The sequence below is a fragment of the Hymenobacter metallicola genome (assembly GCF_004745645.1).
Taxonomy (GTDB): domain Bacteria; phylum Bacteroidota; class Bacteroidia; order Cytophagales; family Hymenobacteraceae; genus Hymenobacter; species Hymenobacter metallicola.
Genome location: NZ_SRMB01000001.1, coordinates 576,717 through 689,969, shown reverse-complemented (window position 1 = coordinate 689,969; position 113,253 = coordinate 576,717). Strand labels below are relative to the sequence as shown.

Below are 113,253 nucleotides of genomic sequence, written 5' to 3'. Positions count from 1 at the left end.
ATCGGTTTGTTGTACGGTTGTTTTACCTTCCTTCCTGACTTAGCAGAACCCAATGGCGCTGAAGCGAATTCTGCCCTTTTTCTTGCTGATAGCCTGCTGGCTCAGCGGTCCGGCCGCGGCTTGGGCCAACCACGTCTTTATTCCGATGGATCAGGGGCAAAAAGAGCACCTGAAAGCCTACGGCATTGCTTACTGGCTGCTGGCCCGGCAGGTGGAGGTCGACTGGCTGCTCAACTACCGCGGCGGCAGCTTTGCCTGCGACAATGCCCAGGGCCTGGAAAATGAGCTGGCCGTGCGCGGCATCAGCTACCAGGTGATTTCCGAAGCGCAGTACGGTAGCATTCTGGCCGAAATAGCCGATCCGAACGCTAACATGGACGTAATGAAGCTGGAAAAGGCGCCCAAAATTGCGGTCTACACGCCCAAAGGCAAGCAGCCCTGGGACGATGCCGTAACGCTGGTGCTGACCTACGCCGAAATTCCCTACACCGAAATCTACGACGACGACGTGCTCAACGGGGTGCTGCCTAAGTACGACTGGCTGCACCTGCACCACGAGGACTTTACGGGGCAGTACGGGAAGTTTTTCGCCTCTTACCGCAACCGGCCTTGGTATCAGCAGCAGCAGCGCGATGCCGAAGCTGCCGCCAAGCGCCACGGCTTTGCCAAGGTCAGCCAGATGAAAGGCGCTGTCGTGACCAAGATGCAGGAGTTTATTGCCGGCGGCGGGTTTCAATTCGCCATGTGCTCGGCTACCGACACCTACGACATTGCCCTGGCCAGCCTGGGCCTCGATATGGTGGAAAGCATGTACGACGGCGACCCGGCCGACCCCACGGCCGCTTCCAAGCTGAACTTCAACCGCACCTTGGCCTTCAAGGATTTTCAGGTGGTGCGCGACCCCTACCAGTACGAATACTCCAACATCGACATGCAGCCCGGGGAGCGGGGTGTGTACGAAGACAACGATTATTTCCAGCTTTTTACCTTCTCGGCCAAGTATGACCCGGTGCCGACCATGCTGACCCAGGACCACGAAAAGACCATCAAGGGCTTTATGGGCCAGACCACGGCCTTCCGTAAGCAGCTTATTAAGTCGGACGTGGTGGTGATGGGCGACAATAAAGCCTCGGGCGAAGTGCGCTACATGCACGGCACGCTGGGCAAAGGCACCTGGACCTTCTACGGCGGCCACGACCCGGAAGACTACCAGCACCTCGTGGAAGAAGAACCCACCGACCTCGCCCTGCACCCCAATTCCCCCGGTTACCGCCTGATTCTGAACAACATCCTGTTTCCGGCCGCGAAGAAGAAAAAGCAGAAAACCTAAGCGACGCGCGTTATACCAACAACACAGCCCGGTCCTAAAACGGCCGGGCTTTTTGCATTGTAGCCCCGACCAACTTTCCAGAATGGCTACAGCAAACCGACGCCGTTTGCAAGCTGGAGCGTATTGTTGACCTGGAATTGGGCCATGGTTTCCCCTAATTCCGTACGGAACCCGTATAGAAAGTCACCTTGGTCGGCGTGGCATCTTCCACCTGGCCCTTGTTTTACCAACAGCCTTCGCATGAACCCAGAGCACATCAACTATGGCCTGTCGGCCAGCAAGGAAGAAACCAAGCCTATTGAGGAAATGCCCAACCCGCTACCGCGGGCGGTGCTGCGCTTAAACAACCACGCCCTACTCGACGGGGAGTGGAATTTTGCCCTCGACCCCGACGACAGCGGCCTGCGCGACGGCTGGTACCTGGGCCACGACTACGAGTACAAAGCTCAGTGGCCGGGCTCTATTGAAACCCACATGGCCCAGGCCAAGGGCCAAACGCAGCCTTCGGTGTGGCACGACAAGGTGGTGGCCTGGTACGAGCGGGAGTTTACCCTGCCCGAAATCGAGGAGCCCTTGCTGCGCTCCATGTTCCAGCTCACCTTCGGGGCCTGTGGCTACGAAACCCGGGTGTGGCTCAATGGCCGGCAGCTGCGCACCATCGAGGGCGAGGATGTGCACTACGGCGAATACACCTCCTTTTCCTACGAGTTGCGGGAAGAAAACCTGCACCTAGTAAACCGTCTCACCGTGCGCATCGCCGACACGATGGACGCCGAAACCACCCGCGGCAAGCAGGAGTCGCACATTTACAAGCGGGGCGGCATCTGGTACCAGACCTACACCGGGGCAGTGCGCAGCGTATGGCTGGAAATGGTGGAGCGCAACCGTCTCCGCTCCCGCGTGGGCGTGGATAGTATAGTAGAAGACCAGCTCGTGCGCTTCAACCTCACTACCCGCGTGCATGACCCGGGCTGCTACACCCTGCGGCTACAGGTCTACGAGCGGGGCCGCAAGAACGGGGCACCGCCCCTGTTCAGCTCCGAATTTCCGCTGCGCCTGGAAGCGGGCCAGCGGCAACAACGCGTGGTACTAGAGATGCCCGGGGCGAAGCTTTGGTCGCCGGAAGCCCCTAATCTGTACCAGCTGGTGGCGCAATTAGTGGACACGGAAGGGTATGCGGCCCAGATTGAAACCCACTTCGGGCTGCGCAAAATTGAGTCGCGGGGCCGGCACGTGTATCTCAACAACGAGCCTACCTACCTCGACGGCATCCTGTACCAGCCCGGCACGGCCACCTACGAGGAAATGCAGCGCCACATGCACGCCATGCAAAAGCTAGGCTGCAACCTGGTGCGCGTGCACATTGCCGGCGTCGACCCGCGTATCTACAACCTGGCCGACGAGTTGGGCCTGCTCTTGTGGGTGGAAGTGCCGAGCCCGCATGCCTCCAGCCCCCGCAGCCGGCAAAACCACAAGGAAGAATTGCTGCGCATGCTGGCCCTGATTGAGTCCCATCCCTCGGTGGTTATCTGGAGCCTCTACAACGAAGACTGGGGCTGCCAGGACATTGCCACCAACCCCGAAACGCGGCGCTACATCATGGATACCTACCACTACATGCAGATCGAGCATCCGCAGTTTCTGGTGGTCGACAACGACGGGTGGCAGCATATTTCGCAGGAAGGACGCCTCAAATCGGACCTGCTGACGGCCCACCTCTACACGCCCGAGCTGCCGCACTGGCGCAACCTGCTGGACCGACTTGTGGCCGGCGAACTGGTCGGAGTGGCAGCTTTCCCGCTGGTCATTGGCGACGCGTTCTTCTACCGACGCCAGAAGCCGCTGATTGTCAGTGAGTGGGGCGGCTTTGGCTTTGCCGACTACGGCGGACCCCAGGCCGGAGAAGAGCGTACCGAGCGAATCCGGCAGTTCAAGCAGGAACTGCGGGCTCGCCCCATCGCCGGGGACGTGTACACCCAGGCCACCAACATTGAGGATGAGCGCAATGGGGTAATAGACTTCCATACCGGGGAGCTCTCGGTGCCGGCGGGTCTGCTGAATTCGCGGCAAGCCCAGCAGCCTGCCTCTTAGCAATAGCTGCCTCTCTCTAAAAAGGCCGCCTGTTGCTGAAGCAGGCGGCCTTTTTAGATAATATGGTTTGATTCCGCGAAGCTCAGCCTTTACGCAAAGCCTGTTTTTACGGGTGCCTTACTTATCCAAATGCACGAACTGCCGGGCAAACTCGGGGATTTCCTTGTTGCTATAAGGGTCCACGTCCAAAGTCAGCTGAATCATGACGGGCTGGCCTTTGGTGATGCCGTAAGCCAGAACATCATAGGCCAGGCCTTTTTCGGTCTGGTAAGCAAACTTAAACGCTTTAGCAGGTGTGTCCTGAATAAAACACGTGATTTCCTGCAGATCATTGCCCTTAAGTTTTTTCATCCGCTGCTTGGTGTATTCGGCCGGGGCCCCGTTTCGCAGGTCCGGATAATTGACGTAGATCAGCAACAGGCTATACTTGGCTGCCTGCACCTCGTATGGGGACAAAAGCACCGCATCGGCTGGCACCGGATACTGCTGACCGCAGAAATTAACCGTGGGCGGGGCTGCTTGACCGTAAGCCAACACCGTTGTAAAGAGCAATAAGGCTAGCGTATACAATGTCTTCATGGACGGGAAAATACAATGCTTTGAGGAAAGCCGAGCAGCCCAACCATAAATTATACCAAAAATCCTGATAATGAATGGTTTAATGCATTCTATCGTCGCGCACTGGCAGATTGGTGATGATTTCGCCTTCAATCTTGAGCAGTTCCTGCAAGCGGGCATCCACTTCTTTGGGGTCGCGGTATTCCTTCGCCAGATCAACGTAACTAACGAAGTGAGCCGCTTCCGATACCATCAGTTCGTAGTAAAATTTGCTGAGCTCAGGGTCCGGAATATGCTTCCACAACAGCTTGAACCGCTCGCAGCTGCGCGCTTCAATTAAGGCACTTACCAACAGCATATCCATCAGCTGCCGGTCGCGGTGGTCGCCCCGGCGCACGTGAGTCATTAGCTGCACCACGTAGTCGTCGCGGCGCTGCGGGCCGAGTTCGAAGCCACGCTTGCGCAGCTCCAACAGCACCCGCTCGAAGTGGGCCCACTCCTCGGCGACCAACAGCGTAAGCTCGTCGACTAAGCGGGTCTTTTCAGGGTATTTTACAATCAGGGATATGCCGGTGCTGGCCGCTTTCTGCTCACAGTAAGCGTGGTCGACTAGGATGTCCTCAATGTTTTTGCTGGCAATATCAACCCACCGCGGATCGGTATTGAGCTTGAGCTTAAGGATGGTTTTTTCTTTGGATTCGGAGGGTTCCATAAGGTTCAGGCGCCCGGCGGCGCGGGTTTGCAGGGTAGCTTAATCGAAGAACTGCCATTTAAGGCCCAGCTGAAAGCGGCGGGGCAGGCCCGTATAGTAGGGCGAGGCAAAGTAGCCGTTGCCAAAGTCATAGAAACCCTGGTTCAGATACGCTACTTTCAAAAACACCGATACGGTCTTGATGTCAGTAATCAGGAACACGTCGGCCACTGAGTAGTTGCGGATAATGAAGTGGTCCTGCAAATAGAATTGCTGGGTGCTGGGGCTATAATCGTAGCCCCGAAAGCGGGACTGGTAATACACCTCGGCGCCGATTTGGGTGAACATGGCCTTTTTGAACAGGTAATCCTGGTAATAGACCTTGCTGTTGGTCACCAGGCTCGGAATGCGCAGGCCTTCCCCGTCGCCCCCGCTGGTGTAGGTACCCTGGTTGTCGAAGAAGAACTTGCCCAGGTTGAAGCGGTGGCGCAGGGTCCCGATCAGCAGTACCTTGGCCTCCGGGAGCTGGGCGGGTTCGGCCTGCTGGTTGTAGTACACCAGGTCATTAATCGTGACGAAGCTGCCGGAGGCATCCAGGTAGTGCCGGCCCAGCTTCTGGCCGATACGGCCGGTTATCTGGTTTACCAACGTGTTGCGGAAGGCCGCGGCTTCGCTGGTATGCTCCCAGTTGTAGTGGTTGCCGCTAAACTGCTGCTGGGTAAGCGTAGGCGAGTAGGAAGCACTCAGAAACTCGCCGCTCAAAGGGCCCAGGCGGGCCAGGGCCCGAAACCAGTACTCGCTCAGAGCTTTTCCCTTGGGCTCCAGCTGGGCGGCCAGTACTTCGCCGGCGGTTTCCACGGCAATGAGCTTGCGGTAGCGGAATTCGGCCGTGCCGCCCACAAACAGCTGGCTGTAGTGGGGCCGGGGGTTGGGCAGCGTCGAAACCAGCGTAGACTGCTGATCCTGGTAGCTCCGGCTCACTTTAAGGAGGCCGTCGCGGTAGCGCCCGTACAAGCGGTAGCCCACGGCCGAGGTATTGCCCATGATGCCGACCGTATTGTCCACCTGCCGGTATTCCGCCCGGTCGTTGGTTAGGGAAACGCTCCGCACGGCGCGGGGGTAAAACTGCAACGGCGTCTGCAGTACATCGTTGTAGCGGTTGAACTGCCGTTTCCAATCGACGATATGGTAGGCCGTCAGGCCCTTGCCCAGCAGGCGGTAGGTCTGCACCAGGCGCACCTCGTCGCGGTCGTCCTGGTTGAGCGCCTGAGTCAGGTTAACGGTTTCCAGGTTGTATTCAAACAGGCCCCGCGGCCGGAAATTGCCGTTATCGAGTGTGTCTTCCGCCTGGTAGCGGATGCCGCCCTGCTCGGCCACTCGGTGCCGAGACGTGTTGATGTTGAACAAGCCGTAATACCGGTCATTCTTGCTCTGAAAACGTCCAAACAGCAGCACGTTGGAGTGCTCGGCCAGGCCTTCGCGGCCCCGGGGCTGCAGCACTTTGTTCGAGGCAAACCGCTCGTAGGCCAGGCCCACGTTGGCATTCTTGCCGATGCTGCGCGTGTACGACAACTCGAACACCTGTTCGCCATAGCCACTCTGGATAAAGCGAAAAAACGTGTAGGGCGAGCGGGTGTCGTAGTAGGGAATCGTGGCCGAGTTGCGCACGTACTTGTCGAATACGTTGCGGCCAAAACGGGCCCCCAGCTCCAGGTTGGGCTCCCAGAGCAAGCGGCGCGACGCCGTGCCCACGTTGCCCAGGTCCTGCTGGTAGGTGCTGTCGTGGAACCAGTAGCGGGCCTGCATCTGGTTGGTGAGCGTGGTATCAATGATGCGCCCTTCGTACTGTTCCCGCAGAATATCGGCTTCGCGCAGAATACGGGTAGTTTTAGCCCCGTACAGCACTTTGGTGGAGTCGTCGAGTACCTGCGCCCGCAGGGAGGCCGGACAGAACAGCGCTACTGCCAGCAGCAGAGGAGGGAAAAAGCGACTTAGCGAACGGAAATAAACCAACGGAACGAGCAGATCAGACAACAGCGTGGGGCTGAAATAGAGGAGAAAGCAACTGCTGCAACTGCGCAGCACCATCGGCCAGAAACTGAACCTGGATGGGAATATAAAAAACCGGTAGCGACGCTACCTGCTGGCGAAGGCCGGGCTCGAGCAAGCGTACCGCATCCTTTTGCGTGGTAAAAACGCATTGCCCCGGCCGTAATTGTTTGGCTACCGCCGTAAGGTCGGCCGAAGTAAATGCGTGGTGGTCGGCAAAGGCCACGTGATGGGTAATCTGGTAGCCGGCCTGGGCCAGATACTCTCGCAAGGGCCCGGGCTGGGCAATACCGGTCAGCAGCACGATTTCCGGCCCGGCCGGCCGGTTCCCGTCCCCCACCGGCACGGGGCTACCGTAGGTATAAGTCGAGAACAGCACGGGCACCCGCGGCCGGCTATAGCGTTGAATACGAGCCGTAATACCGGCCTGCTCGGCCGAGGAAAGGGCCGGGTTGCACTTAGTCACGATAACCACATCGGCCCGGGCGGCCCCGCGGCGGCTTTCGCGCAGGCGCCCGGCCGGCAGTACGTAGTCCTGGTAGAAGGGGCGCTGCTGCTCAGTCAGCAAAATACTCAGTTGCGGCTGCACGCGCCGGTGCTGGTAGGCATCATCGAGCACCACGGTCGTTACGGCGGGCTGCGCCCGAAGCAGGGTTTCCAGGCCGGTGCGGCGGTTTTCACATACGGCTACCGGCACTTGCCCCTGAAAGTCCTGGTAATGCTGCAGGGGCTCGTCGCCAATACTAGTCGCCGTAGCTTGGTTGTCGGCCAGAATATAGCCCTGGGTTTGGCGGCCGTAGCCCCGGCTCAGAATAGCGGGCTGCTGCCCGGCCTGCCGCAGTTGCTGCACCAGCCAGGCCACGTGCGGCGTTTTGCCCGTGCCGCCCGCGCGCAGGTTCCCCACCGTGATAATAGGCGTCGCAAACGTTGCGGAGGCCTTCAACCCAGTGTCATAAAGCCAGTTGCGCACGTGCATCACGCCAGCGTAGAGCCAGGCGAAGGGCAGCAGCAGCAAGGCAAATACGTGGGCCATACGGGGTGAGCAAGGAGGCGGAGGCGCAAAAGTACGCCTACTTACGTAAGCTACGAAACCAGACCGCCCCGGGGCCGCAACTTACGGCCCGGCTTGCTCTCTTCCGCCATGTCCACTTTTGCCGACCGTTTACTCCACTTTCTGACTGCGTTTCCGGTGCCCGCCGCGCTGCCTGATGAGGCGGTGGCGCTGAGCCCCTACGATGAGGCCACCCCACGGGAGCTGTTTACGCAATTTGCCCAGCAGTACTACGCCGACAACCAGCCCCGGATTGCGCTGCTGGGCATCAACCCAGGCCGGCTCGGCAACGGCCGTACCGGCGTGGCTTTCACCGACCCGGTAGCCCTGGCCGAAAACTGCGGCATTGCCAACCCCTTGCCCCGGCAGCGGGAACCATCGAGTCAGTTTGTCTATCAGGTTGTGGCGGCCCTGGGCGGAGCAGCCGCTTTCTACCAGGATTTTTTCCTGGGCTCCCTCTACCCGCTGGTCCTGCTACGCCACGGCCGCAACTACAATTATTACGACTCCGCTGCTTTAACCAAAGCTTTAGAGCCGGCCATTCGAGTCTCATTAAGTCAGCAAGTCATGAACGTTGGCCTTGTCCGTCAGACGGCTGTTTGCCTGGGCCGCCGCAACGGCCAGCACCTGCTGCGGCTCAACCAGGAGCTGCAGCTGTTCAACCAGATCCACGTGCTCGACCACCCGCGCTACCTGATGCAGTATAAGCGGCGCGACTTGGCCCAGCACGTGGCTGCTTACGTGGCCGTTTTGCAGGCGTGCCGCGCTACCGTTGCCGGGTCAGCGTAACAGTCCTGCTATCTTTGCCCTATGCCTACCGTTGCTGACCTCGCCCGCGTCCTTGAGAAAGTGGCGCCCCTCGCCTACCAGGAATCCTACGACAATGCCGGCCTGCAGTGCGGCGACCCGCACGCCCCGGTAAAGGGCGTGCTCATTGCCCTGGACTGCACCCCGGCCGTTATCGACGAGGCGCTGCGGCGCGGCTGCAACGTGGTAGTGGCCCACCACCCGGTGGTATTCCGGCCCCTGAAGCGTCTGACCGGGGCCAATGCGGTGGAGCAGACGCTGATAAAGGCCATTAAAAACGATGTCGCCATTTACGCGGCCCACACCAACCTCGACAACGTGCTGGCGGGCGTCAACCGCAAGCTGGGCGAAAAGCTGGGCCTGCAAAACCTGCGCATCCTCGAGCCCAAAAGCGGCGTGCTGGGCAAGCTCATCACCTACGTCCCGACTACCCACACCGAAACCGTCCTGCAGGCCCTTTATCAGGCCGGGGCGGGTCAGATCGGGAACTACTCCGAGTGCAGCTTCCGGGTGGAAGGCACGGGTACGTTTACGCCCGGCACCGGCACTACCCCGTTTATCGGCACGGCCCAGCAACCCGAAAAGGTGCGCGAAGAACGGGTGGAAGTGGTGCTGCCCCTGCACCTGCAGGGCCCGGCGCTGCGGGCGTTGCGGGCTGCTCACCCGTACGAAGAAGTTGCCTACGAGCTGGTGAAGCTGGAAAACACGCTCCAGGATGTAGGCTCGGGCATGATCGGGGAATTGCCCGAGGCCTTGTCGCCAGCCGAATTTCGCCGCTTGCTGCGCTCGGCCCTGCACGTACCCGTGGTGAAACACACCGAGTACGAGCAGCTGATCAAAACGGTGGCCTTGTGCGGCGGGGCCGGCAGCTTCCTGCTTAGCCACGCCCGCCGCGCCGGCGCCGATGCCTACGTAACCGGCGACTTGAAGTACCACGAGTACTTTGGGGCCGAGGGCCAGCTGCTGCTCTGCGACGTGGGCCACTTCGAAAGTGAGCAATTTACCGGGGAAATCTTCCAGGATTTGCTTACGGCCAACTTTAAAAGTACTTTTGCGGTCTTAATTGCTGAGACCCTCACCAACCCTGTCCGTTATGATTTCTAATCCTTCCACGGAAACCACCGTTGCCAGTAAGCTGGAAGCCCTTCTGAACCTGCAGCGCCTTGACTCGCAGCTCGACGAAATCCGGCGCGTCCGCGGCGACCTGCCCGAAGAAGTGCGCGACCTGGAAGACGAAATTGCCGGCTATGAGGTGCGTGTGAGCAAGTTTGACGAGGAAATTCAGGCCCTGAACGACCAGATCAAGCAGCGCAAGCAGAACGCCAAAGATGCCGAAGGCCTCATCAAGAAGTATGAGGACCAGCAGCAAAACGTGCGCAACAACCGCGAGTACGAGGCCATTGCCAAGGAAATCGAGTTGCAGCGCCTGGAAATCCAGATTTCGGAAAAGAAAATCAAGGAAGCCCAGTACCAGATTGAGCTCAAAAACAATGACATTGCCGGCACCAAGCAGCGCTTGGAAGAACGCAAGAAAGATCTGACCAACAAGAACACCGAGCTGCAAACCATCATCGGCGAAAGCGAAGCCGACGAGAAAAAGCTGCTCGACCAGCGTGAAGACGCCGTAAAGCCCATTGAGGAGCGCCTGCTGACGGCCTACACCCGGATTCGCGGTAACGTGCGCAACGGGCTGGCCGTGGTAATGGTAAAGCGGGACGCCTGCGGCGGCTGCTTCAACACCGTGCCTCCCCAGCGCCAGGCTGACATCATTTCGCACAAGAAGATTATCGTGTGTGAGCACTGCGGCCGGGTATTGGCCGACGTGGACGTAAAGCAGCCCGCTTAATTTTTCGTCTCGTTCTTTCGAACGTACCCCAAAAAAGGAACGGCCCCCAGTCGTTCCTTTTTTTTTGCCCTCGCCCGTCGTGCCCCACTCCCCGGCCCTCTTGCTCCCCAAAACCAAAGCCTGGCTACTCCTGTGGCTGGTGGGCTTGGTGCTGGGCGCCGCACGGCCCCCGCAGCACGATACAGCCGCGGCCCGGCAGGCCCCGGAAGCCACTGCCCCCTTTACAAACGAATTGTCGCCCGCGGCCCGCCGCGCCTATGCCGAGCTGCTCAAGCTGCGCATTGAGCCGGCCCGGGCCATCTTGCGAGACGAGCTCAACCGGGCCCCCATCAGCGCCGGCACCCTGCTGGTAGCCGACTGCATTGATTTTACCGAGCTGATGGTGCTGCAGCAAGCCAGCCGCTACGAGGCAGTGGTAGCGGCCCAGGACCGCCGCCTGGCCGCCCTGGAAAAATCAGCCGAACGGGGGCCGTTGCGGGAGTATGCCCGGGCGGAAATCCGGTTGCATCAGGCGGCGGCGCAGGTGACGTACCAGCACGAAATTCAAGGGGCCTGGAGTTTGCGCCAGGCCTACCAGCAGATGCAGGCGGTGGTGCAGCGCTACCCCAACTTTATTCCGGCCCGCAAAACGCTGGGCATGTGCCAGTTTATGATTGGCTCCCTGCCCGCCGGCTACCACTGGTTTCTTAAGCTGCTGGGGCTGCCGGGCAGCGTGGAGGCCGGCGTCAAAAACCTGCGCCTGGCCGCCCAGCAGCCCCACGACTTCCAGCCGGAAGCCCGTCTTATTCTGGCCTTGGTACAGGAAACCTACTACAAGAAAGCCGAGGAAGCCGCCCAGCTCGTGCAGCAGCTCGCCACGCAGCAGCCTGACAATCTGCTCTATAGCTACCTACTGATTAGCCTCAACAAACGCCTGCACCGAACCGAGTTGGCCCTGACGGCCTACCACCGTCGCCCCACCGGGGCGGGCTACCTCCCCGTGCCCTACCTGCACCACATGGCCGCCGACCTGCTTCTCTACCAAGGCAACTACGCGGCTTCCCTGCGGGCCAATCAGCAATTTCTGCGCGACTACCAAGGTGTGCACTACCGCAAGGACGCCGCCTTCAAGCTGTATCTGGCGGCTTGGCTAAGCGGCGACCATGCGGCGGCTGAGCGGTACCGCCAGCAAATTGGTGCCGGCGGCCGCACCGTGGTGGAAGAGGATGCCTACGCCCAACGGTTTGTGGAAGACAAGCTCCCGCTAAACCGCACCCTGACCCGGGCCCGGCTCCAGATTGACGGGGGCTACTACCGGGCGGCCCTGAACACGCTGCGTAGCTTTACGGGCTCGGGCCTGCTGCGCGACCAGCTGGAAGACCCCTACCGCCGGGCCCGGGCCTATCAGGGCCTGGGCCGCCTCGACTCGGCCCGGCTGTTTTATACCCGCACTATTGCGTTGGCCGGCAAGGCGCCCTATTATTTTGGACCGCAGTCGGCGCTGCAGATGGGCTACCTGTGCCAGGCCGAAGGGCAGCTGAACATGGCCCGGCTTTACTTCCAGAAGGCCCTGGACTCGCCCAGGCATGAGTACAAAAACAGCACCGATGCCAAGGCCAAGGTAGCGTTGGCGGCCTTGCCCACTGCCAAGCTTCGCTAGCGGCAGCTTATTTTTGCCGGCCCGGGCCCTTTCCCGTTAGTTGCTATTCCTGCTTTGACTCAAGTTGTTTTGTTTGCGGCGCTTCCGGTTTCGGCCGAGGTTTTTCGGGTCCGGGCCCTGCACTGGGCAGCGCAGTTCCGGTATTGCGCCTACTATGAGTCCAGCGCACTGCCCTACCCCCACGGTGCCTTCGACCAGCTGCTGGCCGTTGCCAACGTCACGCCCGCTTCTCCCGCTTCCCTGGCCGACCTGCCGGACTGGCTTCAGCAACCCACAACGGCCCCTCGCTGTGGCTTTGTAACCTACGACGCTAAAAACGAAATCGAGGCGCTGCACAGTGGCCATTTTGACGGTTTGCAATGGCCTGTGCTGCATTTCTTCGAGCCCCAGATCTGGCTGTACTGGCAGCCGGACGCCGTCGAAATTCACGGCGCAACGACGGGAGTACTGGCCGCTATTTTGGCAACTGCGCCCTCACCCCAAGCAGCACCAGCCGTGCCCTTTGTGCGCCCGCGCCTGCCCCGGGCGGAGTATCTGGCGGCAGTAGCGGCGGTGCGGGAAAATATTCTCGACGGGGAGGTGTACGAACTGAACCTATGCCAGGAATTTTATGCCGAGTCGGTCCAGCTCGACCCGGCCAGTACTTTTTTGCGGCTGAATACGGCCTCACCCACCCCCTTTGCGGGGTTCTACAAGTGGCAGGACCGGTACCTGCTCTGCGCCTCACCCGAGCGGTTCTTACAGCGCAAAGGCCTACAGCTCATTTCTCAACCCATCAAAGGCACCCTCCGGCGCGGTTCCACGCCGACGGAGGATGCGCACCTGCGGGAACAGCTGCGGCACGATGAGAAAGAGCAGGCCGAAAACCTGATGATTGTCGACTTGGTGCGCAACGACCTGGCCCGCGTGGCCCAGACGGGCACCGTGCAGGTCCCCGAGCTGTTTGGGCTGTACCCCTTCCGCCACGTCTGGCAGATGATTTCCACCGTGCAGGCCCAGCTTCGGCCCGGCACCGAGCTAGCTGATATTCTGCGCGCAACCTTCCCGATGGGCTCCATGACCGGGGCCCCAAAAATCCGGGCCATGCAGCTCATTGAGCACTACGAACGTACCAAGCGGGGCCTCTACAGCGGCAGCCTGGGCTACGTGCTACCCTCGGGCGACTTCGACTTCAACGTGGTCATCCGCAGCCTGCAATACCACGCCGGCACCGGCTACCTCAGCTTCCAGGTTGGCTCAGCCATCACCTACGACTCCGACCCGCACCGCGAGTACGACGAGTGCCTGCTCAAAGCCCGCGCCCTGCTCGAAGTGCTGGGAGCTGTGGTGAAACAGTGAATGGCGAGTTTAAAAGATGTGTCCTTGCGAGGCGTGAGCCGGCGCCACCCGGCCCACGCGAAGCTAGACGTGCCCCTTCACCACAAAGCCTTTTTCGCCACCAATAAAAAGCTGGTCACACAAGGAATCTTCGCACAGTTCAGCGGCTGGCTTCGCTCTGCTCGCCAGGACAGGCCAACTCACTAGTTCATCATCTCACCTTTCAGCCTCCGCTCGAAGGCCTGTAGAAACTGGCCCACGTGGTAGCCGTCGGCCAGGGCGTGGTGCACGTTCACGGCCACGTTCATATACGTGCGGCCGTTTTCCTCGTAAAGCTGGCTGAAGGAGATTTTGGGGCAGCTGTCGGGGTGCGAGAAGCTACGGGCGTGGGTCAGGCCGGTGAAGCGGACCCAGGGAATGGCCGAGCAGTGCAGCACATCGACGCGGGCGGTGGTGTCGCTCAGGCGCAGGCCGGAGCTGTTTTGCACGGCCTCCATTTCGGTCGTGGCCGCCGCCACGAAACCCGCCAGCTCGTCGTGCTGCTCGATAAAGGAAAAGGCGAAGGTGTGGTCGGGGCGGCCCAGGGTGGCCGAGGCGTGCACCCGCTCATACTGGTACACCTGCCCGTCCTCGATGCGGGTGCGCAGCTCGGGCACTTCGTTGGCGGCCTGCACGGCGTGGTAGAGGTAATACAGAAAAAAAGATACGCCCCGCCGCTTAGCCTCCGCCTGGGCGCCGGTACAGTCTACGGGGGCAACCAGCCCGAAAAAGGGTTCTTCAAAAGCCCCGAAGAAGGCAAAATGCTCCCGGCGGTTCCAGGTAGCAAGATCAATCAGCTGTTTCATGGGCGGCAAGTTCGGTAACTTTACCCGCCGGGCTGGCCTTTCCCGCCCGTTTTCTGCTTTTTTGCCCATGGCCGCTCCCCACCTCATTGCCTTCGACGCCGACGATACGCTCTGGTCCAACCAGCCCCACTTCGACCAGGTCGAAGCCCGGCTCCTTGACATCCTGGCCCACTGCGGCGACGCCCAGCGCATCACCGAGCAGCTCAACGCGGTGCAGCGCCAGAATATGAGGCTCTTTGGCTACGGAGCCAAATCCTTCATGCTGTCCATGATTGAAACCGCCATTCAGCTGACTGACAGCAAGGTGACCGGCGTTGAAATTCAGCAGATTCTGGATATGGGCAAGGACCTGTTGCGCTACCCCATCGAGCCGTTGCCGGGCGTAGTGGAGGTGCTCACCGAGCTGCGCCGCCGCGGCCACCGCCTGATGGTGCTCACCAAGGGCGACCTGTTCGACCAGGAAAGCAAGCTGGCCCGTTCCGGCCTGGGCGAGTTTTTCGACTACGTCGAAATCGTCAGCGAAAAAGACGAGGCCACCTACCAGCGCCTACTGGCCCGCTATAACGCCCTGCCCGGCGAGTTTTTCATGATCGGCAACTCCCTTAAGTCCGACATCCTGCCCGTGGCCCAGCTCGGCTTCCGGGCCGTGCACGTGCCTTTCTACGCCACCTGGGTGTTCGAGCACGTCGACCCCGAGAAGCTCGAAGGCCTGGAATTCCACGCCGTTACGGATTTGCGTCAGGTGCTGGAACTGGTGAAATAGTGAGGTGGTGAAATGGTGAGTTAAAACCGTGTCATTGCGAGGCGCAGCCGAAGCAATCCGTCCTCTGCGCAGTACGACCTGACCTTTTACCGCAAAGCCCTTTAGTCCAGCTGGAGTAAAGGGCTTTTCAGTTTAGAAGGTTCAGCACATTTCAGAGGACGGATTGCTTCGGCTTACGCCTCGCAATGACACGTCTTTTTCACTTCTCACATTCCCCACATTAGCACCTGAGCACATTATCAAGCTCTGCCATTCTGTCATTTTGGGGCAAAAACCGTTACCTTTGCCCTCCTTCTGTGTTTACGATACCTATGTCTCAGCCCCTGCTCACCCTCGACTTTCTGGATACGCCCGCCGCTCCCGCTGCTACGGCCGACCACCAACCGGCTCAGGATGTGCGCGTCAGCCCGGCGACCCGCACCGGCCGGCAGCGCAAGCTCTATATCGAGAGCTACGGCTGCCAGATGAATTTCTCCGACTCCGAAATCGTCTCCTCCATCCTTTTTGAGGAAGGCTTTGATACCACCGAGCAGCTCAGTGACGCCGACTTGGTCCTGCTCAACACCTGCTCCATCCGCGAAAAGGCCGAGCAGACCGTGCGCATGCGCCTCTCGCAGATCAACAGCCACAAAAAGCGCAACCCCGGCCTGCTGGTGGGCGTGCTGGGCTGCATGGCCGAGCGCCTGAAAAGCAAGTTCCTGGAGGAAGAAAAGCTCGTCGACCTCGTCGTGGGCCCCGACGCCTACCGCGACCTGCCCAACCTGATCCGCGAAGTCGACGGCGGGCAGAAAGCCGTGAACGTGCTGCTCTCGCGCGACGAAACCTACGCCGACATCACGCCCGTGCGCCTGAATTCCAATGGCATTACCGCCTTTGTGAGCATCATGCGGGGCTGCGACAATATGTGCTCCTTCTGCGTGGTGCCCTTCACCCGGGGCCGCGAACGGAGCCGCGACGCGCACAGCATCGTGCAGGAGTGCCGCGACCTGGTGGCCCAGGGCTACAAGGAAGTAACCCTGCTGGGCCAGAACGTGGACTCCTACAAGTGGACTTCCGAAGACGGCCAGGAGTTCGTCAACTTCGCCCAGCTACTGGAGCGCGTGGCCCTGATCAGCCCCGAGCTGCGGGTGCGCTTCTCCACGTCCCACCCCAAGGACATCACCGACGAGGTGCTCTACACCATGGGCAAGTACGAGAACATCTGCAAGTATATCCACCTGCCCGCCCAGAGCGGTAACTCCCGGGTGCTCAAGCTCATGAACCGCACCTACGACCGGCCCTGGTACGAGGAGCGCGTGCAGGCCATCCGCCGCATTCTGGGCGACGACTGCGCCATCAGCACCGACATGATTTCGGGCTTCTGCTCCGAAACCGAGGAAGAGCACCAGGAAACCCTGACCCTGATTGACTTCGTGCAGTACGACATGGGCTACAACTTCTTCTACTCCGAGCGCCCCGGCACGCTGGCCGCCCGCAAGCTGGCCGACGACGTGCCGCTGGAGGTCAAGAAGCGTCGCCTGCAGGAAGTCATCGACCGGCAGCAGCTCCACGCCCGGGCCCGCTATGCCCGCATGGTAGGCCGCGTGCACCGCGTACTGGTCGAGGGCCGCTCCAAACGGTCGGAAGAGCAGCTCAGCGGCCGCAACAGCCAGAACCAGGTGGTCATCTTCCCCAAAGGTACCGCCCAAAAAGGCGACTATGTGAACGTACTGGTGACCAGCACCACCGGCGCGGCGCTCTTAGGCGAAATTGTGTAGTTGTTTTTGGTTATTTGTTTTTGGTTTTTGGCTTGTTCTGCCAATTTCTGCAGTAGTCCATGAAGTATTGCTAACCGCCGATCGTCTTATTCTTAGTTTATGGAAAAGCCGGTTGGACAGCATAATTACAAGGATTTGCGGGTATGGCAGCACAGCCGAGAACTAGTGAAACTAGTGTATGTGCTCACCCAATCATTTCCGGCTGAGGAGAAGTTTGGTCTGACCAGCCAGATGCGCCGGGCTGCAGTGGCAGTGCCTTCTAACATCAGTGAAGGCAGCGGCCGCCAACATCCACGTGATACCATTCAATTTCTGGTTATTGCCCGGGGCTCATTATATGAACTCGAAACGCAATGCTACCTCGCTTTTGATTTAGAATTTATTTCCAATGCACAGCTACAAGCTATAGAAGAGAAAATCGCCAGCTGTATTCAGTTAGTGCAGGGCTTTATCCGCTACTACCGCTCATTGGGTTGATGGCCAAAAACCAAAAACCAAAAACCAAAAACCACCCTTGACACCTTCCGAAATACAATCCATCAAGCAACGCTTCGGCATTATCGGCAATGCGCCGGCGCTGAACTACGCCATCCAGGTAGCGGCCCAGGTGGCGCCCACCGATATGACGGTGCTCATCACCGGGGAAAGCGGCTCGGGCAAGGAATCTTTTTCCAAGATTATCCACGCCCTCTCGCCCCGCAAGCACGGGCAGTTTATTGCCATCAACTGCGGGGCCATTCCCGAGGGTACGATTGACTCCGAGCTGTTTGGGCACGAGAAAGGTTCGTTTACCGGGGCCCAGGAAGCCCGCAAAGGCTATTTCGAAGTCACCAACGGGGGCACGATCTTTCTCGATGAAATCGGGGAAATGCCGCTGGGCACCCAAGCCCGGCTCCTGCGCGTACTCGAAAACGGGGAGTTTATCCGCGTGGGCTCGAGCAAAGTGCAGAAGACCGACGTGCGCGTGGTGGCCGCTACCAACGTGAATTTGCTCGACGCCGTGCGCGAAGGCAAGTTCCGGGAAGACCTCTACTACCGCCTCAACACCGTCCCGATTACGGTTCCACCGTTGCGTGAACGAGGCGACGATATTTATCTATTATTCAGAAAGTTTGCCACCGACTTTGCCGAGCGTTACCGCGTCAAGCCCATTGCCCTGAGCCCGGATGCCGTAACGGAACTGCAGCGCTTCAGCTTCCCCGGCAACATCCGCCAGCTTAAGAACGTGGCCGAGCAGATGTCGGTGCTCGAAACCGAGCGGGACGTAGATGCCAACCGCCTGCGCCAATACTTGCCGGCCGAGCAAAGCAGCCGCTTGCCCATGCTGCTGAGTGCCTCCGGGGCCGGGGCCGAAGCCAACAGCTACTCCGAGCGGGACCTGCTCTATAAGGTGCTCTTCGACATGCGCCGCGACATGACGGACCTGAAAAAGATGGTGCTCGATATGGCCGCTGGTCAGCGCCCGGCCGAGGCGCAGGAACTGCTACGCCAAAACAGCCACTTATTTAATAACCTGAACGTGGCCCCGGTGTACGAAAACAACCGCCTGACCCGTTCTGCTCCTGCCGAAGGCGGCGCAACCGAATATTTCATTACGCCCCGCCCGGAAATAACGGTGGAAGACGCCGCGACTTACGAAGACGAGCCGCAGCGCGTGGAAGACATTCCGCACGAAACCGAGGAGGAAACCCTTTCCCTGGAGGCCAAGGAAAAGGAGATGATTATGAAGGCCCTGAAAAAACACCATAACAAGCGTAAGTACGCGGCCCACGACCTGGGCATTTCCGAACGCACCCTGTACCGCAAGCTGAAACAATATGACCTGGAGCAACTCTAAGCAACTGACCGTCTGGCTGGTGACTTTTCTTATGTTGCCGCTCTTGGCCGGTTGCAGTGTCTACTCCTTCACGGGTACCAGCATCGACCCCTCGGTGAAAACCTATTCGGTGCAGACGTTTCAGAACAATGCCAACAACGGCCCTTCCTTTCTGTCGCAGCGCTTTACGGAGGAGTTCAAGGACTATTTTCAGCGTAATACCACGCTCAAACTCGTGCCCCGCGACGGAGACCTGCAGTTTGAAGGGCAGATCATAGCCTACGACTTTGCTCCCGCCGCTATTCAGAGTCAGAACGGCGTCGACCAGGCGGGCGTGAACCGGCTGACCATGCAGGTGCGGGTACGCTTCACGAATACCAAAGACCCCAAGCAGGATTTCGAGCAGACGTTCCAGAGCTACGGCGACTTTCCGGCGGCCCAGGATATTGCCCGTATCAACAACGACCCGGTGGCCTTGCGCCGCATTACCACCAACATTATTACCGATACTTTCAATAAGTCGGTAGCGAACTGGTAACCGTCGGTTTTTCCTACTTAGTGGGTTTCCTGGGTAAATTGATGCACTTTTGCCGCCCCGCAAACCACCGGTTTTGTCCTGGTGCGTTGGCCGCCCCCGCCCTGGCGGCGCTGTTAACGCCTTACCCTCATTGTCCTGCCGTATGACCCGCGCGTCGCTGTTGCAAATTCTTGATCATGTAAGCGCAATTTCGGAGTCCGAGATTCGTGAGCTGGAGCAACTGGCGGCAGCATTTCCGTACTGTCAAACGGCGCATGTGCTGCTGGCCAAAGCCGCCCACGACCAGGGCAGTATGCTGGCCAGTCAGCGCCTGCGCCGGGCCGCCACCTACGCCACCGACCGCCAACTGCTGCGCCAGCTGATTGAACAGCCGACGCTCGTGGCCGAGCCAGTGCCCGCGGCTGCCCTATTACTGCCGGCAGCGCCACTACCGGTTGCGGAAGTGCCGGTTGCCCGCCTTCCTAACGAAGAAGTTTCGACAGAACTGGAAGCCCCTGTTGCAACTCCTCAACCTGCCGAAGCACAGCAGCCCACTACAGCCGCCCCCGATTCCAGCCAGTTGCCTGCTTTTTCTACGGAGCCGGAGCAACCGGCACCAGAAGCCGATGCTGCCTCTGGGCCCGGTAGCTCTGACGTTGAGGCGAGTGAAGCACAGAACCTGCCTGAGCCAGGTTTCCGGGGTGAGTTGGCGGAGAGCGAAGTAACCTCCACCCAGGAAGATGCGGCGCCTGCTCACTCGGAGCTAATTACGGAAGAGGCTACTGAACCGGTTGCTGACTTTTCCGCTCAGACGGAAACAGTAATAACATTCAACGCTCCGGAAGAAGAGCCGCAGGAAGCCGAAGGCGCAACGGTACTAGCTACTCCCGCCGCAGCTGAGGCAGGCGGGCCAGAAGCAGTGGAAACCGAGCACGAAACCCTCGTTGCTCCTACAGAGCCAGAAGCTCTATCAGAGGAAGCCGAAGTGCCGGCCTTAGTTTCCGAGGAAACAGACGCGGCGGCACCGGTGCTCCCGGAAGCGGCCGAGGAGGATATCTTGCCGCCCGTCGCCCCTCCGATCCGGCCACCGGTGGAAGCCGGTTCCTCGCGCTTTGAGTTTGGCTTAGGTTTTCCTGACCCTTCCGACGCTGTCTTGTACGAGCTGCCGCTGCCCAGTGAAGATGAGGCGCCCATCAGCTTACCGCGGCCAGCCGTAGCGGGCTTTGGGGGCGACGACATGGTGGGTTATGCCCTGGGGAGCGGTAGCCGCTACGGCTACAGCTTGCAGCCTATCGACGAATTCACCGTTTCGCTGCCAGACACCGAGTTTTTTCCGCCCGATGCGCTGCTGCACGAAGTGGCTCCTCGCTACCAGCCGGCCCCGCCGCCCCCGCCTTCCCCATTTGACCTGATCAATACCTTCTTGCGCAACCAGCCCCGCCTGCGGACCCCGGCAGTGGTGCCCGCCTCTGCCGAAGAGCAAGCCGATTTATCGGTGCGGAGCACGCAAGTAGTCCCCGATCTGGCCTCCGAAAGCCTGGCTAAAATCATGGTGCGCCAGGGCAAGCTGCACAAGGCAATTGAAATATATGAACGCCTAATGGTGCGTCAGCCGGAAAAAAAGGCGTATTTTGCCGACCAAATTCAACAACTGAAATCTACCGAGTAAATGTATTACGCTCTCATTGGCCTGATTCTGTTTATCTGCTTGCTGCTGGCGCTGGTAGTGCTAGCCCAAAACCCCAAAGGGGGCGGACTCTCGAGCCAGTTCGGCGCGGGCGGCGCAGCCAACCTGATGGGCGTAAAGCGTACCGGTGATTTGCTGGAGCGCCTCACCTGGGGTTTTGCTATTGGGCTGATGGTGCTGACCCTGGGCACCCACGTGCTCAACGGTACTTCCGAAGCCGCGGGCCCTGTTCGCAGCGTTAACCAGCAGAAAGCCCTGGAAACCAAGCTGCCCCCAGCCGCTCCGGCCCCGGGTGCTCCCGGCGCAGCCACCGCTCCTGGCGCTACGGCTCCGGCCACTGCTCCGGCGCAGCAGCCCGCTCCGGCCCCGGCTGCTACCACGCCGGCTCAATAGCCTGTTTTCACCGATTGTATAGTAAGCCGCTGGCTCCTTATGTGGGGCCAGCGGCTTCTTTTTTGACTCTACCAAGGCCGGGCCGAGCCTACTTGCCCTTTATCTACGCCAGCTCATCATACTGCCTTTTTCGGCCTTCACCCTGACACGTGGGCATCTGCAAGTGAAAACCTGACTGAGAATAGAACTAAAAAGGTTCATTCTGTCAGGTTTGGCTAGGCTGGCACAAGAAGTGTTGCCTGCGGCACAGGTTCATTTCAACCAACCCTTTCAACCAAAACGAACAATATGTCACTAAGCATGAAACCGCTGGCTGACCGCGTCATCATTGCACCGGCTGCTGCTGAGGAGAAAACCAAATCGGGCATCATCATTCCCGATACAGCAAAAGAAAAGCCCCAGCGTGGCGAAGTAGTGGCTGTAGGCGAAGGCAAAGTGGCCGACAGTGGCACGCTGATTCAGCCGCAGGTAAAAGTGGGCGACCAGGTCCTGTACGGCAAATATGCCGGTACTGAAATCACCGTGGATGGCCAGGACTACCTGATCATGCGCGAATCGGACATTTTCGCTGTCCTGTAATCCACCCTTCCCTTCCCGAAATCATCCTTTCTGTTAAATACGATGGCTAAGAACATCCAATTCGATACCGACGGTCGCGACAAGCTGAAGCGTGGCGTAGATAAACTGGCAAATGCCGTGAAAGTAACCCTGGGCCCGAAAGGCCGCAACGTGGTTATCGACAAGAAATTCGGTGCTCCCAGCATTACCAAGGACGGGGTAACCGTTGCCAAAGAAATTGAACTGGCCGACCCTATTGAAAATATGGGCGCCCAACTGGTAAAGGAAGTAGCTTCCAAAACCGCCGATCAGGCCGGTGATGGTACTACCACGGCTACCGTACTGGCCCAGGCTATCTACGCCGCTGGCTCGAAGAACGTAGCCGCCGGTGCCAACCCGATGGATTTGAAGCGCGGCATCGACAAGGCAGTTATTGCCGTGGTTGCCAACCTGAAGGCCCAGTCCAAAAAGATTGAGAACTCCTCGGAAATTGCCCAGGTAGGTGCTATTTCGGCCAACAACGACATGGAAATCGGCAAAATGATTGCCGACGCCATGGATAAAGTAGGCAAAGAAGGGGTTATCACCGTCGAAGAAGCCCGCGGCACGGAAACCGAAGTGAAAACGGTGGAAGGCATGCAGTTTGACCGCGGCTACCTCTCGCCCTACTTCGTAACCAACCCGGAGAAAATGGAGGCAGAGTTCGACAACCCCTTCGTGCTGATCTACGACAAGAAGGTGAGCACCATGAAGGAGCTGCTGCCCGTACTGGAGCAGGTAGTACAGACCGGCAAGCCCCTGGTTATCATTTCGGAAGATGTAGACGGCGAAGCCCTGGCGACGCTGGTCGTGAACAAGCTGCGCGGCTCGCTGAAAATTGCCGCCGTGAAGGCTCCCGGCTTCGGCGACCGTCGCAAGGCCATGCTGGAAGACATTGCCGTCCTGACTGGCGGTACTGTTATCAGCGAAGAGCGCGGCTACAAGCTCGACTCGGCTACGCTCGAGTACTTGGGCACGGCGGAGAAAATCATCATTGACAAAGACAACACCACGATTGTCAACGGCAAAGGTGAGAAAGAGACCATCACGGCTCGAATCAACGAAATCAAAGCTCAAATCGGCACTACGACTTCCGACTACGACAAGGAGAAGCTGCAGGAGCGCCTGGCTAAGCTGTCGGGCGGCGTGGCCATCCTCTACATCGGTGCTTCTACGGAAGTGGAGATGAAAGAGAAAAAAGACCGCGTCGACGATGCCCTGCACGCTACTCGTGCGGCCGTGGAAGAAGGTGTAGTACCCGGCGGTGGCGTAGCGCTGGTGCGCGCGCTGGATGCCCTGGAAGCGGTGGACACCCTGAACGGCGACGAGCGGACCGGTGTAAACATCATTCGCACGGCCATCGAAGCTCCCCTGCGTACCATCGTAGCCAACGCCGGTGGCGAAGGCTCAGTAGTGGTGCAGAAGGTGCGTGAAGGCTCCGGCGACTACGGCTACAACGCCCGCGAAGACCGTTACGAAAACCTGATGGCCGCTGGTATCCTCGACCCCACCAAGGTTACGCGTTTGGCTCTGGAGAATGCTGCTTCAATTGCCGGCCTGCTCCTGACCACCGAGTGCGTAATTTCGGATGAGCCCGAGGAAGACAAAGGCGGTGCCGGTGGTGGCAACCCCGGCATGGGCGGCATGGGTGGCATGATGTAATCAGCCCCGGCCAGCTCAGCTGACCTCGCTAATAAGAAAAGCCCCGCTGGACAGGTTCCGGCGGGGCTTTTCTTATTAGCGCACTACCTCTATCAGACTGGTTAGGAAGGCCAGATACTAGTGATTAAACCAGTAGCCAGTTCGGATGCTACAACGCTAAGAACCAGGCAGAGCGCCATCAGGCGGGCTTTGGCAGTAGCCGGGCCGTGGAGGCTAATCAGAATTGGGAGCAAGAAGAGCAGGCAAGCTATGGCCGTGTGCAGCCGTGCCCATTACCAGGGGCAACATCACGCTGGCCGAGGCAGCCGCCAAGCGCACCAGCAGAAAATCCCGAACCAGAACGCGCAAAGAAGCTCGCCCCAGCGCCCCTACTGCCACAAGCAAGCCGAGCAGCAGCAGCCCGCCCCCGGTGGCGAGCACAACCAGCAGCATCGGCAAGAGCAAGCTGCCATTTTCACCCAGAGCGGTTGGCCTACCTAAAAAAACACCAGCCAAAGCCCCATACCCAAGTGCGACGAGCAGCGTCCGCCGCACTCCCCAGTATAGATCTGTCACCCACCGACTAGCAGCATACTGGCATTGAGCAGGGAAAACCCGACGAGTAGTTCCTGCGTGGTAGAGAGCCTGTACCCAAAGGGAGCCAGCAGGCCCAGCCCTAGGATTGTCTGGATGGCCCCCAGCACCCAGCGTGGACTAAGTGGGGCGGAAGCCGGCACTTCGGGGGCGGCCAGCAGAGTAGAGTTATGCATATAGTTGGGGGATTAGGCCAAGAAAAAGCCCCACTGTTTTTTAGCAGTGGGGCTTTTTCTTGACACAGGAAGCAGCAGAAGCTTAAGCGACGGGCGCTACCGGCTCGGCCATCATCGTGTTGAGGCGCTTGTACAGAACAAACAGAATGGCGGAGGCCACAGCCGACAACCCGACGAAAATCAGGAAGAAGTCGTAGAGGCTGGTGATTTGAAAGCCCAGGAAAGAAGGCCAGTGCGAAGTCAGCTCCAACTCAGTCAGCTTGGCCGTTACGTCGGCGGTAGCCTGGGAAGTACCGTTCAGAATGCCGGGCAGGTCGATGCCAGCCTTGGAGGCTTTGGCAAATTCGCCGGGGCCGGGAGGATACAGGCCCGACAATACCCCGGCCAGCTTGTTGCCGGCGGCCGTAGCCAAGAACCACACGGCCATCAGCAGGGAAGCAAAGCGGGCCGGAGCCAGCTTGTTTACCAAGGCCAAACCAATCGGCGATAAGCACAGCTCGGCAAAGGTATGTACCATGTACATGGTAATCAGCCAAAACATGCTCACTTTGGTGCTGGCATCAACCCCGCGCACACCGAAGGCAATGATGAGGTAGCCAACTGCCATCAGCAGTAGGCTGATAGCCATTTTCAGCGGCGAGGAAGGTTCGGTGCCGCGCTTGCCCATCCACGTCCAGAGTACGGCGAAGATTGGCGCAAACACGATGATGAACAAGGCATTAGCCGACTGGAAGTACGAAGCGGGCACGGTATAAGAGCCCAGCTGCCGGTCCGTTTGCTCGTCGGCAAAGAAGGTCAGCGAAGCGCCGGCCTGCTCAAACGTGCCCCAGAAGAAGATTACGAAGAAGCTCAGAATGAAAATAACGTAGATCTTCTGCTTTTCGCGGGCGGTGAGCGTCGGGTCGGTCAGGATGGTAACCGGGGCCACAATCATGGCCGAGAATACGAGGGCCCCAATCCAGTCCCGGTTCATAATCCAGGCAATAGCGGCATACACCACCACGAAGATACCGATGAGCATGGGCAGCTTGCTGGCAAAGCTCTTGGTGGGCTGGGCAATGGTTTCGGAGCGCACCGGACCGTCGGTCTGCACGGGCACCACTGGCGAAGCTTCTACCGTGCGCTCGGGCTTGGCGCCCAGCGGGGCACCCTCGGCCGTTACGACGTACTTGTTTTTGAGCAGCTCGAAGGTAATGGAGCCCAGCAGCATGCCGAAACCGGCGGCCAGGAAGCCCCACTTAAAGTCGGCAGGGTTGCCGGTGTCGCCTAGCGTACCGCACACCAGGGGCGAGAAAAACGCGCCCAGGTTGATGCCCATGTAGAAAATGGTGTAGGCGGCATCGATGCGGGAGTCGCCTTTGGGATACAGCGACCCTACCATCGAGGAGATATTAGGCTTGAAAAAGCCGTTACCAAAAATCAGGCAGCCCAGGCCCAGAAAGAACAACAGCAGTTGGGAGGAGGGCACGGCCGTCTGGCCGACCTGGTACATGGAAGCGCTAAAAAACAAAGCGAACTGCCCTGCTGCCATCAGCAAGCCCCCAAACAGAATAGAGCGCCGGTTGCCCCAGTAACGGTCGGCAACGTAGCCACCCAGCAGCGGCGTCAGGTATACAAGGCTGGTATAGTTGCCATAAATGAGCGAAGACATCTCCTTGTTCATCAGGAGCGCTTTGATCATGTACAACGATAAGAGGGCGCGCATGCCGTAGTAGCTGAAACGCTCCCACATTTCGGTAGCGAAGAGCACATACAGGCCCTTGGGATGACCAGTCGACGCGGGCACAGTGGGTTGCTCACGTACGGCGGAGGCTGTTTGCATGAAGGGAAAATAAAAGTGGGGAAAGTGAGAAAGGACCGTCAGCAGTTGTCCGACGGAGGTTGGTAAAGCTACAAAACTTTCGCAATTGGCAACCGTAACGGCATTTTCGCGTTGACAAGCCAAGCTTACAGCGAATTTTCGCTAAGTTTTTCTAAAAACTAACGACTGTAAGCCACAGCAACGGTTTTTTGTCTATTTTTGTCCTGCAATTCCCCAATCTCCCACCCATTTCATTCTGTTTCCGGCCCCATGAAGGACACTGCCGCTACCGCCACTCTCCGCAAACGTTTGCAGCCGCTCGGATTCTCCCAAACCGGCGAAGTGCATCTGAACCTGACGCCCGCTGAACTCGTCGAGCATGCTCTGCGCCGGGGTGAGGGCACCCTCACCGACAACGGTGCGCTTATGGCCGACACCGGTAAGTTCACCGGCCGTTCCCCCAAGGACCGTTTCGTGGTGAAGGACGCCAATACCGCTGAATCCGTGTGGTGGGGCGACATCAACATTCCCTTCGACGCCGATAAATTCGACCAGTTGCACCAGAAAATGGTTGCCTACCTGGCCGACAAGGAGCTGTACGTACGCGAAGCCTACGCCGGGGCCAATCCTGATTACCAGCTCAAGTTGCGCGTAGTCAACGAAATGGCTTGGCATAACCTGTTCTGCTACAACATGTTTCTGCGCCCCGAAGCAGATGCCGACACCTCCTGGACGCCCGACTTTACCATCATCTGCGCCCCTGGCTTTGAAGCCGACCCGGCCGTAGACGGTACCCGCCAGGCTAATTTTGCCATCCTGAACTTCACCAAGAAGATGATTCTGATTGGCGGTACGGGCTACGCGGGCGAAATGAAGAAAGGCATCTTCGGGGTGCTGAACTACCTGCTCCCCCACGAGCACAATACCCTGAGCATGCACTGCTCGGCCAACGTAGGCAAAGACGGCGACACGGCCGTTTTCTTCGGTCTGTCGGGCACGGGCAAAACGACTCTGTCGGCCGACCCGAACCGGGGCCTCATTGGCGACGACGAGCACGGCTGGACGCCCGATGCGGGCATCTTCAATTTTGAAGGTGGCTGCTACGCCAAGGTTATTGACCTGAGCCGCGAGAAGGAGCCCCAGATCTGGGATGCTATCAAGTTCGGCTCTATCGTAGAGAATACCCGCTTTATCCCCGGCACCCACACGGTGGATTACGCCAACAAGTCGGTGACGGAAAACACCCGCACGGCTTACCCCATCAGCTACATCGACAACGCCATTGAGCCCTCGGTAGCGGATGCGCCTAAGAACATCTTCTTTCTGACAGCTGACGCCTTTGGAGTACTGCCTCCCATCAGCAAGCTGGACAAGAGCCACGCCATGTACCACTTCATGAGCGGCTACACGGCTAAGGTAGCCGGCACGGAAATGGGTGTTACCGAGCCCCAGACGACCTTCTCGGCCTGCTTCGGCGCCGTATTCCTACCCCTGCACCCCACCAAGTACGCCGAGATGCTGGGCCAGAAAATGGATGAGAACCCCGACGTGAACGTGTGGCTGATCAACACAGGCTGGACCGGTGGATCTTACGGGGTAGGCTCACGCATGAAGCTGGGCTACACCCGCGCCATGATTACGGCTGCCCTGAACGGTGAGCTGAATGACGTGGCCTTCACCAAGCACCCCATCTTCGGAGTGGAAGTACCCGCTTCGGTTCCCGGCGTGCCCACCGACATTCTGGATCCGCGCAATACCTGGTCGGACAAAGAGGCTTACGACAAAACAGCGGCTTCCCTGGCCGATAAGTTTGTCAACAACTTCCAGAAATACGCTGATTTCGCTAACGAGGAAATCCTAGCTGGTGCTCCCAAAGTGGCGGAGGCTACGCTAACGGCGTAACTAGAAGTCTTCCTACCCAAAAAAAGGCCCGCTGGTGTTTCCAGCGGGCCTTTTTTTGGGTAGGAAGACTTGCTATTCCACCCACTGGGCGCTGTGCGACTCCTGGACCTGGTTGTCGACTGATGGAGTAGAGCCGCCGTTTTTGGATCTTTTTACCAATGCGGCTACGCCTAGGCCAACGGCACCAGCCACGGCCGCCGTCACCAAGGGGTGCAGGGTGGCGGTGGTGTAATAGCTGCTTTCCCGGGTGTGGCCGGGGTAATTGCCTCTTTCTTCCAGGCGGCCAGCGGCATGATCGAGCCCATTCTGATTACGGGGCCGCGGGGCATAATCGGCCTTCTCCTGCTTGGCAAACACGTTTTCCATGAACTTGTCGAGCAACCGGGGCGCGAAGGTGGCCATGCTGGTAATCATTTTACCACCGCCGCCCACGGTAATTTCCCGCTCCGGTGTTTCGCAGCAGTGCAGAATAGCGCGGGCCACCGTTTCGGGCGCGTAGGCGGGTGGGGCATGCTGCGCTTCGCGCTCCATGTAATTCTTGGCGTGCAGCGGGTAGGGCGTATCAATAGCCGCGGGCTTGATGAGCGTCACTACGACCGGGGCTTCGTCCATTTCCAACTCCATGCGCAGGCCGTCGGTAAAGCCTTTCACGGCGTGCTTGCTGGCTGAGTAGATGGTTTGCAAAATGGCCGTGCTTTCCGACAAAATGCTGCCGATATTAATAATGGCCCCGCCGCGTTGCTTGAGGTGCTTGGTAGCTTCGAGCGAGCCGTAAATCAGGCCCCACACGTTGGTTTCGAACAGCTTGCGCATGTCTTCCACCGGTACATCCTCGATTTTACCGTAGATGGACACGCCCGCGTCGTTGATCCAGGTGTCGAAACCGCCAAACTTGGCCTGGGCCGCCTGGGCAATGCGACGCACATCATCCTGGTTAGCCACATCGGCCACCACGTAGATTGCCTGCCCTCCTTGGTCGTTGATTTCTTCGCAGAGCTGACGCAGCGCATGTTCACTGCGGGCCGCCACCACCAGCTTAGCCCCTTTTTCGGCCGCCATGCGGGCCGTAACCAAACCGATACCGGAAGAAGCGCCGGTGATGACCAGAATTTGCTGGGATAGTTTTTTGAGTTTTGGTGTCATAGTGCAGTAGAAGATTAAGGACAGATGAGTCTGTGTACGGCGTATGTCGGCTTGTGATGCCAAAAGCTTCGTTTTAGGCCGGTTAACATTACTGCTGACTGCTCTGTATGAAGGTCGCCAACTTAAGAAGAGTAGAGCGCACCCCTCCTACTAAGTTGTTTTTTGACCGATGCCCGCGTAGCGCCGCCCATCCAAATAAAGTGGTTGCCCTGGAGCTGGGAGGTAGCAAAAACAGCCGGTAGCCCGCTCATAACGGGCATACTCAGCCAGTCAGTGCCAACGCACCACGGATTCGCCGTAGTTTTGTGCCATGGCCCACACCTTCTACGCTCCCGACCTTACCGGCTCGACCTATACCCTGCCCGAAGACGAAAGCAAACATGCCGTGCGCGTGCTGCGCCTGGGCGTAAACGACCCGGTAGGGCTGGTCGATGGGCGCGGGGGCGTGTACCAGGCCGTTGTGGCAGATGCCAACCCCAAGCGTTGTCAGCTCCGGCTCACAGCCACCGAGCAGGTAATCCCGCGCTCCTACTTCACCCACGTGGCCGTAGCACCCACCAAAAATCTGGACCGGATGGAATGGCTGGTTGAAAAAGCCGTGGAAATCGGCGTGGAGCGCATCACTTTTCTGCGCTGTGCCCGCTCGGAGCGGCGGGAGCTAAAGCTGGAACGACTGGAGAAAATTGCGGTTAGCGCCCTGAAGCAGTCGGGCCAGGCCTGGCTGCCCCGGCTGGATGAGCTGACCGACTACGCCGCCTTTATCCCCACCGTGGCGCCGGCCACTACCTTTATTGCCCACTTGGAAGAAGGCGAGCGGACGGCCCTGGCCCGGGTAGCGGCGTTGGGAGCCGGCTGCTGCGTACTCATCGGCCCCGAGGGCGACTTTACCCCGGCCGAAATTGAGCTAGCCCGGCAGCGCGGCATTCGGCCCGTGACGTTGGGGGCCTCCCGGCTACGGACCGAAACTGCGGCTCTGGCGGCCGTGCACACGATACACGTAGTGCGGGAGCTGTAAGCCTAGCCCTTCCCTTATTCCTCCGCCACGGCCGAGCAGTCGGCCTGCGTATCTGCTTCTGCCGCCAGCCGGGCAGCTTCTTTGGCCAGCTTCTTCTTACGCCAGGGGGCGTCTTGCTCCCAGTCGCCGGCCATGATGCAACCGTAGGGGCGGATTTCGTCCACGGTAGTGGCCAGGTTGAAATCGGCAATCTGCCGCTTGACCTCCCCGGCATCCTTATAGGCACTGGGCAGCTCGGAAATATCAATCTGGTTGAAGAAAAACCGGGCGTCGATGCCCTGGGTTTCCTCGGCAAATAGTTCTTCCCTGGTTTGCCCCAGCTTGCTGTACTTGTGGCGGGTACGGCTCAGGTTGCGGCCGGCGCCGTGGGGCGCAAATCCCAGGTTGGTTGCGGTAGTGCGGCCTTCCACAATCAGGATGGGCTGGGCCATATTCAGCGGAATGATACGCGGCCCGGTAATATCGGGCATGAATTTCGGGTCGAGCGGCGTGGCGCCCTTGGCGTGGTAAAACAGGTCCCCGTCGCGAAACACGAAGTTGTGCTCGTTCCAGAAACGTTGCACTACGGCCGCCCCCAGGCGCGCGGCAATGGCCTCGTGCAAGCATAAGTGGTTCTGCTTGGTCCACTTTCGAATGGTTTGCAGCGCCGCCCAGTACTGTTCACCCTCGGCCGAGTCGCTGGGAATCCAGGCGTTGGCCGGGTCGGTGGCGGGCGAAATGGCCTGGCGGTATCGTTCGGCGACTTTCATGCCCTGGGCGTAGAGTGCCGCGCCGGGGCCGCGGGAACCATGGTGGGTCACGAGCACCGTGTCGCCGGTGTTGCGCGAAATGCCTACGTAAAGAAAGTGGTTGCCGTCGCCCTGGGTGCCCAGGTGTTCCCGGGCAAAGTTGAGGCTGCGCAAAGAGTTTAAAAAAGGATTGGCCCGAAATTCGGCCTCTATTTCTGCGGGCAGGGCAAACTGGCGCTCGGGCAAGCGGCCACCGGGGCCAAAGTGGGTAATCTGCTGGGCGGCGTCCAGCACGCGCTTGGGGTCTATTTTACCCAGGTTGGTCAGCATCACCGAACAGCAGATATCGGCGCTGTGCATGCCGGGGTGAATCGCGTTGCGGGTCACGACAATGCCCCCAACGGGAATTGTACCCATAGGACCCGCCGGACAGGCATCGGGCATGATGGCGCCGGCTACCACGGTGGGCGTGCGCATGAGTTGCTGCATCGACTGCCGCACGTACTCTATGTTGGCTTGCTCCACGGGCGAGTCGGCGCTGATGTTCTCGTAAAACGGCACCGGCTGGGCCAGCAGCGGAATTTCCGGGCCGGGCTTTACAGTAGCAAGGTAGGCGTGCAGGGCCTCGTGTTCCAGGCCGTGTTCGTTGATGTGCGCCAGTGCCTCCTTAAACCATTTGCCAGGCTTTAATCCCAGCGCTACTAAATCTTTGCCCGTTACCATCTATAAGTTCCGCTCAGCGGTTGAAAAGCTACCGTTCAGCAATAAACGATTTTTATAGTTGGGCTCGGCATCGGCAAACCAGCCGGTAGCGTTGCTCGGCCGCGTCGCCAACGGGCTAGTAACGGCAAACGAGTCGCGTAAGATTGCGTCGGCACTGAACTTTGCCACCATGGCGTTACTTTGTAGTCTATTACGAGTGCTCCCACGCTCCTTCTATCCCATGCTAAAGAACCTGCTGCTCCCGCTTCTGCTGCTTTTTTCCCTGACGGCCGCCGCGCCGGTAGCGCCCAGCTTCCGCATTGCCAAGCTCCACTACGGCGGCGGGGGCGACTGGTACGCCAACAAAACCAGCTTGCCTAATCTGATTCGCTTCTGTAACCAGACGCTCAAAACCAATATTGCCCCCGAGGAGGCCATCGTGGAGCTGGACTCGCCGGAGTTATTCACTTATCCCTTTGTGCACATGACGGGCCACGGCAACGTGTCGTTTACCGAGGCCGAGGCCAAAAACCTGCGCCGCTACCTCACCGGCGGCGGCTTTCTGCACATCGACGACAACTACGGGCTCGACAAGTTTATCCGGCCCGAAATGAAAAAGGTATTTCCCGAGCTGGAGTTCGTGGAGCTGCCCTACTCCCACCCGATTTACCACCAGAAATTCCAGTTCCCCAAAGGCTTGCCCAAGGTCCACGAACACGAGGGCAAGCGCCCCCAGGGCTTCGGGCTGCTTTACAAAGGCCGGCTGGTGTGCTTTTACAGCTTCGAGTGTGACCTGGGCAACGGCTGGGAAGACGTGGGCACCTACGACGACCCGCCTGCCGTGCACGAGGCGGCCTTGCGGATGGGCGCTAATCTGGTGACGTACGCGCTAACCCAGGATTAAAAGTACCAGAGCCCGGTGTACCTCTACACCAGGCTCTGGTACTTTTCGCGCCTGATAGCCGGGCTATTACTCAAATTTGCGCTTCAGGATTTCGCTCAGAATAAAGGCGTCCCGCAGGTCGGCGGGAGTGCGGAGCCGGTCAGTGACTACGCGCCGGGCCACCGGGGCCGGAGCCGTAGGCCGAGGGCGACGCAGCGGGTGGTCGGCAGCCGGGTGGTCCAGGCCGGTATTGCGGCGAGCCGGAGCAGTCGTTTTTTCCAAGGATATAGTCGTGGCCCGGCGTTCTTGTGACTGCGCTTTGCGAACGGGCTGTTCCAGGGTCCGGGCTTTCGGAGCTTCTGCCTCCTGGGGCAGGCGCCGTCCAGCCGGGGTTGTAGGCGTAGCCGATTCCAACGGGCGGTTGCCCCGTTCGTTTTGCTTTTGCATTTGTTTCAACAGCTCGTCAAACGAGGTACTGGGCAGCGGGATACGAGCTGCGGGCCGCTCCTGCTGCTCCCGGCGGGCCGTATTACGCATCTTCTGGATCATCCGCCACACGAAGATGAGCAGTCCTAAAAAGATCAGGCCGAGGGTTTGGAGCTTTTCCATAACGACAGGTAGCGGGCTTTACGCAGAAAAGGTACGCCTTTTCGGGACGTACCTTTTTGCTTTACAGACAATATTGCCGGATTACCGCACGCCTTTTTCCGGGAAGCGGCCCGCTTTGGTACGGTAAAAAGCCTTGATTTCCTCCAGGTCCTTTTCGTAGTCGCCCGTCGGCCAGAAGGCCGGGCCCACGCCGGCTTCCTTATTTTTATAATCCAGGTAGCCGAGCAGAATGGGGACATTAGCCCCCATCGCAGCGAAATAAAAGCCTTTTTTCCAGCGGGGCTGGTAGGCACGCGTACCTTCAGGGGTAATGAGAATGACTAGCTCTTCGCGCTCATCAAAGAGCTGCACCATCCCATCCACGAGGCTGTTGTTCTTTTGCCGGTCGACGGGCAGGGCCCCCAACGCCAGCATCAGCTTGCCGAGCACCGGAATATCAACCCAGGATTTTTTCACGGTAAAGCGCACATCCACGTCCATGAGGTAAAAAGCGGCCCGGGCAAACATGAAGTCCCAGTTGCTGGTATGCGGAGCGGCAATCATCATGCTTTTAGGAATACCAGGCGGCACCTGAGAACCTAAATGCCAACCAGTTATCCAAAACCAGAAGCGGGAAAATTGGTACCAGAACGTAGAGGTTTTGCGTGCTTTTTTCATGAAAGAGTAGTGGTTGCCACCGAAATGGTAGTAACCTGGGGTCAAAACTAAAGAAATTTCAATTCTGCAAGGGAGTTGAATCCGTGGCTAAGAGCTGGCGCAGCTGGCTGGCCTGCTCCATGGTATAGGCATAGCCAATGTCGAATATTTCACTGGCCCTGCGTAAATCCGTCACCCGAAAGCCGGCCAGCGCCGGGGGCTGCAGCACAAATTCGCACTGGGCCAGGCGGGGCTGCACGTTCATGGAAATAGCCAAATACGCCGTCCTTTCTCCGACTTCCCGCAGCGTCGTCAGGCGCGCCTCCGGGCTCATGGGGTTGCAGTGCACGCCCACCACGGCCAGGTCGGTTTGCCGCAGCAAGGGCTCCACGGGCAGGTTGTTCATCACGCCCCCATCCACCAGAAACTGCCCCTGCCACTCCACGGGCCGGCAGATAATAGGCACGGCGGCGGCCCCTACCAAAGGCTTCAGCAAAGGCCCCTGCTGAAAATACACCGTTTGGCCCGCCGCTAAGTCAGTGGCCACCAGGGTAAGCGGAACTTTGAGGTCAGCAAAAGTGGGCGCGGCGCCCAGGTAATGCTGATACAGCTTTTCTACCAGATCGAGCCGCACCAGCCCCAGCCGGAACGACGGGCGCAGCAGCCGCACAAAGCGGGTATCGGTCAGCAACTGGAATATCTGCCGGGGCGGAAAGCCGGCCGCGTAGAAGGCTCCCGCTATGGCCCCGGAGCTGACCCCGGCGATGTGGCCAATGGGCAAGCCCAGCTCATCCAAGGCCTGCAGCACCCCTAAGTGGGCAATACCACGCGCCGCCCCACCCGACAACGCTAATCCGAGCTTGCGCATGTAGCCGAGTGGTTAAAGGTCTTCGAGGCGGAAGGTTTCGGCCACGCGCACGCCTTTTTCGGTGTGCTGCACCGTGCAGCAGGGCACGGCCGGGTCGTGTTCCAGCAGCAGCACCCAGTTCTCGTCGGCAGCCCGCCGTAGTACGGCCTCTTTTTCACTCATCGTGACCAAAGGACGCATGTCGTAGCTCATCACGTACGGGAGCGGAATGTGGCCCACGGAGGGCAGCAAATCAGCCATGTAGGCCAGCGTACGGCCTTTGTAGTCGAGTACGGGCACCATCATCTTCTCGGTATGGCCGTCGGCAAAGACGATTTCCCGGAACTGCGGCAGTTCGGCCGGCACCCCCACGCCAGGGTCGACAAACCGCAGGTGGCCACTTTCCTGAATGGGCAGAATATTCTCCTTCAGAAAGCTGGCTTTTTCCCGGGGGTTGGGCTGCACGGCCCAGTCCCAGTGCGCTTCGTTGCTCCAGTAGGTCGCGTTAGGGAAAGCCAAATCCAGCTTGCCCGCCGCCGTGCGCACCACCGAGCCCCCGCAGTGGTCGAAGTGCAAATGCGTTAGGAATACGTCGGTGATATCGGCTGATGTAAAGCCGAGCTGCCGCAGCGACTTTTCCAGCGTATCGGCGCCGTGCAGGTAGAAATGCCCCCGAAACTTCTCGTCCTGCTTGTCGCCGATGCCGTTATCGACCAGCAGTAGCCGGTTGCCGTCCTCAATGAGCAGGCAGCGCATGGCCCAGGTACACATATTGTTGGCATCGGGCGGGTTGAGCTTCTGCCACATGGACTTGGGAACTACGCCAAACATGGCGCCGCCATCCAATTTGAACAGGCCGGTATCGAGGGTATGCACCGTCATATGAGGAAGGGAAAGTGGGTGGGTGAAGGGTGGGGAAAGGTAGTAAGGAATAAAAAAACGTCATGCCCAGCTCCGCAGAACTCAGCATGACGTTGGGGTTGCTCGCAGTACGTTTTTTACCGTCGGCAGTTATTCCAGGACAACTCCCATAGCGGAAAACTTGTCGATCCGCTGGCTGATGCGCTCCTCGGCGGGCAGGGCTTCCAGCTCGTCCAGGGTCTTAATCAGGGTTTTCTTGAGGGTGTCAATCATTTTGGCCGGGGCCGTGTGGGCGCCGCCCAGGGGCTCCTTCACGATGCCATCCACCAGCTTGGCGTTGAGCATGTCGGTGGCCGTGAGCTTGAGAGCTTCGGCGGCCTGCTCCTTGTAGTCCCAGGAGCGCCACAGAATGCTGGAGCACGACTCGGGCGAAATAACCGAGTACCAGGTGTTTTCCAGCATCAGCACCCGGTCGCCGATACCGATGCCCAGCGCCCCGCCGGAGGCGCCTTCCCCAATTACCACGCAGATAACGGGCACCTTGAGCATAAACATTTCCTTCAGGTTACGGGCAATGGCTTCGCCCTGCCCCCGCTCCTCGGCTTCCTGGCCCGGAAAGGCGCCCATCGTATCGATGAGCGTAACGATGGGCTTGTTGAATTTCTCGGCCAGCTTCATCAGGCGCAGGGCCTTGCGGTAGCCTTCGGGGTTGGCCATACCGAAGTTGCGGTATTGCCGCTCCTTGGTGTTGCGGCCTTTCTGCTGCCCGATGAACATCACCGAGCGGCCGTTCAGATCGGCAAACCCACCGACCATGGCTTTGTCGTCGCCCACGGTTCGGTCGCCGTGCAGCTCTACAAACTTGGAAGTCATGCCTTCGATATAATCAAAGGTGTAGGGGCGGTCGGGGTGGCGCGAGAGCTGCACGCGCTGCCAGCGCGTGAGGTTGGTATAGGTTTCCTTTTTAAGAGCCTTGATTTTCGCCTCGAGGGCGGTAACGGCCTCCGATACATCTACCTGGCTATCCAGGGCCAGTTGTTGCATTTCGCGGAGTTTGCCTTCGAGGGCAGCAATTGGTTGTTCGAAATCGAGGAGCATTGCCGGGGGTGAATGCGTCAGGGTGGCAGAAATGGAACAGTATCCGGGCTGCGGAGGCAGCTCCAGAGAAAAGCAAAGGTAAGCGAAACGCCTCCATACGTGCCGCCAGGCACTGAGAATCATTTTTTGAAAAAATAATGTCGCTGAACAACAGCCAGAAAGCTCGGCAGCGGTATTTTATTTTCAGAAAAAATGACCCCAGGGTTGCGTAATCTAAAACGAGCTTCTACTTTTGCACCACTTCAACGGAAAGCAGCTGGCTTTCCCGAAGAAATGGTTCGGTAGTTCAGTTGGTTAGAATGCCGCCCTGTCACGGCGGAGGTCGCGGGTTCGAGTCCCGTCCGGACCGCAAAAGGCTCTTAGCACTACGCTAAGGGCCTTTTTCGTTTTCGGGCGATGCGAACGGTCATCGTATTTCGCTACTTTGCCGCCATGAAGCCTCCCCTAAGCCTGCTGGCCGCCCCAGTCCCGGTAGTACCGCTGCTCGAAACACCCGACCTACTGCTGCGGGGTCCTCGCCCCAGCGACCTGCCGGCCGCGGCTGCGATGTACAACGACCCGGACTTTTACCGCTTTCTGGGTAATACCCCCCACTCCCAGGAAGACGTTTGGCGCCGCCTGCTGGGCCAGCTTGGCCACTGGGCCATGCTGGGCTACGGGTCCTGGGCCATTGAAGAAAAAGCGACCGGCCAGTACATCGGTGGCGTAGGCTTCTTCGACTTTCAGCGCGACCTGACTCCCTCTATCAGTGGTGAGCCGGAAGCCGGCTGGGTACTGACGCCCCAGGTGCACGGCCGGGGCTACGCCAGCCAAGCCCTGCAAGCAGCCCTGGGCTGGGCAGAAACGCACCTTACCGCCGAGCGCATCACCTGCATCATCGACCCCGACAATGTGGCCTCGCTACGCTTGGCTGCGAAGTTTGGCTTCCGGGAATTTGCCCGCACCACCTACCACGACGGGCCAATCGTACTGCTGGAACGCTGCCGTTCTGAATACCCTCAAAATTAATGTCGCTTAAAACCAGTGAGAACGGTGTTCAGCAGCATTTTTTTCGGTTAAAACAGCGGCTCTGGCTTGTGTAATCTAAAACGAGCTTCTACTTTTGCATCACTTCAACGGAGAACAACGGTTGTCCAGAGAAGAAAACGGTTCGGTAGTTCAGTTGGTTAGAATGCCGCCCTGTCACGGCGGAGGTCGCGGGTTCGAGTCCCGTCCGGACCGCAAAGGCCCTTCAGATTGTTCTGAAGGGCCTTTTGCTTTTACCGCCGTTCTGCTTCTGCCAGGCATTACGAAAAAGGCCGGACCTTATGGAGCCCGGCCTTTTTCGTAAAAAAAGCCTGCCTAACGAATTATCAGCTTCGTGGTAGCCCCGTCTTCAGCGCGCACCACGTACAGGCCCGGAGCCAACCCCGCCGCGTCGACCTGGGCCGTGTGGCGCAGTTCGCGCACCGGCCGGCCCAGCACGTCGCGCAGGGTGCCCGACACGGGGCGACTCAGCTGGACTCGGCCCCCGGCCGCCGGATTGGGATAGGCATACAGCGGAACCGATGGTGCTTGGCCCGGTGCGGTGGCCGCCGTAACGGCGCCGCGCAACCCGATGCCATACACGGCTACAGTACTGCTTACTTCGTTGGCCAGAATCACCAGGGGCTGGCGCGTGGGGCTGTTGGCGGCCGACACGAGCACAATACCTTCGGGGCCCTGGTCGCCGGTGCCGCTGCTGGTACTGCGGTTATTGATATACTGCACCAGGCGCGGCTGAGCCGGGTCATTCACGTTGAAGACGGCCACGCCCCCGATGCGCTCCAGTGACACAAAGGCGTAGACCGTATCGCGCAGCACGGCCGTGGCCACGCCCTCCGGTTCGGGGCCTTTGTCGTCGGAGCGGTTTTTCCGGACGGGGTTGCCGGTGGTGTTGCTGGCATTGAAAATAGTCCCGAAAGCCGGATCGGTGCTGGTCAGGCGCTCCAGCAAATCCCCGCTGTCATGCACCACAGCACCGGTAGTAGCCTGTATAATACTAAATGAGCGACCCCCGAAGGCATAGATCTGGTCGAAGTCGCCGTCGCCGTCCGTGTCGCCGAGTTTGTTGGTAACGTTGAGCCGGCCTAGCACCTGGGTATTCTTGAGCAGAGCCGCCTGCGGGAAAGTGGTGGCATCGAGCGGATAAGCCGCGTCGCCCAGGCGCACGGCTTCGGTCAGGGCCGAGTATTCGCGGGCGTCGCCTTCGTTGGCCGTCAGCAGGTACTGCTGCCCTCCCACCTCGAAAGCGGCCAGAGCGTCGGGCAGGCGCAGGCCGCGAATGGGCCAGTTGGCCACCAGCACGTCGGGCGTCTGGTCGGACGCATCCAGGCCCACCCCGGGCTGGCTATGGTCCTGAAAGCCGACGGAACGCAGGCCGGTGAACTGCTTGGTGACGAGGTCGAGCGTAGCCAGAGCGTTGTTTTCCTGCAGCGTGATATAGGCCGTGCGCGAATCGGCCGAAACGGCTACGTACTCGGGCTCCAGATCCTGGGCCACGGAGCTGGGCGCCCCGGCCGTACCGCCGTAGATGCGGATGCCGGCCGCCCGCAGTTGGGTTGCCTGCCCGTTGTAGCCGGTGAAGCCTACCGTCGTGACGCTGGCCTGGGTGAGGCTGGCCGCGCCCCCAGTTACGTCGATTACGGACACGGAACCCTCCGGATCGACGCTGTAGTCGGTTTTAGGCTCCCCTTCGTTGGCCGTAAGCAGAAAACGACCATCGGGGGAAAAGGTAATCATATCGGGCATGGGCCCCACCGTTACCTGGCTAAGCAACACCCCGTTCTGGTCGAACAGCACTACGCTGCCATTTTGCTGGGGGTTGGCATTCTCCACCGCGCAGGCCACCACCCCGTTGCGCACCGCGACTGAGTTGATGTTGCCATAGGGTTGCATGCTCACCGAGGCCTGGGGCGTCAGGGAGCCATTGCCGGCCAGACTCAGAATATCGAGCTTGCCCCCCACCGAGTTGGCCACGTACAGGCGCTGCGTAGTAGGGTCGTGAGCTACAATTTCGGCAGAATTAGTGCCCGCCGCCCCATTTTGGTAGCTACCCAGGTGCGTCAGGGTAAGGCCGCGGGACTGCCCGGGGGCAGCAGCGTTGTCCTTGATGTAGACCAGATAGTCGGTGACACCGGCCGCTAGATTGGCATTGGTGGGGCTCTGCAGGCGTATGGTGAAATACTCTGCCCCTTCCGCTAGCGCATCAGTAGTAATGGGAATAACCAGGTTCTGAGTCGCCGTAGCCCCGGCCGCGAAGGCAAGAGTGCGGGTGCCGGTCCAGGTGAAGTCGGTGCCGGTGCCGGCCGTAGCCAGGCTACCCAATGCTACTTCCACCGTGCTGGCCGCCGCGCCCGGGTTTTGAATGCTGACCGGAATAGTAACGCTACCCGCACTTTCGCCTACCACCACTGAGCTGCCAGTAAAGCCAATGGTAGGCACTACGGGCACCGTGGACCGGCTTAATTCTACTTCATCCCAGGCGGCCCAGTCGTCGTTGCCGTTTTGCTTGGCGGCCAGGCGCAGGCGCACATGGGTGCTGCCAGCCGGAATCGGAACGGTAACGGTTTGGAAGGCCCGGGTGTCTTTGCTCAAGGGCACGTAGGTTTTAGGAGCCGGCCAAGCGGTGCCGTTGGTGTATTGTACCACGTAGGCCAGGGAATCCGGGTTGTCGAAGCCATTGGTGAAATACTTAAAACTGACGGCGGTGGCTGCCGCGGCCCCGCTCTGCAGGGGGACTGGCGCAAAATCCAGGAAATGCCAGGTAGCTTCATCATTGGTAGCCGGGTTCTGCAAGTCCTGCATGCCCCACAGGGCCGCCCCCGCCGCCGGGGTAGCCTGCACACTAGCTGTGCCACTGGTGGTGCCAATGCTGGGCGCGGCGGCCCAGATATCAGTCAGACTGGGAAAATTGTAAGTAGCCGGCGAGGCGCTGAACGTCCAGGTGTCGGCGCTGCTGCCTTCAAAGCCCTGCCGCAAGGTCTGGCCCTGGGCCCGGGTAGGCGACAAACTCAAGAAGGCCAGGGCTATGGCCCCCAGGGCGTAAAATTTCTGCTGCATCAAACTGGTGCTTGGTAGATGGATAGGCCAAAGCTACCGGCCGCTTGTTACGACATGGTTATGAGTTAGTTACTGAATCATGAATAACCTTTACCCATATGGTTACCCAAATGGACATAATTTATTACCCGTTTTTTCGCTCCCCCGGGAGGCTTGAGCAACCGGCTCTGGGCCATCGCCCCGCAGAAATTGCCGGTACCAGCGGCCCGAGTCTTTCACCGTCCGCACTTGGGTCTTAAAGTCGATTCCAACCAGCCCGAAGCGAGGTTCGTAGCCTTCGGCCCACTCGAAATTATCGGTGAAAGACCAAGCGAAGTAGCCATCAACGGCCAGTCCTTCCCGTTTGGCCCGCAATATTTGCCCCATACAGGCCTGCAAGAACGCCTGCCGCTGCGGATCAGCAATTTGCCCCGGTAAGATTTCAGAATCGGGGAAAGCAGCTCCATTTTCGGTAACGATCAGCCGGGGTGCCCGCGGATAGGCAGCAAACTGCTTAAGCATATGGTACAGACTTTCGGGATACACCTCCCACCCCATTTGGGTGTGGGGCACCCCCCGCTGCTTGGCTCCTACCAACGTGGCCCAGGCCAAGGGAACGTAGGGAGAGTAGCGCACTACTTCCCGGGTATAATTCTGCACGCCCAGGAAATCGAAGGCAAACGGCAGCCGGGTTTCGTCGCCGGGACGCATGTAGCGCTCCAGCCAGTTGAGCACGGGCAGATCAGCCGTTGGGTAACCCAGCCCCAGGGCGGGTTCAACAAACAGCCGGTTCAGCAAGGCATCGGCCCGGCGCGTGGCCCGCACATCCCGGGGCAGCGCCGGTCGCCAAGGGGTCAGATACGAGCAGGAGAAGGTAGTGCCAATGTGGGCGGTGGCGGGCAGCGTGGCGCGCAGAGCCCTGCCTCCTTCGGCCTGGGCCAGGGCGGCATGGTGTACCGAAGCCAGAAAGCCGCCCAGGCTGCGCCGCCCCGGTGCGTGCAAGCCCAGCAGCTGACCCGCCCCCACGAACACCATAGGCTCATTGAGCACCATCCAGTGCCGGACCCGGTCGCCGAGCCGGGCGGCCACTTGCTGGGTGTAGTCGCAAAACCAGCCCACCACGTCCCGATTGGCCCAGCCCCCGCGGCGCTGCAGGGCGGCCGGCAAGTCCCAGTGGTAGAGCGTGAGCCAGGGCGTGATGCCCCGCTCCAAGCAGCCGTCCACGAGCCGGTCGTAGAAATCGAGGCCAGCGGGGTTTACGGGGCCGGTGCCGGCCGGCACTACCCGCGACCAAGCCACGGAGAAGCGGAAATCCGGAATTCCTAACTGCCGCAGCAAGTCCAGATCCTGGGGCCAACGGTGGTAGAAGTCGCAGGCCAGGTCGGCGGTTTCACGGCGGCGAATTTTGCCGGGGCGCCGCACAAACTCGTCCCAGATGCTAGCCCCCTTGCCGTCGAGGTTCCAGGCTCCTTCCGTCTGGTAGGCCGCCGCCGAAACACCCCAGTGAAAGTCCGGCCCAAAATCGGCCCGGGAGAAAGCAGCGGGGGCAGTAGCCGGAAAGAAGGCGGCAGGTAGCCCCGGAAAAGAATCAGTCATGTAGATAGAACGCATTGAACTCAACTCCCGACGGACTGCGCAGTTGCTTAGCGCGCCAGCACTGGGAGTTGCTCCAGCAGCAGCTTGTCGAGGACGGCGGCCGTTTGATCCGGATACTGCACCGGCACTGCCCGGCCGGTTCGGAGCCACTCATCTAACAGCGGCAACTGCTTGTCCTTCAAATTCTTTGCCACCGGCACCCCCAAGCGGGCCAGGGCCGCGGCATTACAACTCTGCTCATACTGGTTTTTCATGGGTATGACCAGCAGCTTTTTACCCAGGTACAGCGCCTCGGCGGGCGTTTCAAAGCCGGCGCCGCACAGCACCCCGGCGCAGCGGGACAAGCTGTCGGTGAACGCGGCGCCGCTCACGGGCCGTACCCGCACGTTGCCGTGCTCCGACTCCTGGGTGCTGTGCTTGGAAAACACCTCCCACCGGGTGCTTCCGCTCAGGTAGCGCAGCCGCTTGACTAACGTTTCTTCATCAAAAGCCGGCAGATACACGGTGTAGTGCCCCTCGTTGCGGGGGGCCAGCTCCCGCACCTGCCGCCGGATGACGGGCGTGTGGATGCCGGGCTCGTACTGGTCGAAATGAAAGCCGTAGTGGGCCGTGGCCGGAGCATAGTGCCGTAGGACGGCCCGGCCGATCAGGTCCTCTTTTTCGGGGCGCGGGGCATACTCACTGAGCACGGCGCTTTGGTGACTGAGCGCTACGCAGGGGACTTTGCGCAGGTGGCACGCCCAGGCCGAAACGGGCTCAAAGTCGCTGATAACCAAATCGTAGCCCTCTACGGGCAGCTGCCGGATTTCGCGCATAAAGGCGGCCGAGTTCAGCTGCCAAAAGGTCTTCACGAAATGGATTCCGCCTTTTTTACCGAAGATAAACCCCATCCCGTGGCAGCGGTAGCGCACCGGAAACGGCAATTCGATATCGGCCGGCGGGCCACTGAGCAGCACGTCTACGCGGCTAGCCCGCTGCTGCAAGAGTGGCACGATGTCGAGGGCGCGGCTAAGATGCCCATTGCCAGTGCCTTGAATGGCGTATAGAATACGAGGCATGAAGGTTGTAAAAAGAGCGCGGCTATGACCGAACAGCTATTCCGGTTTCCGTTGGTTCAGGTGAAATTCTACCAGCAAGTCGCTCAGCAGCTCCGCAACGGGGGCGTCGGCGGCCTGATCATGCAGGTCGGCGGGGCTAGCGGCCTGTTGCAGGGCAGCATCGTCGGCATAGCGGTAGAGCAGCCAGCCCGTAGCCGCCGAATACTCCAGAGCCGTTAGGTTTTCGACCCAGTCGCCGGAGTTCAGGTAGGTCACCGTCCCGCGGGGCGTGGTCAGTACTTTTATTTCGGGCTGGTGAATATGGCCGCAGGCCACGTAGCGGTAACCGCCTTCCACGGCCAGGCCAGCGGCGGTCTGCTCGAAATTGCTGATCAGGTTCACAGCGCCCTTGACCCGGTCTTTCACGGCCTTGGACAAGGCCACGCGGGGCCGCCCGAGCTTGTGCAGCAGAAAATTCACCACCCGGTTCAGCACTATCAGCAAATCGTAGCCGTGGGCCCCGAGCCGAGCCAGCCAGCGCGAGTGCTGCATGGTTACGTCGAATACGTCGCCGTGAAAAAACCAGGCCTTGCCTTCGGGCAGCTCCAGCACGAGCTTATTGTCGATGCGCAGATTTCCCAAATGGGTACCGGCAAACTTGCGCAACAGCTCGTCGTGGTTGCCGGTCAGGTAGTGAATACGGGTGCCTTTGGCGGCCAGGCCGGCCAGGTGGCGCACGACGCGCATGTGGGCGGCGGGCCAGTAGTTTTTGCTGAACTGCCAGATGTCAACAATGTCCCCGTTGAGCACAAGCGTTTTAGGCTTTATGCTTTTAAGGTAGCGCAGCAATTCGGTCGCATGGCAGCCATACGTTCCCAGGTGAATGTCGGACAGCACAACCACCTCCACTTTACGACGCCGGGGCAACTCACGCATGGCCGGGCCGCGTAGGTCGGCGCAGAGTGGAAACGTGCAGCGGCTTGGGTTGCTGGATGCGGCGGAAAGCCGACGACAGCCCCGCGGCGGAATGCAGCAGTAAGGCCAGCCCTAAAGCCAGTTGCAACAGCGCGTAGGCCAACCACCGCACCAAGCGGTACCCAACCGGAATAACGACAGGAGCGTGCATAACGACAGGACGATTAACTCACGACAAAGGTCGCCGTGGGCTATGACCAGGGCATTACGCCAGCGTTATGGCTACGTCACGTTTTGATTGGGCTCCCGATTCCCGGGCTGCGTCGTTCTGTTACCGGGTTTGAACGAAGCGGCGGCGGCTGGTGTCTCGCACTTGCGTACCTTTGCCCGACGGTAGCCTGCCGGCCACACGATTTACCTTTTGTTGCTTGATGAAAAAGCTTTTCCTGCTCCTTACCCTTCTTTCTTCCTTTGCCGCTTCCGCCCAAATGGTTACGCCGGAGCGCAAACGCTATATGCGCCCCAAAAAGGATGAAGAATGCGCCCTGGTCCTGAATGTGACCAAAAATACCGACGAGGATTCCCAAAAGGATGCCTCCATGACGCGGGTGGCGTATCGCCCCTACGCGGAGCTGCTCACGGCCCTGGATGCCATGCGGGAAATGAACCGCTGGGCCGACAGCACCTACCAGCGCCGCTTCAAAAACCTGCCCCCCGGTGGCGAGCTGCAGGTGACAATGTACCGCCGTGGCGCCCAGAATGCGGACCCGTCGGCTCTATCGCTGAAAGCCACTACCAAAGACGGCAAGGAAGTATTCGCCCAAACCCTCACGGCCGGCACCGGCCGCTTCTGGAATCAGGACCAGTATAAGAGCGAGCGAATCATACCATTTGTAAAAATGGAAACGCCCCAGCCGCTGACGCTCACCATTACTGATGCCAAGCTGAAGCAGGACTTTGAATACGTAATCAACGTGCAGTAAACAACTGACGCCTAGATCATAAGCAACAAGGCCTGGCGAGGGTTTTCTCCTTACCAGGCCTTGTTTTATTCGAGTTGTACAAATGGTAAAGCTCAGACGTTTACCGTAACTGTATCCACTGCGCAGCAATCAGGGTTTTGGCATCCTGCCAGGGCTCGGCAACCACCTCATCGTAGGTCAGATACACGACATCGATATTCTCGTGTTCATCGGCTACCCCGCCCCCGGGACCGTTCTGCCGGCTTACTTCGGCGTAGTAGAGCCAGAGCACCTCGGCACTGCCGCCCGGCGAGGAATAGAAATTGGTGATGTAGGTCAGCTGGTCGACCTCATAGCCCAGCTCCTCCTGAATCTCGCGGCGCACGGCTTCCTCCGGACTTTCTCCTTCTTTATCGAGTACGCCGGCCGGCACCTCCAGCAGCTCGGACTCGGCGCCGACTCGGAACTGTCGCACAAACACATAGCGTTGCTTGAGGGTATCAAACACCAGGGCGGCGACGGCCGAGCCGGGCTCAAACCGCTCCCGCTTGAGCTGCTCGCCCGCGTGCTGCACCAGCAATTGACTAAGTTTGTAGTGGCCGTCGTAGAGAATGTGGCGGTCGGTGATGTTCATAAATAGGTAAGGTTAGTGTCTTTTTCATTCTTCAGCGCGTACAACCGCTGACTTCTTGCCTGGCTTATACGCCTTTGGCACCAGCCGGCTTAACACTGGCCAGGCTTTCTTTTGTTTTTTCCGCCAAGTTAACACGCTTACCCAGCAGCCTGCTTCTAGAAAAGGGCTGCACCGGCCGTTTCAAATTGTGCCGCGGCCTTTTTTCCTTTCCATTTCCTTTCTGATGACGTTCGACGAACTCAATCTAATTCCGCCTATTCTGCGTGCCCTGCACGAGGAAGGCTACACCACCCCCACGCCCATTCAGCAGCAAGCCATTCCGCACGTACTCGACGGGCGCGACCTGCTCGGCGTAGCCCAGACCGGCACCGGCAAGACGGCCGCCTTCACCGTCCCGATTCTGCAGATTCTGACCCAAACGGCCAAGCTGCAAAACCAGTCGCACTCCCGCATCCGCTGCATGGTGCTCACGCCCACCCGCGAGCTGGCCATCCAGATTGGGGAAAGCTTTGCTGCTTACGGCCGTCACTTGCCCCTGCGCCACACCGTTATCTTCGGCGGCGTGGGTCAGCTACCACAAACCAATGCCTTGAAGCGCGGTGTGGAAGTGCTAATTGCCACGCCCGGCCGCCTGCTCGATTTGATGAATCAGGGCTTTGTGGACCTGCGGCACATCGAAGTATTTGTGCTCGACGAGGCCGACCGGATGCTCGACATGGGCTTTATCAACGACATCAAGCGCATCCTGCCCAAGCTGCCAACTTCGCGGCAGACCCTGTTTTTCTCGGCGACCATGCCCGGTGCCATTCAGGAACTGGCCGGCTCCATTCTGAAGCCAAACCCGGTGAAAGTGGCCGTTACGCCCGTTTCGAGCACTGCCGATACCATCACGCAATCGGTGTATATGGTGCAGAAGAACGACAAGCCCGAGCTGCTGGAGTTTATCCTCAAGGATAAGAGCATCAAGCGCGTGCTCGTGTTTACCCGCACCAAGCACGGCGCCGATAAAGTGGTCAAGACCTTAGCCAAGGCCAATATCCCGGCCGAGGCCATTCACGGCAACAAGTCGCAGAACCACCGGCAGCGGGCCTTGTCTAACTTCAAAGCCGGCAGCACCCGGGTGCTGGTGGCCACCGACATTGCCGCCCGCGGCATCGATGTGGATGAGCTGACTCACGTTATCAACTACGAAATTCCGAACGAGCCCGAAACCTACGTGCACCGCATTGGTCGCACCGGCCGGGCCGGGGCCGATGGGGTAGCCTTATCCTTCTGCGATGAGGAAGAGCGGGCCTACCTGCAGGATATTCAGAAGTTGATTCGCCGCCAGATTCCGGTGGTTTCCGACCATCCTTACTTCAGCGTGTTTGTGGTTCCGGTGCCCCTCACCGGCGGTCCAGCTATTCAGCGGCCCAAAGGCCCGGCTGGGCGTGGCCCACGCCCCGGTCGGGGTGGCGAGGCTCGGCCGCCCCGAACGGGTGGCGCCGGCCAAGGCTCTTCGCGAACTGCTGGCAGCTCCCCGGGGCGCCCGGAGGCCCGGCCGGCAGCAGCTGGTAGCGGCGGCGGACGCTCTACCTCTGCCAACGCCAACCGTCCGGCTGGCGGCCGCCCCAGTGCAGGAGGTACCGGCGGCCAGCGCCGCCGCTCCCGCGGAGGCAATGGCGGAGGCGGCCAGCGGTAGACGCTCCTAATTACAAAAAAACGCCCGGGCACAGGTCCGGGCGTTTTTTTGTGGCGTTTGGCAGCGGCTTTGAGAGGTCTTTCTCTCCTCATTACCTCGGGCAAACCAGATCAGAGGCCGGGTTAAAACGCTGAATACTTGAAACAAAAAAACTTGTTTACGGCTTATTATTTTAGCTTTCTGTAATCTTTTAGCTTGTCTTACCTATGGCCCAAAGCACTCTTCCCGTTATTCAGGCCCTGCGCGACACGGCTCAGCGCCTGGCTACCCAAGCACCCTACCAGTGGGGGCACATGGGTAGCTGCAATTGCGGCCACCTGGCCCAAACCATTACGCATCTGACGAAAGCAGAAATTCATAGCCGGGCCATGCAACGCTACGGCGACTGGGAGCGGCAGCTACTCGACTATTGCCCCACCAGTGGCTTGCCCATCGACCAAACGATTGATGAAATGCTGGCCTTGGGCTTCTCCCGCTCCGACTTGGCTCACTTAGAGCGGCTTTCAGACCCAACCATTCGGGCAGCTATGCCATTTGAACGACGCAACTCCCTGCGGCACAATTACCGGGATGACGTAGTGTTTTATCTGCAGACCTGGGCTCAGTTGTTAGAGGATCAGTGGCTGGGTACCATCCACCTTCCCAGCGAATTGGTTGCCCCCGTAAAACCCGTTTTAGCTACTGTAACGATTTAAACCGGGAAGACAGGAGCAACAACACGTTAGCGAGCTTAACCAGCCGAAAATACCAAAGCCCCGCCCGACGCAAGTCGGCGGGGCTTTTATATAGAGTTGCGGGTCAGCGGCCTAAGCCGGTGCTTAGTTACTCGGTAACGTTGCTACGCTGAGCTTCACGGTACAACTCAGCGCGGTGGTTACGCTTATAGGCTGCATCGGCGCTTGGATCCTTCTCGGGGTCAGGAGCTTGCTCGCAGGATGAGAGGAACAACGAAGTGCAGGCAGCAAACAAGAAGAGCAGACGGGACTTTTTCATGCCCCAAAGGTAAGCACCGACTTGAAAACAGCCAAGTATTCGTGGGTATCTCTGGCAGGTATTACTACGCTGGCTTGCATCAACCATTCTCATACAAATGTATCGGGCGGCAAGTACTAGCTGAGACGAAGCGTTGGAGCTTGAGTGATGTTACATTTGACAACTAAAAAAGATTAATACGAACTACTTCCTCCAGTATCTCACCGGAGTTCTTGCCTTTGTATCTCTTAATAACTACTAACGAACCCTCTTTCTGTCCTCGCTAACTGTATTAGCTGACCCTAGCTTATTGCTGTTTGTCTTTTTTCATTGCATCTATCTGATAATGTCCTTAGCAACGTCAGCTTTCCTATTCGCCTAAGGCCACCGCTTTATATGCCTTGCCAAAAACTAAACTAAACCTATACCTACCGGAGCAGCTTACTAAGACAATATTCTAGAATACATACTTTATACAAAATCACTTAACTATCTGACTATTAATAAAATAATTCACAACTCAATTATTCATTACTAGCTAAATTAACACAATAGCAATTAGCACTCCCACTGGTTTCACCTTACCCGCAAAGGGACAGAAATAGTGGTTATTCGCTGTAAAAACTAACGCTCACAAACGTTGCTTTCACAGACACTGCCAAATTGTATTTAAGTAGCAGAACTGCCCCATCTAAGGTTATTCGGGAGTAAAGTCGCTGAAGGTACCGTCGTGGTAGAAAATGACAATACGCCTTATCTTTTTACCGGGCTCTGCAAACGCAGCTACGGAGTTACTAGATGGAGTTGCTACTGTCGGCGTAGCTAACGGCAAAGGTGTTGACTCAGCAGTTTGTGTTGGTAATGATGGTGTGGAAGCGTCGTTTGGCCCCAAATTACCTGTATTCGCAGCTTGAGCCACCACCGGCGCGGGGTCTGCGACAGCTGGTACGGGCGCGGCAGCTCGAATACGTTTGGCGGGGGGCTCTGCCACGCTCCTGGTCTTATTCGAGGCCAGAGATGCCAGTTCTTCCAAAGTAGCCTCAGCAGGCTTGTTTGGCGGTAGCATGGGCCCCTGCCCATTGAGCAGCCAGGGCAGCGATAAGTCTGGGAAAGCCCCGATAATCTTCTGCACCACTTCCAGGCTAGGTTTGTTCCGGCCGCTAAGAATATGGCTGATAATAGGCCGGGCGACTCCAATGCTATCAGCAAATTGGGTAGGAGTCAGATTACGGGCTTGCAAAAGGGCTCTTATACGCTCAACCATCGTAGTTATCGGATGATTTACAAATGTACTGATTAATCTCAGCAGCCCGTAAAGACAGCTCCTGTTTACAACTAAGCATGAATTAAACTATATTAGTTACTTTTGTTACAAATTATTAAATACCCCTGCCCTATGTTTACATATGTAATACAATTGTAAATACTACCGCTCCTTTACTCTCGCCACCATTGGCCTACGATTTTCTATTTACAAGCATGAGAAGGCCTAGTGGAGAGGTGAAGCTGGACCATAAAAAAGGGGCTACTGACATTCGTGTCAGTAGCCCCTTTTTTAGATAGAAGGAAAATCGCGGCCTAGTGGCCGGAGTAGTTTAGAGCTAATCGAAATACTCGCGGGCTAGTGCCTTGTCATGAGCATAGATATCATCCCGGAAGTTCACGTTACCAGCCTCATCAACCCAGGCAGTGAAGTATACTAGGTAGACCGGCAGCTTCTCTTTCAGGGCTACGTACTTCTCCTTACGATTAGCAATCGTATCCTGAATAGTCTGCATGTCCCAACCGGGTTTGTCGCGCAACAGGTATTCAGCCAATTTAAGCGGCTCAGCCACCCGCACACAACCATGGCTGAAGCCACGCTTGGTTTGGCTAAAGAGTTCGTCGTGGGGAGTATCGTGCAGGTAGATATCGTTGGAGTTCGGGAAGATAAACTTCACCTCCCCCAAGTCATTTTTGGGCCCCGGACGACGACGCACGGTGTACTTAAAAGTCTCCTGGGTGATGCTTGACCAGTCGATAGAACCGGGGTTTACGGCCACGGCTTTCTTACCATATCCCTTTACCACTTCCATATCCAAGCGGTCCAGATACGACGGATTATTGATCAGCTTGGGCTTAAGCTCTTTCTCAATAATGCTCCAGGGCACGTTCCAGTAGGGCGACAAAACCACGTACTCCATCTTGTCGCTAAAGACCGGGGTAGCGTTCAGGGTCTTGCCCACGATAACTCGCATGTCAAAAACTTCACGATTATTTTCGATTACGTGAAGCTTGTAATCAGGAATATTCACCAGCAAATAGCTGGGCTCAAACTTTTTTGGAATCCAGCGCCACCGCTCCATATTCAGAATGATCTGGTCGATACGGGCGGAAAGCGGAACGTTCAGGGCCTTGAGCGTCTCACCGCTCACAATGCCGTCGGCTTTGAGGCCGTTCAACCCCTGAAACTGTTTCACTGCCTGCACCAACTCTCCCTCATATCTCTCAGCCGGCGCCGCGGCGGGAGTCGTGTTAGCAGTAGCTTGCACCGGCGTAGTGGTGGTTGGCGAGGCGGCAGGTTCGGTGGCAGCACCCGTGCCTAGCAGACGCTTGCGCAGCACGGCTACAACTGGTGACGTGTCACCGGGCTTGAGCTTGGTTGTAGCGGGCAAGGAAGGCCAGCCCCCATTGCGCTGCAGCGCACGATAGTCCGCCAGTGCCTTTTTCAGCCGGTCATACTCGGGGTGCAGGGGCTCGAATTCGTAGTACGGATACGTGCTTTCCCGCTCCTTGAGAATGGTCATCAGCGCCTTATGCAACTTGATCTTGTTGCGCTTGACTTGCCAATCAATGCTTTTTACTTCGCGCGGATTCACTGTTCCGCGGTAGAAATCGGAAGCCCAATTAAAGTAAGTGCCTGATAGAGCAACGTCTATCTCCTTTTCCAGAGCATTGCGCTTGGTCGAGTCCGACTGCGATTTTTCAAACTCGGCAAAGAGCTTGTCAAAGTCCTTTACTTTATAATCCCGGGGGTCAAGCCCTTCGTCAGCGGCCTTATTGATTACGTTCAGCAGCGTTTTAGCCTGGGGGACCAACTCATGGTTGCGAAACCAGCCCAGGCGGTAGTCCCGCTCGCGGTAGAATTTCTTGCCCCAGTCCAGTTGGTCTTTAAAGGCTGGCTCGGCGTTCATGTACCGAATAACGTAGGTACTGTCGAGCTTGGGCTGCGCCCCGCCGGCCTTGGTCAGGCCGCCGGGCAGCGCATCCTGGATTTTTTCCTTCTGATCCTGGCTGCACGCCGAGCCCATCATGGTCAGGCTGATCAGCCAGAACAAGAGGACGGTGAGGAAAGCCGGACGATTAACTTGGTTCATGTACATAGGTGTGATGAGAGAAGCAGAAAAGACTACTACCGGAACTGGCAACCCGAACGGAAACCAGCCTGCCGACGCAGCGCTCTGCGCGTTCTACTGCTTTCTGGCCCCTGGGGTTGTCGAGCAAGCAGAACTACACCACGGTGCAAGTTAACAGTTTTGAGCCTTTCGCGGCCCAATGACTAGCGGCAAATTCCCTTTGTCGTTCCCCTATATTTACCGCTTCGTCCTGCTTTTCCGTAAGCACAACCATCGTCTCTTTTCCTTGCCCTGCCCCATGTTCACCCCCGACCCGCACAGCTACGCTCGCCCATCTGAAATACAAGTTCGTCACCTTGCCTTAGCTTTAGAAGTTGACTTTGCGACCCGCACGCTGCGCGGGCAGGCTACCTGGCAGCTGACCAACCATACCGGCGCAACCGAACTCTGGCTGGATGCGCGCACCTTGCACATCGAGTCGGTACGGCTCGACGGCCCGACCGGCGAGCAAACCAAATTTGCACTGGGCGCCAACGACCCCATCCTGGGCTCCAGTTTGTGCATTACCGTCCGGCCCGATACGACCGTTGTCGTTATTCAGTACCAAACCTCCCCTGAGGCAGCGGCCCTGCAATGGCTCCAGCCGGAGCAGACCGCCGGCCGCGAACAGCCTTTCCTCTTCACCCAGTCGCAGGCTATCCTGGCCCGCACCTGGATTCCGTGCCAAGACTCCCCTGGCATCCGCTTTACGTACGAGGCCCGCGTGCGCGTACCCGCTCACCTGCTGGCCTTGATGAGTGCCGAGAACCCGCAGCAGCTCAGCCCTACCGGCGAGTACACGTTTCGGATGGAGCAGCCTATTCCATCGTATCTGATGGCACTGGCGGTGGGTAATGTTGAGTTTACTCCCTTGAGCACGCGCACGGGTATTTACGCCGAGCCCACTACCCTGCCCAGCGCTACCCACGAGTTTGTGGACCTGGAAAAAATGGTAGGTGCCGCCGAGGACTTGTATGGTCCTTACCGCTGGGACCGGTACGATTTGCTGGTGCTGCCGCCGAGCTTTCCCTTTGGCGGCATGGAAAACCCTCGTTTAACATTTGTAACACCCACAATTCTAGCTGGTGACCGGAGCCTGACTAGCTTGGTAGCCCACGAGTTGGCGCACTCCTGGTCGGGCAACCTGGTAACCAATGCCACATGGAATGACTTCTGGCTGAACGAAGGCTTCACGGTGTACTTCGAGCGCCGCATTATGGAGCGCCTCTACGGTCGCCCCTACGCCGATATGCTCCAGGTATTGGGCCACACCGATTTGCTGCACACGGTAGAAGAACTTGGCTCGACCAGCGCCGACACCCATCTTCACCTCAATCTGGCGGGCCGCGACCCCGACGAAGGGCTTACCGAAATTGCCTACGAAAAGGGCGACTACCTTCTACTTACCCTGGAGCATCTGGTCGGCCGAGCAAAGCTGGACACCTTTATTAAGGAATACTTTGCCCGCTTCAGCTTTCAGTCGATGGACACGGATTCTTTTGTGGCCTACCTGCGCCGGCAACTGCTGGATGACGAGCCGGGGCTGGAAGAGCAGCTGAGCCTCGAGGCCTGGGTTAACGGCCCAGGCGTTCCGGCAGTAGCTCCACCAGTGTCGTCGGAGCGGTTCGAGGCAGTGGAAGCAGCCCTCCAGAGCTGGCAGGCCGGCACCTCCGCTACTGCTCTGCCCACTACTACCTGGAGCAGCCACGAGTGGGTGCACTTTCTGCAGGGCTTACCCAAAACGTTAGCGGGAACTCAGCTGGCCGAACTAGACGCCGCTTTTGGGTTTACCAATTCGGGCAACGCTGAAATTTTGTCGGCGTGGTTTCCCCTCGCCTTGCGGGCCGACTATCAGCCCGCCGACCAGGCCGTGGAGCATTTTCTAACTACCGTTGGGCGCCGTAAATTTCTGGTGCCGATTTACAAGGCGTTGCTAACCCAACCCAACGGCAAAGCTCGGGCCCAACAAATTTATACCCGGGCCCGGCCCAACTACCATTCGGTAGCTACCAGCACCCTGGACACCATGGTTGGTCAATCTGCTTAAATTCCTGTGGTTTCTCGGAGGGTATGGCTTGAACCTTGCTTGCCCCTTTAGAGTTATTTTTCTTTTGTTGTCATTAATGTTGCGCTGCGCTTTGAAAGCACCTAAACCTCTCGGGAAATTAATTGCCATTGGCGGCAATGAAGATAAAGGCACCTATCCGAACCCGCGCACCAAGAAAAAATACTACCTCAACTTTTTTGAGCTCGGTATTCTGAAGCGCGTTGTAACGGAGTCGGGCAAAACCGATCCGCGCATTGAGGTCATCACCACGGCTTCCATGATTCCGGAGGAAGTAGCTAAGATTTACGTGTCGTCCTTCGCCATGCTCAACTGCATGAATGTAGGCATCCTCGATATTCGCACACCGGAAGACGCGCAGCAGCCGGAGTACTTAGCCCGTCTGCTCGAAGCCGACATCGTGATGATGAGCGGCGGCAACCAGTCGCGCCTGAAAATGATGTTCGGGGAAAGCGAATTTCTGGACCGGCTCACGACCCGGTATTACAACGAGCCCAACTTCGTTATTGCCGGTACCAGCGCCGGAGCCATGGCCATGTCGCACATCATGATTATGGGCGGCAGCGTACCCGACGCTCTCATGAAGGGCGCCGTTAAAATCGGCACTGGTCTTAGCCTGAACCGGAGCGTCGTGATTGACTCCCACTTTGTGAAGCGGGGCCGCTTCGGCCGGTTGATGGAGGCGGTAGCCTTGCACCCCAAGCTTATCGGCATCGGGCTGGGCGAAGACACTGGAGTATTGATTACGGAAGGCAATCTGATTGAAACTATCGGGTCCAACCTCGTCATTATCATGGATGGGCACAACCTTCAGCACAACAATGCCGCCGCGGCCAAAAAAGGCGCGGCGCTGTCGATGGAGAATATGACCCTGCACGTACTGGCCAAGGGCAATACGTATGACATTGAGAACCGGAAGTTCTACGCCGATAAAACGGCTTACGCTCCCGCGCCGACGGTTTCGCCCCAGAACGCTCCGGAAATTTCCTCACCAGCCCATACTGCTGCAGTCTGAGCAGACCCGCTACCCTAAATGCAGAACGCCGACCTTCTAGTTGAAAGTCGGCGTTCTGCATTTGACGGTTACAGATTCGGCAAAAGACGCTTTTTACTCCTTATATATATAGCACCAAAACTCGTCTGTTGGTAGGCGTGTTCTCGGAACTATCACTTGCCTACTCGAGCGGGCCAAACTCGGCCTTACCGGCAAGGCCGATACTGACTTAGTCCTTGTAAATTCCCACGTACAAAGAACCGTCGGAGCTAAGGCTGGCGCGGTACATACCATCGGAATTAAAGGGCAAAGCAATCTGTCCGGTACTGTCCACGGCAACCAGTCCACCTTCTCCCCCCACCGGTGCCAGCTTGTCGTGGACCACGATGCGGCAGGCTTCGGCCAGGCCCAGGCCCCGGTATTCCATCAGGCAGGCAATGTCGTGGGCGACGACAGCGCGCAGGAAAAACTCGCCGTGCCCGGTGCAGCTGATGGCGCAGGTGTGGTTGTCGGCAAATATGCCCGCGCCAATAATGGGTGAGTCGCCGATACGGGAGTAGCGTTTGTTGGTCATGCCGCCCGTGCTGGTGGCCGCGGCTAGGTTGCCGTGCTGGTCGCGGGCTACGGCTCCCACGGTACCCATTTTTTTCTTGGGGTCTTCATCCACAAAAGCAACGGGCTCTTCCAGCGGTGCCTGGGCGGCTTCGCTGTGGTCGAGTCGCATCCGGCCCTCGAGCAGGGCTTCCTGCAACTGGTCGTAGCGGTGCTGGGTGAAGAAGTACTCGGTGGGTTGCATGGGCAGTCCAAACTCGCGGGCCAGCTCCTCATTGCCGGGGTAAGCCAGCAGCACGTGTTCGGTTTTCTCCATCACCAAGCGGGCGGCCCGGATTGGGTTCTGGATCTGGCGGGCACCGGTGACAGCACCAGCGGCCCGGTTACGGCCATCCATGAGGGACGCATCCATTTCATGGTGCCCTTCGTGGGTGAATACGGCGCCGCGGCCGGCATTGAACAAAGGGCAGTCTTCGAGACTAACCACGGCGGCTTCCACGGCATCGAGGGCCGCCCCGCCGTGGCGCAGCACGTCGTAGCCAGTTTCCAGCGCCGCCTGCAGGGCCTGGCGGTAGTTGAGCTCAGCTTCGGCCGACATCAGGGTGCGGGAGATGGTGCCGGCACCACCGTGCAGGGCCAGAGCGAAAGGATACTCCATGGAGGAACAAGGTAATTTAGAGGACTGAGAGCAAGATCGAGAGGCAAAGATACGCAGCGCCGCGGTCCGGATTTTGGCCGGTCCAGGTAGCCATAACGCGTTTTTTTTCGTACGTTTGAACTACCGATTTCCCCACTTAACGTATTTTTTTATGGCTTACGACGCTACCGGCCGCCTGCACGAGATTTTTGACGAACAGCAGGTGAGTGAGAAATTCCGCAAGCGCGAATTTGTGCTGGAAGTTCAGGAGGGCCAGTACCCTGAGCATATCAAGTTCCAGTTGGTTCAAGATAAAACCGCCCTTATTGATGCTTACAAAGTAGGCGACGAGGTAAAAGTTACCTTCAACCTGCGGGGTCGCGGCTTCAACAAGAATGGCCAGATGCTGTATTTCACCAACCTGGAAGCCTGGCGTATTGAGGCTGGCGCGGCCGGTGGCGGTGCCCCCGCCGGTGGTGGCTACGGCCAGCAGGCGGCCCCCCGGGCTGCTGCTCCCGCCCAGAACCAAAACCCGAACCTGCGCGCTGCTCCGGCTGCGCCCATCGCCGGCGACGACGACAACGACCTGCCTTTCTAAGTAAACCTGTAAGGCTCTGCTGCCTTCGTAGATGCAAAAACGGAAGCTGGACCTCCTTGCTGGAGCGCCGGCTTCCGTTTTGCATTTAGGCGCTTCTGCATAATTTGCCCGCTTCGGCCAGCAAAAAGTAAAACTTCCCGGTATCGTTTTATCGTTTACAGGAGGGCCGGCTTTCCGTTCTAGATAACCCGCCGGTTGCTTTCCCTGGCTTCTCTCTGCCCACTCATGGCTGTGCTTCCCAACTTACCCCGACTTGATGGAAAAACGGTACTCATTACGGGCGCGTCCGGGGGTATTGGGCAGATAACGGCCCGGGAACTGGCTCGCCGGGGGGCCCACCTGGTGCTGGTGTGCCGCAACCCGGAGCGTGCCGAACAAACCAGGGCGCTGATTCAAGAGGCCAGCCCGCAAAGTGCGCCGGATATTTTGCTCTGCGACCTGTCGGTGCTGGCCGAGGTGCGCGTGCTGGCGGCGGAAGTGCTCCGCCGTTATGATACGCTGGATGTGCTCATCAACAATGCCGGTATTATGCCCGGGGCCCTTACTATTACCAACGAAGGCCATGAGCTAAGCTGGGTTACCAACCACCTGGCCCCGTTCCTGCTGACCAACCTGCTGCTGCCCCGCCTAGAAGCCGCCGGGCAGGCCCGCATCATCAACGTGGCCTCCGAGGCGCACTGGCTGGGGGAAATAGAACCGGCCCAGAATTTTCGCAACGACCGGGAGAAGTATAGCCCCTTTACAGCTTACTGCGACTCGAAGCTGGCCAACATTCTGTTTACCAATGAACTGGCGCACCGCCTGGATTTGACTGGCATTACGGCCAACTCCCTACATCCGGGCATTGTGGATACGGGCCTAGTGCACCCGGGCAGTTCCCGTTTGCTGAAGCTGCTGTGGCTACTGGCCCGGCCCCTGATGGTAACCGCAGAAGCTGGGGCTCAAACCAGTATTTTTTTGGCTACCGACCCCAAGGTAGCCACCATTAGTGGGCGCTATTTCAAGAACAACAAGCCGGCCCGCACCTCGAGCACGGCACAAAACCGGGCCGAAGCCAGCCGCCTCTGGCGTATTTCGGAAGAAGAAGTGGGCTTGGAGTAATTCCTCCGGGGCGCCACTGCGTAAAAGAGCCTGAAAACGGTACGTGCTGTTTTCAGTTGTCAATTGGTAGTCAACTTGTACATGACGGAACTGCAGGAACTCATCAAGCACGGCGAGGGCGAGCGGCTGGAATTCAAAAAGAAAACGACGCATCCCACGCGCATTTCCCGGACGCTGGCCTCGCTGGCCAACACCCACGGGGGCCGGGTGCTGGTGGGCGTCGACGACGATGGGCGCATCGTAGGCGTGCGGGATGCGGAAGAGGAAATGTACGTGCTGCGCCTAGCGGCTGAGCAGTATATCGACCCACCGATTACGCTCAATTTCAAGGAGGTAGAAGAAGAAAACCGGACGGTGCTGATTGTCACCGTGCGGGAAAGTACCCACAAGCCCCACCGCGCCCAGGTGGCCGAGGGCGACTGGCGGGGCTACGTGCGGGTGCGGGATGAAAGTGTGCAAACCAGCGGCCTGACGGAAAAAGTGCTGGAGCGCCAGGAGCCCCAGCGGCTTGAAAAACTGCCGCTCAACCGCCACGAGCTGGCCGTGCTGGACTACCTGCGCAAGCACCCGCGCATCACCCTGGCTCAGTACATGAAGCTCGGCAACCTGGGCAAGCGCCGGGCCTACCAAACGCTGATCAAACTGACGCTGCACGGCTACATTCGCCACCACGACAAGGAAAAGGAGCCGTACTACACGCTCTAGTCTTACTTTCTTTCACTTGCACCTTCCAGTATACCAACACAAAGCCCCGTTATCAGTAGTTGATAACGGGGCTTTTATCCATAACAGCGCAGCTTACTCGCTGCTGCTGTTTTTGGATTTTTTCTTTTCTTCCTTCGCGGCCTTTTTCTCTTTGGGAGATTTAGCCGGCTCCTTTTTTTTCTCTTTGCGGGCGTCTTGTGCTTTAGCCATGATGCAGTATGAATTGGGTAGAAGATGAATTCCAGATTCCTAACGCAATGTTACGCGTAGGTGTTGTGCGTTGATGCCTAGCTTAGGCCGGGTAAATACCGCTCCCGGAAAATGCTCAGGTGGTGCAGCTCGTGGCCGGGAATAATAAAAAGCAGGGCCCGCACGCTGGCCGGGCCGCCGTTGGCCGAGCCGGTTCGCTCCAGCTGGGCGGGCGAAAACGAGCGAAACAACGACAAGGTCGCGGCCCGCACGGAGGCGTATTCGTGCAGAATATTGGCCAGCGGCCGGTCGTTGGCTTCGGAGGCCGGCACGTAGTCGTCCTGCTCGAAACCGGGCAGATCGGTTTTGTCGTTGCGGGCAATGCGCAAGGCACGGTAGGCGAAAATCCGCTCGGTATCGATGATGTGCACCAGCACTTCCTTGATGCTCCACTTGCCGGGGGCGTAGGCATAGCGGGCCTGTTCGTCGGTGAGCTGCCCCACGGCCTGCTGCAGCGCATCAGGAAGCTTTTCCAGCATGTAGAGCGGGTCGGCACCCTCGGGAATGTGGCGGATGTAGGTGTCGTAGTAGGGCAGGTACTGGCCCTCGACGGGCCGCTCAGTGGTGGACATAGACGCAGGAGCTTGGTGCGGGGCGAAGGTAACCAACTTCCCGGGCTGCGGCTGCGTACACCCAGCAAATCTTCTTTTTAACCGTTCTTCTATGTCCTCACTCGCCGAAAAAGGGTTTTCCATCTCCAAAAATGCGCTGTTTAGCGTTTTCATGAACCGCGCCGGCCGGCTACTGGGTCGCCCCTTCAAGGTGGTGCTGGTGCTCAACGAAGTGGCCAACAAACTGGCCGATAAGAAAAGCGGCGACAACAAGTTCAAGCAGTTGCTGGACGTGATGCTGACCGTAGTGCGCCTGGTGAAAAGCTACGTCAGCGGCGCCTACCGGCAGATTGAAACCCAGACCATTCTCTCGGGCCTGGGCGTGCTGCTCTACACCCTCTCGCCCATCGACCTGGTGCCCGACTTTATCCCGGTGGTAGGCTTTCTGGATGATCTAAGCTTGATGAGCTGGTTTGTCGGTTCCTTCCAGGAAGAAATTACCCGGTTCCGGGAGTGGGAGCAAACGCACGCGGCCGAGGCCAACGAGGCCACCAAGGACGTACCGGCTGCCGTGGCCGTCGATACGACCAAAGCAACGCCAGCCGTAGCCGAACTGGGCCACTCCTAAGCGACGCCCCCAAATTTCCCAGCACTTGAACCCCGACCACTCACGTCGGGGTTTCTTTTTTGGTGACTTTCCGGTAGCTGGCAACCTGACCAAAAATCAACGAAATTTGCGTTGGCCGCCCGGCCCTGGTCTTTCCTTCACCCCCTCCACCTCTATGCACATTACGACCCGGCTGGCTTTGCTAGCCCTTACCCTCCTATCCTTTTTGCCCTCGGCCCGCGCCGATGAAGGCATGTGGCTGCCGCTGCTGCTCAAGCAGCTCAACGAAGCCGACATGCAAAGCAAAGGCCTCAAGCTCACCGCCGACCAGATCTACAGCGTGAACCAGGGCAGCCTGAAAGACGCCGTCGTCCAGTTCGGGGGCGGCTGCACCGGCGAAATTATTTCCGACCAGGGCCTGCTGCTGACCAACCACCACTGCGGCTACGGCCAGATTCAGCAGCACTCCTCGGTGGAGAAAGACTACCTGACCAACGGCTACTGGGCCATGAGCCGGGACCAGGAACTGCCCAACCCCGGGCTGACGGCCACCTTTATTGTGCGCATGGAAGACGTGACAGGCCAGATTCTGGCCGGCGTCCCGACGAGCAACATTGCCGAAGCCGACCGCGAAAAGCTGGTGCAGGCCAACATTGCCCGCGTAGCTCAGGCGGCGGTACAAAACACGCACTACCAATCGTTTATTCGGCCGTTTTACAACGGCAACGAGTACTACATGTTCATTACCGAGGTGTTCGAGGATATCCGGCTGGTGGGCGCCCCGCCGAGCAGCATCGGCAAGTTTGGCGGCGACACCGACAACTGGGCCTGGCCCCGCCACACCGGCGACTTTTCCATGTTCCGCATCTACGCCGGCCCCGACAACAAGCCCGCCCCGTATTCAAAGGACAACAAGCCTTTCAAGCCCCGCCACCATCTGCCCATTTCCCTGAACGGTATTAAGCCCGGCGACTTTACCCTGGTCTTTGGCTTTCCCGGCCGCACCAACGAGTACCTGACGTCCTGGGGAGTGGATGAAGTATACTCCTTGTCGAACCCCGCCAAAATCAAGGTGCGCGACGCCAAGCTGCGCATTCTGGATCAGGACATGAAGGCCTCCGACAAGGTGCGCATTCAGTACGCGGCCAAGTACGCGGGCATTGCCAACTATTGGAAAAAGTGGATTGGCGAAACCCGCGGCCTGAAAAAGCTCGACGCCGTGACCCGCAAGCAGGAGCAGGAAGCCACGTTTATGCGGTGGGCCCAGAACGGCACCGAGGCCCAGAAAGCAGCCTACGCCCCCCTGCTGCCCCAGCTCGAGCAGCACTACCGCGCCGTGCGCGACTATACCCTGGCCCGTGACTACGTCACGGAAGCAGCCCTGGGCGTGGAGCTAGTCGCGTATGCCAACAGCCTGCTGCCCCTGGTAGATATGGTGGAGAAAAAAGCCTCGGCCGAGGAGCTAGCCACCGCCGTAGCCCGGGCGAAGAAAGGCGTGGCGGGTTTCTTTCGCAACTATTCGCCGGCCACCGACCAGAAGGTTGCCGCGGCCCTGCTCCCGCTCTACGCCGAGGGAACTCCGGCAGCCCTGCTGCCAGCCTACGTGAAGAATCTGCAGAAGCAGTACCCTGGCAAAACCGGCTGGACAAGCTACGCCAACTCTCTCTACAGCAAGTCGAAGCTGACGACGGAGGTCAGTGCCCAGGCCGTACTCGATGAGGTAGGCAAAGGCAATGTGCGCGCCCTCGCCGACGACCCGGCCGCCCAGCTGGCTGCCGCTATTATTGCAAACTACCGCGCCACCATTCTGCCGGCCTACACCACCCACACCGACCAGATTGCCCTGCTGCAGCGCACCTACGTGGCCGGGCAGCGCCAGATGCAGACCGACCGGAAGTTTTACCCCGATGCCAACTCAACCTTGCGCGTGGCATACGGCCAGGTAGCCACCTACGAGCCGGCCGACGGCGTAAAGTACGACTACTACACTACGCTGGACGGCATCATGGAAAAAGCCGACCCTACGAACCCCGACTTCGAAGTACCAGCCCGCCTCGTGGAGCTCTACCAAGCCAAAGACTACGGCCCCTACGCCGTGAACGGGACGGTGCCGGTGGCCTTTATTGCCACCAACCACACCACCGGCGGCAACTCCGGCTCCCCGGTTATCAACGGCCGCGGGGAGCTGATTGGCACCAACTTCGACCGGAACTGGGAAGGCACCATGAGCGACATTATGTTCGACCCCGACCGGGTCCGCAACATCACCCTCGACGTGCGCTACATGCTGTTTGTCGTCGATAAGTACGCCGGGGCCAGTCATTTGGTGAAGGAAATGACGCTGGTGGGCGGCCCTAATGCCGCCGCTACCCCCGAGCCAGGTAAGGAAGTGAAAAAAATGAAGGTCAAGCAAAAGGCCGCCAAGCCAGGCGTCTAGCTTTTATTTAACGCCCACATGCTGTTACGCCCGCTGGAATGCCTAATTTCCAGCGGGCGTACTATTTTCCGGGCTTTATGAGAAACATCTTCGGCTTTGTACTAATCCTATGTTTACCGCAGCTGGCCTGGGCTCAGGCTCAGGCGGGCGGGCTGCGGGCCATCGAGCAACGCATTCTGCAGGAAGGGCTGGCCTTGTACCAGTCGGAGCGGTCTGCCTGGGTGGCTACCGATTTGCTCATGGCGCAGAAGCCCGACTTGACGGGCATGGTTGGGTATGTTTCCTATGCCGACGGTGACTCTATGCGGACCGTATTTTTCCAGCAGGCCGCGGAAACGGCGCCCCTACTGGCGCGCTACATTTTCAGCTTTCCCCACCACACCATAGAGCCCGGCACCGGCCGACAGCTGCGGCCCCGGCCCGCCTCGGCCACCGAACAGAAGTTTTTCACCGTCCGCCGCCGCGTGCTGGAAGAGTTGCAGGAAAACAAGGTGTCGGGCACTGCCTATGCGTTTCCGGAAAACACCCATCCCAACGTCGCTATTCTGGAAGAAGCCGGCGAAATTCGCGCCTACGTGTTTACCGGCCCCCAGGAAGGCGGGGTGCTGCCCATCGGCAACGACGTGCTGATGAAGATAGGGCGCAACCTGCAGGTTCAATCCACCGAGCGGTTGCACAGCACGTATGTGCCCATGAAACTGCCTCCGGACCAGCAAGTGTCGACGGGCATGCACACGCACTTGTCTGCCCACCCCTACATCACCGCCACCGACATCTGTTCCCTGCTCCTATACCAGGAGACGTTTCCGGTGCCGCGCCACATGGTCGTTGGGCGAGAGTATGTTTCTTTGTTTGACGCCAGCACCCGCGACATTCTTATTCTTACCAAAAAGGCTTTCGAGAAAATGGCTAAAAAGCAGCCTTAGCTGCCCGGCCAGCCTTGTAGCCTGACTCCGACTTCATGCATTTCTCCTTGAACCTGACTTCCGCCTTTTACCGCCTGTCGTTCAGCGCCTTGCTGGGCGTTGTGTGGGGTTCAGTTACGGCGCAAAACCCGCCACCCGCCCCTGCTTCCGCAATTGTTCTGCTGCGTCCGGCGGCCGTATTCGATGGGGAGGCCCTGCATCCCGGCTGGGCCGTGCTGGTGGAAGGCGACAAAATAAAGGCCGTTGGGCCAGCGGCCCAGGTAGGGACTCCGGCCGGGGCCCGCACCCTGGAGCTGCCGGGCCAGACGCTGCTACCCGGACTGATTGAAGGACACTCGCACCTGCTGCTCCACCCCTACAACGAAACCAGCTGGAACGACCAGGTGCTGCAGGAGTCGCAGGCGCTGCGGGTAGCCCGGGCCACCGCCCACGCCCGGGCCACGCTCTTGGCCGGCTACACCACGGCCCGCGACCTGGGCACCGAAGGCGCCGACTACGCCGATGTGGGCCTCAAGCAGGCCATTGATCAGGGCTTCATCCCGGGTCCGCGCCTGCTGGTGGCCACCCGGGCTCTGGTGGCTACGGGCAGCTATGGTCCCAAACTTTCGGTGGATGTGGATGTGCCCCAGGGCGCCCAGGAAGCCGACGGCGTCGATGGTATCGTGCGGGCCGTGCGGGAGCAAATTGGCAAAGGGGCCGACATTGTTAAAGTATACGCCGACTACCGTTGGGGCAAGGGCGAGCCTTCCCGCCCCACGTTTTCCCAGGAAGAGCTAACCCTGATTGTGCAAACGGCCAAGGGCGCGGGTCGGCCCGTCGTGGCCCACGCCTCCACCCCCGAGGGCATGCGCCGCGCCGCCCTGGCCGGGGTCGAAACCATTGAGCACGGCGACGCGGGCACGACGGAAGTGTTCAAGCTGATGAAGCAGCGCGGGGTAGCCTTGTGCCCCACCGTGGCCGCCGGCGACGCTATTTCGCAGTACCAAGGCTGGAAGAAAGGCTTAGGCCCGGAGCCCGAGCGTCTGCAGCAGAAACGGTTGAGCGTGCAGGCGTTTCGGAAAAGCGGTGGGGTTCTGGTTGTGGGGGGCGACGTCGGGGTGTTCCGGCACGGCGAAAACAGCCGTGAAGCCGAATTGCTGGTCCAGGAATATGGCTATTCGGCTCTGGAAGTCCTGCAGGCCCAGACCAGCGGCAACGCCCGCGTCTTCCATCTCCCGGACCGCGGCCGAATTCAGCCCGGCCTGCTGGCCGACCTGGTAGCCGTCGAAGGCGACCCAACCCAGCAGATTACCGCCTTGCGCCAGGTAAGGCTGGTTATGAAAGGTGGGGTAAGTTACCCTACGGACAAATAGCGTAATAAGCTGCAGCACTGACTTGACCTCAACCATTCAGCAGTCACTTCCTTACTTCGTGCCGGTAAATGCTACGGAAGAAAGCATGTATAAGAGTCTGACCGCGGAAGGAATTGACCCAACGCTGGCAGACCGCATAATCATTTTTACACCCATTGCCTTTGGTAGGGTATTGATGCGCCACTTGCAACTTACATTCCCATTACCCCGGCCGCTCCACGCCCAGCGCCCGTAGCTGCTCGGCATACTTGTCATAAATCACCCGCAGATCCTCGTTGTGCTTGCCCGCATCCACGCCGATGCTGACGTTGCTGCTGTGAAACCGGTGCAAGTGGCTGATATGGGGCGAAAGCACGGGCAGGTGGCCCGCCAGCAGAAAACGCACATACAAATCCAGGTCTTCGGCCATGGCCAGGTCTTCGTCGTAGCCCCCTACTGTATCGAACAGCGCCCGGCTGTAGCACACGTTGCCCTGAATAAAGTGTTCGGCCTTGAAAATGGCGTGCAGCATGGCCTGGGGCGAGTCGAAGCGCCAGGCGTAGTAATCTTCTTTGGGCAAGTAGCGGCGGTCTTGGTCCATGCGCAGGAAGTCGGCCACAAACCACGGCTGCGCGGGGTTCTTTTCAATCAGGGCGGCGTAGTGGTAGAGGCAGCGCTGCAGCAGAATATCGTCATCGTCGAGGGGCACGAGCCAGGCGGCCGGGTCGGTTTGCTCGATCAGGCGGTTGCGGGCCCGGCCGGCCCGTACTTTCTCGGGGTGGCTCCAGTAGCGCAGGGCCTGGCCGTCCTGCTGGGCGGCCTGCTTGAGCCACTCGAGGCTGCCGTCGGTAGAGCCGTTTTCATAAATGAGGTGTTCCCGGGAAAAGTCCAGAGGGGCGCTAATGCTGGCTTGCACGCTGGCAATGGCTTCGGGCAGGTACTGCCGCCGGTTATGGCTGGGGGTTATCAGGGCGAAATGCATACCCGCTATTCTGTTTTTCAGCGCAAAAAGTTGCCTCTGCGGCCGAGCAGGCCCAACTTTCCCCCGGGTGCTGGCGTTAAGCGTATACTATAGGTATACCGCATGGCTAAGTTTGTCGTCACCGTCCGTTTCCCGGATTCCTTTGATGAAGAGTTCATTGCCTTGATTCCGGAGCACCGGAATCTTATCAACGAGCTTATTGAAGCCAATGTCGTGGAGGCCTACGCCATCAGCGCCAACCGCACCCGCGGCTGGATTACGATGAACGGCAGCAGTGAGGAAGCCATCCGCTCCACCGTCGAGCAATTCCCGCTCTACCGCTTCTTTCTGCAGGTGGAAGTTGACGAGCTTTTCGTATTCGACAGCACCGCTTCGCGCTTTCCCCGAATTAGCCTTAATTAAGCTGGTATTCGCTGATTCTCAGCTCCGGCGCGGTTTTGGCTGAGGCCGCGTGGTTCTGGCTTATCTATCCTTATTTTTCGCTCTGCATGACTCGTACTTTGCGGTTTTCGGCTCTGGCGGCCCTGCTTGTCGCCGCAGGAGCCGCTGCCCCGGCCCCACCCGCCGATAAGATTACCACCGAACAATTACTGGCTCGCCTTACCAGCGCCATCGAAAACCTGAAGACCCTGCGCTGCACCGTGCGGGCCCAGGAGCGCCTGGAAGGCAATAAATACCAGCAGGCCCGCTCCAACATGAAGATTCAGTTTAGCCCGCTGAAGATTTATGTACGCAATCAAAAAGGCATCGAAGTGCTCTGGGTAACGGGGCAGAACAACGGCGACGCCTGGGTAAACCCCAACGCCTTTCCCTACGTGACGCTCAACCTGGACCCCAAGGGCTCGGTCATGCGCCGCAGCCAGCACCACAGCGTGCTCAATGCCGGCTTCGGCACCATTGCCGACCTGATTCATGGCTCGACGCTGCGCCAGGACCACGCCTACGAGAAAAGCTTCCGCTACGCCGGCGACTCCACGGTGGCGGGCCGGGCCTGCTACGTGCTGCGCTCCGACTTTCCGCAGTTTCGCTACGTAACCTACAAAACCACCAAGCCCGAGCCCGTTTCGCGTATTGCCGAGCGGTTTGGCTGCGGCGAATACCGCATTATGGAACGCAACGGCTTGTCGGCGGAGGAAACCGTGCCGGCGGGCAAAACCCTGCAGGTACCCAATGGCTACGGGCGCCGCACCATTGTCTGCGTCGACCAGAAAACCTTCCTGCCGGCCGCCGTGCAGGTGAACGACGACAAGGGCTTGTTCGAAAAGTTTGAATTCTCGGACGTGGTACCCAACCAGCCCATTTCGGCAGCCGAGTTCACCAAAGAATACAAAGACTATAAGTTCTAGGCGAAATCTGCTTCTCGGCTCCACGACAAAGGCCCTGGCTTCGGAAGGCTACCCTCCGCAACCAGGGCCTTTGAGCTTAGCCAGGCAAGGCGCCGGTTAGAAACCGAGCGTATGGCCGCCCCAGGCGTGCACGGCGTTCCAGTCGGGTGCGTACGCCACGGCCGTACCCAGCACGCTGTTCACATCAATACCGACCTGGTGCAGGCGCAACGACTCGCTGGAGGCAATAATCAGGCGCGTCAGGCTGGTCAGGAAGGCGGGTGTGTACGCGCCCCCGGCGTAGGCCTGCACAGTTTGTATCGACGCTTGCAGGTTGGCATCCGTAATCTGCAAGCCCCCAAACCCGACGGCGTAGCCCAGGCTGGCGTAGGACCCGTCGATGCCCACCAAGGGCACCGCGCCGGGGATGGGTCCGCCGGGAAAGGGCGCTAGGGCGAAGGTATACGTCCCGGTACCATTGATAAATCCCAGGACGTAGAGCGAGGCCGTCGCCAGGGGCATACTCCCGTTGGGCTGGTAGGCCAGGTTGATCAGGAGTTGAATGTTGCCCGCCACCAAGGGGTGGGTAATGGTGCAGTGGCTGACGTTCACGGCCGATCCGTTGGCCCGGATGGCGCTGCAAATAGTCGTCAAATCACTGGTATAGGCGCCACCTCTTAGGAATCGTAAACTTGTTGGCATGTTCTTCAGGTAAAAAATGACCGTAATAATTCGTGTAAAAGCAAGCAGCCTCCCGACGGCTTTTCTCCGGCCCGCTTCGCACAAGTCCCGCTTAGCCTAGGCAAGTACCCGGGCTACCCGCCCAGCAAGGACGTCCGAACAAAGGAGTTTGAAGCCGAATTGAAGCCGACCGTTACGTCTTGCGTCAGCGGAACGGCCAGGTATTGCCCCACGCTGAAACCGCCCCGTTGATTTACGCTGCTTCCTCCGATGGGCGTTAGGAGGGCCGCGGGCAGCACCTGGCCGACCGTGAGGTTAGAGGCCAGGAAAATTTTTATTTCGTCTATTGGCTCCAGGTAGCTAGTCTGGTTGGTGGGGGCCTCCATAATGGCCAGCGGCGCCGGAGCCGGCACACCGTTCACCCCCAGGTCCTGCGCAACACCAAAGCCAATGGGCTGCGCCACCGTGTTGTCACAGCCAAACACCGTGGGGCTATACGCGGGCTGCTGCTGACCAAAGATGCCAGCCGAAAAGGTGTACACAGTGCCCGCATCGACAACCTGGGCAGTGGTTGGGAGCTGGGGAAGCTGGTCGAAAGCGCTGGGAACAGGGGCGGCAAACACGTACCAGTTGGGGCCAAACTGCAGCGTAGTGGTTGGAAAAACGGGCACCGACGCGTAGCAGGCCACTACATAGTTGCCCTCGTTCTTCAGGCTTCTGACAATAATAATCTGCTGATTAAGCGAGAGGATGTAGCGTAAATCAGCACTCTGCAGTTGGATGGTAACGGTGGCGGATGTGCTGCTCATGCGGGCCAGAAACAAGAATCAGGTTGCCCAAGCCTCGCGCCAGCCCTCGCGTGCGGAGGCCGCCCCAAGAACCTGCACCAAGCTTGGGCACTGATTATTAGGAGTTCAGAATGCTCAGGGCGTCACCGGCGTTGATGACCGTCGTAATCGTGGAGCCGGTGCCAACGATGGCGAACGTGGAGTCTTGCACTTGCAGGGTGTAGTCCGTCACGGTAGGCTGAATGGCAAACGAGGAGCCGGGAGCCGTAGCATTGGCCGTTACCGAACCCGATTGCAGGGCCGTACGGGCGGCAAAGAAGGCGACGCTTTCGTGCGGGGTCATTTGCACCGCATTTTGCGGAGGGCAGGTGAAGGCGCAGAAGGGCGAGAAGACTCCGTTGATCATGGCTGCCAGGCCAACTACCAGCGGCGGGGTGCCGGCGGGGCGGTTATTGGTCAGGGCAATGCTGCCAGCGGTGCCGGCTCCGCCCTGCGTAAAGGTACCGTCGGCGTTGAAGACCAGGCTAGTCCCCAATCCCACTGGCAAGGAAGCCTTGGCCATGTTGATAATCGTGTTTGGCGCTACATTTAGCACACTGGATATATATACCTGGTACACAGGCGTATACTCGATATCAATCGGCGTAAACAGGTTGATAAAGGGCTGGGCAAACCAAGTCGGCATACCGGCCGAAACCTGGTTGGGGCCCGAGGCTCCTTTGTACGCCAATAAGGTAAAGTTCTGGGCCTGCAGTTCGCCCAACACAGTCGAAGTCGCATCTATTTCGATGGTGTAGGTTGTTCCGTTGGCAGTAGCTTGGATGGATTGCGCCAGCGGATGGTCGAAACCTTGCACGGCAGTCTGAGTGTCAATAACGGAGGATGATTTGGCGTTTTGCATGGGGATAATGAGCTTGAAGGGAATCGTATCTACTCTTTGGTCGGCTTTTCGATATCCGCCGTTGTCAGGGTGAAGCGCTTCGGTTGACAATTCAAAGGAAGCAGATGCCCCGGCGGCATAGCAGCGTAGAAGTGCCCGTTTTACAAACCAGGTAGTTCTACTCGGCTCCTGCCAGTGGCACGAAGCCCGCATACGCTCGGCCAGTATTTCACCCGTGGGACATAAAAAAAGTCCGGCGCCGGCACAAGGCAGGCTACCGGACTCCGGGACTCCACAATCTAGTCTGGGCAACTGGGGCTGCTCCTGCTTGTCTGCCTTAAAAAAGCACCTCGTGCAGCTGGTTTTTCACCGCAAATAGCACCAGACCGGCCGTATTACGGCAACCCGTTTTCAGCAGCAGGTTGTTGCGGTGTCCTTCAACGGTGCGCACGCTCAAAAACAGCTTTTCGGCAATTTCCGCGTTGGAGTATTGCTGACAGATCAGGTGGAGGACTTCCTTTTCCCGGTTGGTAAGCTCGGCCTCCCCCGGAAGCAGGCTGCCCGATGTGGGCCGGTAGCTGTGCGTTTGCCGAATGGCTCTGAGCACCTGCGGACTCATGTAAAAGCCCGTGCGGTATACCGCCCGGATGGCCAGCAGCAACTCATCTTTGTTGCAGTTTTTGGCCAGGTAGCCCACGGCCCCGGCGGTTATCATCTTGGCCATCAGCCGCTCCTGGGCATGCACCGACAGCACAATGACTTTCACGCTCGGGTACTGGCGTTGCAAGGCCTCGTTGAGCTCCACCCCGTTTAGGCCCGGCATGTTCATATCCATCAGCACAATGTCGGGCAGGGCGGGCAACGTAGCACACAAGGCCAGAAAGGACGCCCCGTCGCCGGCTTCGGCCACGTGCTCCAAGTCGGGCTCGGAGCCAATCAGGGCAATCAGACTTTCCCGAAACAGATTCTGGTCGTCGACGACGGCCAGGCGGATATTAGCAGAGGATTCCATGAGGCAGAATAGAATAAGAATAGCAGCTTATAGCGGCAGCCGGGCCACAATCCCGAACCCGGCATTCGGAGCGGTTTGGACGGAGTAGGTGGCGTGCAGAATAGACAGGCGGCTTTCGATGTTGTGCAGGCCCATGCCCTTTTTGGCGGCCGGCTCCCATACCATGCCCCGGCCATCGTCCTGGTACGAAAACACCAGGGCGTCGGGCTCCGACCAGAACCGAAGCTGCACCTGCTGCCCGGCCGAGTGCTTGATGGCATTGTGCAGCAGCTCCTCTACCACACGGTAGAGGGCTGTGGCCCGGGGCCCCGGCAGGGCGTCGAACAGGGCCGGCGCCTCATTATCCAAGCGGCAGCGCAGCTTCCGGCCGTTATTAAGCATATCGGCCAGCTCTTCCACGGCCTCCGTGAAGCCGTACAGGTGAAGGCTCACGGGAGAAAGATTGTGGGAAATATGCCGCACTTCTACCATCACCTTGTCGATAATGGTTTTGCAGGAAGTAACAAAGGCGCTGGGGTCGGCAGCCAGGCTGCCATTGCGGTGCTGATAGAGCTCCACCGTCATGCGCAGGTTGGACAAGGCCGTACCCACGTCGTCGTGCAAATCCTGCCCGATACGGCGGCGCTCGGCCTCCTGCGACTCTATCACGGCGGCCAGCAGTTCCTGCTGATACTGAAGGCGGGCGTGCTGCAGCTGCTCGGCCTGGGCCGAAAGCTTGTGCAGGTTCCGAAAGTGAATCAGCACGAAGGTCACAATCATGCTGAAGGTGCCGGCCATGCTCAGGATAATGAGCAGATAAATATTATCGGCTTGGGCGAGCATAAAAAAAGCCTAGAGCAAATAACAGATACATCAGTAGCACGAGCGTAGCGTGGGTAATACCCAGCACGTTCTGCCCCTGCGGACTGACGTGCTGGTAGATAATATTGGAAAAGGCGAACATAAACGCCGCGCTGCCAAAGTATTGCAGCAGGCCTACGTTAATCCAGCGGTTGGCTTGGTTGGCCGAAAAGCTTCCCTCTTCCCGGAAAAAGAAATGCAGGCTCAGGCCCACCACGATAACCGAGGCCAGGGCGCGCGGGTAGGAATTAAACGTGAAAATGCTCTGTAGCAGCAGAAAGTTGAGCACCGCTAGCACGGGAAAAAGCCAGTATAAGGCCTGGATTCCCAGCACCACGTACTTGCCCCGGACCAGGGTGCGGTAGTAGCGCAGCAGCAAGAGCAACTCCAGAATGGTATAGATGTGGAGCAGCGGCAGGTTGTTCAGGTGCGCCGCCCCCACGGCCCGCGCTACCACATTGGTAATGCCCCCTACCACCAGATACAGGTAGATGCTCTGCAGACCCGGCTGGGCGTAGGCGCGCGTATAAGCCCCTACGCCCAGAGGAATCAGGACGGATGCTGGCAACAAAACGCCAACATAAAATGCGCCCATTAGTGCCTACGCTCAGCTATTGTTCCCGTCGTAGGGCACGTACAGTTCACTGGCCGTGTCGCAGTAAATCGGGCAGGGCGCCGTAAAGTCGTAAACGGCCGTTTTTTCGGGGTCGTCTCCGCCCCGGATACGGTCCTGGTAGGTGTGGTCTTCCATCTGAATGACGGGGACGACCAACCCGGTGATTTCAGTGCTGCCTTTCTCGTTCAAGCCAAAATACACTCGGATGCCTTTGATATCAGGATAAGCCGCCATCAGTTCCGAAATGTCCTCCAGCTTGATGAAAATGGCGCGGGGGACAGCGCCAGGGTCGTCTTTGAACGGGGGCATTTTTCCGGCGGCGTGCAGCCACCACTTTACCCGCTCCTGGGCTTCTTTCAGCGGAATGGTCGTTTTCTCCAGCCCCGAGCGGGGCTGATCAGCATCAGTAGAAGATGTTTTCATAGTTGGGTCAGATAAGAGGGCAGGAATAGTGGAGAGCAGCTATTTGCTGCTCTCCAAGCACAACAGTACAACTTTATCTAGCAAAGGCAAGCGGCTTTAGCGATTCCCGCGCATGGCTTTTTCGATTTCGTCCCACATCGGGGCCGGAATCAGCTCCAGCTTGTTGAATTCGCCGGCACCGTTTAGCCACTCGCCCCCGTCGATGGTTACTACTTCACCATTGACATAAGCCGAGAAGTCGGACACGAGATAAGCCGCCAGGTTGGCCAGTTCTTGGTACTCACCCACGCGCTTAAGGGGCACGGAAGCGGCCGGATCCAGCTTCTGGGCCAGCGGGGCCGGAAACAGGCGGCTCCAGGCGCCTTCCGTTGGGAATGGACCGGGAGCAATGGCGTTGGAGCGAATCCCGTACTTGGCCCATTCCACGGCCAACGAGCGGGTCATGGCGAGCACGCCCGCTTTGGCCGCGGCCGAAGGCACCACGTAGGCCGAGCCCACGGAAGCATAGGTCGTGACGATGTTGAGAATCGTACCGGGCTTCTGGTCGGCAATCCAGCGCTTGCCGAAGGCCAGGGTGCAGTTATAGGAGCCGCGCAGCACGATGTCGACAATCACGTCGAAGGCCTTGTGCGAGAGGCGCTCGGTGGGACTGATGAAGTTGCCGGCCGCGTTGTTGAGCAGCACGTCGACGCCGCCAAACTCGTCGATGGTGCGCTGCAGCATGTGCTCTACCTCCTCGTACTTGCGCACGTCGCACTGCACGGCCAGCACGTTGCCCCCGGTTTGCTGGCGCAGCTCTTCAGCCGTTTTTTCCAGCACGTCGAGCTTGCGGCTGCTTATGGTCACGTTGGCACCCAGTTGCAGAAAATACGTGGTCATGGCCCGGCCCAGGCCGGTACCGCCGCCGGTTACAACGATGGTTTTGCCCTGCAGGGCGTTGTCGCGGAGCATGGGTTGAGAGTAGGCAGGCATAGAAAGGGGGAAGTAATAAGGGAAGGATGGGAAAGCTGCAAGAACGGTAATTGTTGGCTTTGCCCCCAAGTAAAACGAGAAGAAGGATTTTTTCCCACCTTTGGCCTCTCATGACGGCTCCTTCCTCTCCCTCTCTTCCTTCTGTTGCCGTGCTGGGCTGCGGCTGGCTGGGCTTGCCCTTGGCCAAAAGCCTGGTTGCGGCCGGCTACCCCGTAGTAGGCTCTACCACGACGCCCATGCAATTGCTCACGCTGCGCGACGCCGGTATTACGCCCTATCTGTTGCAGCTAGGCCCTGATTTTAGCGCCACCGATGCCGATACGCTGCGGGTCATGCTGACCGGCGTCGAGGTCTTGGTCCTGAACATTCCGCCCAGCAAAGCCGGCGCGGGCGGCTATCCGGCCCTGCTGCGCCCCGTCGGCAGCGCCGTAGCCGCCGCCGGGGTCAAGCACGTGCTGTTCGTCAGCTCGACCAGCGTGTATCCCGACGAGCCCCGCTGCATGACCGAAGCCGATGCCGTAGCTTCGGCCGAGGCTACTTCGGATTTGCTCCGGGCCGAAGGGCAGTTCACTTCGGCCCAGGGCCAGTGGCAAACTACGGTGGTACGGCTCAGTGGCCTGATCGGACCGGAACGCCCCCCCGGCCGTTTTCTGGCCGGCCGCCAGGCCGTTCCCAACGGGGATGCACCCGTCAATCTGATTCACCTTCACGACTGTATCGGCCTCCTCCTCAGCATTATTCAGCAGCAGCACTGGGGCTATACCTTCAATGCCAGCGCGGCCCAGCACCTGCCCCGCCGGGAGTTCTACCGCGCGGCGGCCCAGCAGCTGGGGTTGCCAGCCCCGGTTTTTCAGCCCGAATCAGCCGGCGGCAAAACCATCGACAGCAGCCTGATTCGGCAGACGGTCGGCTACGAATTTCAACACGACGATCTGCTGGCGGCGCTGCCCTACTGCTAAGTCGCGAATTCAAGGGTTATCTTTGCCTTTGTGAATACGACGAAACCGACGGTAGTGGTGCTGGGGGGCGGGGCAGCCGGCTTTTTTGGGGCCATCAGCTGCGCGGAGGCCAACCCGGCCGCCCGCGTATACTTGGTAGAAAAAACGGGCAAGCTGCTGAGCAAAGTGCGCGTATCGGGCGGGGGGCGCTGCAATGTGACGCACGCCTGTTTTTCGGCCGCTCAGCTGGTGCAGCACTACCCACGGGGTGGCAAAAAGCTCAAGGAGCCTTTTCAGCAGTTCGGTGCCCAGGATACCGTCCGGTGGTTTGCCCAGCGCGGCGTGGAGCTCAAGACTGAGGCCGACGGCCGGATGTTTCCTACCACCGACTCCTCCGAAACCATTGCCCAGTGCCTGTTGGAAGCGGCCCGCCAAGCCGGCGTGCAGATCCTGCTTAACACGAGTGCCGAGGCATTTGCGCCCCTGCCCGAGGGCGGCTTCCAGGTGCAGCTCACCGGCGCCCACGCCCAAACGATAACGGCCCAACGGCTGCTCATTGCCACCGGGGGCGTACCCAAAACCGAGGGTTACGACTGGCTGCGGCAGCTGGGCCACACCATTGCCGAACCCGTGCCCTCGTTGTTTACCTTCAACGTACCCGAGTCGCCGCTCAAAGAGCTGATGGGCGTGAGCGTACCCCACGCGCGGGTGGTTATTGCCGGCGAAAAGCTCGATTACGAAGGCCCGCTGCTAATCACGCACTGGGGCGTCAGCGGACCGGCCGTGCTCAAGCTCTCCGCCTGGGGCGCCCGGCGCCTGCACGAGCTTAGCTACACGGGTACCGCCCTGGTCAACTGGATTCCAACCTATAATGAGGAAACCCTGCGCCAGTGGCTGCACACCTTCCGGGATGAAAACGGAAAGAAAGTGGTGCTGGTCAACCCGCTGTTTGGCCTGCCCCAACGGCTGTGGAGGGCTTTGGTCGAGCAGGCCGGCATTGGGGCCGAAACCCGCTGGAGCGAGTTGCCCGCCAAGCCCCAGAACCGCCTGATAGAACTGCTATTGCGCATGCCGCTGGCCGTGCGCGGCAAAACGACCTTTAAGGAGGAATTTGTGACCTGCGGCGGTGTCGTACTGGGCGAAGTCAACATGAAAACCATGGAAAGCCGCCTGGTCCCGGGACTGCACTTCGCCGGCGAGGTGCTCGACATTGACGGCATCACCGGGGGCTTCAACTTTCAGGCCGCCTGGACCACCGGCTTTTTGGCCGGGCAGGCCATGAGCCAGGGCTAGCCGGCAGCCGTGGGGTTGTGCGTATGTACCAGCCCGATGAATTCTATTTTTTCCTCATCCAATAGCATTTAATTAAAGCAGGCTTCCCCGCTTATTGCAACCCTACGACCGTCCCGGCAGTAAAGAGAGACACAACCTTTGTTTCTACTACACATAATCTACTGACCCACTCTCATGGAAGCCAAAGCAACCCAAGCCCTGCTGAACGAATTGCTCGAAACCCTCAAAGACGGCGAAAAAGGCTACTCTACTGCCACTGCCGACGTTGAGGACCATGACCTGAAGCAGGTATTTAAGAAATATGCCGTGCAGCGCGACGGTTTCCTGACCGAGCTGGAAGACCAGATGCACCAGCTCAACCTGAAGGCCGACGAGGAAAGCTCCGTAACGGGCACCATCCACCGCGCCTTTATTAACCTCAAAGCCGCCATTACCAGCAAGAGCCGGGAAAGCATTCTAAACGAGTGCGAGCGGGGCGAAGATTACGCCGTAAAAGCTTACCAGACGGCTTTGAAAGCGGAAGGACTGCCCGGCCAGCTCAAGACCATTATCGAAAAGCAATACCAGGGCATTCAAGCAGCCCACAACGAAATTCGCTCCTTGCGCGATGCCTCGGCTTCGAAGTAAGCGCGTCTTAAACGTAAAAAGGCCCCGCCGTAATCCGGCGGGGCCTTTTTTGTATACCGTAAGCGGTGGGTATGACCAAAGCCCTACCCGCCTCCTATGCTAGCATCTATTCGTCGTAGTCCTGCCGCGGCCGGGGGGCCGGACCTTCGCTGCGGTTGCCGCCGCGGAAGCCGCCACCGTCGTTGTCGCGCTTGCCCTTATAACCACCACCGTAGGAGCTGCCCCCGTCGCGGTTGCCTTTGTAGCCCCCGCCGTAGGAGCTGCCGCCGCTGTTACCACCGCGGTAGCCACCTTCCCGGTTGCCGCCGTAGGAGCTGCCCCCGCGGTTGAAGCCACCTTCGCGTCGCTCGCCGTAGCTGCCGCCGCGGTTGCCGCCGAAGCCCCCTTCGCGCCGCTCCCCGAAGTTGCGACGTGGCCGGTCTTCACCGCCCCCGAAGCCGCCGGGCCCCCGGGTGTTGCCTTCCTGCTGCGCATCACCTTCCTGGCGGGGCGTGGCAATGTTGAACGACACGGGGCGCCCCTGAATCGAGGTGCGGCCCAGCTTGGTCGTGATTTCCTCGGCAAACTCCGAAGGCACTTCCACGAAGCTGAACTTGTCGTAGAGGGCAATGTCGCCGACTTTGCTGCCGGTCAGGGCGGTATTTTCGGCAATCAGGTCCACGATGTCGCGGGGATGAACCCGGTCCTTCTTACCCATCGTGACGAAGAGGCGGGTGAAGCCGGGGCGCACGGCGCCTTGCTGGCGGCCGGCTTCCAGGCTTTTCTCGGCCTGCTTGTCTTCCTTCATCGTCATACGGAGCAGGGCGGCCGCCACGTCCAACGACGTGATGTCCTCTTCCTGATCGAGCAGACGCTGCACGCGGGCTACGTATTTCTCCAGCTTGCCTTTCTCAATGATTTCTTTGATCTGAGCCAGGAACAGCGTGGTTTTTACCTCCGACACATCTTCAAACGAAGGAATACGCTCCTGCTTGATGTTGGCTTTGGTGTAGCGCATGATGTCGCGCAGCTTGTAGATGTCGCGGCCACTCACGAAGGTGAAGGCCTTGCCCAGCTTGCCGGCGCGGCCCGTGCGGCCGATGCGGTGCACGTAGTACTCCTCGTCGGCAGGCAGATCGTAGTTCACAACGGCTTCCACGTTTTCCACGTCGATACCACGGGCGGCTACGTCGGTAGCAACCAGGATTTCGAGCGTGCCCTTACGGAACTTGTCGAGGGTGTTCTGGCGCTGCTGCTGGCCCATGTCGCCGTGCAAACCGTCGGCGAAGTAGCCACGGGCCTGCAATTCGGCCACGCACTCGTCTACCATGCGCTTCGTGTTGCAGAAGACGATGGTCGACTTGAGGTTGTACATGTCGATGATACGGGACAATACGTCCTTCTTCATCGGGTTGCGCACCTCGTAGTACATCTGCTCGATGTTCGTAACAGTCAGTTCCTGATGATTGACTTTTACGATCTGCGGGTTGGTCTGGTACTTTTTGGTGAGCTCCATAATCGGCTTGCTCATCGTAGCCGAGAAGAACACCGTCTGGCGGTCTTCGGGCATTTTGCTCAGTACCACTTCGATGTCGTCGCGGAAGCCCATGTCGAGCATTTCGTCGGCCTCATCGAGGATGATTTTCTTTACCTGGTCCAGCTTTAGGGTGCCACGCTCCAGGTGGTCCATTACCCGGCCGGGCGTACCAATGACGATCTGCACGCCGCGCTCCAGGGCCTGGAACTGCCGGTCGTAGCTCTGGCCACCGTAGATCGGCACGACGGCCAAACCCCGCTTGTACTTGCCCAGTTTCTGAATTTCGCCCGAAACCTGCACCGCCAGTTCACGGGTGGGGCACAAGATCAGCACCTGCACGGCGCGGTTGTTGGTATCAACGCCTTCCACGGCGGGAATGCCGAAAGCGGCGGTTTTACCGGTACCCGTCTGGGCCTGGCCAATCACGTCCTTGCCTTCGAGCAGAACCGGAATGGCGGCCGTTTGGATGGGAGATGCTTCTTCGTAGCCGAGCTCAGCAATGGCGCGCTGCAGTTCCTCGGAGAGATTTAACTCTTCAAATTTTACTTTTTCCATGTCTATGTTAGATGGAATGGGAGACACTAGCTCTGAAAACAGCGGATTCAGCGACGTTCCTCTCCCACTCAACAACAACGACAAGCGACGGAAGCAACGGACGGAAGACGAAGGCGGCCAGCCTATTAGATTACTGCAGCCTATGCTGCGCGGAACATGGCCGTTCTCAATGCGGCTGCAAAGGTACGTATTTCCCGCGAGAAAAGATACCAGACAGGCATTTTTAGCTACTCTTATTCCTTTTTAAAACGAATTGATTGATCCAGCCGAGCTGAATTTTCAGCAGCTATCTGCTGCCTGTTCCGGCTGAGTTGGCTGTAACAGGGAGCCAGCAATAGAAGTTCGACAGTATAGAGATATATCTGCTATACCATTGGCTGTCAAGATGCTATTTGATCTGGCCTAAACGCAAAAAAGCCTGCACAAGGCAGGCTTTTCTGTTTCACTTGCGAGAAGTGAATAAGGTGATTTACACCAACGACACCTTTACGGCGTTCAGGCCTTTGCGGCCCTGTGCAACGTCGAATTGCACTTTGTCGTTCTCGCGAATTTCGTCGATCAGGTCGCTTACGTGCACGAAGATGTCCTGACCGTTTTCGTCAGATTTAATGAAACCAAAGCCCTTGGTGTCATTGAAGAATTTTACTGTTCCTGTTTGCATGAGGATATTGTATGGATGTCATTCAAGCAAAGTGGCCATGCAATCTGATGCAGCTCTTCGCAGAACGAATAACAGAATAGATGAAGCACATTATCTTAAACTTGAACCAAAGGTACGCATTTCGGATGTAACGGTTGACCCTACGCCTGGTGCAAGGTTCTGCTTGCCCCGCCACCCTTGCCGACAAAACCGCCTTGACACGCTGCAAACGGCACTTATCAACCGATGATTTTTAAAGATTTTTTTGTACAGCTCAACGTTACACCAGGCCAAAAGCGCGCAAACGGGGCTAGTATTGCCGAGCTTAGTTCCTTGCGGCGGCTGCGGAAGCAGAACGCTAGGGGCAATTGTTTAACCAGAGCCCCCTTTTAGCAGTACTTGCATTTGCCTAACCCAGACGTTGCCCGCATGACTAATTCCGCTGCCTCCTTCCGCTTCTCCCGCCTGCTTACCGTGGTCGAGTCCGACATTGACGAGTTGAATCACGTCAACAATGTACAGTACGTGCAGTTTGTGCAGGACACGGCGGCAGCCCACTGGCATGCAGCCTTTCCGGTGGGTGAGCGGGAGCAGTATATCTGGGTGGTCATGGAACACCGGGTGCGCTACCACAAACCCGCCTTTCTGGGCGAACAGCTGCGCTGCACCACTTGGATAGGCGAAGTACGCGGGGCCCAGTCTCAGCGCTTTGTGCGCATCGAGCGGGAAGCCGACGGCGGGCTGCTCTGCGAGGCCGAAACCCAGTGGGTATTGCTCGACCCGGCTACGCAGCGGCCCAAGCGCGTAACGCCCGAGGTGGAGCAGCGGCTGCGGGTGGCTGTAGGCTAGTCGTCGTAGACCATCTTTTTATTCTTCATGGAAGTTTGCCAGCCAGAAGGGAAAATAGCCAGGCCCGCGGCATCCAGGGCTTCCATCTTTTGCCTCACGGCGGCCTGCAGGCCGGCGGGCAGGGCGTAGAAGGCTTTGTCTACCTGCGTAGACCGGCCGTAGTCCAGCACGCTGTTCTGGTGGCGAAGGGCTACTTTTTGCCCCTTGTAGTAAATCAGGAACTTGAGGCGCCCGTCATCGTAGCCATTTAGCCCGGAGGTGCCATACACGATGATAGGCTCGATGAGACCATCCTGGTCGTAGTCTTTAAACTCGGCGTACTTAGTCCAGAACCAGATGGTTTCTTCCTCTTGCTCGTTCTGCAGGATACGGTCGTTGAGCTCCCAGGCTTTCACCAGCCCCTGCGGACTATTCTTGAAGACCAGGGCTTTGATTTGCTTATTCAACAACTCGCCTTCCGCATCCCGCGAGTCCTGGCTTTCCGTCAGTACGGCGTAATAGACGCCGGAAGTATCCGAGTACTTGTACACCCGAAAGATGGGCAGGGTAATGCCTAGTACGCTTTTTACCGCTGGTGTGAACCTGGCCGCTACCTGAGCCGGTGTCAGCAGGGAGCTGGCGGGCGAAGACGGCTGCGCTGATGCTCCGGTTATCGGAATTGCAAGCAGCAGGGTTAGGAGTAGATTCCGCACGAAGAGCACGTTGGCAGAAAATAGGGAAAAGGCAAAGGGGATATAAGCAGCCGCAATCTATCTAAAACCGGCTATTCACCGCCGCTTATCAAGTATCTTGCGGGCCGCTTTCCTCTCCTCCAATGCCTGCCACCTTCCGTATTTACTCGTCCTCCGCCGGCTCCGGCAAAACCTACCAGCTGACCAAGGAATACCTGAAGCTGGCCTTGGGCTCCGAAGACCCGGCCTACTTCAAGAGTATTCTGGCTATCACCTTCACCAACGACGCGGCGGGCGAGATGAAGGAGCGGATTATCAGCGCCTTGCGCAGCTTTGCTTACCCCGATGACGCACATCAGCAGGATGCGCTGCTGGGCGACATTGCCCGGGAGCTGGCCGCGGAAGGCCACTTGCCGAAGCGCGCCGAAACGCCCGAGGAACAGCGGCAGGAACTGCGGCGGCGGGCGGCGGCTACCTTCCGGCTGGTACTCTACCACTACGCCGACTTTGGCGTGAGCACCATCGACTCCTTCGTGCAGCGCATTGTGCAGGCCTTTACCCGGGAGCTGGGCTTGCCGGCCACGTTTGAGGTGGAGCTCGACGGCGACGCGGTGCTGCAAAGCGCGGTGGCCCTGCTGCTGGACCGCGTCAACCGGGACCCCAACGCGGCCCTGCTCAGCCGCTCCCTGGCCGACTACGCCCTGAGCAAAGCCGACGAGGGCCGGAGCTGGAACAACCTAAGCGACGAGCTGGTACAGTTCGGGCGCTTTCTGCTCTCGGAGCCCGTGCACGAGGCCGTGACCCAGCTGCAGAAAATGTCGTTGCAGGACTACCGGCGGCTGCACGAGACCCTGCGCAAGCGCAAGGAGGTGATTGAGGGCAAGTTTCAGCTGGCGGCCCTGCAGGCCATAGTAGCCCTGGAAACGGCCGGCGTGACGGAAGCCGACTTGTACCAGGGCAAAAACGGCATCATCGGCTACTTCACCAAGTGGGAAGAGCGGCTCTTGCCCGACAAAGAGGCCAACAGCTACGTGCGGGCCACCTTTGAGCAGGACAAGTGGTACAGCGGCAAGGTGAAAACGGCCGCCGACAAGCAGCGCGTCGACGCGGTGAAAGAGGACGTGACCCGCTACTACCAGGAGCTGGAAAACCTGCGGGCCACGCTGCTGGCGGACTACATTCTGGTGAACGGCATGCTGCCCTACCTGTTTCACGTGTCCTTGCTGAGCGAGCTGAGCAAGGCCGTGGACCAGCTCAGCCGGGAGCGGGGCGTGGTGCTCATTGCCGAGTTTAACCGCCGCATTGCCAGCATCGTGCTGCGCGAGCCGGTGCCCTTTCTCTACGAGCGGATGGGCGAACGGTACCTGCACCTGCTCATCGACGAGTTTCAGGACACGTCGGTTTTGCAGTGGAACAACCTGCTGCCCCTGGTCGAAAATGCCGTGTCGACCGGCAACCTGTCGTTGGCTGTGGGCGACGCCAAGCAGGCCATTTACCGCTGGCGGGGCGGAGAAATGGAGCAGATTCTGCGGTTGCACAAGAATGAAACCCACCACCTCTACGGCCGGGTGGCCGACGAGGAGCTGCGCGGGCTGCTACAGGACCGCTACTACACCCTGGACCAGGCCCTGACGCCCGAGCATTTGAACACCAACTACCGCTCGGCCCCGGAAATCATCCAGTTCAACAACGACTTTTTCGGGCAGGTCAGCCAAACCCACCCGCAGCTGCCGCTGGTGCAGAGCATTTACGATGAGCATTTTGGCCAACAGACGCCCGGCGGGGAAGCCGGCCACGTGGAATTGCTCTTTACCGAAGACGACGCCCCCGCCCGGCGCTACGACCCGGTAACGGGCGACTATACCCCGGAAACACTGCCCGGCGTGGGTCCCGACGAGGTATTTGACTACGAAGCCAGCACGCTGTATTTGACCTTGCAGCTGGTGGAGCAGGCTATGCAGGACGGGTTTCGGCTTCAGGATATTGCCGTGCTCTGCCGCCGCCGCGACAGTAGCCGCCAGGTGGCTAAGTTTCTGAAAGAGCGGGGCTACCCTATTATTTCGGCCGATTCGCTGTCGTTGGAGTTTGCCGAGGTGGTGAATTTGCTGGTGGCCTTGTTTCGGGTGCTGAACCGGCCCGCCGATACCCTGGCCCGGGCCGAGGCCCTGCTGCTGGTGGATAAGGTGGTGCGGCAGCTGGCCCCCACCCCGGCCCGGGCCCGCCACATTGCCACGCTGGCCAACGCCGAAAAAGCCCAGGACTTTTTTGATGAGCTGCGCAGCCTGGGCTACGACGTGCGGGAGCGGGAAACCGGCAACCTGGGCCTCTACGAGCTGACCGAGCGGCTGATGGGCACTTTCGGGCTGCTGGGCCGCAACGAGGAAAGTGAGTACCTGTTCCGCTTTCTGGACCTGACCCTGGAATATAGCCTGCGCTTTGGCAACAACCTCAACAACTTTCTGGCCTATTGGGAGCAGAAGAAAAGCGCGCTGAGCATCAACGCCCCGGCCGGGCGCGACGCCATTACTATTACCACCGTGCACAAGGCCAAGGGCCTGGCCTACGGGGTGGTCATCGTGCCCTTCGCCGATTGGAGCCTGACGCCCTACCGTGGCACATTGCTCTGGGGCCAGCTGCCGGAGGAGGAAAAGCCCGTGCCCGACATGCCGCCCATTGCGGTGGTCAGCCAAACCCAGGCCCTGCTGCGCACCCCGCTGGCCCAGCAGTACACTGAGGAGCTGGAAAAGACCTTTCTGGAAGGCCTCAACATGCTCTACGTAGCTTTTACCCGCCCCCGGCACCGGCTCTACGCCATTAGTCGGCGGCCCAAGCCCACCAAAGCCGCCAAGGAGTTTGAGGCGCCAACGGCCGCCGAGCCGGCCAAGACGGTGGCCGAGCTGTTGCACCGCTACCTTATGGCTACCGGTGCCTGGAACGATGAGCGCACGGCCTACACCCTGGCCGACAGCCACCACTTCGTGCCCCGGCTCAAGGCCCAGGAAGTAACCGAAACTTATTCCCTATCCAACCTGAGCAGCACGCCCTGGGAGGAGCGCCTGCGCCTGCGCCGCCACGCTAACACAATTTTTGACTTCAACGACCAACAGGCCCAGCGCGAGTGGAACCGCAAGCTGCACTACGCCTTGCGCCGCCTCGAAGTAGCCACCGACGTGGACCGGGTAGCCGCTCAGCTCGTGGCCGAGGGCCTAGTCAGCAGCAAGGAAAAAGGGACGCTGGTGAGCCTGCTGCGGCGCACCGTGGAAAACCCGCAGATGGCCCACTACTTCAGCCTAGCCGTGGCTGTGGAAACCGAGCGGGAAATCCTGGTGGGTGGCACCCGCCGCCAGGAGTATAAGCCCGACCGGATTGTGTTCGAGCCCAACGTGCAGCCCGCCCCGGGCCGCGTGACGCTGATTGACTTCAAGATTCCGCCGCCCGAGCCCCAGCACCGCCGCCAGCTCCAGCAGTACGCGGGTCTGTTTCGGCAGCTGGGGTACACCGAGGTGCAGTGCGTGCTCTACTACTTTGACTCGGAAGAGGTAGTGGTATTTTAGCGTGGGTGCTCTAGTAGACTTTCAAACAACTAGTTACCGCAGCCTAATAAATTCCTTGTTGTACTGCCGCACCGTTTGCCACTGCTGGCGGCTCCAGGCCGTAGCCTGGTTGGCTGGCGCCACTGAGTCGCGCAGGGCGCTGGTTATTTTGGCCGTGCCGGGCCCACCCGTGAGCGGGTTGGTGATGCGGAAGTAGGCGCTGTCGGGAGTGGTTTTGACGACCTGCATCAGCGAATAGCGGCCAGTACCCATCGGCATCAAGAACACTGCCCCGGCGGTGGGCATTTCGGCCGGCGCTTCCTCAGCTACTGAAGTGCCCGTGGCGGGTTCTACCGCGGAGGCCGCTTCGGGGTCTTTGTCGCTAAACAGCCCCACGCCAATAATAAACAGCACGGCTATACCGAGCAGAATAAGCATCAGGTAATTGGTAACCGGCAACCGGGCCTGATTCTGGGTAGCGGCTACCGGAGCCTGGTAAGCGGCGGGCATTTCCTTTTGCTCCAGCACCTGCTTGCAATGGCCGCACTGGGTCAGGCTAAACTTGCCGAGGGGAATGAACGGTAGCCAAAAAAGGTGAAAATAGCGCGAAAACACCGTGGCAGTCAACGATTCTGGGGTGCCGCAGTAAGCGCAGGCAACGCCAGAGAGGGCCGTTGTCGTAATTCGGGTTTGGCCTAATCCAAAGAAAACCAGCATAATGCAAAGAATAAGAAGTTGAGAATATAGGCGCAAGAAACCCAAACTTCCGGGCTTGCGCGCTTCAGCCCAGTACGGATCAGTTCAGGGGACGATACACTGTCAGGCAACTATATTCAACTTGACTACTGCAATTGCGTAAAAATTTAGTATTTTGCTTCGCCAAAAAAATTAGCAACCGAATTCGTTATGTCGGATAAACGCCAGGCCGCCCTCGGCTTCATCTTCATTACGCTGCTGCTGGATGTTATCGGGTTCGGCATCATCATCCCCGTGATTCCCAAGCTGATCAGCAACCTCACGGGCGGCACTATCAGCGACGCCTCGCGCTACGGCGGCTGGCTGATGTTTGCCTTTGCCAGCATGCAGTTTCTGTTTTCCCCGGTGCTGGGCAACCTCTCCGACCAGTACGGCCGGCGGCCCGTGCTGCTGTTTGCCCTGCTCGGCTTCGGCCTCGACTATTTATTCGTGGCCTTTGCCCCGACCATCACCTGGCTGTTTGTGGGCCGCATTATTGCCGGCATTACCGGGGCCAGCTTCACCACGGCCTCAGCCTATATTGCCGACATCAGCATTCCGGAAAAGCGGGCCCAGAACTTCGGTATGATTGGGGCTGCTTTTGGGCTGGGCTTTATTATCGGGCCGGTAATCGGGGGTGTGCTGGGGCAGTTTGGGCCGCGGGTGCCCTTTTTGGTAGCCGCCGCCCTGACCATGATTAACTGGCTCTACGGCTTCTTTATCTTGCCCGAGTCCCTGGACGAAGCCCACCGCCGCAAGTTCGACTGGCGCCGGGCCAACCCCGTCGGCTCGTTGCGCCAGCTGCAGAAGTACCCCGTGATTCTGGGCATGGTAGGCTCCTTGGTACTGGTCTACATTGCGGCCCACTCCACCCAAAGCACCTGGTCGTACTACACGATGTACAAGTTTAAGTGGAACGAGGCCTGGGTGGGCTACTCGCTCGGCGCTATCGGTACACTCACGGCCTTGGTACAGGGTCTGCTGATTCGGCGGCTCAACCCCTGGCTGGGCGCCAAACGCTCAGTTTTTCTGGGTCTGGCCTTCTACGCCCTGGGGTTTTCGCTGTTTGCGTTTGCACCAGTGGGCTGGATGATGTTTGTGTTTCTGATTCCCTACTGCCTGGGCGGCATTGCGGGCCCGGCGTTGCAAGGCATTATGTCGGGGCAGGTACCAGCCAACGAGCAAGGCGAGCTGCAAGGCGCTCTGACGAGCCTGGTAAGCCTTACGTCCATTATCGGGCCGCCGCTAATGACCAACTTATTTTCCTTTTTCACTGGGCCCAAAGCCCCCGTGCATTTCCCCGGGGCCGCTTTCCTGACCGGGGCGGTGCTCACCGTTATCAGCATGCTGCTGGCCATGAAGTCGCTGCGTCACTACGTGGCTCCGGTGGCGCCCACGGGCGTACCGGAAGAAGCCGCCGAAGTAGCCGTGGGGCACTAGGGCAGTTTAGCAACAGTCCCAGTAGAAGTAGGCCTTATCGAACTCGCGGTTTTGCAGGGCCTGGGCGCTGATGAAGAAGTGAGCTACGCCAGAGTCGCCGAACATGATGTGCTCGTCCAGATCGATTTGCAGCAGTTGCACGTCCTTGGCCATTTCCGGGGTGTAGGCCCGCGGGTCGCCCTGGGTGAACAGGGCGTAGCCGCCCAGCTTGTGGCCTTCGCCGCCGAATAGCTTGTTGAATTCCTGCTTCTGGGCCCGGGGTAGCCTCGAGTTGTAGGCGCGGGCCGTGCGGCCGTTAAAATCGACAGTAAAGCGGGCATCTTCCAGGCCCCCGTACTCCGTGGTCAGCGCAAACGCCAGCCGGTGTTCACCACGCACCGGGTTTTCGTTGTAGTGGTCGGCGGGCAGAAAGCTGAAATCCTGCTGCATTTCCTCTCCTAGCTGCTCGGGACCTAAGTAGAGCACCTGGGACTCACCTGTTTCGTAGCCTAGATCTGTTGGCACGTAAAACTGCAGCAGGCCCGCGGCGGGCAGCCACTCGGTAGCCGGCAGCTCGGCCAGGTTGATCTGGGCCAGTAGCAGCAGCGGCTTCCCGTTTTCGTCCCGCGGGTAGGCAACGCTCAGCGGTAGAAACGGCAGGCCGCCAAACTTGCTGGCCGCCGACCCCGGCCCGTTTTTTCCTAGCGGGGTTGCTTTGATTTTAATGCTTTGCAGCGCATGCTGCCGGAGCTGCTCGGCAAAGGGTGCTAAGAAGTCAGGAATCATGTGGTTAGCAGAAACGGTTGGTTGTTGCAGCCTCTACACCGGAGCGCCTTAGCTCTGGTCCGGTCCAAATCACCTGCGGGATATCCTGGCCCGCAAGGTATCTTTACTTTCTATGAATACCAGTGCCCCTTCCACCCTACCCATTACCACCACCGACTCGTTTCTGAGCCAGGCCGCCCGCGACCTGCTCACGCGCTTTCCCGGGCAGGACTTGTCGGACCTGGTAGTGGTGGTGCCCACGCGCCGGGCGGTGGTCTACCTGAAAAACGAGCTGAGCCTGGCCGCTGAAGCCGGCTCGGCGGTGTGGAGCCCGCGGGTGGCAGCCATGGAAGACTATATGGTGGAGCTCTCGGGCGTGCAGGTCGAAGAGCCCATTGCCCTGCAGCTCTTGCTCTTCGACATTCTGCGCGACATTGACCCCAAGCTCGATTTCGACCAGTTCGTGGGCTGGTCGGGTTTGCTGGTGCAGGACTTCTCCAACCTCGACCAGAACCTGGCCTCGCCCGCCAAAGTATTTGAATACCTGACCCAGGCCAAGGCCCTGGAGCGCTGGGAGCTGGCCGACACGCCGGCAGAGGTGAGCACCACGGCGGCCTACTTCCGCTTCTGGGACGACCTGGAAAAGGTGTACTGGCGGTTGCGCCGTCGTATGGAGCAAACCCACCTGGCCTACCCCGGCCTGGCCTACCGGCTGGCCGTCAACAAGGTGCAGAATCGCCTGGAACATGGCGATACGCTGCCGCGCCACGTCTTTCTGGGGCTGGGGTCGTTGTCGCGCTCCGAACAAAAGCTGATTCAGCTCTTGCTCAAGGAAGGCCGGGCCGAGGTGCGCTTCGACGGGGACGCCTTTTACCTGGAAACCGACTCGCCCAACCGCGCCGGCCAACACTTGCGCCAGTACCGCAAAAACTGGGAGTTGCCGTCCGATGCCTTCGGCGACACCGGGACGGGGTTACCGAATCTGCTACGGACGTTGGAGCGGGAAATCCAGTTTGTGGGCGTAGCCAACGCCAGCATGCAAGGCAAAGTAGCCGGGCAGCTGCTGGCCGCTTCCCGCCGCGAAAACCCGCAAGCTAAAGTGGCCGTGGTGCTCCCCGACGAAACCCTGCTCCTACCCGTGCTCCACGGCCTGCCCCCCGAGGAGGTACCCGAATACAACGTGACCATGGGCCTGAGCTTCCAGAGCACGCCCCTGTTCAACCTGGTGGATCTGCTGTTTGAAGTGCACCTGACCGGCATTCGGGAGGGCAGCGCCGAAACCGGCTACGGCGTGCCGCGCTACCACCACCTGGCCGTGAGCAAGCTGCTGGGCCACCCCTTCCTGCGGCGCTACCAGCAGTGGCTCGACAAGCAGCCCCAGAAGCAGTACCACGGCCTGCTCGACAAGATCTGTAACCAGATTATCAAGCGCAACGCCGTGCTGCTGCCCGCCAGTGAGCTGCTGGAGCTGGGCCAGCAGCACCCGCTGGTGGAGGCCCTGTTTGCTACCTGGGACACCTGCGACGATATTATTGCGGCCTGCTACACGCTGATTGACTTGCTCAAAAAGGCTTATCAGGACCAGCATTCGGCCATCGAAGCGGAGTACCTGTATCTGTTCTTCACGCTCGTGAAGCGCCTGGATTCGGTGTTCGACTGCCGGGAGCAGCGGCTGTCGGTGCGCTCCTTCCGCCGGTTCTTGTACGAGCAGATGACCCGCACCCGCCTGCCCTTCAGCGGGGAACCCATTGCCGATGTGCAGGTGATGGGCCTTTTGGAAACCCGGGCCCTGGACTTTGACCACGTCATTATTCTGAGCTGCAACGAGCGGGTGCTGCCGGCACCCAAGAACAACTCCTCGCTGTTTCCCTACGACGTGCTGACTCAGTTCAAGATGCCGACTTACGCCGACCACGAGGCGGCCACGGCCCACCAGTTCTGGCGCCTGCTGCAGCGGGCCCGCCGCGTGGACCTGCTGCACGTGCTGCCCGGCGCTGAGGGCACCCGCACCGGGGAGCGGAGCCGGTTTCTGCTCCAGATTCAGAACGACCTGCTGCCCCAGAACCCCCACCTGACCCTGCGCGACCTGACGGCCAGCGTCTTGGACGACGCGCCCGACTCGGCGGCCCGGCGCGAGTACGGCGGGGATTTGGTCTTGGAAAAAGATGCCGAACTGCTGGCGGCTTTGCGCACGTTGCTGGAAAAAGGCCTCTCGCCCTCGGCCCTGAATCAGTACCTGAACTGCTCCCTGCAGTTCTACTTTGCCCGCCTGGCCAAGTTTCAGGAGGCCGACGAGGTAGAGGAAAAGCTGGGCGCCGACAGCTTCGGCACGGTGGTGCACGAAACCCTGGAAATGCTGTTCCAGCCCTTCGTGGAAAAGCAGAAAGCCATTACGGCCGAGGATATCCCGGTGCTGATTCGCCTGATTCCGCAGGAGCTGGAGCGGGCCCTGCGCCACGAGCAGGACGAACGCCACGCCCGCCCCGACGAAGGCCTCAACCACGTGCTGGGCCAGGTGGCCGCCCAGCTGGTGCGCCGCTACCTGGAAGGCCTGCAGGAAACGCCCGGTGCGTTGCCTCTGCGCATCGTGGCCCTGGAAAAAATCCTGGATGCCCGGGTGCCGGTGACGCTGGAAAATGGCGAGTCCTTCGACCTGATTGTGTTTGGCTACACCGACCGGCTCGACGAGCTGGCCGACGGCCGCCTGCGGGTGGTTGACTACAAGACCGGCCTAGTGCAGCCCTACGACCTGAAGCTGCAAAAGCGCGGCGACGATGCCACGGCGGCCACCAACCGCCTGCTCCACGACGCCACTTCCTCGGCCGACAAGGTGCGGCAGCTTTGGCTCTACCGCTTCATGCTGGAACACGCCGGCCGGCCCGCCGCCGATGCCGCCATTATTTCCTTGCGTAACCTGACCGCCGGCCCCATGACGGCCGACATGGCCTTCCTGACCGAGGACGGCACCTCGTTCGTGGAAAAAGGCAAAGCGCTGCTCAACGAGTTTGCCCGCAAAATCATGGACCCGCTGGAGCCCATCCGCAAAACCGACGACTTGGAACGGTGCCAGTACTGCCCCTACCGCGGCATCTGCGCCCGGTAGTTGGTGGTTGTTTTGCCTTCCCCTTTTTGTCTGTCATCCTGAACGCAGTGAAGGACCTTAGGGGACATGAACGACTAGTGTTGCCACGACTTGTTCTCGCGTGATAAGGTCCTTCGCCAGGCTCAGGATGATACAGCATTTTTAGACAGACAGTTTTTAGCAAGCCCGAAAAAGCTGTCCAGGAACATTACTTTTGCTTTCTTCACCTCTCTCCACTCAAAACAGATAGACCATGGACGAATTCATGCAGGCCGCCATCGACGAGGCGCGCCAGGGCCGCCAGGAAGGCGGTATCCCGATTGGCTCGGTGCTGGTGCGCGACGGCAAAATCGTGGCCCGCGGGCGCAATAAGCGCGTGCAGGAAGACAACCCCATCAAGCACGGCGAAATGGACTGCCTCTTCAACGCCGGCCGCCAGCGCAGCTACCGCGACACGGTCATTTACACCACCCTGATGCCCTGCTACATGTGCGCCGGCACCATCGTGCAGTTCAAGATTCCGAAGGTGATGGTCGGCGAATCGCGCACGTTTGGCGAGTCGCGGGCCTTTCTGGAAAGCCACGGCGTAGAAGTCGTGGACCTGGATCTACAGGAGTGCGTCGATATGATGAATGAGTTCGTCGAAGCCGAGCCCACGCTCTGGAACGAGGACATCATGGAGCTGTAAAAAGGCTCTATTTGCTCGATATAGTCTAGCAGAACGTCATGTCGATCAGCGGGAGACATCTCGCGTGCAATGGTAATCTAATTACTACTGCACGCGAGATGTCTCCCGCTGATCGACATGACAGTCTTTTTTAAGTGTTTTTGGCAAACACCAGCCGGTCGGCCAGGGCTTCAATTTCGGGGCGCTTAACCAGCACGGCTAGCCAGTCGGTGGGGATTTGTGCCGCGCCGTAGCAGAGCCCGGCCAGGCCGCCGGCTACGGCCCCGGTGGTATCGGCATCATCGCCCAGATTCACAGCCGTCAGTACCGTGTCGGCGTAGAACTCCCCGCGCAGCAGGCACCAGAGCGCTGCTTCCAGCGTGTGCACCACGTAGCCCGACGACTGGATATCTGCTTCGGGAATCAAGGCCAGCTGTTCGTCTAGCACCCGCCGGTAAGAGGGTGCCTCCTTGGCGAGGCTCGGCAGCAGGCCGCGGGGTATTTCTGCCAGCACCCGCTGGTGGGCCTGAGCGGGGCGTAGGTCCTGCAGAAGCCCCCAGGCTAGTTCCAGGTAGAGGTAGCAGCCCAGGGTAGAGCGGTAGTGGCCGTGGGTAAGACTACACACTTTATGGGTAATCCGTTGGCGCTCGGCCGCCGCGGCTCGCTGCCAGAGGGGGTGAAACACCAGGGGCAAAATCCGCATCAGGGCCCCGTTGCCATTGTCGTACTCCCGGGTGCCGCCGGCTTTTTCGGGCGCCACTCCTTCCCGCAGCCGAACAATGGCCTCGCGCGTGGCCACGCCCACGTCGAACACCCGGCCGTGGGGCGTCCAGTAGCCGGCATCCAGCCAATTCATGAAGCGCCGGCTCAGATCCGTTACGTCGATGGCGTAGGGCCCCACGTAAGTCAGGGACTCGGCCAGGCAGAAGGTCAGGGAAGCATCATCCGACCAGGTGCCGGCGGGCTGGTGGTGGGTGCCGTATTCGCGCATACTCACCACTGGGTCGAGGCGGCGCCGGGCCCGGCTTTCAAACTCCACGGGCACGCCCAGGGCGTCGCCGACGGCCAGGCCGAGTAAGGCTCCCCGGCAGGTGTTCATGTTCATAGCGTAGTTGTTTGGCCACAAAGTAGCGGGAAATACCTCTACTACGCGCGGCAGACGGACTACCACATGATTGTGTCGGCTTCCGATGAGCCGTATCCGTCGTTAGTCGCTTACCTTTGCGGCATGCACGACGCGGCCCCCCTTTCTGCTTCCAAGAAATGTCCACACTGCGGGTTTTGGTCGTCCTGGCAGCAGAAGTCGGACGATACCTGTCAGCGGTGCGGCCAGCTCCTAGACCCGGTGCGCAACCGTAGTGAGCAGGCCCGGGAGCAGGAAGGCAAGGAGCCGCTGCCCCAGTTTATGCTCCTCGAGATTAAGCCCGAGGACCAGGGAGTGGTGCGGTTTTTCAAGCAGATCATCCGGGGCGGGCAGCTCGCTTTTGCGGCTACCGTGTCCTTTATTTTGTGGTTTCTCACGCTGGCGGCCGGCTAAATGGCGCTGTTTCCCCGCGAATGTTGGCGGCCGGCTTTCTGGCTGCCGCTGGTTACCTACCTGCTCTACCAGCTCAACGCCCGCTTCTGGCACCGGCCGCTGCCCCCGCCGCTCACAGCCTACCTGTCCGACCTGCTGGCCATGCCCGTGATTCTGACCCTGGCCCTGGTGGTGCAGCGGCGCTGGGTGCAGCGCAATCCGCAGTTTGTGCTGCCTGATTCCTGGCTGCTGGGAGCCTGGCTCTACATTTCAGCTTGGTTTGAGTTGCTGCTGCCTCTGCTCTCGGCCCGGCACGTGGGCGACCCGCTCGATGTGGCGGCCTATGCCGCCGGGACGCTGTTTTTCCGGTGGGTGCTGAATCGCCCCGCGTAAGGCCCGGAACCTTCCCTTGGGTGCCGTTCGTACAAGCGGGCTTGGGACCAGCCCCGGCACCGGCCGCGGCTGGTTCAGGTTGTGTACTTAATCCAAGGGCATGTTTTCCGATCTGCAGCGCGTACTGAACACCTATTGGCAACAGTTTCTCTATATTTCTCCCAAGCTTCTTATTGCTTTTGTCGTCCTGGTACTGGCCATTTTTGTCGCCAACCACCTGAGCAGTCTGCTCGGCGGCAAGCTGCGGGCCAAGTCGCACGACCCGCTGATGGCCGACTTCCTGACGCGCTTCAGCAAATGGGCGCTTATTCTGGCCGGCGTGGTGCTGGCTATGGAAGTGGTGGGGCTCTACGCCCTGGTGGGTGGCCTGGTCGCCGGCGCGGGCTTGTCGGCCTTTATCGTGGGTTTTGCCCTGAAAGACATTGCCGAAAACTTCCTGGCCGGCGTGGTACTGGCCTTCAACCGGCCCTTCCGTATTCATGATACGGTGCAAATCAAGGACTTGGTGGGCAAAGTGGAAGACCTCAGCCTGCGCGTGACGCTGATCAAGACCTTCGACGGCAAACACATTTTCCTGCCCAATGCCATGGTGCTGCGCGAGCCTCTCATCAATTTCACCCGCGACGGTTACATCCGCCAGGATTTTCTGGTAACCGTCGAGTTCGGCGAAGCGGGCAATGCCCAGCACGCGGCCGATTTGCTGCTCAACTACGTACGTTCCAACCAGGGCGTGGATACCAAAGACCCGCATACCCCTTACGTTATCCTGGAAAAAGCTACCGCTACCGGCGTCGAGCTGCGGGCCTATTTCTGGACTTACTCCGAAGACTACCGCCGGGGCACCCTGGAGTTGAAAAGCGAGCTGATGCGCGACGTGAAAGCGGGGCTGGCCGAGGAAGGCTACACCGTGCAGACCGTGGTGCAGTAGTTTTTTTCGGGTTTGCGGGCCCGGCTATACCCGTTTTTCGCTATCATGCGTTGAGGTAAACTAGTCGAGCTGCGGCATGCTCGCCCCCTTGCTCTGCGCGCCTTCTGCCAATGCCCAAAACTCTCCTACACCGAACCCTGAGCCCCCTGCTGCTGTGGCGTCTGCGTCACGTCAACGACCGGGTCTACCTGATTCTGGTGAGTGTGCTGGTGGGCGGCCTGGCGGGCCTGGCGGCCGTCTTCCTGAAAACCTCGGTGCAGAAGGCGCAGGAGCTGCTTTATTCCTGGGTACCCGAGCAGGATCGGGTGTTTGCGCTGTTTCTCTACCCCATCATCGGTATTGGCCTCACGGTGCTCTTCACGCGCTACGTGCTGGGCGGGGCCCTGAGCCGGGGCATTGGGCCAATTATCTACAACATTGCCCGGCAAGGCAGCATTGTGCCGCGCAGCAAGCTCTACTCCCAGCTGGTCACTTCTTTTCTGACGGTCACCTTTGGCGGCTCGGCGGGTTTGGAGGCGCCTATTTCCGTAACAGGCTCGGCCCTGGGCTCCAACGTGGGCCGTATTCTGCGGGTGGGGCGGCGCGAGCGGCGCCTGCTGGTCGGCTGCGGGGCCGCCGCCGGGGTAGCGGCCATCTTCAACAGCCCCATTGCCGGGGTGTTGTTTGCCGTAGAAGTCATTCTCTCCGAGCTGTCGGCCCCGTTCTTTATTCCCCTGCTGATTTCCTCGGCCACGGCTACCGTGGTTTCCAAGGCATTGTATGCCGGTCAGCCCTTTGTGCTGATTACGACCACTTGGCCTGTGCAGGCCATTCCGTTCTATCTCGTGCTGGGGCTCATGGCGGCCCTGCTCTCGGTGTATATGATTCGGGTGTACTTTCTGGCCGACAAGTACTTTGAGCGCAAAAAGGGCACCTTTAGCAAGGTGCTGCTCGGGGGCCTGGCCCTGGGTGTGATGGTGTTTATTTTTCCGCCGCTCTACGGCGAAGGCTACAACATCGTGCAGCTGCTGCTCAGCGGCCACCCCGAGCGGCTAACCGATGCCTCCCTGTTTTCGGTGTACCGCGACGAGAACGTGTGGACGATTCTGCTCGTAGCCGCGGCCAGTATGCTGCTCAAAGTGTTTGCCACCTGCATTACCGTGGGCTCGGGCGGCAACGGGGGCATGTTTGGCTCTTCCCTGTTTGCCGGGGCCTTGGTGGGCTTTATTACGGCCCGCCTTATCAACCTGAGCGGCCTGTACCCGATTTCGGAAGTGCATTTTATTGTGCTCGGCATGGCCGGTACGCTGGCCGGCGTGATTCACGCCCCCCTGACGGCCATCTTCCTGATTGCCGAAATCACGGGCGGCTATGCGCTGTTTGTGCCCCTGATGGTGGTTTGTTCGAGCTCCTACCTGATTACGAAGTATTTCGAGCCCTATTCAGTTTACACCCGCAAGCTCGTGACCCGGGGCGTGTACATGCACGCCGACCGTGACCGGAGCCTGCTGGCCCAGCTCGACCCTATGTCGCTGGTCAGTACCGACTTTGTGCCGGTCAGCCCCGAGAGCACGCTGGGCGAGTTGGTAATGGTATTTCGGCACGCCACCCGCGACTTGTTTCCGGTGGTCGACGAGGACGGCAACCTGGCCGGCGTGGTAGCCCTAGACGCGGTACGCGACGCGCTGTTTGATGATGAGCACTACACCACAACCCGGGTGCGCGACCTGATGACGCCCCCGCCCGCTTTCGTCAACCCCGACGATACCATGCTTGATATTCTGCGTTGCATGGATCAGCTCAACGCCTGGGCCCTGCCCGTCGTCAACCAGGGCCGCTACGTAGGCTTCATTCTCAAGTCGGCCATCCTGGCCAGCTACCGCCGCCAGCTGCTGAAGGAAACGGAGTAACCGTTACTATGCTAAAGAGAGGCATGTGTAGAGATATTAATGCAAACCACCTTAGCCTAGTATTCGCCTATATCAGGCTCTTTGCGGGCTAGCAGCAGGCCTATCATCATCAGGACGCCGGTGAGCAGGATGACGACAAAGAGGATATTTTCACTGATTTCGCCGATGAGGTGCTCAGCAGGAATGCTATAGAAGAGCAACACGGTTATCAGGCCTTTGGGGGCAATGAAAAGCTCGGGAACCAGGTCGGTGCGGGCCACAAAGCGAAGATACACGTAGCGGATAGCCGTCAGGACGGCCACAATCAGCAGGCCCTGCAGCAGCAAGGAAAAGCTCAGGATGTTGGCCAGCGTTATGGAATAGCCAAAGAGCAGAAAAAAGAAAGTGCGAATCAGAAAGGCCGACTCGGCGGTAATGCTTTTAAGCTGATGCAGTTCGCTGGCCAAGCGGTCGGGGCGGAACCACTGCTTAAGAGGGCCCTTCAGAAACAGGTCGGCATTGTTGATAGCCAGCCCAAAGACCAGCACCAGCAGCAAGGACGAGAGGTGCAGCTTTTTGGCCACGCTGTAGAGCAGAATCAGGAAGGCGAAGATCAGGAAGAACTTGATGTGCAGCCGGATCCGGTCGAGCAGAAAGGCCAGCATCAGCGTGCTTAGCACGGCCACCACCACGATGGCCAGCACGTCGCGAGAAAACGTGACAACCGATACCCCCTGGGCAAAGTCGTCCTGCAGGGCAAAGTTGAAAAACATGATGCCCAGAATGTCGGAGAAAGTGCTTTCGTAGACGATGAATTCCTGCTTTTCGCCCCACAGCCCCGCCACGCTCGGAATAGCAATGGCGCTGCTGATAACAGCCAGCGGAATAGCATTGACCAGGCAGCTCTGCAACGATACGCCCAGGTAGGCTCGCAGCAGAAAGGCAATAGCCAGAGCCTGCACGATTAGCATCAGGGTAGCGGCCAAGAAGGACCGGCGAATTAGGGGTGCTTTGTCGCGGCTGATTTTTAGATCCATAGCCCCTTCCAGCACAATCATAATCAGGCCAATAATGCCGAAAATCTGCAGCACAACTGAGGGCACCCGCAGAGCAAAGTCGAAGTAGTCGGCGGCCTGCCGCAGGGCAATGCCAGTGAGCAGCAGCATCAGCACGGAGGGCACCTTGGTAGCCCGGGCCGCCAGGTCGAACAGATAGGACAGGATGACGGCAATGCTTAACCCAATTAGAATAGAATACGGCCCCATACGCGCAAAAAAGGAGTGGCTAAAACTCGGCCTTACGGCTTTTGCAACCGGATAGTCGATCCAGAGAGTACAGAATGATACGGCCCAGCCGCTATTACCCCGTGCCAAGCCGTACCTTGCGGGCTGTTTAACTCCTATGATCTATGCCGTCCGAAATTGCCGTTATTGGTGGGGGCCCGGCGGGCCTGCTGGCAGCGCAGCGGCTCGCCGAAGCAGGGTATTACGTCACCATTTACGACGCCCAGCCTACCGTGGGCCGCAAGTTTCTGGTAGCCGGCCACGGGGGCTTTAACTTGTCCAATGCCGAGCCCCTGCCCACCTTTGAGCAGCGCTACGGGGACCGGCACGGCCATTTTCGGGATTTTCTAAGTTACTTCTCCCCGACGGCTTTGCGCGACTGGCTGCAGAGCCTGGGCATCAGCACCTTCGTGGGTACCAGCGGCCGGATTTTCCCCACCGACGACTACAAGCCCGCCCACGTGTTACGCGCCTGGCTAAACCGGCTGCACACGCTGGGGGTGCAGATCAAAACCCGGCACCGCTGGCTCGGCTTTGCCCCCAACCAGGGCCTGCAACTGCACGACGAGGCAACAAGCCAGCCCCTCACTATTTACCCGGCCGCCACGGTGTTAGCCCTGGGCGGGGCGAGTTGGACCAAAACCGGCTCGGACGGACAATGGACCACGGCCCTGACCCGGATTGGCATCCGCTGCGTCCCGTTTGGGCCGTCGAACTGCGGGGCGGAAGTGGCGTGGTCTGCTTTTTTCCGGGAAAAAGTAGGCCGGGCCCCGCTTAAGAACATTGCCCTGCAGGGCCAAGGCCAGACGGTGCGCGGGGAGTTGATGCTGACAGAATACGGTCTGGAAGGCACGCCGGTATATGCCCTTACGCCGGGGCTGCGCCGGGTCCTGGCGACCCAGGCCCCGGCCGAGCTGCTCCTGAACCTCAAGCCCGACCTGAGTCCGGAGCAAGTGTACCAGAAACTGCAGGCCCCGCGCAAGGGAAAGTCGCTGGCCGCCTACCTGGAAAAAACCCTGCGCCTGGGGCCCCCGGTGCCTACCCTGCTGCGGGAGCTGGCTCCGCCCGCTGCCGACGCTACGCCCCAGGCCCTGGCCGAGCTTCTGCAGCGCCTCCCGATTCCGGTTTCGGGCTTACGCCCCCTGGAGGAAGCCATTTCCACGGCCGGGGGCGTGGCCTGGGAGGAAGTAAACGAGCACCTGATGCTGCAACGGCGACCCGGGGTGTTTGTGGCGGGCGAGATGCTGGACTGGGAAGCGCCTACGGGTGGCTACCTGCTACAAGGCTGTTTCAGCACCGGAGCCTGGGCCGCCCGGGGCATAGACCTTTGGCTACGGCATCAGCAATAAGCAGCCCGGCGAAAGCCCTATTGCGGCTTCCTTTACTCCTCGTCCTTGATTTTCACCCCGCGGGCTTCGGCCTCATCGGCGGCCAGAATGGCTTTGGCCTCGGCCAGCAGTTGCTCACCGCGGTCCATTTCCTTGCGGTAGAGCAGGGCAAAAAGAAGGAAGAACGATACAATTGGCAGCACGCAGCCCAGCGCAAACCACAGCCAGAACGAGCGGCCGTAGCTGTAGGCGCAATATCCCGTCGTGAGCGGCAGAAAGGATAATGCGCAGAGGAAAGCCAGTATAATATCGATAAACATACCGGGAGCCGTGGGGGCGCTGACAGCGGGTGGATGCGGGTGCTTCGTATTCTAAGGTACGCTTCTGCCCGGCCATTGGCAAGAAGGACAAGGGCTTTTTGTGCTTATCAGAACCAGCCAGGTCCTCAGATGTTAGTAGCAGCCGCCAGAATGTTACGCCGCCCGATTACTACCTTCTGTCCGCTTTTACCGTACCTTCCCCAGTACGCCCCTTTTCTCGCCGTTTGCCCCGCCCCCTGAATGCCCATGTGGGACCATCAAAGCTTATTTCGTGTCACGGCCCAGCTCTTCGCCGATGGCATTTTCAACCTGCTCGACCGGAATCTTAAACCCGAAGTTTTTTTGCTTGGTTTGGCCTCAGCCCGCGAAGCCGACGAACCCCAGGCCGTCGTTATTGAGCCGGCCACGCACCGCTACTCGCCCACCGATTTTGCCCATGTAAAAGCCCAGGCCGCCGCCCTCGAACCCGATGGCCCCCGCGACATGGTGTATCACCTGTACTCCACCGACCAGGACCGCTACGAAAAGCTGCGCTGGTACGATTTGATGCGCCGCTCCACCCTGCACCTGCTCACCGAGCTGACCGAGCAGCGGCAAGAAGACCGAATCAGCTTCTGCTCGTTGCCCGTGAGCTTGCACGGATACTTGGTCGTGGTGGTGCTGCAGCTTTCCAGCGAAGCCTACCACAGCTACTATTCCCTGCCCGCCCAGCAACGCGGCACCCGCCCCCCGTCCTTGCTCAACGCGGCCGTATACGAGTTTTTGCAGGATTGCTCCCGGGCCCTGCGCGAATCGGACACGGATGAGGACCGCCCCGTGCTCGACCGGGACTACAACGAGGTGTTGCGCGCCGCGGGCCGCCGTTTTATGCTGCGCGCCGCCGCCGGCACCCACGGCCTCTACGATGCCTGCAACGGGGTGGCGGCCCTGCGCCACGAGGGCGACGAAGGCGTGGGCACGATGCTCGTCGCGCGTCGCCACCACCCGGCCGTAGTACCCGTACTGACGCTGGAAACGCCGATTCCGCTGCGCGACCACCGCTCGATCCGGAAGTTGCTAGAGCTCAGCGAAGGCCGCACTTCGCTTATCACCGACGCCTCCGATGTTTTCGGCCTGGGCCACGTGGTCGAGCCCAGCGACCCGCACTACGAGCCCCTGTTTACGGTGCATTTCACGAAGCACTACAGCTGGGAGCTCAGCCACGCCGGCCACGTGATGATGAAAGTAGTATCGAACACGCCCCGCCTGCCCCAGGGGCGCGTCGATGCCGAGAATTTTGCGCGGGCTGTGCAGCGCAGCTTCCCCCACGTCGACGAGCCTGGTATTGCCTACCTCTGGGAGCTGACTCAGAATGCCACTAAGCAAACCAATGGCACTATCCTGGTCATTTCGGAAGGCGCGGCCCAGGAAGCGGTGCGCCTTACCCGGCAGTGCTTCCGCGTGACGCCCCGTATTATGACGCCCTCAGTGCTGCGCTTGGTTACCAACATCGACGGGGCCGTACTGATTGACCCCACGGGCGTATGCTACGCCATCGGGGCTATCCTCGACGGCCTGGCCACGGAAAAGGGCGACTCCTCGCGTGGCTCCCGCTTCAACTCGGCCGTGCGTTATGTGGAAAGCAGCCGCTATGCCTGCCTGACTATCGTCGTCAGCGAAGATGGGTTAATTGACCTGCTACCGCCGCTGAAACGATAAGGTCTTGATGGGTATTCCGTCCGCGGAACTGGGCGGAGCTTTCTAACGTGAAAAGCCCTGACGTTAGCAAACGTCAGGGCTTTCTGGTAACAGGATGCTTGGCACTAGCAGCGGACGGATTGCCGCGCTTCGCTCACAATGACAGGCAATAGGAGCCTTTTCTTGTTACGCCCTAATACAGTAATAATTAGCCGTTTACGCTGCGCATCATCTGCTCGGGGTAGCGCTGGCCGGCGGCTACGCCTTTGGGGGCAATTTCGTCGAGCTGGCGGAGTTCTTCCGGGCTGAGCTGGACTTGCAACGCACCCAGGTTTTCTTCGAGGTAGCTGATGCGCTTAGTGCCGGGAATGGGCACGATTTCCTGACCTTGGGCTAACACCCAAGCCAGGGCAAGTTGACTAGCCGAGCAGCCTTTCTGGCCGGCCAGGTCTTTAATGCGGGCTACCAGGTCCAGGTTTTTCTGAAAGTTTTCCCCCTGGAAGCGGGGCGTGTGGCGGCGGTAATCGTCGGGTTCGAGGTCCTCGAACTGCTGGATCTGGCCGGTGAGGAAGCCCCGGCCCAGCGGGCTGTAGGGTACGAAGCCAACGCCCAGCTCCCGTACCGTGGGCAGAATCTCGTCTTCCGGGTCCCGGCTCCAGAGCGAGTACTCGGTTTGCAAAGCCGAAATCGGGTGCACGGCATTGGCCCGGCGCACGGTATCGGCAGCGGCCTCACTCAGGCCCAGGAAGCGCACCTTACCTTCTTCCACGAGGCGGCTCATGGCCCCCACGGTTTCCTCGATGGGCGTGCTGGGGTCGACGCGGTGCTGGTAGTAGAGGTCAATGTAGTCGGTGCCCAGGCGCTTGAGGCTGGCTTCGCAGGCCTGGCGCACGTACTCGGGCCGGCCATTAACGCCGCGCTTGGCCGGGTCGTTGGGGTCGCGCTGAATGCCGAACTTGGTGGCCAGCACAATCTGCTGGCGCCGGCCCTGGAAGGCGCGGCCCACCAGCTCTTCGTTCAGGTAGGGGCCGTACATGTCGGCCGTGTCGAAAAAGGTGACGCCCAGCTCCTGGGCCCGGTGCAGGGTGCGGGTGCTTTCCGCGTCGTCGCGCTGCCCGTAGAAGTCGGACATGCCCATGCAGCCCAGGCCCAGGGCCGAGACGCGCAGGCCCTGCTGGCCTAAATTGCGAGTTTCCATCGTGTGTGTGGTTGTGGTGAAACAGGTTTGAGCAGGTATAACCTACGAGCGGCCGATTTGATTGGCTGCGCGCCACGAATCGGCTTCGCCATTTTGGCTGGCCGTGCGTTAAAGGCTCAAACCCCTACGACTATGGCCGCCCCGACCCAACCCACGATTCCAAACCTTCCCGCCACCTTCGACCAGGACGAGCGGCTGCGCTGGGTGGAGCGCGTAGCCCGCCTGCTCGACAGCCAATTTAAGCTCCCGGGTACTAACTTCCGCTTCGGCCTGGACCCTATCCTGGGCCTACTGCCCGTCGTCGGTGGACTGCCTACCTTGGCCGTATCGGGGGTGCTGGTAATGACGATGATGCGGCACGGGGCCAGCGGGGCCGTGGTGGTGCGCATGGTGCTCAACATTCTGCTCGACACTATCATAGGTGCCATTCCTATCCTGGGCAACATTTTCGACTTCGCCTACAAAAGCAACGACCGGAACGTGGCGTTGTTGCGGGCCCACTACGCCGAGGGCAAGCACCAGGGCAGCGGCCGGGGCCTGCTCACGGTGGTGCTCATCGGCTTCCTGATCTTCCTGGCGGGCCTGATCTGGGGCCTCTGGACGCTGACGGCCTGGCTTTGGCAGTACGGGAGCCAGAACTGGTGGTAAACCTGGGCGGAGGCGGCCAAGGCCGAGACTGAAATAGGGCATCGACCAGATGCAATAACCACTTTACCCCCCATAACGCGTCATGCTGAGCGAAGTCGAAGCATCTCTACCGCCAAAGTAATGTTGATTACTGGCACGGTAGAGATGCTTCGACAGGCTCAGCATGACGTTCTTTTACCTATGCACTGGCCTACTCCTGCTCTTCCTCGGCCGAAATAGCGGCGAGGCCGTCCGGCAAATTCAGCAGCGGCCCCAGCAGCAGGGCGTTGGCAAACAGCCGGGACGTGCCGTGCCAGTAGTGGCGGAAGTTGGGGTCGTCGGCGAAGAGCACGACGCGGCCGGCGCCTACTTTGCTGACCACCACGGCGGCCGAGCTGCTGATCTGCTGCAGGTTAGCTTGCGACACGTAGCCGCTGACCAGGGGTTTGGCCGTGTACTGGGCCACGGTGGCGTAGGGGTTGCGGCTGGGTTTGAGGAAGGTCGTGCCGTTGCGGAACACGTAGAGGCGGCGGCTGGTCAGGCCGAAGCCAATAGGGTTGGAAATGTCGATGTCGGCCGAGTAGATGGAGCCGGCAATGGCGCGGGTGCCCTCCTGCTCCTGCTGCACAAAGTCGGCGCGGCGGGCCAGGGCGGCTTTGCCTTTGGCGCCGGCTGCCGTGGTGTCGGCCCAGCCGCCATTGGCCGGAATCAGCAGCTTTTCCTTGACGATACCCTGCTTGATGGCCCATTCGGAGGCGTTTTTCAGGGTGATGAGCGTGCCGCCGTCCTGCACCCACTGCCGCAGCCGGGCCACGGCGGCTTTGTCGAGGCTGGCGTAGGTGCCGCCCACCAGCACCAGGCTGGAGTAGCGACCCAGCGGAGCCCGGCCGAAATTACCGACCTCAATCCGGCTCAGGGGCACGCCCAGCTGCTGGCTGGCCACAAACCAGGCCTCACCCACTTCCGAGGCGTTGGTACCCTGCCCCACCAGAATAGCGGCCTTGGTTTCGGGCGCCGTGCGCACGTTGTTGGAACCCAGGTCGATACCCTTGGCGCTGAAACCAGTGCCGACGCTGGTAAACGTAACCTGGTTTTGGCGGCTGAGGCGACTTACAATCTGAAACACCGAGTCGGCTGGCAGCTTCTGGGCCGCCACGGGAATGACCAGGGTGCCGTAGCCAAAGTCGGTGGCGCTTTCGGCCGTGCCGGCGCTGAAGGGCTTGAAGCTGATTTTGGCCGTCAGGCCCGCCCGCTGCAGGGCCGTCAGGGTGCGGGGCGCGTTGTAGTCGGACCAGGGCAGCAGGTAGGCGTAGGCGCTTTGACCGCCGCGCACCGTGCCGTTCAAGGTTTTGACGGCCTGCACCGGGGCGCCCTGCACCAGGCTGGTATTTTTTTGCTTCGCCACTTGCAGACCGTAGGCATGGGCCTGACTCCAGCCGGTCACGTCGTAGAACACACTATCGTGAAAGGCCGTCAGCTCTTCAAACAACGAGTTGACGATGCGGTACTGGGGCTGAGCCGTGGGCACCACGTAGGCCTTGCCTTTCTCAAACGGCTGCTTGTCGAGTGTAACGGTTTTGCCCAGCTCGTGCACCTCGATTTTGTGCTGGAGCAGCAGGCTCAGGAACTTGTTGGTCAGCGTCTCGTCCTGGGCGTTGCCGAAGACGTAGGCCTTGGTCGGGAACTTGCGGGCGTCGGTCAGGGCCGAGGCGAAAAACTCGCGCTGGTGCTTCAGGTACAGCTCTTTTTCCTCTACCGCGCCGCGCACCGTGGCCAGGCCGGTAGCTACGTGGTTGCGGATGGTGAAGGGAAACGTGACGACGCCGTTCGAGCCTTCCTGGGCCAAACCCCGGGAGCTGCCCACTTCGAAGGTAATGCCCACGCCGCCCTGAAAATCGGGGTAGGTCGAGCCGTAAATGGGCGAGAGGTTGTCGAACTGTTCCTTGGTCCAGTACAGGGAGCCCAGGTTGTCGAGGGCCTTGGCGAAGTACTTGGCCAGGTGCACGTTGAGCACTTCGTAGGTAGCCCGGGGTATCAGGTCGTTTTCGGTGCTGAAGGGCTTGGAGGGCTCGAAGTAGTAGGTGCCGTTGGTGCCCATTTCGTGAAAGTCGATCATCACGTTGGGGTACCACTCGTGGAAAAATGCCATCCGGGCCCGGCTTTCGGGCTGGGTCAGGGCCAGCCAGTCGCGGTTCAGGTCGGTGTAGAAGTGGTTGGTGCGCCCCCCGGGCCAGGCCTCGGTGTGTTCCCTATCGAGCGGGTCGGTAGGGTTGGGCCACGACTTATTTTGGTCGAACCAGTGCGAGGCCCGGTCGCGGCCGTCGGGGTTTTCCAGCGGGTCAATCGTTATGACCGACTGCTCGAGCCACTGCCGGGTTTCGGGGCTGGTCGAGGCTGTCAGGTAGTAGGCCAGCAGCAAAGCCGCTTCCGACGACGAGCTTTCGTTGCCGTGCACCCCGAAGTTGAGGCTTACCACGACCGGCAGCTTACGGTAGTCGGGCGCGGGCTGTTTGGGGTCGACCAACGCCCGGCGGGCCTGCTGCAGCCCGGCCAGATTCTGCTGGTTCTGGGGCGCGGTGATGGTGGCTACCACCTGGGGCCGCTCCTCAAACGTCGTCCCAATGGTGCGCAGACTCACCTTATCCGACACCCGGTCCAGCTCCCGCAGGTAGGCCACAATCTGGTCGGTGCGGGTGTAGTGCGTGCCGATGGCGTAGCCCAGAAACTGCTCCGGCGTGGGGATATTGGGGTCGAAGGTGCTGGCCGGGGCGGCGGGGAAAAAGTAGCTGTTTTGGGCCGCGGCGGGCACAGTTAGCGCCAGGCCCAAGGTGAGCAAAGCGGCGGAAAAGGATGGTTTCAACATGGGTATAGCGGGCTAAGAAAAGCCAGTTAAGTTGTCAGTATAGAGCCTAGTACCCGGGGTTCTGCTCCAGGCTGCGGTCGGCGACCAGGTCGTTGAAGGGAATCGGGAACAGCCAGCGGCGCTGGTCGGTGACGCCGAGCACGGTGCCAGCCCGGCCCGTACGGACGAGGTCAAACCACCGGTCGGCTTCGAAGGCGAATTCCACGCGCCGCTCGTTTTCGATAGCCAGCAGCAGGGCTTCGGCGGTGGCCGCTTTGCTGGGCTCCACTCCGGCGCGGGCGCGCACGGCGTTCAGGTCATTCAGCGCGTCATTCAGCTTGTTTTGCTTGGCGCGGGCCTCGGCCCGGATGAGGTACTGCTCGGCCAGGCGCAGCACGTAGCTCGGGTCGTCGCGCTGGGCCGAGCGACTGTAGAGGTTGCCGTAGGTTACGCTGCTGCCGTTGATGGTCGTAGAAGCCAGCAGGGCCGCGCGGCTGCCGCCGGTAGTGGGGTCATTGAGCAGGGTAATGGCGGTGGGCAGGGGCTGGAAGTTGAACTGCCCGCCCAGGGCGCTGGGAAACCAGTTGTTCCACATGCTGTTGGCGTCGGAGTTGCTGAACGTCAGCTCCAACACCGATTCCTGGCTCAGAAACGGGGCCGTGGAAATGGCGCGGTAGGGCGTTACGAGGCGGTAGTTGCTGCTGCCAATCACCTGGGTGGCGTAGGTTTCGGCCTCGCTCCACTGCTGGCGGTAGAGGTGCAGGCGGGCGCGCAGGGCCCGGGCGGCGGCTTTTACGGCCCGGTTTCGGGTGGCGGTTTCGGGCAGCAGGCTTTCGGCCTGGGTCAGGTCGGCAAGGACCTGGTCGTAGGTCTGGGCCAGGGTGCTGCGGCCCTGGCCGGCCCCGTTTTCCTTGGTGCGCGTGGGCGTCAGCACCAGGGGCACCCCGCCCCAGCCCCGGCCCAGGTCAAAGTACACTAACGCCCGCAGGAAATAGGCCTCGCCGAGCAGCTGGTTTTTCTCGGCGGCGGGCAGCAGCGGGTCGTTGATGGCGGGCAAAGCGGCCAGCACGTTGTTGGCCCCGTTCACGGCCTGGTACATCTGGGTCCAGGCCTCGGTAATCAGCACGTTGTCGGCGCTGAGCTGGTTCTGGTCGATTTGCAGAAACTGGTTGAGCGTGCCGTTGAAGCGCACATTGTCGCCGGGCAGAAAGCCCAGCACGGGCCAGTTGAGCTGGTAGTAGGCCTGCACCCGGTCGTAGACGCCGATGGTGGCCGAGCGGGCACTGCCGGCGTCGGTAATGGCCTTGTCATCAGCCAGCTGCTGCACCGGCGTGGGTTCGAGCAGGTCATTGCAGGCCGTGATGCTGAGCGTGGAGGCACCGAGCAGAATGGCGAAAAACAGGTGATTAAGCGAGTATTTCATGGAAGTTGAAATCGTTGTGGGGGTAATGGCCGTCATTCTGAGCGCAGTGAAGCAGAGTCGAAGAATCTCACGTGCTGACGTTTCGCCTCACCCCCCGGCCCCCTCTCCGAGGGAGAGGGGGAGCCAAACGAAGCACGCGGGATGCTTCGCGGGGTTCAGCAGGACGGTCTATTAGGCTTTTTTACAAGCCGACCGTGACGCCTACCTGGAAGGTGCGGGGCTGGGGCACGGTGGCCCAGTCGAAGTTTTTGGTGTTGCTCACCCCGCTCTGGGAGTTGACCTCGGGGTCGAGGCCGGAGTAAGGCGTGAGGGTGAACAGGTTAGCGGCCTGCACGTACACCCGCACTGAGTTGAGGCGGGCCTTGGCCAGGGTTTCCTTCGGGATGGTGTAGCCCAGCGTGAGGGTGCGCAGGCGCAGGAAGGAGCCGTCTTCGAGGTACCGGTCACTGAGGTTTTGCACCACGCCGCCGTAGTTGTTGCTGGCCGGGTTGGTCGTTAGGCGCGGAATGTCGGTCTGGTCGCCGGGCTGCTGCCACCGGTCGAGCTGCTCGCGCAGGTAGCCGATGTTGCTCTGGGTGCCGCCGTGCACGAGGAAGAAGCGGTTCATGTTCATGATTTTGGCGCCCTGCTCGAAGTTGAGCGAAAAGCCAAAGTCCACTCCTTTATAAGTAACCGAGTTGGTCAGGCCCCCGAAGTAGTCGGGCCAGGCATTGCCCACTAGCTTCCGGTCGGCCACCGTGAGCTGTCCGTCGCCGTTCACATCTTCGTACTGGGCGTCGCCGGTTTCGGGGTTGACGCCGGTTTGGTGGTAGAGCCAAAACGAGTAGAGCGGCGCCCCTTCTTCGAGGCGGAAAATGTCGCGGGAGCCAGTAGTAATGGGCGCGGCCAGCTTCTGAATCTTGTTCACGTTGCGGGCCAGGTTCACCGTTGTGCTCCACTGCAGGGGGCCTTTCGCCAGCCAGTTCACCGTGGCCTGGGCCTCGAAGCCCTTGTTGCTGACGGCCCCGTAGTTTTCGACCACCGAGGCAAAGCCGGTTTTGCGCGGCACGGGCACGTTTAGCAGCAGGCCCGAGGTGTACTTATCGTAATAATTGAGCTCCAGCAAGAGGCGGTTGTCGAGCACGGCCGCGTCGAGGCCCACGTTCCACTGCCGGGTGCTTTCCCAGCTCAGGTTGGGGTTGGCCAGTTGCAGCGGGGCCGTGCCGGGCAGGTCGAGGTAATTGGCCCCACCCTGCACCAGACCCAGGGCGGCAAAGTCGCTGATGCCGGCCTGGTTGCCGGTTTTGCCGATGCTGGCCCGCAGCTTGAGCTCCTGAAACACGTTGAGGTTCTGGATAAAGCTTTCTTCGCCCAGGCGCCAGCCCAGCCCCACGGCCGGGAAGTAGCCCCAGCGGTTGGCCCGCCCGAAGCGCGACGAGGCATCGGCCCGCACGCTCACATCGGCGGTGTAGCGGCTTTTATAGGAGTAGGTCGCCTTGCCGAAAAACGACACCAGCCCGGCCTGGGAGCGGGACGAGGAGCCGGTTTGCGTAGCGGCCGAGGCTATGGTGGTCAGGTCGTTGCCGGGAAACTGCTGGCCCAGCAGGCTGGTGCGCTGGAAGGTGTTGCGCTGCAGCGTATTGCCCACCAACGCCTGCAACGAGTGGTTTTCGCCCAGCTCCACGTTATAATTCAGGGTCTGCTCGTTGAGCAGGGTGATGTCGCGGGAGAGGTAGGACGAGGCCGTGCCCCGGGGCTGGCCGGCCAGGATGAGGGTGTTGTTGAAGTTGTTTTCGTACATGTCGTTGAAGTCGATGCTCCAACTGCTGCGCAACGTCAGGTTTTTCAGGAAACGGTACTCCCCGTAGACGTTGGGAATGATGCGGGTGCCCACCGCGTCGTTGTTGAGGTTGTCAATCAGGGCCTGGTGGTTGTCGAAGGAGCCGTACTTGGCGTAGGTGCCGTCGGGGTTATACACCGGCAAATTCGTGCGCGGAAACAAGGCCGAGTTGATGACGCCCACCGGGTTGTTGTCGTTGCTGCTCACGTTGCGGTGGGTGCGGGCCAGAGCCGTGCTGGTGCCGATGCGCAGCTTGTCGGTCACGGAATTGTCGAGGTTGACGCGCAGCGAAAACCGGTCGAAGGCGCTGGGCCTCGCAATGGACTCCTGCTGGAAATACCCCGCCCCGATGTAGAACTGGGTTTTCTCCGAGCCCCCCGCGGCTGATAGTTCGTAGCTCTGGGTCTGGGCCGTGCGAAACACGTCCGAAAGCCGGTCGTAAGTTGGCTGCTCCTCGGGCAAGCCTCGCCCGCCGGAGGCCACGGAGCGGTAAGGCAATTGCGCCGGGTTGCCCCCGTCGTTCAAAAACCGCTCATTTTCCAGCTCGGCCAGCTCGGGCCCGGTCACCAGATCGTACTGCCGGGCCGCTTTCGACCAGCCGTGGTAGGTGTTGAAGGTAATGCGGGTTTTGTCGCCGGCCTTGCCGCGCTTGGTCGTAATCAGCACCACGCCGTTGGCCCCGCGGGAGCCGTAAATGGCCGTGGCGTTGGCGTCCTTCAGAATTTCGATGCTCTCAATGTCCTGGGGGTTCAAATCGGCCAGCGGGTTTGACGACACCTGATTGCCTAGGCCGGTGGCAATGAGGTTGGTGTTGTTGATGAACACCCCATCGACGACGTAGAGCGGGTCGTTGCTGGCATTGACCGAGTTGCTCCCGCGGATGCGGATGAAAATGCCCCCGCCGGGCACGCCCGAGTTGGCCGACACCTGCACGCCCGGCGCCTTGCCCTGCAACAGCTGGTCGGGGCTGGCGGCCGGAATATCCTTCAGCGCGTCGCCCTTCACGGAGCTAATGGCGCTGGTCAGGGTCTTGCGGTTTTGCTCGCTGTAGCCCGTCACGACCACTTCCGAAAGCTGCTTAACGTCGGCTTTCAATCGAATACGCACCGCCCCGCTCGTTGCGGCTACGGTCTGGCTTTCGTAGCCTACGGCACTAATGACTAGCGTATTACTACCCGTCGGCAGGCTCAGCGTGAATTGTCCGCTGGGGTCGGTAGAGGCGCCCACGGTGGTACCTTTCACCACGACCGTCACGCCGGGCAAGGGGCTGCCGTCGGCCGCGTCGGTAATGGTACCGGTAATGGGTTGCGCGGCGGTTTGAGCTGACGGGGCTGTTTGGGCCCAGGCCGGGCTGGCCACGCACACGATGCCAGCCAAGGCGGCCGGCACCGCCAGAAGAGTAGAGGATTTCATAGAAAAAGTTGGCTACCTGTGGAGCAAAAGCTCCCGGCCAATCCTCCCTTGTTTTGACTTTCCCTCACCTGTAACTACAGCAAGACAGGCAGTTACCTGCCAGGCCCAGCGTACTAGAAAGGCCGCAGCTTGCCCAGCGTAACGGTGCCAGCAGCGCCGAACGGGAAGAATAATGTCAGCAAACGGGGACTTCTCTGCTTGGGTCCGACTTGTGCACAGGCGGGCCTACGTCAGCCACCACCGCGGCCGAAATAGAACTATGAGCAGAAAAAGCTGATTGGCCAGAAAGAAAATCTGGGGATTCCGGCCGCCGAACCATACGGAACGGCCACGGCCTGACCCGCCCGGCGCAGACGCGGCCTAAGCGGGGGTGTAGCCGACGAAGGTGCTAGCTTCAGCGGCTACGCGAGCAAACAAGAAGGAAAACGAGGAAGTACCTGATCCTTAGCAGCTCTAGCCTAGCGCGGGCATACAGACCGCGCAACACAGCATGCCGCAACAGCCAAAAAACTGGGCGGTGCGTGGGGCAAGATGGGCGAGGGAGCTGGTGAAGGCTTTCACGGCGTTGTTGTTTTTATATGGTCAGGACTTGGCACCGTTCCGGATGTTCCGGGGGTTGTCGGCGTTTCATAGAGCCTGTCTCTCCACGCCTCTGTATAAAAACAATCCTTTGATGGGTAAAAGAATTGATGCTCCAAAGGTAAAGCGGCGGAATTCAGAAACGCAAATATTATTTTTTGACTGAGTAAAATCCTGAGTTGGCCGGGCCGGGCTCGGCGAGCCGAAAAACTTGCACTGCGGACCGCGCTGTCTATATTTGCCCCTGCCCGGCCTAGCTGCTCACTCGAAAAAACGGGTAGGTCAGGTCGCCGGATTTTCCTGCTTTTCTACCCGCATGCACCCCGTAAAGCCCATCGAAAACCGCTGTTGTTGTTGCCCCGCAACTACCTGACTTCCGCGTCGTGGGGGCCGTGCGTGCCGCCCGTTTTCGTTGCTTTTCGCTTTTTGCATGACCTCCCCTTCCGTTGCCGCCCCGCGGCCCGACCTCGTGCGGGGCATCCGCCGCTGGGACTTCGTGGCCCTGATTATCAACATCACCATCGGGGCCGGTATCCTGGGCTTGCCGGCCAAAATTTACGCCTTGGTCGGGGCCTACAGCCTAGTGGCCTACGTGGCTGCCGCGGCCATCGTCACGCTGATTATTCTCTGCTTTGCTGAGGTCAGCAGCCGCTTCAGCGGGGCCGGTGGGCCCTACCTCTACGCCCGCGAAGCCTTCGGGCCCCTGGTCGGTTTTGAGGTCGGCTGGCTGTTGTGGGTGTCGCGCCTGGCCAGCTTCGCCGCGCTCTGCAATTTGTTCGTGGACTACGCCGCCTACTTCTGGCCCGCCGTGGGCGCGGGCCTCGGCCGGGCCGGGCTCATGGCCGGGCTGATTACGGCCCTGACGCTGCTGAACCTGGTGGGCGTGCGGCAGGCTTCGCGGGCCAATAACGTGTTTACCATCAGCAAGGTCCTGGTGCTGGTAGTGTTTACCGTGGTGGGCTTGTTTTTCGTGGATTGGCGGGCATTTTCCTTTGCCGTGGCGCCTACCTACACCGGGTTTTCCAGCGCCGTGCTGCTGCTGATTTTCACCTTCTCGGGCTTCGACGTGGCTGCCATTCCGGCCGCCGAAATCCAGCAGCCCCAGCGCAACGTGCCCTTTGCCCTGTTCACGGCCATCGGCACCGTAGCCGTGCTGTTTCTGCTGGTGCAGGTGGTCTGCATCGGCACCCTGCCCAACCTGGCGTCCTCGGAGCGGCCCCTGGCCAGCGCCACCCAGCAGTTTCTGGGCCCCATCGGAGCGGCTTTCGTGGCGGCAGCGGCCATGCTCACGGCCCTGGGCACGCTCAACGCCCTGATGCTCACGGGCCCTCGCCTGCTGTTTGCCCTGGCCGAACAGGGCCAGATTCCGGCCTTTTTCGGCGCCACCCACCCGCGCTTTCGCACGCCCTACGTGGCCATTCTAGTGTCGGCGGTACTGAAGCTGGTGCTGGCCATTTCCGGCACGTTTATCTACGCCCTGACGCTGAGCACGATTATTCGCCTGGCTTACTTTGCCCTAACTTGCGCCGCCTTGCCGGTGCTGCGCCGGCGCCACCCCGAGCGGCCGGCCCCGTTTCGGGTGCTGGGCGGCACGGTCGTGGCGGCATTGTGCGTAGCCTTGTGTTTGTGGCTGCTCTCCAACAGCGCGGCCAACGAGGCGCGGGATGTGGCCATTGTGGCGGCGGCGGGTCTGGTGCTGTACTTTCTTTCCAAGCAGCGCGGCAGTACTGGGCCGCGTCAGTTGTAGCCTGGTTACCTCTTCGGCTGATTCTTACTCCGTCCTTATCCGGTTTTGCCGGACCTGACTCTTTCCGATGCTCTCCACTCCCATTTCCTCCGTCGCCATCCGCACCCCGCAGCGGGTGGCCGAAGTCTCCTGGTTCGACGACCTCTGCGGCGGCGACACCCAGTACCTGAGCGTACTCGACGGGGCTTACCGCAGCTCCTGGGCCCACTGCCGCGACATCGTGCTCCGGTCCGAGGAGCTGGGCTACTCCAACATCCTGTTGCCCACTTCCTACACCGTAGGCCAGGACGTGATGACCTTTGCCGCCGGCATTGCCCCCCAGACCTCGCGCATCAACCTGCTCACGGCCATCCGGACCGGGGAAATTCACCCGCCCATGCTGGCCCGGGCCCTGGCCTCGCTCGACCACATGCTGGAGGGCCGGCTGACCATCAACATCATCAACTCCGACTTGCCCGGCCTGCGCGAGGTGCCCGAGCTGCGCTACCAGCGTTGCGCCGAAACCATCGAAATCCTGCGCCAGGCCTGGACCCAGGAGCGCATCGTGCACAAGGGCGAATTGTACCAGTTCGACATGCCCGCCGACCCGGCCAAGCCCTACCAGCAGAACGGCGGGCCCCTGCTCTACTTCGGCGGCACGTCGGAAGGCGCCCGGGCCGTGTGCGCCCAGTACTGCGACATGTTTTTGATGTGGCCCGAAACCGAGGAAATGCTCTACGACACGATGCAGGACCTCAGCGCGAGGGCCGCCGCCCACGGCCGCCAGATCGACTTCGGCTTGCGCATCCACGTCATCGTGCGCGAAACCGAGGACGAGGCCCGGGCCTACGCCAAAAAGCTCATGTCCAAGTTTGACCCTGTGAAAGGCGCCGAAATCAAGAGCCGGGCCCAGGATTCGTGGTCCTTGGGCGTGCACCGCCAGAACCAGCTGCGCGAGCACGCCGACATGGAAGGCTTCGTCGAACCCCTGCTCTGGACCGACATCGGCAAGGCCCGCTCCGGGGCCGGCGGGGCGCTGGTGGGCAACCCCGACCAGATTGTCGAAAAGCTGAACCGCTACCTGGACATGGGTTTCCGGGCCTTTATCTTCTCGGGCTACCCCTTGCTGGGCGAGGCCGACTACTTCGCCCGCTACGTGCTGCCCCGCCTGCCCAACGTCTCCATGCCCCACTTCCAGGGCCGCGTGCCGCGCGAAACGCCCGTGACGCCGCTGACGACCGCGCCGCTGCGGTAGTACTAGTAGCTGGCCCAATCAGCACGTCATGCTGAGCTTGTCGAAGCATCTCTACTGCAACGCTATTCAATTGGCAATGCAACGAAGCGGTAGAGATGCTTCGACTGCACTCAGCATGACCGTTAGTGTGGCAACATCAGCACGCGGGATGTCTCGCGCTGCTCGACATGACGTTCTTTGTCTAACAACCGGCAACTGACAACGAACAACCCTGCTACTCCGGGCCGCGTGGCTTACCTTTGCCGCGTGTTTACCTTCCGTCCTTCCCTGCTGCTGGCCGTGGGCTGCGCAGCCCTGCTAGCCGCCTGCAACTCCGGCCCCACTGAACAGCAGCAAGTTGAAGCTGCCGAAAAAGCCGTGCTGGCCAGCCACGATACCCTCATGGCCCAGATGGGCCAGCTCTACGACCTGCGCCAGCAGCTGCAAAAGGCCCCGCTGCCCGATACCGTGCTGGCCGGCCGGCAGCGCCGCAACTTGCTCCGGGCCGACGCGGCCATGATGGGCTGGATGCACCAGTACCGCAAGCCCGCTGACACCGTGGCTACCGAGGCCAAGCTGCGCTACTTTGCCGTGCAGCAGCAGAAAATAGATTCGGTGGGCCGGCTCATGCGCCAGAACCTTGACTCGGCCAAGCTGGTTTTACAACAGGCTCCCCACGCCGCCGCTAACCCTTCCGCTCAATGATTTCCTTCTCGTTTTGCCGCTCTTTCCAGGTTGCCTTGCTGACCGTGGGCAGCGCCCTGGCTTTTTCTTCCTGCTCCGATAAACCCGATGCCGCCCAGACCCTGCCCTATTACGGGGAGCGGGACGTGCGCCCCCGGGCCGACGGCGGGCCGGCCGATACCATCTTCGCCGCCATTCCGACCTTTACCCTGA

The 113,253-nt window shown here is 59.7% G+C and carries 100 protein-coding genes, 2 tRNA genes and 1 riboswitch (1 of these 103 cut by a window edge); of the genes, 55 read left to right on the top strand and 47 right to left on the bottom strand.

Translation table 11 applies throughout. From position 1 onward, the window contains the following. Positions 1–52: 52 nt before the first annotated feature. Complete coding sequence (locus E5K02_RS02895) at positions 53–1,330, top strand: asparagine synthetase B (protein WP_135391890.1); 1,278 nt, start codon at positions 53–55, stop codon at positions 1,328–1,330. Between the two features lie 240 nt (positions 1,331–1,570). Beyond that, a complete protein-coding gene (locus E5K02_RS02890) occupies positions 1,571–3,421 on the top strand; it encodes a glycoside hydrolase family 2 protein (protein ID WP_135391888.1) in 1,851 nt (616 codons plus the stop codon). A gap of 117 nt (positions 3,422–3,538) precedes the next feature. Here E5K02_RS02890 and E5K02_RS02885 read toward each other — a convergent pair whose 3' ends face one another. The 4 genes from E5K02_RS02885 to lpxK all read right to left on the bottom strand — a co-directional run bounded on the left by E5K02_RS02885 (position 3,539) and on the right by lpxK (position 7,752). Next, positions 3,539–4,000 (bottom strand): hypothetical protein, encoded by a 462-nt coding sequence (locus E5K02_RS02885; RefSeq protein WP_135391886.1) that lies wholly within the window; start codon positions 3,998–4,000, stop codon positions 3,539–3,541. 79 nt (positions 4,001–4,079) lie between these two features. Then, complete coding sequence (gene miaE, locus E5K02_RS02880) at positions 4,080–4,691, bottom strand: tRNA-(ms[2]io[6]A)-hydroxylase (protein WP_135391884.1); 612 nt, start codon at positions 4,689–4,691, stop codon at positions 4,080–4,082. Positions 4,692–4,730: 39 nt separating this feature from the next. Continuing rightward, on the bottom strand, positions 4,731–6,704 hold the full coding sequence (locus E5K02_RS02875; RefSeq protein ID WP_167856265.1) for a putative porin: 1,974 nt from the start codon (positions 6,702–6,704) through the stop codon (positions 4,731–4,733). Beyond that, positions 6,697–7,752, bottom strand: coding sequence for a tetraacyldisaccharide 4'-kinase (gene lpxK / locus E5K02_RS02870; RefSeq protein WP_135391880.1), 1,056 nt, complete (start codon positions 7,750–7,752; stop codon positions 6,697–6,699). Before lpxK ends, E5K02_RS02875 begins: the two co-directional genes overlap by 8 nt. A gap of 108 nt (positions 7,753–7,860) precedes the next feature. On the opposite strand from lpxK, the gene E5K02_RS02865 reads away from it, so the two are divergent. The 5 genes from E5K02_RS02865 to E5K02_RS02845 all read left to right on the top strand — a co-directional run bounded on the left by E5K02_RS02865 (position 7,861) and on the right by E5K02_RS02845 (position 13,400). Further along, the gene (locus E5K02_RS02865; RefSeq protein ID WP_135391878.1) at positions 7,861–8,559 is read left to right on the top strand and encodes a uracil-DNA glycosylase family protein; all 699 of its coding nucleotides are present in this window, start codon (positions 7,861–7,863) and stop codon (positions 8,557–8,559) included. A 21-nt stretch (positions 8,560–8,580) separates the two neighbouring features. Then, positions 8,581–9,681 (top strand): Nif3-like dinuclear metal center hexameric protein, encoded by a 1,101-nt coding sequence (locus tag E5K02_RS02860; protein WP_135391876.1) that lies wholly within the window; start codon positions 8,581–8,583, stop codon positions 9,679–9,681. Next, positions 9,671–10,423 (top strand): zinc ribbon domain-containing protein, encoded by a 753-nt coding sequence (locus E5K02_RS02855; protein ID WP_135391874.1) that lies wholly within the window; start codon positions 9,671–9,673, stop codon positions 10,421–10,423. The genes E5K02_RS02860 and E5K02_RS02855 overlap by 11 nt, the downstream gene beginning before the upstream one ends. A gap of 64 nt (positions 10,424–10,487) precedes the next feature. Then, positions 10,488–12,062 carry a DUF3808 domain-containing protein gene (locus E5K02_RS02850; RefSeq protein WP_167856264.1) on the top strand — a complete coding sequence of 525 codons (1,575 nt, stop codon included), beginning with the start codon at positions 10,488–10,490 and terminating at the stop codon, positions 12,060–12,062. A gap of 54 nt (positions 12,063–12,116) precedes the next feature. After that, the gene (locus E5K02_RS02845; RefSeq protein WP_240737127.1) at positions 12,117–13,400 is read left to right on the top strand and encodes an anthranilate synthase component I family protein; all 1,284 of its coding nucleotides are present in this window, start codon (positions 12,117–12,119) and stop codon (positions 13,398–13,400) included. Between the two features lie 182 nt (positions 13,401–13,582). Here the strand turns inward: E5K02_RS02845 and E5K02_RS02840 are convergent, their stop codons facing one another. Further along, the gene (locus tag E5K02_RS02840; protein ID WP_135391870.1) at positions 13,583–14,224 is read right to left on the bottom strand and encodes a chloramphenicol acetyltransferase; all 642 of its coding nucleotides are present in this window, start codon (positions 14,222–14,224) and stop codon (positions 13,583–13,585) included. Positions 14,225–14,291: 67 nt separating this feature from the next. On the opposite strand from E5K02_RS02840, the gene E5K02_RS02835 reads away from it, so the two are divergent. The 9 genes from E5K02_RS02835 to groL all read left to right on the top strand — a co-directional run bounded on the left by E5K02_RS02835 (position 14,292) and on the right by groL (position 23,416). Continuing rightward, positions 14,292–14,987: an HAD family hydrolase gene (locus E5K02_RS02835; RefSeq protein ID WP_135391868.1), complete on the top strand. Its 696-nt coding sequence runs from the start codon at positions 14,292–14,294 to the stop codon at positions 14,985–14,987. 311 nt (positions 14,988–15,298) lie between these two features. Then, positions 15,299–16,744: a tRNA (N6-isopentenyl adenosine(37)-C2)-methylthiotransferase MiaB gene (gene miaB / locus E5K02_RS02830; RefSeq protein ID WP_135391866.1), complete on the top strand. Its 1,446-nt coding sequence runs from the start codon at positions 15,299–15,301 to the stop codon at positions 16,742–16,744. Positions 16,745–16,843: 99 nt separating this feature from the next. Then, complete coding sequence (locus E5K02_RS02825) at positions 16,844–17,221, top strand: four helix bundle protein (protein WP_135391864.1); 378 nt, start codon at positions 16,844–16,846, stop codon at positions 17,219–17,221. A gap of 37 nt (positions 17,222–17,258) precedes the next feature. Further along, entirely contained in the window at positions 17,259–18,581 is a 1,323-nt protein-coding gene (locus tag E5K02_RS02820; RefSeq protein WP_135391862.1) for a sigma-54 interaction domain-containing protein, read from the top strand. A 31-nt stretch (positions 18,582–18,612) separates the two neighbouring features. Further along, the gene (locus tag E5K02_RS02815) at positions 18,613–19,098 is read left to right on the top strand and encodes an LptE family protein (RefSeq protein WP_135391860.1); all 486 of its coding nucleotides are present in this window, start codon (positions 18,613–18,615) and stop codon (positions 19,096–19,098) included. Between the two features lie 142 nt (positions 19,099–19,240). Next, a complete protein-coding gene (locus E5K02_RS02810; protein ID WP_135391858.1) occupies positions 19,241–20,746 on the top strand; it encodes a hypothetical protein in 1,506 nt (501 codons plus the stop codon). Continuing rightward, positions 20,747–21,157, top strand: a complete 411-nt coding sequence (secG, locus tag E5K02_RS02805; RefSeq protein ID WP_135391856.1) for a preprotein translocase subunit SecG — start codon at positions 20,747–20,749, stop codon at positions 21,155–21,157. Between the two features lie 288 nt (positions 21,158–21,445). Further along, complete coding sequence (gene groES, locus E5K02_RS02800; RefSeq protein WP_135391854.1) at positions 21,446–21,736, top strand: co-chaperone GroES; 291 nt, start codon at positions 21,446–21,448, stop codon at positions 21,734–21,736. 42 nt (positions 21,737–21,778) lie between these two features. After that, positions 21,779–23,416, top strand: coding sequence for a chaperonin GroEL (groL, locus tag E5K02_RS02795; RefSeq protein WP_135391852.1), 1,638 nt, complete (start codon positions 21,779–21,781; stop codon positions 23,414–23,416). Positions 23,417–23,629: 213 nt separating this feature from the next. On the opposite strand, the gene E5K02_RS02790 is transcribed toward groL, so the two are convergent. From E5K02_RS02790 to E5K02_RS02780, 3 genes are all read right to left on the bottom strand, one after another. Next, positions 23,630–23,848 carry a hypothetical protein gene (locus E5K02_RS02790; RefSeq protein ID WP_135391850.1) on the bottom strand — a complete coding sequence of 73 codons (219 nt, stop codon included), beginning with the start codon at positions 23,846–23,848 and terminating at the stop codon, positions 23,630–23,632. Positions 23,849–23,967: 119 nt separating this feature from the next. Beyond that, positions 23,968–24,165 (bottom strand): hypothetical protein, encoded by a 198-nt coding sequence (locus E5K02_RS02785; RefSeq protein ID WP_135391848.1) that lies wholly within the window; start codon positions 24,163–24,165, stop codon positions 23,968–23,970. An 82-nt stretch (positions 24,166–24,247) separates the two neighbouring features. Then, positions 24,248–25,987 carry a peptide MFS transporter gene (locus E5K02_RS02780; RefSeq protein ID WP_240737125.1) on the bottom strand — a complete coding sequence of 580 codons (1,740 nt, stop codon included), beginning with the start codon at positions 25,985–25,987 and terminating at the stop codon, positions 24,248–24,250. 249 nt (positions 25,988–26,236) lie between these two features. Between E5K02_RS02780 and pckA the strand changes: the two genes are divergently transcribed. Further along, on the top strand, positions 26,237–27,868 hold the full coding sequence (pckA, locus tag E5K02_RS02775; protein WP_135391846.1) for a phosphoenolpyruvate carboxykinase (ATP): 1,632 nt from the start codon (positions 26,237–26,239) through the stop codon (positions 27,866–27,868). 72 nt (positions 27,869–27,940) lie between these two features. Here pckA and E5K02_RS02770 read toward each other — a convergent pair whose 3' ends face one another. After that, on the bottom strand, positions 27,941–29,011 hold the full coding sequence (locus E5K02_RS02770; protein WP_135391844.1) for an SDR family oxidoreductase: 1,071 nt from the start codon (positions 29,009–29,011) through the stop codon (positions 27,941–27,943). Between the two features lie 310 nt (positions 29,012–29,321). Here E5K02_RS02770 and E5K02_RS02765 point away from each other — a divergent pair, with 310 nt between their 5' ends. Further along, positions 29,322–30,026, top strand: coding sequence for a 16S rRNA (uracil(1498)-N(3))-methyltransferase (locus tag E5K02_RS02765; protein ID WP_135391843.1), 705 nt, complete (start codon positions 29,322–29,324; stop codon positions 30,024–30,026). 14 nt (positions 30,027–30,040) lie between these two features. Here the strand turns inward: E5K02_RS02765 and E5K02_RS02760 are convergent, their stop codons facing one another. After that, positions 30,041–31,477 carry an RtcB family protein gene (locus E5K02_RS02760; protein WP_135391841.1) on the bottom strand — a complete coding sequence of 479 codons (1,437 nt, stop codon included), beginning with the start codon at positions 31,475–31,477 and terminating at the stop codon, positions 30,041–30,043. A gap of 220 nt (positions 31,478–31,697) precedes the next feature. On the opposite strand from E5K02_RS02760, the gene E5K02_RS02755 reads away from it, so the two are divergent. Then, positions 31,698–32,360 carry a DUF4159 domain-containing protein gene (locus tag E5K02_RS02755; RefSeq protein ID WP_135391840.1) on the top strand — a complete coding sequence of 221 codons (663 nt, stop codon included), beginning with the start codon at positions 31,698–31,700 and terminating at the stop codon, positions 32,358–32,360. Between the two features lie 66 nt (positions 32,361–32,426). On the opposite strand, the gene E5K02_RS02750 is transcribed toward E5K02_RS02755, so the two are convergent. The 5 genes from E5K02_RS02750 to E5K02_RS02730 all read right to left on the bottom strand — a co-directional run bounded on the left by E5K02_RS02750 (position 32,427) and on the right by E5K02_RS02730 (position 36,390). After that, positions 32,427–32,948: a hypothetical protein gene (locus E5K02_RS02750; RefSeq protein WP_135391838.1), complete on the bottom strand. Its 522-nt coding sequence runs from the start codon at positions 32,946–32,948 to the stop codon at positions 32,427–32,429. A gap of 81 nt (positions 32,949–33,029) precedes the next feature. Continuing rightward, entirely contained in the window at positions 33,030–33,494 is a 465-nt protein-coding gene (locus E5K02_RS02745) for a 1-acyl-sn-glycerol-3-phosphate acyltransferase (protein ID WP_317128888.1), read from the bottom strand. A 169-nt stretch (positions 33,495–33,663) separates the two neighbouring features. After that, on the bottom strand, positions 33,664–34,452 hold the full coding sequence (locus E5K02_RS02740; protein ID WP_135391834.1) for a patatin-like phospholipase family protein: 789 nt from the start codon (positions 34,450–34,452) through the stop codon (positions 33,664–33,666). A 12-nt stretch (positions 34,453–34,464) separates the two neighbouring features. Then, entirely contained in the window at positions 34,465–35,313 is an 849-nt protein-coding gene (locus E5K02_RS02735) for an MBL fold metallo-hydrolase (RefSeq protein ID WP_135391832.1), read from the bottom strand. 129 nt (positions 35,314–35,442) lie between these two features. Further along, positions 35,443–36,390 carry an acetyl-CoA carboxylase carboxyltransferase subunit alpha gene (locus E5K02_RS02730; RefSeq protein ID WP_135391830.1) on the bottom strand — a complete coding sequence of 316 codons (948 nt, stop codon included), beginning with the start codon at positions 36,388–36,390 and terminating at the stop codon, positions 35,443–35,445. Positions 36,391–36,665: 275 nt separating this feature from the next. On the opposite strand from E5K02_RS02730, the gene E5K02_RS02725 reads away from it, so the two are divergent. The 3 genes from E5K02_RS02725 (at position 36,666) to E5K02_RS02715 (ending at position 37,611) form a co-directional block, all read left to right on the top strand. Continuing rightward, positions 36,666–36,739 (top strand) — tRNA-Asp (locus tag E5K02_RS02725). 83 nt (positions 36,740–36,822) lie between these two features. Next, positions 36,823–37,398: a GNAT family N-acetyltransferase gene (locus E5K02_RS02720; RefSeq protein ID WP_135391828.1), complete on the top strand. Its 576-nt coding sequence runs from the start codon at positions 36,823–36,825 to the stop codon at positions 37,396–37,398. Between the two features lie 139 nt (positions 37,399–37,537). Then, positions 37,538–37,611 (top strand) — tRNA-Asp (locus E5K02_RS02715). A gap of 120 nt (positions 37,612–37,731) precedes the next feature. Here E5K02_RS02715 and E5K02_RS02710 read toward each other — a convergent pair. From E5K02_RS02710 to E5K02_RS02690, 5 genes are all read right to left on the bottom strand, one after another. After that, positions 37,732–40,470 (bottom strand): choice-of-anchor I family protein, encoded by a 2,739-nt coding sequence (locus E5K02_RS02710; RefSeq protein WP_135391826.1) that lies wholly within the window; start codon positions 40,468–40,470, stop codon positions 37,732–37,734. A gap of 102 nt (positions 40,471–40,572) precedes the next feature. Then, positions 40,573–42,045, bottom strand: coding sequence for a GH1 family beta-glucosidase (locus E5K02_RS02705; protein WP_135391824.1), 1,473 nt, complete (start codon positions 42,043–42,045; stop codon positions 40,573–40,575). A 47-nt stretch (positions 42,046–42,092) separates the two neighbouring features. Further along, positions 42,093–43,103: a glycosyltransferase family protein gene (locus E5K02_RS02700; protein ID WP_135391822.1), complete on the bottom strand. Its 1,011-nt coding sequence runs from the start codon at positions 43,101–43,103 to the stop codon at positions 42,093–42,095. A gap of 36 nt (positions 43,104–43,139) precedes the next feature. Next, positions 43,140–44,018, bottom strand: a complete 879-nt coding sequence (locus tag E5K02_RS02695) for a UDP-2,3-diacylglucosamine diphosphatase (protein WP_135391820.1) — start codon at positions 44,016–44,018, stop codon at positions 43,140–43,142. Continuing rightward, the gene (locus E5K02_RS02690) at positions 44,011–44,208 is read right to left on the bottom strand and encodes a hypothetical protein (RefSeq protein ID WP_135391818.1); all 198 of its coding nucleotides are present in this window, start codon (positions 44,206–44,208) and stop codon (positions 44,011–44,013) included. Before E5K02_RS02690 ends, E5K02_RS02695 begins: the two co-directional genes overlap by 8 nt. 220 nt (positions 44,209–44,428) lie before the next feature. Here E5K02_RS02690 and E5K02_RS02685 point away from each other — a divergent pair, with 220 nt between their 5' ends. Next, positions 44,429–44,980, top strand: coding sequence for a hypothetical protein (locus E5K02_RS02685; RefSeq protein WP_135391816.1), 552 nt, complete (start codon positions 44,429–44,431; stop codon positions 44,978–44,980). A gap of 100 nt (positions 44,981–45,080) precedes the next feature. On the opposite strand, the gene E5K02_RS02680 is transcribed toward E5K02_RS02685, so the two are convergent. Continuing rightward, the gene (locus E5K02_RS02680; RefSeq protein WP_135391814.1) at positions 45,081–45,593 is read right to left on the bottom strand and encodes an NUDIX domain-containing protein; all 513 of its coding nucleotides are present in this window, start codon (positions 45,591–45,593) and stop codon (positions 45,081–45,083) included. 223 nt (positions 45,594–45,816) lie between these two features. On the opposite strand from E5K02_RS02680, the gene E5K02_RS02675 reads away from it, so the two are divergent. Further along, positions 45,817–47,274, top strand: coding sequence for a DEAD/DEAH box helicase (locus E5K02_RS02675; protein WP_135391812.1), 1,458 nt, complete (start codon positions 45,817–45,819; stop codon positions 47,272–47,274). 206 nt (positions 47,275–47,480) lie between these two features. Beyond that, positions 47,481–47,969 (top strand): hypothetical protein, encoded by a 489-nt coding sequence (locus E5K02_RS02670; protein ID WP_135391810.1) that lies wholly within the window; start codon positions 47,481–47,483, stop codon positions 47,967–47,969. 127 nt (positions 47,970–48,096) lie between these two features. On the opposite strand, the gene E5K02_RS25435 is transcribed toward E5K02_RS02670, so the two are convergent. From E5K02_RS25435 to E5K02_RS02660, 3 genes are all read right to left on the bottom strand, one after another. Further along, positions 48,097–48,267, bottom strand: a complete 171-nt coding sequence (locus tag E5K02_RS25435) for a hypothetical protein (protein ID WP_167856263.1) — start codon at positions 48,265–48,267, stop codon at positions 48,097–48,099. Positions 48,268–48,943: 676 nt separating this feature from the next. Further along, positions 48,944–49,510: a helix-turn-helix domain-containing protein gene (locus E5K02_RS26210; RefSeq protein WP_135391808.1), complete on the bottom strand. Its 567-nt coding sequence runs from the start codon at positions 49,508–49,510 to the stop codon at positions 48,944–48,946. Between the two features lie 337 nt (positions 49,511–49,847). Further along, a complete protein-coding gene (locus tag E5K02_RS02660; RefSeq protein ID WP_135391806.1) occupies positions 49,848–51,602 on the bottom strand; it encodes a L,D-transpeptidase family protein in 1,755 nt (584 codons plus the stop codon). A gap of 277 nt (positions 51,603–51,879) precedes the next feature. Between E5K02_RS02660 and E5K02_RS02655 the strand changes: the two genes are divergently transcribed. Both E5K02_RS02655 and E5K02_RS02650 read left to right on the top strand, forming a co-directional pair. Next, positions 51,880–53,667, top strand: coding sequence for a M1 family metallopeptidase (locus tag E5K02_RS02655; RefSeq protein ID WP_135391804.1), 1,788 nt, complete (start codon positions 51,880–51,882; stop codon positions 53,665–53,667). Between the two features lie 91 nt (positions 53,668–53,758). Then, positions 53,759–54,700 carry a cyanophycinase gene (locus E5K02_RS02650; protein WP_135391802.1) on the top strand — a complete coding sequence of 314 codons (942 nt, stop codon included), beginning with the start codon at positions 53,759–53,761 and terminating at the stop codon, positions 54,698–54,700. A 208-nt stretch (positions 54,701–54,908) separates the two neighbouring features. On the opposite strand, the gene E5K02_RS02645 is transcribed toward E5K02_RS02650, so the two are convergent. After that, positions 54,909–55,889: an isoaspartyl peptidase/L-asparaginase family protein gene (locus E5K02_RS02645; protein ID WP_135391800.1), complete on the bottom strand. Its 981-nt coding sequence runs from the start codon at positions 55,887–55,889 to the stop codon at positions 54,909–54,911. A 151-nt stretch (positions 55,890–56,040) separates the two neighbouring features. Here E5K02_RS02645 and E5K02_RS02640 point away from each other — a divergent pair, with 151 nt between their 5' ends. The 3 genes from E5K02_RS02640 (at position 56,041) to E5K02_RS02630 (ending at position 58,272) form a co-directional block, all read left to right on the top strand. Further along, positions 56,041–56,466, top strand: coding sequence for a DUF3127 domain-containing protein (locus E5K02_RS02640; RefSeq protein ID WP_135391798.1), 426 nt, complete (start codon positions 56,041–56,043; stop codon positions 56,464–56,466). Between the two features lie 225 nt (positions 56,467–56,691). Next, positions 56,692–57,567: an SDR family oxidoreductase gene (locus tag E5K02_RS02635; RefSeq protein WP_135391796.1), complete on the top strand. Its 876-nt coding sequence runs from the start codon at positions 56,692–56,694 to the stop codon at positions 57,565–57,567. An 81-nt stretch (positions 57,568–57,648) separates the two neighbouring features. Beyond that, positions 57,649–58,272 carry an AlbA family DNA-binding domain-containing protein gene (locus E5K02_RS02630; protein ID WP_135391794.1) on the top strand — a complete coding sequence of 208 codons (624 nt, stop codon included), beginning with the start codon at positions 57,649–57,651 and terminating at the stop codon, positions 58,270–58,272. 287 nt (positions 58,273–58,559) lie between these two features. Here the strand turns inward: E5K02_RS02630 and E5K02_RS02625 are convergent, their stop codons facing one another. Next, on the bottom strand, positions 58,560–59,093 hold the full coding sequence (locus E5K02_RS02625) for a DinB family protein (RefSeq protein ID WP_135391792.1): 534 nt from the start codon (positions 59,091–59,093) through the stop codon (positions 58,560–58,562). Positions 59,094–59,184: 91 nt separating this feature from the next. On the opposite strand from E5K02_RS02625, the gene E5K02_RS02620 reads away from it, so the two are divergent. From E5K02_RS02620 to E5K02_RS02605, 4 genes are all read left to right on the top strand, one after another. Next, positions 59,185–59,700, top strand: a complete 516-nt coding sequence (locus E5K02_RS02620; protein WP_135391790.1) for a YkvA family protein — start codon at positions 59,185–59,187, stop codon at positions 59,698–59,700. 154 nt (positions 59,701–59,854) lie between these two features. Then, positions 59,855–62,116, top strand: a complete 2,262-nt coding sequence (locus tag E5K02_RS02615; RefSeq protein ID WP_135391788.1) for a S46 family peptidase — start codon at positions 59,855–59,857, stop codon at positions 62,114–62,116. Positions 62,117–62,193: 77 nt separating this feature from the next. Beyond that, complete coding sequence (locus E5K02_RS02610) at positions 62,194–63,042, top strand: hypothetical protein (protein WP_135391786.1); 849 nt, start codon at positions 62,194–62,196, stop codon at positions 63,040–63,042. A 35-nt stretch (positions 63,043–63,077) separates the two neighbouring features. After that, positions 63,078–64,394, top strand: a complete 1,317-nt coding sequence (locus E5K02_RS02605; RefSeq protein WP_135391784.1) for a metal-dependent hydrolase family protein — start codon at positions 63,078–63,080, stop codon at positions 64,392–64,394. 202 nt (positions 64,395–64,596) lie between these two features. Here the strand turns inward: E5K02_RS02605 and E5K02_RS02600 are convergent, their stop codons facing one another. Then, on the bottom strand, positions 64,597–65,355 hold the full coding sequence (locus E5K02_RS02600; RefSeq protein ID WP_135391783.1) for a glycosyltransferase family 2 protein: 759 nt from the start codon (positions 65,353–65,355) through the stop codon (positions 64,597–64,599). Positions 65,356–65,457: 102 nt separating this feature from the next. Between E5K02_RS02600 and E5K02_RS02595 the strand changes: the two genes are divergently transcribed. Together E5K02_RS02595 and E5K02_RS02590 are read left to right on the top strand one after the other, a co-directional pair. After that, positions 65,458–65,757 carry a hypothetical protein gene (locus tag E5K02_RS02595; RefSeq protein WP_135391781.1) on the top strand — a complete coding sequence of 100 codons (300 nt, stop codon included), beginning with the start codon at positions 65,458–65,460 and terminating at the stop codon, positions 65,755–65,757. Positions 65,758–65,843: 86 nt separating this feature from the next. Continuing rightward, the gene (locus E5K02_RS02590) at positions 65,844–66,701 is read left to right on the top strand and encodes a DUF1571 domain-containing protein (protein WP_135391779.1); all 858 of its coding nucleotides are present in this window, start codon (positions 65,844–65,846) and stop codon (positions 66,699–66,701) included. A 96-nt stretch (positions 66,702–66,797) separates the two neighbouring features. On the opposite strand, the gene E5K02_RS02585 is transcribed toward E5K02_RS02590, so the two are convergent. The 8 genes from E5K02_RS02585 to E5K02_RS02550 all read right to left on the bottom strand — a co-directional run bounded on the left by E5K02_RS02585 (position 66,798) and on the right by E5K02_RS02550 (position 72,892). Beyond that, positions 66,798–67,334 (bottom strand): ribosome-inactivating family protein, encoded by a 537-nt coding sequence (locus E5K02_RS02585; RefSeq protein ID WP_167856261.1) that lies wholly within the window; start codon positions 67,332–67,334, stop codon positions 66,798–66,800. A 161-nt stretch (positions 67,335–67,495) separates the two neighbouring features. Continuing rightward, a complete protein-coding gene (locus E5K02_RS02580) occupies positions 67,496–68,170 on the bottom strand; it encodes a hypothetical protein (RefSeq protein ID WP_135391775.1) in 675 nt (224 codons plus the stop codon). A gap of 97 nt (positions 68,171–68,267) precedes the next feature. Further along, the gene (locus E5K02_RS02575) at positions 68,268–69,050 is read right to left on the bottom strand and encodes a hypothetical protein (protein WP_206025917.1); all 783 of its coding nucleotides are present in this window, start codon (positions 69,048–69,050) and stop codon (positions 68,268–68,270) included. Between the two features lie 316 nt (positions 69,051–69,366). Beyond that, a complete protein-coding gene (locus tag E5K02_RS02570; RefSeq protein WP_135391773.1) occupies positions 69,367–70,041 on the bottom strand; it encodes a response regulator transcription factor in 675 nt (224 codons plus the stop codon). Between the two features lie 27 nt (positions 70,042–70,068). Continuing rightward, positions 70,069–70,863: a sensor histidine kinase gene (locus E5K02_RS02565; protein WP_135391771.1), complete on the bottom strand. Its 795-nt coding sequence runs from the start codon at positions 70,861–70,863 to the stop codon at positions 70,069–70,071. Further along, positions 70,844–71,452 (bottom strand): hypothetical protein, encoded by a 609-nt coding sequence (locus tag E5K02_RS02560; RefSeq protein WP_167856260.1) that lies wholly within the window; start codon positions 71,450–71,452, stop codon positions 70,844–70,846. The genes E5K02_RS02565 and E5K02_RS02560 overlap by 20 nt, the downstream gene beginning before the upstream one ends. Before the next feature lie 36 nt (positions 71,453–71,488). After that, complete coding sequence (locus tag E5K02_RS02555; protein ID WP_135391767.1) at positions 71,489–71,920, bottom strand: hypothetical protein; 432 nt, start codon at positions 71,918–71,920, stop codon at positions 71,489–71,491. A gap of 96 nt (positions 71,921–72,016) precedes the next feature. Beyond that, a complete protein-coding gene (locus E5K02_RS02550) occupies positions 72,017–72,892 on the bottom strand; it encodes an SDR family oxidoreductase (RefSeq protein ID WP_135391765.1) in 876 nt (291 codons plus the stop codon). Between the two features lie 110 nt (positions 72,893–73,002). Between E5K02_RS02550 and E5K02_RS02545 the strand changes: the two genes are divergently transcribed. The 3 genes from E5K02_RS02545 to E5K02_RS02535 all read left to right on the top strand — a co-directional run bounded on the left by E5K02_RS02545 (position 73,003) and on the right by E5K02_RS02535 (position 75,750). After that, a complete protein-coding gene (locus tag E5K02_RS02545; protein WP_135391763.1) occupies positions 73,003–73,851 on the top strand; it encodes a Rossmann-fold NAD(P)-binding domain-containing protein in 849 nt (282 codons plus the stop codon). A 30-nt stretch (positions 73,852–73,881) separates the two neighbouring features. Then, positions 73,882–75,123: a BaiN/RdsA family NAD(P)/FAD-dependent oxidoreductase gene (locus E5K02_RS02540; RefSeq protein WP_240737122.1), complete on the top strand. Its 1,242-nt coding sequence runs from the start codon at positions 73,882–73,884 to the stop codon at positions 75,121–75,123. A 174-nt stretch (positions 75,124–75,297) separates the two neighbouring features. Then, positions 75,298–75,750: a PA2169 family four-helix-bundle protein gene (locus E5K02_RS02535; RefSeq protein WP_135391761.1), complete on the top strand. Its 453-nt coding sequence runs from the start codon at positions 75,298–75,300 to the stop codon at positions 75,748–75,750. A 106-nt stretch (positions 75,751–75,856) separates the two neighbouring features. On the opposite strand, the gene E5K02_RS02530 is transcribed toward E5K02_RS02535, so the two are convergent. Together E5K02_RS02530 and E5K02_RS02525 are read right to left on the bottom strand one after the other, a co-directional pair. Continuing rightward, positions 75,857–77,821 carry a DEAD/DEAH box helicase gene (locus E5K02_RS02530; RefSeq protein ID WP_135391759.1) on the bottom strand — a complete coding sequence of 655 codons (1,965 nt, stop codon included), beginning with the start codon at positions 77,819–77,821 and terminating at the stop codon, positions 75,857–75,859. A gap of 469 nt (positions 77,822–78,290) precedes the next feature. Continuing rightward, positions 78,291–78,482, bottom strand: a complete 192-nt coding sequence (locus E5K02_RS02525) for a cold-shock protein (protein WP_135391757.1) — start codon at positions 78,480–78,482, stop codon at positions 78,291–78,293. A gap of 408 nt (positions 78,483–78,890) precedes the next feature. On the opposite strand from E5K02_RS02525, the gene E5K02_RS02520 reads away from it, so the two are divergent. Beyond that, entirely contained in the window at positions 78,891–79,310 is a 420-nt protein-coding gene (locus E5K02_RS02520; RefSeq protein WP_135391755.1) for an acyl-CoA thioesterase, read from the top strand. Here the strand turns inward: E5K02_RS02520 and E5K02_RS02515 are convergent. Next, positions 79,307–80,002, bottom strand: coding sequence for a M949_RS01915 family surface polysaccharide biosynthesis protein (locus tag E5K02_RS02515; protein WP_135391753.1), 696 nt, complete (start codon positions 80,000–80,002; stop codon positions 79,307–79,309). The two genes, E5K02_RS02520 and E5K02_RS02515, sit on opposite strands and share 4 nt — an antisense overlap. A gap of 122 nt (positions 80,003–80,124) precedes the next feature. Between E5K02_RS02515 and E5K02_RS02510 the strand changes: the two genes are divergently transcribed. After that, positions 80,125–83,535 carry a UvrD-helicase domain-containing protein gene (locus E5K02_RS02510; RefSeq protein ID WP_135391751.1) on the top strand — a complete coding sequence of 1,137 codons (3,411 nt, stop codon included), beginning with the start codon at positions 80,125–80,127 and terminating at the stop codon, positions 83,533–83,535. Between the two features lie 33 nt (positions 83,536–83,568). Here the strand turns inward: E5K02_RS02510 and E5K02_RS02505 are convergent, their stop codons facing one another. After that, positions 83,569–84,231: a hypothetical protein gene (locus E5K02_RS02505; protein WP_135391749.1), complete on the bottom strand. Its 663-nt coding sequence runs from the start codon at positions 84,229–84,231 to the stop codon at positions 83,569–83,571. A 189-nt stretch (positions 84,232–84,420) separates the two neighbouring features. Between E5K02_RS02505 and E5K02_RS02500 the strand changes: the two genes are divergently transcribed. Beyond that, positions 84,421–85,689: a TCR/Tet family MFS transporter gene (locus E5K02_RS02500; protein WP_135391747.1), complete on the top strand. Its 1,269-nt coding sequence runs from the start codon at positions 84,421–84,423 to the stop codon at positions 85,687–85,689. 6 nt (positions 85,690–85,695) lie between these two features. Here the strand turns inward: E5K02_RS02500 and E5K02_RS02495 are convergent, their stop codons facing one another. Next, on the bottom strand, positions 85,696–86,454 hold the full coding sequence (locus E5K02_RS02495; RefSeq protein WP_135391745.1) for a YwqG family protein: 759 nt from the start codon (positions 86,452–86,454) through the stop codon (positions 85,696–85,698). 112 nt (positions 86,455–86,566) lie between these two features. Here E5K02_RS02495 and E5K02_RS02490 point away from each other — a divergent pair, with 112 nt between their 5' ends. Both E5K02_RS02490 and E5K02_RS02485 read left to right on the top strand, forming a co-directional pair. After that, the gene (locus tag E5K02_RS02490) at positions 86,567–89,536 is read left to right on the top strand and encodes a PD-(D/E)XK nuclease family protein (RefSeq protein WP_135391743.1); all 2,970 of its coding nucleotides are present in this window, start codon (positions 86,567–86,569) and stop codon (positions 89,534–89,536) included. 232 nt (positions 89,537–89,768) lie between these two features. Next, positions 89,769–90,203: a nucleoside deaminase gene (locus E5K02_RS02485; RefSeq protein WP_135391741.1), complete on the top strand. Its 435-nt coding sequence runs from the start codon at positions 89,769–89,771 to the stop codon at positions 90,201–90,203. Between the two features lie 130 nt (positions 90,204–90,333). Here the strand turns inward: E5K02_RS02485 and E5K02_RS02480 are convergent, their stop codons facing one another. Then, positions 90,334–91,287, bottom strand: coding sequence for an ADP-ribosylglycohydrolase family protein (locus tag E5K02_RS02480; RefSeq protein ID WP_135391739.1), 954 nt, complete (start codon positions 91,285–91,287; stop codon positions 90,334–90,336). Between the two features lie 123 nt (positions 91,288–91,410). Here E5K02_RS02480 and E5K02_RS02475 point away from each other — a divergent pair, with 123 nt between their 5' ends. The 4 genes from E5K02_RS02475 (at position 91,411) to E5K02_RS02460 (ending at position 94,908) form a co-directional block, all read left to right on the top strand. Beyond that, entirely contained in the window at positions 91,411–91,719 is a 309-nt protein-coding gene (locus E5K02_RS02475; protein ID WP_135391737.1) for a hypothetical protein, read from the top strand. After that, the gene (locus tag E5K02_RS02470; protein WP_135391734.1) at positions 91,720–92,091 is read left to right on the top strand and encodes a hypothetical protein; all 372 of its coding nucleotides are present in this window, start codon (positions 91,720–91,722) and stop codon (positions 92,089–92,091) included. It begins immediately after the preceding gene. 100 nt (positions 92,092–92,191) lie between these two features. After that, positions 92,192–93,019 carry a mechanosensitive ion channel family protein gene (locus tag E5K02_RS02465; protein ID WP_135391732.1) on the top strand — a complete coding sequence of 276 codons (828 nt, stop codon included), beginning with the start codon at positions 92,192–92,194 and terminating at the stop codon, positions 93,017–93,019. Positions 93,020–93,129: 110 nt separating this feature from the next. Beyond that, positions 93,130–94,908 (top strand): chloride channel protein, encoded by a 1,779-nt coding sequence (locus E5K02_RS02460; protein ID WP_135391730.1) that lies wholly within the window; start codon positions 93,130–93,132, stop codon positions 94,906–94,908. A 56-nt stretch (positions 94,909–94,964) separates the two neighbouring features. On the opposite strand, the gene E5K02_RS02455 is transcribed toward E5K02_RS02460, so the two are convergent. Then, on the bottom strand, positions 94,965–96,152 hold the full coding sequence (locus E5K02_RS02455; protein WP_135391728.1) for a cation:proton antiporter: 1,188 nt from the start codon (positions 96,150–96,152) through the stop codon (positions 94,965–94,967). Positions 96,153–96,295: 143 nt separating this feature from the next. On the opposite strand from E5K02_RS02455, the gene E5K02_RS02450 reads away from it, so the two are divergent. Then, positions 96,296–97,519 carry a TIGR03862 family flavoprotein gene (locus E5K02_RS02450; protein WP_135391726.1) on the top strand — a complete coding sequence of 408 codons (1,224 nt, stop codon included), beginning with the start codon at positions 96,296–96,298 and terminating at the stop codon, positions 97,517–97,519. 32 nt (positions 97,520–97,551) lie between these two features. On the opposite strand, the gene E5K02_RS02445 is transcribed toward E5K02_RS02450, so the two are convergent. Next, positions 97,552–97,818, bottom strand: a complete 267-nt coding sequence (locus tag E5K02_RS02445) for a hypothetical protein (protein ID WP_135391724.1) — start codon at positions 97,816–97,818, stop codon at positions 97,552–97,554. A gap of 246 nt (positions 97,819–98,064) precedes the next feature. On the opposite strand from E5K02_RS02445, the gene E5K02_RS02440 reads away from it, so the two are divergent. After that, positions 98,065–99,516 carry a diadenylate cyclase gene (locus E5K02_RS02440; protein ID WP_167856259.1) on the top strand — a complete coding sequence of 484 codons (1,452 nt, stop codon included), beginning with the start codon at positions 98,065–98,067 and terminating at the stop codon, positions 99,514–99,516. A gap of 187 nt (positions 99,517–99,703) precedes the next feature. Here E5K02_RS02440 and E5K02_RS02435 read toward each other — a convergent pair whose 3' ends face one another. Beyond that, a complete protein-coding gene (locus tag E5K02_RS02435; protein ID WP_135391720.1) occupies positions 99,704–100,693 on the bottom strand; it encodes an aldo/keto reductase in 990 nt (329 codons plus the stop codon). Between the two features lie 132 nt (positions 100,694–100,825). On the opposite strand from E5K02_RS02435, the gene E5K02_RS02430 reads away from it, so the two are divergent. Next, on the top strand, positions 100,826–101,341 hold the full coding sequence (locus E5K02_RS02430) for a DUF4112 domain-containing protein (protein ID WP_135391718.1): 516 nt from the start codon (positions 100,826–100,828) through the stop codon (positions 101,339–101,341). A gap of 190 nt (positions 101,342–101,531) precedes the next feature. Here the strand turns inward: E5K02_RS02430 and E5K02_RS02425 are convergent, their stop codons facing one another. The 3 genes from E5K02_RS02425 to E5K02_RS02415 all read right to left on the bottom strand — a co-directional run bounded on the left by E5K02_RS02425 (position 101,532) and on the right by E5K02_RS02415 (position 108,817). Next, on the bottom strand, positions 101,532–104,183 hold the full coding sequence (locus tag E5K02_RS02425; protein ID WP_135391716.1) for a M14 family zinc carboxypeptidase: 2,652 nt from the start codon (positions 104,181–104,183) through the stop codon (positions 101,532–101,534). Between the two features lie 46 nt (positions 104,184–104,229). Next, positions 104,230–105,585, bottom strand: a complete 1,356-nt coding sequence (locus E5K02_RS02420; RefSeq protein ID WP_167856258.1) for a RagB/SusD family nutrient uptake outer membrane protein — start codon at positions 105,583–105,585, stop codon at positions 104,230–104,232. Between the two features lie 181 nt (positions 105,586–105,766). Next, positions 105,767–108,817 carry a SusC/RagA family TonB-linked outer membrane protein gene (locus E5K02_RS02415; protein ID WP_135391712.1) on the bottom strand — a complete coding sequence of 1,017 codons (3,051 nt, stop codon included), beginning with the start codon at positions 108,815–108,817 and terminating at the stop codon, positions 105,767–105,769. A gap of 571 nt (positions 108,818–109,388) precedes the next feature. Next, positions 109,389–109,480, bottom strand: a riboswitch (SAM riboswitch). 346 nt (positions 109,481–109,826) lie between these two features. Between E5K02_RS02415 and E5K02_RS02410 the strand changes: the two genes are divergently transcribed. The 4 genes from E5K02_RS02410 to E5K02_RS02395 form a co-directional block, all read left to right on the top strand. Then, positions 109,827–111,143: an APC family permease gene (locus E5K02_RS02410; RefSeq protein ID WP_135391710.1), complete on the top strand. Its 1,317-nt coding sequence runs from the start codon at positions 109,827–109,829 to the stop codon at positions 111,141–111,143. Positions 111,144–111,210: 67 nt separating this feature from the next. Further along, positions 111,211–112,377, top strand: a complete 1,167-nt coding sequence (locus E5K02_RS02405; RefSeq protein ID WP_135391709.1) for an LLM class flavin-dependent oxidoreductase — start codon at positions 111,211–111,213, stop codon at positions 112,375–112,377. Positions 112,378–112,605: 228 nt separating this feature from the next. Then, on the top strand, positions 112,606–113,061 hold the full coding sequence (locus E5K02_RS02400) for a hypothetical protein (RefSeq protein ID WP_135391708.1): 456 nt from the start codon (positions 112,606–112,608) through the stop codon (positions 113,059–113,061). Continuing rightward, positions 113,058–113,253 carry the 5' portion of an SCO family protein gene (locus E5K02_RS02395; RefSeq protein WP_135391707.1) on the top strand. Its footprint extends 491 nt past the window's final position, so the window shows 196 of its 687 coding nt (coding positions 1–196); it begins with the start codon at positions 113,058–113,060; its stop codon lies beyond the right edge, outside the window. Before E5K02_RS02400 ends, E5K02_RS02395 begins: the two co-directional genes overlap by 4 nt.

What these genes read in the sequence shown, in the direction of transcription:
- E5K02_RS02895 (WP_135391890.1), top strand. Translation starts at nt 53, where the DNA reads ATGGCGCTGAAGCGAATTCTGCCCTTTTTCTTGCTGATAGCCTGCTGG.
- E5K02_RS02890 (WP_135391888.1), top strand. Translation starts at nt 1,571, where the DNA reads ATGAACCCAGAGCACATCAACTATGGCCTGTCGGCCAGCAAGGAAGAA.
- E5K02_RS02885 (WP_135391886.1), bottom strand. Translation starts at nt 4,000, where the DNA reads ATGAAGACATTGTATACGCTAGCCTTATTGCTCTTTACAACGGTGTTG.
- miaE (WP_135391884.1), bottom strand. Translation starts at nt 4,691, where the DNA reads ATGGAACCCTCCGAATCCAAAGAAAAAACCATCCTTAAGCTCAAGCTC.
- lpxK (WP_135391880.1), bottom strand. Translation starts at nt 7,752, where the DNA reads ATGGCCCACGTATTTGCCTTGCTGCTGCTGCCCTTCGCCTGGCTCTAC.
- E5K02_RS02865 (WP_135391878.1), top strand. Translation starts at nt 7,861, where the DNA reads ATGTCCACTTTTGCCGACCGTTTACTCCACTTTCTGACTGCGTTTCCG.
- E5K02_RS02860 (WP_135391876.1), top strand. Translation starts at nt 8,581, where the DNA reads ATGCCTACCGTTGCTGACCTCGCCCGCGTCCTTGAGAAAGTGGCGCCC.
- E5K02_RS02855 (WP_135391874.1), top strand. Translation starts at nt 9,671, where the DNA reads ATGATTTCTAATCCTTCCACGGAAACCACCGTTGCCAGTAAGCTGGAA.
- E5K02_RS02840 (WP_135391870.1), bottom strand. Translation starts at nt 14,224, where the DNA reads ATGAAACAGCTGATTGATCTTGCTACCTGGAACCGCCGGGAGCATTTT.
- E5K02_RS02835 (WP_135391868.1), top strand. Translation starts at nt 14,292, where the DNA reads ATGGCCGCTCCCCACCTCATTGCCTTCGACGCCGACGATACGCTCTGG.
- miaB (WP_135391866.1), top strand. Translation starts at nt 15,299, where the DNA reads ATGTCTCAGCCCCTGCTCACCCTCGACTTTCTGGATACGCCCGCCGCT.
- E5K02_RS02825 (WP_135391864.1), top strand. Translation starts at nt 16,844, where the DNA reads ATGGAAAAGCCGGTTGGACAGCATAATTACAAGGATTTGCGGGTATGG.
- E5K02_RS02815 (WP_135391860.1), top strand. Translation starts at nt 18,613, where the DNA reads ATGTTGCCGCTCTTGGCCGGTTGCAGTGTCTACTCCTTCACGGGTACC.
- E5K02_RS02810 (WP_135391858.1), top strand. Translation starts at nt 19,241, where the DNA reads ATGACCCGCGCGTCGCTGTTGCAAATTCTTGATCATGTAAGCGCAATT.
- secG (WP_135391856.1), top strand. Translation starts at nt 20,747, where the DNA reads ATGTATTACGCTCTCATTGGCCTGATTCTGTTTATCTGCTTGCTGCTG.
- groES (WP_135391854.1), top strand. Translation starts at nt 21,446, where the DNA reads ATGTCACTAAGCATGAAACCGCTGGCTGACCGCGTCATCATTGCACCG.
- groL (WP_135391852.1), top strand. Translation starts at nt 21,779, where the DNA reads ATGGCTAAGAACATCCAATTCGATACCGACGGTCGCGACAAGCTGAAG.
- E5K02_RS02790 (WP_135391850.1), bottom strand. Translation starts at nt 23,848, where the DNA reads ATGCTGCTGGTTGTGCTCGCCACCGGGGGCGGGCTGCTGCTGCTCGGC.
- E5K02_RS02785 (WP_135391848.1), bottom strand. Translation starts at nt 24,165, where the DNA reads ATGCATAACTCTACTCTGCTGGCCGCCCCCGAAGTGCCGGCTTCCGCC.
- E5K02_RS02780 (WP_240737125.1), bottom strand. Translation starts at nt 25,987, where the DNA reads ATGCAAACAGCCTCCGCCGTACGTGAGCAACCCACTGTGCCCGCGTCG.
- pckA (WP_135391846.1), top strand. Translation starts at nt 26,237, where the DNA reads ATGAAGGACACTGCCGCTACCGCCACTCTCCGCAAACGTTTGCAGCCG.
- E5K02_RS02770 (WP_135391844.1), bottom strand. Translation starts at nt 29,011, where the DNA reads ATGACACCAAAACTCAAAAAACTATCCCAGCAAATTCTGGTCATCACC.
- E5K02_RS02765 (WP_135391843.1), top strand. Translation starts at nt 29,322, where the DNA reads ATGGCCCACACCTTCTACGCTCCCGACCTTACCGGCTCGACCTATACC.
- E5K02_RS02760 (WP_135391841.1), bottom strand. Translation starts at nt 31,477, where the DNA reads ATGGTAACGGGCAAAGATTTAGTAGCGCTGGGATTAAAGCCTGGCAAA.
- E5K02_RS02755 (WP_135391840.1), top strand. Translation starts at nt 31,698, where the DNA reads ATGCTAAAGAACCTGCTGCTCCCGCTTCTGCTGCTTTTTTCCCTGACG.
- E5K02_RS02750 (WP_135391838.1), bottom strand. Translation starts at nt 32,948, where the DNA reads ATGGAAAAGCTCCAAACCCTCGGCCTGATCTTTTTAGGACTGCTCATC.
- E5K02_RS02745 (WP_317128888.1), bottom strand. Translation starts at nt 33,494, where the DNA reads ATGATGATTGCCGCTCCGCATACCAGCAACTGGGACTTCATGTTTGCC.
- E5K02_RS02740 (WP_135391834.1), bottom strand. Translation starts at nt 34,452, where the DNA reads ATGCGCAAGCTCGGATTAGCGTTGTCGGGTGGGGCGGCGCGTGGTATT.
- E5K02_RS02735 (WP_135391832.1), bottom strand. Translation starts at nt 35,313, where the DNA reads ATGACGGTGCATACCCTCGATACCGGCCTGTTCAAATTGGATGGCGGC.
- E5K02_RS02730 (WP_135391830.1), bottom strand. Translation starts at nt 36,390, where the DNA reads ATGCTCCTCGATTTCGAACAACCAATTGCTGCCCTCGAAGGCAAACTC.
- E5K02_RS02720 (WP_135391828.1), top strand. Translation starts at nt 36,823, where the DNA reads ATGAAGCCTCCCCTAAGCCTGCTGGCCGCCCCAGTCCCGGTAGTACCG.
- E5K02_RS02710 (WP_135391826.1), bottom strand. Translation starts at nt 40,470, where the DNA reads ATGCAGCAGAAATTTTACGCCCTGGGGGCCATAGCCCTGGCCTTCTTG.
- E5K02_RS02705 (WP_135391824.1), bottom strand. Translation starts at nt 42,045, where the DNA reads ATGACTGATTCTTTTCCGGGGCTACCTGCCGCCTTCTTTCCGGCTACT.
- E5K02_RS02700 (WP_135391822.1), bottom strand. Translation starts at nt 43,103, where the DNA reads ATGCCTCGTATTCTATACGCCATTCAAGGCACTGGCAATGGGCATCTT.
- E5K02_RS02695 (WP_135391820.1), bottom strand. Translation starts at nt 44,018, where the DNA reads ATGCGTGAGTTGCCCCGGCGTCGTAAAGTGGAGGTGGTTGTGCTGTCC.
- E5K02_RS02690 (WP_135391818.1), bottom strand. Translation starts at nt 44,208, where the DNA reads ATGCACGCTCCTGTCGTTATTCCGGTTGGGTACCGCTTGGTGCGGTGG.
- E5K02_RS02685 (WP_135391816.1), top strand. Translation starts at nt 44,429, where the DNA reads ATGAAAAAGCTTTTCCTGCTCCTTACCCTTCTTTCTTCCTTTGCCGCT.
- E5K02_RS02680 (WP_135391814.1), bottom strand. Translation starts at nt 45,593, where the DNA reads ATGAACATCACCGACCGCCACATTCTCTACGACGGCCACTACAAACTT.
- E5K02_RS02675 (WP_135391812.1), top strand. Translation starts at nt 45,817, where the DNA reads ATGACGTTCGACGAACTCAATCTAATTCCGCCTATTCTGCGTGCCCTG.
- E5K02_RS02670 (WP_135391810.1), top strand. Translation starts at nt 47,481, where the DNA reads ATGGCCCAAAGCACTCTTCCCGTTATTCAGGCCCTGCGCGACACGGCT.
- E5K02_RS25435 (WP_167856263.1), bottom strand. Translation starts at nt 48,267, where the DNA reads ATGAAAAAGTCCCGTCTGCTCTTCTTGTTTGCTGCCTGCACTTCGTTG.
- E5K02_RS26210 (WP_135391808.1), bottom strand. Translation starts at nt 49,510, where the DNA reads ATGGTTGAGCGTATAAGAGCCCTTTTGCAAGCCCGTAATCTGACTCCT.
- E5K02_RS02660 (WP_135391806.1), bottom strand. Translation starts at nt 51,602, where the DNA reads ATGAACCAAGTTAATCGTCCGGCTTTCCTCACCGTCCTCTTGTTCTGG.
- E5K02_RS02655 (WP_135391804.1), top strand. Translation starts at nt 51,880, where the DNA reads ATGTTCACCCCCGACCCGCACAGCTACGCTCGCCCATCTGAAATACAA.
- E5K02_RS02645 (WP_135391800.1), bottom strand. Translation starts at nt 55,889, where the DNA reads ATGGAGTATCCTTTCGCTCTGGCCCTGCACGGTGGTGCCGGCACCATC.
- E5K02_RS02640 (WP_135391798.1), top strand. Translation starts at nt 56,041, where the DNA reads ATGGCTTACGACGCTACCGGCCGCCTGCACGAGATTTTTGACGAACAG.
- E5K02_RS02635 (WP_135391796.1), top strand. Translation starts at nt 56,692, where the DNA reads ATGGCTGTGCTTCCCAACTTACCCCGACTTGATGGAAAAACGGTACTC.
- E5K02_RS02630 (WP_135391794.1), top strand. Translation starts at nt 57,649, where the DNA reads ATGACGGAACTGCAGGAACTCATCAAGCACGGCGAGGGCGAGCGGCTG.
- E5K02_RS02625 (WP_135391792.1), bottom strand. Translation starts at nt 59,093, where the DNA reads ATGTCCACCACTGAGCGGCCCGTCGAGGGCCAGTACCTGCCCTACTAC.
- E5K02_RS02620 (WP_135391790.1), top strand. Translation starts at nt 59,185, where the DNA reads ATGTCCTCACTCGCCGAAAAAGGGTTTTCCATCTCCAAAAATGCGCTG.
- E5K02_RS02615 (WP_135391788.1), top strand. Translation starts at nt 59,855, where the DNA reads ATGCACATTACGACCCGGCTGGCTTTGCTAGCCCTTACCCTCCTATCC.
- E5K02_RS02610 (WP_135391786.1), top strand. Translation starts at nt 62,194, where the DNA reads ATGAGAAACATCTTCGGCTTTGTACTAATCCTATGTTTACCGCAGCTG.
- E5K02_RS02605 (WP_135391784.1), top strand. Translation starts at nt 63,078, where the DNA reads ATGCATTTCTCCTTGAACCTGACTTCCGCCTTTTACCGCCTGTCGTTC.
- E5K02_RS02600 (WP_135391783.1), bottom strand. Translation starts at nt 65,355, where the DNA reads ATGCATTTCGCCCTGATAACCCCCAGCCATAACCGGCGGCAGTACCTG.
- E5K02_RS02595 (WP_135391781.1), top strand. Translation starts at nt 65,458, where the DNA reads ATGGCTAAGTTTGTCGTCACCGTCCGTTTCCCGGATTCCTTTGATGAA.
- E5K02_RS02590 (WP_135391779.1), top strand. Translation starts at nt 65,844, where the DNA reads ATGACTCGTACTTTGCGGTTTTCGGCTCTGGCGGCCCTGCTTGTCGCC.
- E5K02_RS02580 (WP_135391775.1), bottom strand. Translation starts at nt 68,170, where the DNA reads ATGAGCAGCACATCCGCCACCGTTACCATCCAACTGCAGAGTGCTGAT.
- E5K02_RS02575 (WP_206025917.1), bottom strand. Translation starts at nt 69,050, where the DNA reads ATGCAAAACGCCAAATCATCCTCCGTTATTGACACTCAGACTGCCGTG.
- E5K02_RS02570 (WP_135391773.1), bottom strand. Translation starts at nt 70,041, where the DNA reads ATGGAATCCTCTGCTAATATCCGCCTGGCCGTCGTCGACGACCAGAAT.
- E5K02_RS02565 (WP_135391771.1), bottom strand. Translation starts at nt 70,863, where the DNA reads ATGCTCGCCCAAGCCGATAATATTTATCTGCTCATTATCCTGAGCATG.
- E5K02_RS02555 (WP_135391767.1), bottom strand. Translation starts at nt 71,920, where the DNA reads ATGAAAACATCTTCTACTGATGCTGATCAGCCCCGCTCGGGGCTGGAG.
- E5K02_RS02550 (WP_135391765.1), bottom strand. Translation starts at nt 72,892, where the DNA reads ATGCCTGCCTACTCTCAACCCATGCTCCGCGACAACGCCCTGCAGGGC.
- E5K02_RS02545 (WP_135391763.1), top strand. Translation starts at nt 73,003, where the DNA reads ATGACGGCTCCTTCCTCTCCCTCTCTTCCTTCTGTTGCCGTGCTGGGC.
- E5K02_RS02535 (WP_135391761.1), top strand. Translation starts at nt 75,298, where the DNA reads ATGGAAGCCAAAGCAACCCAAGCCCTGCTGAACGAATTGCTCGAAACC.
- E5K02_RS02530 (WP_135391759.1), bottom strand. Translation starts at nt 77,821, where the DNA reads ATGGAAAAAGTAAAATTTGAAGAGTTAAATCTCTCCGAGGAACTGCAG.
- E5K02_RS02525 (WP_135391757.1), bottom strand. Translation starts at nt 78,482, where the DNA reads ATGCAAACAGGAACAGTAAAATTCTTCAATGACACCAAGGGCTTTGGT.
- E5K02_RS02520 (WP_135391755.1), top strand. Translation starts at nt 78,891, where the DNA reads ATGACTAATTCCGCTGCCTCCTTCCGCTTCTCCCGCCTGCTTACCGTG.
- E5K02_RS02510 (WP_135391751.1), top strand. Translation starts at nt 80,125, where the DNA reads ATGCCTGCCACCTTCCGTATTTACTCGTCCTCCGCCGGCTCCGGCAAA.
- E5K02_RS02505 (WP_135391749.1), bottom strand. Translation starts at nt 84,231, where the DNA reads ATGCTGGTTTTCTTTGGATTAGGCCAAACCCGAATTACGACAACGGCC.
- E5K02_RS02500 (WP_135391747.1), top strand. Translation starts at nt 84,421, where the DNA reads ATGTCGGATAAACGCCAGGCCGCCCTCGGCTTCATCTTCATTACGCTG.
- E5K02_RS02495 (WP_135391745.1), bottom strand. Translation starts at nt 86,454, where the DNA reads ATGATTCCTGACTTCTTAGCACCCTTTGCCGAGCAGCTCCGGCAGCAT.
- E5K02_RS02490 (WP_135391743.1), top strand. Translation starts at nt 86,567, where the DNA reads ATGAATACCAGTGCCCCTTCCACCCTACCCATTACCACCACCGACTCG.
- E5K02_RS02485 (WP_135391741.1), top strand. Translation starts at nt 89,769, where the DNA reads ATGGACGAATTCATGCAGGCCGCCATCGACGAGGCGCGCCAGGGCCGC.
- E5K02_RS02480 (WP_135391739.1), bottom strand. Translation starts at nt 91,287, where the DNA reads ATGAACATGAACACCTGCCGGGGAGCCTTACTCGGCCTGGCCGTCGGC.
- E5K02_RS02475 (WP_135391737.1), top strand. Translation starts at nt 91,411, where the DNA reads ATGCACGACGCGGCCCCCCTTTCTGCTTCCAAGAAATGTCCACACTGC.
- E5K02_RS02470 (WP_135391734.1), top strand. Translation starts at nt 91,720, where the DNA reads ATGGCGCTGTTTCCCCGCGAATGTTGGCGGCCGGCTTTCTGGCTGCCG.
- E5K02_RS02465 (WP_135391732.1), top strand. Translation starts at nt 92,192, where the DNA reads ATGTTTTCCGATCTGCAGCGCGTACTGAACACCTATTGGCAACAGTTT.
- E5K02_RS02460 (WP_135391730.1), top strand. Translation starts at nt 93,130, where the DNA reads ATGCCCAAAACTCTCCTACACCGAACCCTGAGCCCCCTGCTGCTGTGG.
- E5K02_RS02455 (WP_135391728.1), bottom strand. Translation starts at nt 96,152, where the DNA reads ATGGGGCCGTATTCTATTCTAATTGGGTTAAGCATTGCCGTCATCCTG.
- E5K02_RS02450 (WP_135391726.1), top strand. Translation starts at nt 96,296, where the DNA reads ATGCCGTCCGAAATTGCCGTTATTGGTGGGGGCCCGGCGGGCCTGCTG.
- E5K02_RS02445 (WP_135391724.1), bottom strand. Translation starts at nt 97,818, where the DNA reads ATGTTTATCGATATTATACTGGCTTTCCTCTGCGCATTATCCTTTCTG.
- E5K02_RS02440 (WP_167856259.1), top strand. Translation starts at nt 98,065, where the DNA reads ATGTGGGACCATCAAAGCTTATTTCGTGTCACGGCCCAGCTCTTCGCC.
- E5K02_RS02435 (WP_135391720.1), bottom strand. Translation starts at nt 100,693, where the DNA reads ATGGAAACTCGCAATTTAGGCCAGCAGGGCCTGCGCGTCTCGGCCCTG.
- E5K02_RS02430 (WP_135391718.1), top strand. Translation starts at nt 100,826, where the DNA reads ATGGCCGCCCCGACCCAACCCACGATTCCAAACCTTCCCGCCACCTTC.
- E5K02_RS02425 (WP_135391716.1), bottom strand. Translation starts at nt 104,183, where the DNA reads ATGTTGAAACCATCCTTTTCCGCCGCTTTGCTCACCTTGGGCCTGGCG.
- E5K02_RS02420 (WP_167856258.1), bottom strand. Translation starts at nt 105,585, where the DNA reads ATGAAATACTCGCTTAATCACCTGTTTTTCGCCATTCTGCTCGGTGCC.
- E5K02_RS02415 (WP_135391712.1), bottom strand. Translation starts at nt 108,817, where the DNA reads ATGAAATCCTCTACTCTTCTGGCGGTGCCGGCCGCCTTGGCTGGCATC.
- E5K02_RS02410 (WP_135391710.1), top strand. Translation starts at nt 109,827, where the DNA reads ATGACCTCCCCTTCCGTTGCCGCCCCGCGGCCCGACCTCGTGCGGGGC.
- E5K02_RS02405 (WP_135391709.1), top strand. Translation starts at nt 111,211, where the DNA reads ATGCTCTCCACTCCCATTTCCTCCGTCGCCATCCGCACCCCGCAGCGG.